103 protein-coding genes, 1 tRNA gene and 2 pseudogenes (2 of these 106 only partly in view) are annotated in these 115,343 nt (G+C 61.5%); 62 read left to right on the top strand and 44 right to left on the bottom strand.

The genetic code is table 11. The features are described from left to right. A protein-coding gene (locus RSO67_RS15410) for a sensor domain-containing diguanylate cyclase (RefSeq protein ID WP_315839525.1) crosses the window boundary here: on the bottom strand, positions 1–1,321 show its 5' portion. The gene continues 170 nt to the left of window position 1, outside the view; only the first 1,321 of its 1,491 coding nucleotides appear in the window; its start codon is at positions 1,319–1,321; its stop codon lies beyond the left edge, outside the window. 240 nt (positions 1,322–1,561) lie between these two features. Further along, entirely contained in the window at positions 1,562–2,311 is a 750-nt protein-coding gene (locus RSO67_RS15405; protein ID WP_315839523.1) for an SDR family NAD(P)-dependent oxidoreductase, read from the bottom strand. A 349-nt stretch (positions 2,312–2,660) separates the two neighbouring features. Between RSO67_RS15405 and RSO67_RS15400 the strand changes: the two genes are divergently transcribed. Both RSO67_RS15400 and RSO67_RS15395 read left to right on the top strand, forming a co-directional pair. Next, positions 2,661–3,587 (top strand): AraC family transcriptional regulator, encoded by a 927-nt coding sequence (locus RSO67_RS15400; protein WP_231078897.1) that lies wholly within the window; start codon positions 2,661–2,663, stop codon positions 3,585–3,587. 281 nt (positions 3,588–3,868) lie between these two features. Further along, positions 3,869–4,501 (top strand): HAD-IA family hydrolase, encoded by a 633-nt coding sequence (locus RSO67_RS15395; RefSeq protein WP_315839519.1) that lies wholly within the window; start codon positions 3,869–3,871, stop codon positions 4,499–4,501. A 250-nt stretch (positions 4,502–4,751) separates the two neighbouring features. Here the strand turns inward: RSO67_RS15395 and RSO67_RS15390 are convergent, their stop codons facing one another. Further along, on the bottom strand, positions 4,752–5,087 hold the full coding sequence (locus RSO67_RS15390; protein WP_184512217.1) for a PepSY domain-containing protein: 336 nt from the start codon (positions 5,085–5,087) through the stop codon (positions 4,752–4,754). 548 nt (positions 5,088–5,635) lie between these two features. Here RSO67_RS15390 and RSO67_RS15385 point away from each other — a divergent pair. From RSO67_RS15385 to RSO67_RS15375, 3 genes are all read left to right on the top strand, one after another. After that, positions 5,636–6,079 carry an SRPBCC family protein gene (locus tag RSO67_RS15385; protein ID WP_315839514.1) on the top strand — a complete coding sequence of 148 codons (444 nt, stop codon included), beginning with the start codon at positions 5,636–5,638 and terminating at the stop codon, positions 6,077–6,079. Positions 6,080–6,139: 60 nt separating this feature from the next. Beyond that, a complete protein-coding gene (locus tag RSO67_RS15380) occupies positions 6,140–6,793 on the top strand; it encodes a dihydrofolate reductase family protein (RefSeq protein WP_315839512.1) in 654 nt (217 codons plus the stop codon). Between the two features lie 332 nt (positions 6,794–7,125). Next, the gene (locus RSO67_RS15375; protein ID WP_410001890.1) at positions 7,126–7,392 is read left to right on the top strand and encodes a hypothetical protein; all 267 of its coding nucleotides are present in this window, start codon (positions 7,126–7,128) and stop codon (positions 7,390–7,392) included. 322 nt (positions 7,393–7,714) lie between these two features. Here the strand turns inward: RSO67_RS15375 and RSO67_RS15370 are convergent, their stop codons facing one another. Both RSO67_RS15370 and rpmB read right to left on the bottom strand, forming a co-directional pair. After that, positions 7,715–9,721, bottom strand: coding sequence for an ATP-binding protein (locus RSO67_RS15370; RefSeq protein ID WP_315839510.1), 2,007 nt, complete (start codon positions 9,719–9,721; stop codon positions 7,715–7,717). A 172-nt stretch (positions 9,722–9,893) separates the two neighbouring features. Continuing rightward, a complete protein-coding gene (gene rpmB, locus RSO67_RS15365) occupies positions 9,894–10,196 on the bottom strand; it encodes a 50S ribosomal protein L28 (RefSeq protein WP_089267758.1) in 303 nt (100 codons plus the stop codon). Positions 10,197–10,601: 405 nt separating this feature from the next. Between rpmB and RSO67_RS15360 the strand changes: the two genes are divergently transcribed. The 5 genes from RSO67_RS15360 to RSO67_RS15340 all read left to right on the top strand — a co-directional run bounded on the left by RSO67_RS15360 (position 10,602) and on the right by RSO67_RS15340 (position 17,591). Then, complete coding sequence (locus tag RSO67_RS15360; protein ID WP_315844134.1) at positions 10,602–11,528, top strand: DUF3108 domain-containing protein; 927 nt, start codon at positions 10,602–10,604, stop codon at positions 11,526–11,528. A gap of 459 nt (positions 11,529–11,987) precedes the next feature. After that, complete coding sequence (locus RSO67_RS15355; RefSeq protein ID WP_410001864.1) at positions 11,988–15,644, top strand: helicase-related protein; 3,657 nt, start codon at positions 11,988–11,990, stop codon at positions 15,642–15,644. Further along, entirely contained in the window at positions 15,536–15,778 is a 243-nt protein-coding gene (locus tag RSO67_RS15350; RefSeq protein WP_410001889.1) for a S4 domain-containing protein, read from the top strand. The genes RSO67_RS15355 and RSO67_RS15350 overlap by 109 nt, the downstream gene beginning before the upstream one ends. Positions 15,779–15,929: 151 nt before the next feature. Then, a complete protein-coding gene (gene fdxA / locus RSO67_RS15345) occupies positions 15,930–16,268 on the top strand; it encodes a ferredoxin FdxA (RefSeq protein ID WP_068730400.1) in 339 nt (112 codons plus the stop codon). A gap of 258 nt (positions 16,269–16,526) precedes the next feature. Next, a complete protein-coding gene (locus RSO67_RS15340; RefSeq protein WP_410001863.1) occupies positions 16,527–17,591 on the top strand; it encodes a CarD family transcriptional regulator in 1,065 nt (354 codons plus the stop codon). An 84-nt stretch (positions 17,592–17,675) separates the two neighbouring features. On the opposite strand, the gene RSO67_RS15335 is transcribed toward RSO67_RS15340, so the two are convergent. Together RSO67_RS15335 and RSO67_RS15330 are read right to left on the bottom strand one after the other, a co-directional pair. After that, a complete protein-coding gene (locus RSO67_RS15335) occupies positions 17,676–19,139 on the bottom strand; it encodes a M48 family metalloprotease (RefSeq protein WP_315844132.1) in 1,464 nt (487 codons plus the stop codon). Between the two features lie 101 nt (positions 19,140–19,240). Beyond that, positions 19,241–20,029, bottom strand: coding sequence for a thermonuclease family protein (locus RSO67_RS15330; RefSeq protein ID WP_315844131.1), 789 nt, complete (start codon positions 20,027–20,029; stop codon positions 19,241–19,243). Positions 20,030–20,224: 195 nt separating this feature from the next. Between RSO67_RS15330 and RSO67_RS15325 the strand changes: the two genes are divergently transcribed. Genes RSO67_RS15325 through RSO67_RS15305 form a run of 5 tightly spaced genes read left to right on the top strand, consistent with a single transcriptional unit; the run spans position 20,225 to position 25,211 of the window. Further along, a complete protein-coding gene (locus RSO67_RS15325) occupies positions 20,225–21,430 on the top strand; it encodes an ABC transporter substrate-binding protein (protein ID WP_068729468.1) in 1,206 nt (401 codons plus the stop codon). 51 nt (positions 21,431–21,481) lie between these two features. Then, positions 21,482–22,270, top strand: coding sequence for an enoyl-CoA hydratase (locus RSO67_RS15320; protein WP_315844130.1), 789 nt, complete (start codon positions 21,482–21,484; stop codon positions 22,268–22,270). A 2-nt stretch (positions 22,271–22,272) separates the two neighbouring features. Continuing rightward, positions 22,273–23,034: a hypothetical protein gene (locus tag RSO67_RS15315; protein ID WP_410001862.1), complete on the top strand. Its 762-nt coding sequence runs from the start codon at positions 22,273–22,275 to the stop codon at positions 23,032–23,034. A gap of 49 nt (positions 23,035–23,083) precedes the next feature. Next, a complete protein-coding gene (locus tag RSO67_RS15310; RefSeq protein WP_315844128.1) occupies positions 23,084–24,208 on the top strand; it encodes an acetate--CoA ligase family protein in 1,125 nt (374 codons plus the stop codon). 25 nt (positions 24,209–24,233) lie between these two features. Beyond that, positions 24,234–25,211 carry an acetate--CoA ligase family protein gene (locus tag RSO67_RS15305; protein ID WP_315844127.1) on the top strand — a complete coding sequence of 326 codons (978 nt, stop codon included), beginning with the start codon at positions 24,234–24,236 and terminating at the stop codon, positions 25,209–25,211. 78 nt (positions 25,212–25,289) lie between these two features. Here the strand turns inward: RSO67_RS15305 and RSO67_RS15300 are convergent, their stop codons facing one another. From RSO67_RS15300 to RSO67_RS15290, 3 genes are read right to left on the bottom strand one after another with little or no spacing between them, the layout of a single operon-like run. Next, complete coding sequence (locus RSO67_RS15300) at positions 25,290–26,096, bottom strand: enoyl-CoA hydratase/isomerase family protein (RefSeq protein WP_315844126.1); 807 nt, start codon at positions 26,094–26,096, stop codon at positions 25,290–25,292. Positions 26,097–26,121: 25 nt separating this feature from the next. Next, positions 26,122–27,282 carry an acyl-CoA dehydrogenase family protein gene (locus RSO67_RS15295; RefSeq protein ID WP_315844125.1) on the bottom strand — a complete coding sequence of 387 codons (1,161 nt, stop codon included), beginning with the start codon at positions 27,280–27,282 and terminating at the stop codon, positions 26,122–26,124. Positions 27,283–27,309: 27 nt separating this feature from the next. Then, positions 27,310–28,374 (bottom strand): acyl-CoA dehydrogenase family protein, encoded by a 1,065-nt coding sequence (locus RSO67_RS15290; RefSeq protein ID WP_315844124.1) that lies wholly within the window; start codon positions 28,372–28,374, stop codon positions 27,310–27,312. A gap of 256 nt (positions 28,375–28,630) precedes the next feature. On the opposite strand from RSO67_RS15290, the gene RSO67_RS15285 reads away from it, so the two are divergent. After that, positions 28,631–29,416 carry an SDR family oxidoreductase gene (locus RSO67_RS15285; RefSeq protein WP_315844123.1) on the top strand — a complete coding sequence of 262 codons (786 nt, stop codon included), beginning with the start codon at positions 28,631–28,633 and terminating at the stop codon, positions 29,414–29,416. A gap of 74 nt (positions 29,417–29,490) precedes the next feature. On the opposite strand, the gene RSO67_RS15280 is transcribed toward RSO67_RS15285, so the two are convergent. Both RSO67_RS15280 and RSO67_RS15275 read right to left on the bottom strand, forming a co-directional pair. After that, positions 29,491–29,760 carry a GlsB/YeaQ/YmgE family stress response membrane protein gene (locus RSO67_RS15280; protein WP_315844122.1) on the bottom strand — a complete coding sequence of 90 codons (270 nt, stop codon included), beginning with the start codon at positions 29,758–29,760 and terminating at the stop codon, positions 29,491–29,493. Between the two features lie 27 nt (positions 29,761–29,787). Then, a complete protein-coding gene (locus RSO67_RS15275; protein ID WP_089267854.1) occupies positions 29,788–30,417 on the bottom strand; it encodes a YidB family protein in 630 nt (209 codons plus the stop codon). Between the two features lie 133 nt (positions 30,418–30,550). On the opposite strand from RSO67_RS15275, the gene RSO67_RS15270 reads away from it, so the two are divergent. From RSO67_RS15270 to RSO67_RS15260, 3 genes are all read left to right on the top strand, one after another. Next, a complete protein-coding gene (locus RSO67_RS15270; protein WP_315844121.1) occupies positions 30,551–31,552 on the top strand; it encodes a 2-dehydropantoate 2-reductase in 1,002 nt (333 codons plus the stop codon). Between the two features lie 490 nt (positions 31,553–32,042). Further along, positions 32,043–32,300, top strand: a complete 258-nt coding sequence (locus RSO67_RS15265; protein ID WP_315844120.1) for a hypothetical protein — start codon at positions 32,043–32,045, stop codon at positions 32,298–32,300. Positions 32,301–32,610: 310 nt separating this feature from the next. After that, complete coding sequence (locus RSO67_RS15260) at positions 32,611–33,075, top strand: CAP domain-containing protein (RefSeq protein ID WP_315844119.1); 465 nt, start codon at positions 32,611–32,613, stop codon at positions 33,073–33,075. A 20-nt stretch (positions 33,076–33,095) separates the two neighbouring features. Here RSO67_RS15260 and RSO67_RS15255 read toward each other — a convergent pair whose 3' ends face one another. Together RSO67_RS15255 and RSO67_RS15250 are read right to left on the bottom strand one after the other, a co-directional pair. Beyond that, a complete protein-coding gene (locus tag RSO67_RS15255) occupies positions 33,096–33,821 on the bottom strand; it encodes a hypothetical protein (protein WP_315844118.1) in 726 nt (241 codons plus the stop codon). 370 nt (positions 33,822–34,191) lie between these two features. After that, positions 34,192–34,389, bottom strand: a pseudogene (locus RSO67_RS15250) (hypothetical protein); the annotation flags it as partial. A gap of 225 nt (positions 34,390–34,614) precedes the next feature. Here RSO67_RS15250 and RSO67_RS15245 point away from each other — a divergent pair. Beyond that, positions 34,615–34,691: transfer RNA gene (locus RSO67_RS15245), tRNA-Arg, on the top strand. 61 nt (positions 34,692–34,752) lie between these two features. On the opposite strand, the gene RSO67_RS15240 is transcribed toward RSO67_RS15245, so the two are convergent. Then, positions 34,753–37,482: an EAL domain-containing protein gene (locus RSO67_RS15240; protein ID WP_315844117.1), complete on the bottom strand. Its 2,730-nt coding sequence runs from the start codon at positions 37,480–37,482 to the stop codon at positions 34,753–34,755. Between the two features lie 106 nt (positions 37,483–37,588). Then, positions 37,589–38,338 carry a GntR family transcriptional regulator gene (locus tag RSO67_RS15235; RefSeq protein WP_315844116.1) on the bottom strand — a complete coding sequence of 250 codons (750 nt, stop codon included), beginning with the start codon at positions 38,336–38,338 and terminating at the stop codon, positions 37,589–37,591. A 227-nt stretch (positions 38,339–38,565) separates the two neighbouring features. Between RSO67_RS15235 and RSO67_RS15230 the strand changes: the two genes are divergently transcribed. From RSO67_RS15230 to RSO67_RS15125, 22 genes and pseudogenes are all read left to right on the top strand, one after another. Then, on the top strand, positions 38,566–39,807 hold the full coding sequence (locus tag RSO67_RS15230) for an alpha/beta hydrolase family protein (protein ID WP_315844115.1): 1,242 nt from the start codon (positions 38,566–38,568) through the stop codon (positions 39,805–39,807). 2 nt (positions 39,808–39,809) lie between these two features. Then, the gene (locus RSO67_RS15225) at positions 39,810–40,457 is read left to right on the top strand and encodes a cysteine hydrolase (RefSeq protein WP_315844114.1); all 648 of its coding nucleotides are present in this window, start codon (positions 39,810–39,812) and stop codon (positions 40,455–40,457) included. 37 nt (positions 40,458–40,494) lie between these two features. Then, positions 40,495–41,379 carry a polysaccharide deacetylase family protein gene (locus RSO67_RS15220; RefSeq protein ID WP_315844113.1) on the top strand — a complete coding sequence of 295 codons (885 nt, stop codon included), beginning with the start codon at positions 40,495–40,497 and terminating at the stop codon, positions 41,377–41,379. Next, positions 41,376–42,083 carry a fumarylacetoacetate hydrolase family protein gene (locus tag RSO67_RS15215; RefSeq protein WP_315844112.1) on the top strand — a complete coding sequence of 236 codons (708 nt, stop codon included), beginning with the start codon at positions 41,376–41,378 and terminating at the stop codon, positions 42,081–42,083. The genes RSO67_RS15220 and RSO67_RS15215 overlap by 4 nt, the downstream gene beginning before the upstream one ends. Before the next feature lie 2 nt (positions 42,084–42,085). Next, positions 42,086–42,970, top strand: coding sequence for a polysaccharide deacetylase family protein (locus RSO67_RS15210; protein WP_315844111.1), 885 nt, complete (start codon positions 42,086–42,088; stop codon positions 42,968–42,970). A gap of 19 nt (positions 42,971–42,989) precedes the next feature. Next, entirely contained in the window at positions 42,990–43,841 is an 852-nt protein-coding gene (locus RSO67_RS15205; RefSeq protein WP_149530020.1) for a branched-chain amino acid ABC transporter permease, read from the top strand. After that, on the top strand, positions 43,838–44,800 hold the full coding sequence (locus RSO67_RS15200; protein ID WP_315844110.1) for a branched-chain amino acid ABC transporter permease: 963 nt from the start codon (positions 43,838–43,840) through the stop codon (positions 44,798–44,800). The genes RSO67_RS15205 and RSO67_RS15200 overlap by 4 nt, the downstream gene beginning before the upstream one ends. A gap of 45 nt (positions 44,801–44,845) precedes the next feature. Continuing rightward, positions 44,846–46,105, top strand: coding sequence for an ABC transporter substrate-binding protein (locus RSO67_RS15195; RefSeq protein WP_315844109.1), 1,260 nt, complete (start codon positions 44,846–44,848; stop codon positions 46,103–46,105). A 62-nt stretch (positions 46,106–46,167) separates the two neighbouring features. Then, entirely contained in the window at positions 46,168–46,923 is a 756-nt protein-coding gene (locus RSO67_RS15190; protein ID WP_315844108.1) for an ABC transporter ATP-binding protein, read from the top strand. Then, on the top strand, positions 46,916–47,620 hold the full coding sequence (locus tag RSO67_RS15185; protein WP_315844107.1) for an ABC transporter ATP-binding protein: 705 nt from the start codon (positions 46,916–46,918) through the stop codon (positions 47,618–47,620). Before RSO67_RS15190 ends, RSO67_RS15185 begins: the two co-directional genes overlap by 8 nt. A gap of 7 nt (positions 47,621–47,627) precedes the next feature. After that, complete coding sequence (locus RSO67_RS15180; protein ID WP_315844106.1) at positions 47,628–47,822, top strand: hypothetical protein; 195 nt, start codon at positions 47,628–47,630, stop codon at positions 47,820–47,822. After that, on the top strand, positions 47,822–49,207 hold the full coding sequence (locus RSO67_RS15175) for an amidase (RefSeq protein WP_315844105.1): 1,386 nt from the start codon (positions 47,822–47,824) through the stop codon (positions 49,205–49,207). The genes RSO67_RS15180 and RSO67_RS15175 overlap by 1 nt, the downstream gene beginning before the upstream one ends. A gap of 16 nt (positions 49,208–49,223) precedes the next feature. Next, positions 49,224–50,213, top strand: coding sequence for an amidohydrolase family protein (locus RSO67_RS15170; protein ID WP_315844104.1), 990 nt, complete (start codon positions 49,224–49,226; stop codon positions 50,211–50,213). A 12-nt stretch (positions 50,214–50,225) separates the two neighbouring features. Next, the gene (locus RSO67_RS15165; RefSeq protein ID WP_315844103.1) at positions 50,226–50,900 is read left to right on the top strand and encodes a flavin reductase family protein; all 675 of its coding nucleotides are present in this window, start codon (positions 50,226–50,228) and stop codon (positions 50,898–50,900) included. Between the two features lie 115 nt (positions 50,901–51,015). Beyond that, on the top strand, positions 51,016–51,366 hold the full coding sequence (locus RSO67_RS15160; RefSeq protein ID WP_315844102.1) for a VanZ family protein: 351 nt from the start codon (positions 51,016–51,018) through the stop codon (positions 51,364–51,366). A gap of 349 nt (positions 51,367–51,715) precedes the next feature. Next, positions 51,716–52,618, top strand: a complete 903-nt coding sequence (locus RSO67_RS15155) for a LysR family transcriptional regulator (RefSeq protein ID WP_315844101.1) — start codon at positions 51,716–51,718, stop codon at positions 52,616–52,618. 154 nt (positions 52,619–52,772) lie between these two features. Then, positions 52,773–53,207 carry a TadE/TadG family type IV pilus assembly protein gene (locus tag RSO67_RS15150; RefSeq protein ID WP_315844100.1) on the top strand — a complete coding sequence of 145 codons (435 nt, stop codon included), beginning with the start codon at positions 52,773–52,775 and terminating at the stop codon, positions 53,205–53,207. 12 nt (positions 53,208–53,219) lie between these two features. Next, entirely contained in the window at positions 53,220–54,878 is a 1,659-nt protein-coding gene (locus tag RSO67_RS15145; RefSeq protein WP_315844099.1) for a TadG family pilus assembly protein, read from the top strand. Between the two features lie 70 nt (positions 54,879–54,948). Continuing rightward, a complete protein-coding gene (locus RSO67_RS15140) occupies positions 54,949–55,314 on the top strand; it encodes a ribbon-helix-helix domain-containing protein (RefSeq protein WP_315844098.1) in 366 nt (121 codons plus the stop codon). A gap of 114 nt (positions 55,315–55,428) precedes the next feature. After that, positions 55,429–57,095 (top strand): annotated as a pseudogene (locus tag RSO67_RS15135) (PAS domain-containing protein). 56 nt (positions 57,096–57,151) lie between these two features. Continuing rightward, positions 57,152–57,781 carry a CoA pyrophosphatase gene (locus RSO67_RS15130; protein WP_315844263.1) on the top strand — a complete coding sequence of 210 codons (630 nt, stop codon included), beginning with the start codon at positions 57,152–57,154 and terminating at the stop codon, positions 57,779–57,781. A 186-nt stretch (positions 57,782–57,967) separates the two neighbouring features. Further along, positions 57,968–59,161, top strand: a complete 1,194-nt coding sequence (locus RSO67_RS15125) for a hypothetical protein (protein ID WP_410001861.1) — start codon at positions 57,968–57,970, stop codon at positions 59,159–59,161. 54 nt (positions 59,162–59,215) lie between these two features. On the opposite strand, the gene RSO67_RS15120 is transcribed toward RSO67_RS15125, so the two are convergent. From RSO67_RS15120 to RSO67_RS15100, 5 genes are all read right to left on the bottom strand, one after another. Then, on the bottom strand, positions 59,216–59,977 hold the full coding sequence (locus RSO67_RS15120) for a DUF4167 domain-containing protein (RefSeq protein ID WP_315844097.1): 762 nt from the start codon (positions 59,975–59,977) through the stop codon (positions 59,216–59,218). A 478-nt stretch (positions 59,978–60,455) separates the two neighbouring features. Beyond that, positions 60,456–61,346, bottom strand: coding sequence for a peptide chain release factor N(5)-glutamine methyltransferase (gene prmC / locus RSO67_RS15115; protein WP_410001860.1), 891 nt, complete (start codon positions 61,344–61,346; stop codon positions 60,456–60,458). Beyond that, positions 61,343–62,428, bottom strand: a complete 1,086-nt coding sequence (gene prfA, locus RSO67_RS15110; RefSeq protein WP_315844096.1) for a peptide chain release factor 1 — start codon at positions 62,426–62,428, stop codon at positions 61,343–61,345. The genes prmC and prfA overlap by 4 nt, the downstream gene beginning before the upstream one ends. Positions 62,429–62,485: 57 nt before the next feature. Continuing rightward, positions 62,486–64,753 (bottom strand): phosphoenolpyruvate--protein phosphotransferase, encoded by a 2,268-nt coding sequence (gene ptsP / locus RSO67_RS15105; RefSeq protein WP_089267721.1) that lies wholly within the window; start codon positions 64,751–64,753, stop codon positions 62,486–62,488. 265 nt (positions 64,754–65,018) lie between these two features. Further along, positions 65,019–66,272 (bottom strand): aspartate kinase, encoded by a 1,254-nt coding sequence (locus tag RSO67_RS15100; RefSeq protein ID WP_315844095.1) that lies wholly within the window; start codon positions 66,270–66,272, stop codon positions 65,019–65,021. A 155-nt stretch (positions 66,273–66,427) separates the two neighbouring features. On the opposite strand from RSO67_RS15100, the gene RSO67_RS15095 reads away from it, so the two are divergent. Next, entirely contained in the window at positions 66,428–66,895 is a 468-nt protein-coding gene (locus tag RSO67_RS15095) for a PH domain-containing protein (protein WP_120287359.1), read from the top strand. A 15-nt stretch (positions 66,896–66,910) separates the two neighbouring features. Then, positions 66,911–67,669, top strand: coding sequence for a bifunctional 2-polyprenyl-6-hydroxyphenol methylase/3-demethylubiquinol 3-O-methyltransferase UbiG (gene ubiG / locus RSO67_RS15090; protein ID WP_315844094.1), 759 nt, complete (start codon positions 66,911–66,913; stop codon positions 67,667–67,669). Between the two features lie 35 nt (positions 67,670–67,704). On the opposite strand, the gene RSO67_RS15085 is transcribed toward ubiG, so the two are convergent. Continuing rightward, complete coding sequence (locus RSO67_RS15085) at positions 67,705–68,538, bottom strand: MBL fold metallo-hydrolase (protein WP_315844093.1); 834 nt, start codon at positions 68,536–68,538, stop codon at positions 67,705–67,707. A gap of 213 nt (positions 68,539–68,751) precedes the next feature. Here RSO67_RS15085 and RSO67_RS15080 point away from each other — a divergent pair, with 213 nt between their 5' ends. Beyond that, positions 68,752–69,681 (top strand): GAF domain-containing DNA-binding protein, encoded by a 930-nt coding sequence (locus tag RSO67_RS15080; RefSeq protein ID WP_315844092.1) that lies wholly within the window; start codon positions 68,752–68,754, stop codon positions 69,679–69,681. 244 nt (positions 69,682–69,925) lie between these two features. Here the strand turns inward: RSO67_RS15080 and RSO67_RS15075 are convergent, their stop codons facing one another. Continuing rightward, positions 69,926–70,069 (bottom strand): hypothetical protein, encoded by a 144-nt coding sequence (locus RSO67_RS15075; RefSeq protein ID WP_315844091.1) that lies wholly within the window; start codon positions 70,067–70,069, stop codon positions 69,926–69,928. Here RSO67_RS15075 and RSO67_RS15070 point away from each other — a divergent pair. The 5 genes from RSO67_RS15070 to RSO67_RS15050 all read left to right on the top strand — a co-directional run bounded on the left by RSO67_RS15070 (position 70,053) and on the right by RSO67_RS15050 (position 80,416). Beyond that, positions 70,053–76,106, top strand: coding sequence for an autotransporter-associated beta strand repeat-containing protein (locus tag RSO67_RS15070; protein ID WP_315844090.1), 6,054 nt, complete (start codon positions 70,053–70,055; stop codon positions 76,104–76,106). The two genes, RSO67_RS15075 and RSO67_RS15070, sit on opposite strands and share 17 nt — an antisense overlap. Before the next feature lie 111 nt (positions 76,107–76,217). Next, entirely contained in the window at positions 76,218–77,117 is a 900-nt protein-coding gene (locus RSO67_RS15065) for an EamA family transporter (protein WP_315844089.1), read from the top strand. Between the two features lie 91 nt (positions 77,118–77,208). Continuing rightward, positions 77,209–77,970, top strand: a complete 762-nt coding sequence (locus tag RSO67_RS15060; RefSeq protein WP_315844088.1) for a thermonuclease family protein — start codon at positions 77,209–77,211, stop codon at positions 77,968–77,970. A 119-nt stretch (positions 77,971–78,089) separates the two neighbouring features. Continuing rightward, positions 78,090–79,040, top strand: a complete 951-nt coding sequence (locus RSO67_RS15055) for a MoxR family ATPase (RefSeq protein WP_315844087.1) — start codon at positions 78,090–78,092, stop codon at positions 79,038–79,040. A 2-nt stretch (positions 79,041–79,042) separates the two neighbouring features. Next, on the top strand, positions 79,043–80,416 hold the full coding sequence (locus RSO67_RS15050) for a vWA domain-containing protein (protein ID WP_315844086.1): 1,374 nt from the start codon (positions 79,043–79,045) through the stop codon (positions 80,414–80,416). A 9-nt stretch (positions 80,417–80,425) separates the two neighbouring features. Here RSO67_RS15050 and RSO67_RS15045 read toward each other — a convergent pair whose 3' ends face one another. Next, a complete protein-coding gene (locus RSO67_RS15045) occupies positions 80,426–82,168 on the bottom strand; it encodes a cytochrome c biogenesis protein DipZ (RefSeq protein ID WP_315844085.1) in 1,743 nt (580 codons plus the stop codon). Positions 82,169–82,264: 96 nt separating this feature from the next. Then, a complete protein-coding gene (locus tag RSO67_RS15040; RefSeq protein ID WP_315844084.1) occupies positions 82,265–82,687 on the bottom strand; it encodes an organic hydroperoxide resistance protein in 423 nt (140 codons plus the stop codon). Positions 82,688–82,836: 149 nt separating this feature from the next. On the opposite strand from RSO67_RS15040, the gene RSO67_RS15035 reads away from it, so the two are divergent. The 3 genes from RSO67_RS15035 to RSO67_RS15025 all read left to right on the top strand — a co-directional run bounded on the left by RSO67_RS15035 (position 82,837) and on the right by RSO67_RS15025 (position 86,285). Next, the gene (locus RSO67_RS15035) at positions 82,837–83,322 is read left to right on the top strand and encodes a MarR family transcriptional regulator (RefSeq protein WP_315844083.1); all 486 of its coding nucleotides are present in this window, start codon (positions 82,837–82,839) and stop codon (positions 83,320–83,322) included. Positions 83,323–83,415: 93 nt separating this feature from the next. After that, positions 83,416–84,627 carry an amidohydrolase family protein gene (locus RSO67_RS15030; RefSeq protein ID WP_315844082.1) on the top strand — a complete coding sequence of 404 codons (1,212 nt, stop codon included), beginning with the start codon at positions 83,416–83,418 and terminating at the stop codon, positions 84,625–84,627. Positions 84,628–84,695: 68 nt separating this feature from the next. Beyond that, a complete protein-coding gene (locus RSO67_RS15025) occupies positions 84,696–86,285 on the top strand; it encodes a gamma-glutamyltransferase family protein (protein ID WP_315844081.1) in 1,590 nt (529 codons plus the stop codon). On the opposite strand, the gene RSO67_RS15020 is transcribed toward RSO67_RS15025, so the two are convergent. The 10 genes from RSO67_RS15020 to RSO67_RS14975 all read right to left on the bottom strand — a co-directional run bounded on the left by RSO67_RS15020 (position 86,286) and on the right by RSO67_RS14975 (position 96,942). Next, positions 86,286–87,878: a class I adenylate-forming enzyme family protein gene (locus tag RSO67_RS15020; RefSeq protein WP_315844080.1), complete on the bottom strand. Its 1,593-nt coding sequence runs from the start codon at positions 87,876–87,878 to the stop codon at positions 86,286–86,288. 145 nt (positions 87,879–88,023) lie between these two features. Beyond that, positions 88,024–88,950: a CDF family Co(II)/Ni(II) efflux transporter DmeF gene (gene dmeF / locus RSO67_RS15015; protein WP_315844079.1), complete on the bottom strand. Its 927-nt coding sequence runs from the start codon at positions 88,948–88,950 to the stop codon at positions 88,024–88,026. Positions 88,951–88,961: 11 nt separating this feature from the next. Then, positions 88,962–89,237, bottom strand: coding sequence for a metal/formaldehyde-sensitive transcriptional repressor (locus RSO67_RS15010; RefSeq protein WP_315844078.1), 276 nt, complete (start codon positions 89,235–89,237; stop codon positions 88,962–88,964). Positions 89,238–89,336: 99 nt separating this feature from the next. Beyond that, positions 89,337–90,872: a SpoVR family protein gene (locus RSO67_RS15005; RefSeq protein WP_315844077.1), complete on the bottom strand. Its 1,536-nt coding sequence runs from the start codon at positions 90,870–90,872 to the stop codon at positions 89,337–89,339. Beyond that, the gene (locus RSO67_RS15000; RefSeq protein WP_315844260.1) at positions 90,869–92,140 is read right to left on the bottom strand and encodes a YeaH/YhbH family protein; all 1,272 of its coding nucleotides are present in this window, start codon (positions 92,138–92,140) and stop codon (positions 90,869–90,871) included. The genes RSO67_RS15005 and RSO67_RS15000 overlap by 4 nt, the downstream gene beginning before the upstream one ends. A gap of 25 nt (positions 92,141–92,165) precedes the next feature. Next, entirely contained in the window at positions 92,166–94,109 is a 1,944-nt protein-coding gene (locus tag RSO67_RS14995) for a PrkA family serine protein kinase (protein WP_315844076.1), read from the bottom strand. 353 nt (positions 94,110–94,462) lie between these two features. Beyond that, positions 94,463–94,933, bottom strand: coding sequence for a DUF1178 family protein (locus RSO67_RS14990; RefSeq protein ID WP_315844075.1), 471 nt, complete (start codon positions 94,931–94,933; stop codon positions 94,463–94,465). After that, positions 94,930–95,829 (bottom strand): carbon-nitrogen hydrolase family protein, encoded by a 900-nt coding sequence (locus RSO67_RS14985; protein WP_315844074.1) that lies wholly within the window; start codon positions 95,827–95,829, stop codon positions 94,930–94,932. Before RSO67_RS14985 ends, RSO67_RS14990 begins: the two co-directional genes overlap by 4 nt. Continuing rightward, positions 95,826–96,101, bottom strand: coding sequence for a glutaredoxin 3 (gene grxC, locus RSO67_RS14980; RefSeq protein WP_315844073.1), 276 nt, complete (start codon positions 96,099–96,101; stop codon positions 95,826–95,828). Before grxC ends, RSO67_RS14985 begins: the two co-directional genes overlap by 4 nt. Positions 96,102–96,132: 31 nt before the next feature. Next, positions 96,133–96,942: a ComF family protein gene (locus RSO67_RS14975; RefSeq protein ID WP_315844072.1), complete on the bottom strand. Its 810-nt coding sequence runs from the start codon at positions 96,940–96,942 to the stop codon at positions 96,133–96,135. Between the two features lie 197 nt (positions 96,943–97,139). Between RSO67_RS14975 and RSO67_RS14970 the strand changes: the two genes are divergently transcribed. Next, a complete protein-coding gene (locus tag RSO67_RS14970) occupies positions 97,140–97,988 on the top strand; it encodes a methyltransferase domain-containing protein (RefSeq protein ID WP_315844071.1) in 849 nt (282 codons plus the stop codon). On the opposite strand, the gene RSO67_RS14965 is transcribed toward RSO67_RS14970, so the two are convergent. From RSO67_RS14965 to RSO67_RS14950, 4 genes are all read right to left on the bottom strand, one after another. Next, positions 97,985–98,383 (bottom strand): (deoxy)nucleoside triphosphate pyrophosphohydrolase, encoded by a 399-nt coding sequence (locus RSO67_RS14965; protein ID WP_315844070.1) that lies wholly within the window; start codon positions 98,381–98,383, stop codon positions 97,985–97,987. The two genes, RSO67_RS14970 and RSO67_RS14965, sit on opposite strands and share 4 nt — an antisense overlap. Continuing rightward, positions 98,380–98,907, bottom strand: a complete 528-nt coding sequence (locus RSO67_RS14960; RefSeq protein ID WP_315844069.1) for a hypothetical protein — start codon at positions 98,905–98,907, stop codon at positions 98,380–98,382. Before RSO67_RS14960 ends, RSO67_RS14965 begins: the two co-directional genes overlap by 4 nt. After that, on the bottom strand, positions 98,904–100,151 hold the full coding sequence (gene argJ, locus RSO67_RS14955) for a bifunctional glutamate N-acetyltransferase/amino-acid acetyltransferase ArgJ (RefSeq protein WP_315844068.1): 1,248 nt from the start codon (positions 100,149–100,151) through the stop codon (positions 98,904–98,906). Before argJ ends, RSO67_RS14960 begins: the two co-directional genes overlap by 4 nt. A gap of 144 nt (positions 100,152–100,295) precedes the next feature. Then, positions 100,296–100,598 carry a hypothetical protein gene (locus RSO67_RS14950; RefSeq protein ID WP_176454733.1) on the bottom strand — a complete coding sequence of 101 codons (303 nt, stop codon included), beginning with the start codon at positions 100,596–100,598 and terminating at the stop codon, positions 100,296–100,298. Between the two features lie 209 nt (positions 100,599–100,807). Between RSO67_RS14950 and RSO67_RS14945 the strand changes: the two genes are divergently transcribed. Then, entirely contained in the window at positions 100,808–101,275 is a 468-nt protein-coding gene (locus RSO67_RS14945; RefSeq protein ID WP_315844067.1) for a hypothetical protein, read from the top strand. 1,051 nt (positions 101,276–102,326) lie between these two features. Here RSO67_RS14945 and RSO67_RS14940 read toward each other — a convergent pair. From RSO67_RS14940 to RSO67_RS14920, 5 genes are all read right to left on the bottom strand, one after another. After that, entirely contained in the window at positions 102,327–103,328 is a 1,002-nt protein-coding gene (locus RSO67_RS14940) for a tripartite tricarboxylate transporter substrate binding protein (protein WP_315844066.1), read from the bottom strand. 277 nt (positions 103,329–103,605) lie between these two features. Next, positions 103,606–104,853, bottom strand: coding sequence for an MFS transporter (locus RSO67_RS14935; RefSeq protein WP_315844065.1), 1,248 nt, complete (start codon positions 104,851–104,853; stop codon positions 103,606–103,608). Between the two features lie 223 nt (positions 104,854–105,076). Further along, positions 105,077–106,048, bottom strand: coding sequence for a TAXI family TRAP transporter solute-binding subunit (locus tag RSO67_RS14930; protein WP_068729346.1), 972 nt, complete (start codon positions 106,046–106,048; stop codon positions 105,077–105,079). A 40-nt stretch (positions 106,049–106,088) separates the two neighbouring features. Further along, the gene (locus tag RSO67_RS14925; RefSeq protein WP_315844064.1) at positions 106,089–107,045 is read right to left on the bottom strand and encodes a TAXI family TRAP transporter solute-binding subunit; all 957 of its coding nucleotides are present in this window, start codon (positions 107,043–107,045) and stop codon (positions 106,089–106,091) included. Between the two features lie 87 nt (positions 107,046–107,132). Further along, positions 107,133–109,148 carry a TRAP transporter fused permease subunit gene (locus RSO67_RS14920; RefSeq protein WP_315844063.1) on the bottom strand — a complete coding sequence of 672 codons (2,016 nt, stop codon included), beginning with the start codon at positions 109,146–109,148 and terminating at the stop codon, positions 107,133–107,135. A gap of 206 nt (positions 109,149–109,354) precedes the next feature. On the opposite strand from RSO67_RS14920, the gene RSO67_RS14915 reads away from it, so the two are divergent. From RSO67_RS14915 to RSO67_RS14885, 7 genes are all read left to right on the top strand, one after another. Further along, positions 109,355–110,296: a TAXI family TRAP transporter solute-binding subunit gene (locus tag RSO67_RS14915; RefSeq protein WP_315844259.1), complete on the top strand. Its 942-nt coding sequence runs from the start codon at positions 109,355–109,357 to the stop codon at positions 110,294–110,296. 29 nt (positions 110,297–110,325) lie between these two features. Beyond that, the gene (locus RSO67_RS14910) at positions 110,326–111,327 is read left to right on the top strand and encodes a tetratricopeptide repeat protein (RefSeq protein WP_315844062.1); all 1,002 of its coding nucleotides are present in this window, start codon (positions 110,326–110,328) and stop codon (positions 111,325–111,327) included. A gap of 3 nt (positions 111,328–111,330) precedes the next feature. Next, positions 111,331–111,864, top strand: coding sequence for a hypothetical protein (locus tag RSO67_RS14905; protein ID WP_315844061.1), 534 nt, complete (start codon positions 111,331–111,333; stop codon positions 111,862–111,864). Between the two features lie 67 nt (positions 111,865–111,931). Further along, positions 111,932–113,842 (top strand): propionyl-CoA synthetase, encoded by a 1,911-nt coding sequence (locus tag RSO67_RS14900; protein WP_315844060.1) that lies wholly within the window; start codon positions 111,932–111,934, stop codon positions 113,840–113,842. Positions 113,843–113,991: 149 nt separating this feature from the next. Beyond that, positions 113,992–114,258 (top strand): hypothetical protein, encoded by a 267-nt coding sequence (locus RSO67_RS14895; protein ID WP_315844059.1) that lies wholly within the window; start codon positions 113,992–113,994, stop codon positions 114,256–114,258. 180 nt (positions 114,259–114,438) lie between these two features. After that, a complete protein-coding gene (locus tag RSO67_RS14890) occupies positions 114,439–115,131 on the top strand; it encodes an OmpW/AlkL family protein (protein WP_410001859.1) in 693 nt (230 codons plus the stop codon). Between the two features lie 144 nt (positions 115,132–115,275). Beyond that, a protein-coding gene (locus RSO67_RS14885; protein WP_011665834.1) for an alkylphosphonate utilization protein crosses the window boundary here: on the top strand, positions 115,276–115,343 show its beginning. The gene runs 151 nt beyond the window's last position; only the first 68 of its 219 coding nucleotides appear in the window; its start codon is at positions 115,276–115,278; its stop codon lies beyond the right edge, outside the window.

Raw genomic sequence — 115,343 nt, 5'->3', positions numbered from 1 at the left:
CGTCGCGCTCGAGATGGCCGACTTCGACGCGGATCCGTTCGCCGAGTTCGATGGCGTCGGCCAGAGAGAGGCCCGGCAGGATCAGCGCGAATTCCTCGCCGCCATAGCGCGCGGCGCAATCGCTGGCGCGTTTGGCATGCCGGGCGATGCTCCAGGCGATCCCGCACAGAACGAGGTCGCCGGCCTGATGGCCGAAATTGTCGTTGAACACCTTGAAGTGGTCGGCGTCGATCATCAGCAGCGAGATCGGTGCGCGGGCGCGCTGGGCGCGCTGCCATTCCTTGTCCATGACCACGTCGAAATGACGTCGGTTGGCGAGACCGGTGAGGCCGTCGGTCATGGCGAGGCGCGCCATCCTGTCTTCCATCTCGCCGCGCTTGCCCATCTCGCGCGCCAGGATCAGCATCAGCGCGCAGGCGATCAGGCCGAGCGCGGCCATGGCGCCGCCGATCTGCAGCGCTTCCTTGCGCCACTGGCCGAAGATCACGTCGGTGGACCGCCCCACCATCACGATCAGCGGATGCGAGCCCTCACGCCAGACGAAAAGACGCCGCACGCCGTCAGTAGCGGAATTGCCGATATGGGAGCCGGAGAAATAGGCCAGCGCTTTCTGTACGCCCGGGACCCGGCTGAGATCGCGGCCGATGATCTCCATGTCGAACGGTGCGCGCATGATCAACACGCCGTCCTGCCGGATGACGGAAATCACGTCGTTCGGCTCGAGCTGCAGGCGATCGGAGATCTCGTGGAAATAGCTGTAGCGGATGAAGCCGGCGACGATGCCCAGAAAAGTCCCGTCGCGCGCGGCGATGCGGCGGCTCAGCACGATGCCGTAACTGCCCTGATGCAGCATCGGCTTGGAGATATAGAGGCCGAACAGCGGATCGCGCTTGTGGACCTTGAAGAATTCCTCATCGGCGAAATTCTGCGGCTTCGGATCCAGCGTCGACGAATCCAGCGTCACGTTGCCGGCGACGTCCGTGACCTGGATGGCGCCGAAGTGGCGCGCGGTGGCGGCATGGTCGAACAGGATCAGTTGCCGCATCGGCCGCGAAATCTCGACCAGTTCCGGCGAGGTCATGTTGCTGACCACGTTGCGCAGCGACAGATCGTAAAGTTCCACATTGCGGGCGACATCGGCATCGATGCTGGAGGCGAGGTTGCCGAGCGTCTGGTGCGCCAGCTTCTCGTCGCCTCGCCGCATGCTGAGCAGTACGCTGCCGCAGATCACCGAGAACCCGATAACGACGATCGCCGCAGCGGCCAGCAGCCAGCGCGGGGAGATCCGGCGGGTCGTCTCGGATGTATTACGGGCCAGCATTGGCTTTCGTCGATCAAAAAGGACTGCGTTACAATCACCGACGCATAGCATCAGAACAGGTAATTCTTTGACAGCTACGCGGTGATCAACAGTTTCGTTTCGCCGTTTTGTGACGGGCGGTTAATAGGATGTGAAAGAAATCGAGACGCTTTGGTCGGCGAATGCGCAAAAAGAAATATGGGCGTGCCGCGCAGGCACGCCCATAAACGTCGGGAGGAACCTGGACAGCGGGTTCCCGCATCACCGCATGGCGCTGGCCACCATGATGTCGCGGCCGGAACGATCAACGTTGTCGTCGCAGGTCAGCGCCACGGCGATGTCGGCGATGCCTTCGGTGGTGTGGTTGCGCGCAGCGGGCAAAGCGATGAACTGCCGGTTCCGCACGCTGCCGTCGAGCACGTCGATGGCGGCGGGTTCCTCCGGGCCGAGCATGCCCGGCGCGATGGTGCTGACGCGGACATTGCGCGTGCCATAGGCGCGCGACAGCCCGCGCGTCATGGCATCGATGGCGGCGTCGGCGCCGGGGTCCGGCGTTGAGGCGGGCGCTGTCGGAATCCCATCGAGCGCGGTGAGATTGACGATGCTGCCGCCAGCGACGCCGAACATCCGCACCGCCTCCTGGCACAGCAGCATGGCGCCGAACACCTTCAGCTCGCGCTGCCGGTGCAATTCGTCCTCGGACACCACGTCCTCGACCTCGCTGCGCGCGAAGGCTCCGTTGTTGACGAGAATGTCGAGCCGGCCGAAGGTCGCCGCGATTTCCTCATAGAGCCGCCGCACGTCCGGCCAGCGGGCGATGTCGCCCTGCACGGCGATGGCGCGGCCGCCGCGCCACACGATTTCGGCGACCACGCGCGCCGCGCCGCGGGGATCGTCCGCGTGATGCACGATCACCGCCGCGCCTTCCGCGCCGAAGCGCCGCGCAATGCCCGCGCCGATGCCGTCCGCGGCGCCGGTCACGAGCGCAACTTTTCCTGCCAGTCTTGTCATGGCATGTCCTTGAATTGGGATGATGTCTGTCTTGATCGTCAGTCGTGTGCGTAGATTGTGTGGCGGAATCGATCCGGGCGTGATCGCGCCCCGACAACAGTCTGGACGCGCAAGGCGGGGAGTTCGACCCGATACCCGTATGGCCTGGCAGATCCGAGGCCCGCGGGCGGCTCGCCGATCTGCTCTGTGGCTGGTGCTGTTATCGCAAACGCAGGCCCGCCGGCGTTAGCGCGATCCTGCATCTGTTTTGCACGATCCTGCAAAAGTGATCCCGCAGCCATTTCCCTGCCACGGCACTGCACCTAGATACACCTCGGCATAAAAGGCCTGCCGCTTGAGGGGTTTGCGTGTGACCGAGACGATTCGTGAGATTGCCGACATCATTGCCCGTTACGCCGCCAATGGCAGCGACCATCCGACCGGCCTCGCCAGCCTCTATCTGAAGCGGCAGACCGAGCCGACGCAGCTCGTGCATACCGCGCAGTGGCCGTGTTTCGGCCTTGTGGCGCAGGGCGCCAAGCGGCTGCAACTGGGCACCGAGACCTACACCTATGCCGCCGGCGATTATGTGCTGGTGTCGCTCGATCTGCCGATGTCGTCCTGCATCGTCGAGGCCTCGGAAGCGCAGCCGCATCTCGGCATGGGCTTTGCCATCGATCCGCAACTGTTGAAGGAGGTGCTCGGCCGGTTCGGCAACGGTCATGCCGATGCGCCCGCCCATCCGCAGCTCCCCGAGCGCGGCGTCGTCGTCGCCAAGGCCTCCGCCGATCTGCTCGACGCCACGCTGCGGCTGCTGCGCCTGCTTGACCGGCCGCAGGACATTCCGGTGATGGCGCCGCTCTTGGAGCAGGAGGTGCTGTATCGCCTGCTGGTCGGCCCTTACGGCGCGCGTCTGCGGCAGATCGCGCTGGCCGAGAGCCCGAGCAACAAGGTCGCCAAGGCGATCTCCTGGCTGCGCAGCAATTATGCCAGCCCGCTCCGCATCGAGGATCTCGCCGACCGCGTCGGCATGAGCGAGAGTTCGCTGCACCACAATTTCAAGACCGTTACCGCGATGACGCCGATGCAGTATCAGAAGCAGCTCCGCCTGCACGAGGCGCGCCGCCTGATGCTGGTGGAGCGTCTCGATGTCGGCAGCGCCGGCTATGCGGTCGGCTATCAGAGCCCGTCGCAATTCTCCCGCGAATATGCCCGCCTCTACGGCCAGCCCCCGATCCGTGACGTCGGCAGTGCGCGCGGCCCCGTGCTCGGAGGCGAGGCCCGCGTCGCGGGGTAGGGCCGCTCTTCTTCCCTCTCCCCCAGGCGAAGCGAAGCTTCGCTAGGCGGGAGAGGGTGGCGCGCAGCGCCGGGAGAGGGGGACTTTCCGCAAGCTCCAACTTCGCCTCGACGACGCTCCCAACTCTCCCGACGTCATGGCCGGGCCTGACCCGGCCATCCATCTTCAGCCGACAGTGCAAATCCAAAAGATGGATACGCGGGTCAAGCCCGCGTATGACGTCGGAGTGTGAGGCGGCGTGGTCGATTCATAAAAGCGGCCGGGTAACAAAAGGGAAGAACATGATCTCTGCGGTGATCTTTGATTTCGGCGGGGTGATTACCTCCTCGCCCTTCGAGGCCTTTGCGCATTACGAGCAGAGCCATGGCCTGCCGAAGGACATCATCCGCCGTACCAATGCGGACAACCATTTTGAAAACGCCTGGGCGAAATTCGAGCGCGCCGAAATCGATCTCGAAACCTTCGATGCGCTGTTCGCCGCCGAGTCCAAAGCGCTCGGCGCCGAAGTGCCGGGCCGCGATGTGGTCAAGCTGCTGAAAGGCGAGATCCGCCCGGAGATGGTCGAGGCGCTGCGCCGCATCAAGCAAACATTCAAGACCGGCTGCATCACCAACAACCTGCCGGCCAATGCGATGGGCTCCACCGACGGCCGCGCGCTCTATGTGGCCGAGGTGATGGTGCTGTTCGATCACGTCATCGAGTCCGCGAAGATCGGCCTGCGCAAGCCCGATCCGCGCATCTACACGATGATGACCGACAAACTGTCGGTCGATCCGAAACATTGCGTCTATCTCGACGACCTCGGCGTCAACCTCAAGCCCGCGCGCGAACTCGGCATGACCACGATCAAGGTGACATCCGCCGCGCAGGCGCTGGCCGAACTGGAAGCCGCGACGGGATTGAAGCTGACTTAAACGACGTCACCAGTATTCGACGACCTCACTCCGACAGAAGTGTCCCCTCTCCCCCAGGCGAAGCGAAGCTTCGCTAGGCGGGAGAGGGTCAGGGAGAGGGGGCGCCACAAGCTCCGTCGCCCGCGGCCCCCTCTCCCGGCGCTACGCGCCACCCTCTCCCGCAAGGGGAGAGGGGAGCCATTAGCGTCAGCACTCACCACAAAAACAAACGGCGCGCTCAACGCGCGCCGCTTGCTCACTTCCCACCCGATCAGATAATCGAACGGTCCACATGGCGCACTTCGCCGGTGCGCGCATCGATGTCGACCTGGATCCATTTGCCGTATTGATCGCGGCCCTCGATCTCCCATTCGTTGTCGTCGAAATGGGTGTTCTGCACCGTCACCACGCCGATCCCCGAGGCGATCGCCAGCGCATCCTGCAGCGTCAGCGGGCCCGATGGCACCGGCACCATGGCCGCGCGCGGCGCGGGCTGGCGCATATAGACATCGGCGGCGAAGGCGGGCGCCGCGACGCCAATCGCGCCCGCCAGTGCCAGCGGAAGCAAGGCCTTCGAAAACACGGCCTTCTTCAAAATCTGTTGCATCGAAATCTCCTCATCTGTCCCACACGCCGCATGCGGCGCAACCGGGTTAAGAACGGTGCACGCTGCACTGCGTTCCCGGAGGAAATGAGGCGATTTGGTGCGGGAAAAGCGGTGATGCGCTATACTGGCAGCAGCACATCAGCACTCTCACGAATGAGATTTTTGATCGAGGTCAGTGATGACAAAGAAAGCTGGCAAAGCGTTGGTGAAAACCGCAACACCCGCGGGTGAGGGGCCTTGCGCTTACTCTGCTGCGCTCACCGCTGGCAGCGCGAACGTCTCGATTCGCGTGAGGTCGCGCTTGCCGGATGCCTGATCGATAGCGAAGCCCACCACATCGCAGTTGGCGTCGAGATCGACCACCAGCCCTGCGACGATTTCCCGGCTCCCGGCGCCGGGCGCATCCTTCAGCGCGATAGAGAGACTGTCAGGATTTTTATTCCGCTGAGATGTCGGGGCTTGGCGGGCCCGTTCGTCATGGATGTATCGGGCGGCGGAAGCTGCCCGCCGGACGACAACCGAAGTAACCGAGCCACAGGAAGAAGCCCATGCCCAGCACGATCCGTCTGCATCGCGTCATTGCCGCCAGGCCGCAGAAGCTCTATCGCGCGTTCCTCGAACCTGACGCGATTGCGAGCTGGCTTCCGCCCTTCGGGTTCACATGCACCGTCCATGAGCTGGATGCGAAGGTCGGTGGCCATCACAGGATGTCATTCCGGAACTTCACCACGGGCGGCAGTCACTCCTTTGGCGGGACCTATCTGGAGCTCGTTCCCGGTGAGCGTCTCGTCTACACCGACCGCTTCGATGATCCCAACCTGCCGGGCGAGATGAAGGTCACGGTGACGTTGAAGGCCGTGTCTGTCGGCACGGAGGTGAACATCGAGCAGCAGGGCGTGCCCGACGTGATCCCGGCCGAGGCCTGCTATCTCGGCTGGCAGGAATCCCTGCGCAAGCTCACGAAACTCGTCGAGCCCGAGATCAAGCAGTAGCGCCGTCGCTTCCGGAACGGCTTGGGGAAATTCAATCAACAGCAGGAAGGAGCGCCAGCCATGGCACTCGCCCGTGTCCAACATGTCTCCGTCTCGCTCGACGGTTTTGCCACCGGCGAAGGCCAGAGCCTTGACGCGCCGTTCGGTCACGCCGGCGAGCGGCTGCACCAATGGATGTTCGCGACCCGATGGGGTCGCCAGATGCTCGGCCAGCCCGGCGGCACGGCGGGCATCGACGACGCGTTCCTGCGGCTGTTCGCGCCCGGGATCGGCGCCGAGATCATGGGCGCCAGGAAGTTCGGTCCTCCCACATGGCATGAGGATCCGGACTGGAAAGGCTGGTGGGGTCCCAACCCGCCGTTCCATACGCCGGTCTTCGTCCTCACCCATCATCCGCGCGCGTCGATCGAAATGGAGGGCGGCACGGTGTTCCACTTCATCGACGCTTCGCCTGCCGAGGCCCTTGAGACGGCCCGCGAGGCTGCGGCCGGCAAGGACGTGCGCATCGGCGGAGGTCCCACCACGATCCGCGACTTCCTTGCCGCCGGGCTCGTCGATCACATGCACATCGTGGTGGTTCCGATCCTGCTCGGCCGCGGCGTACGCCTGTGGGATGGCGTGGAGGGTCTCGAGAAGGACTACGAGATCGAGACGACATCCTCTCCCGGCGGGGTCGCACACATGACATTCGCGCGAAAGCACATACCGCTATGAGAAACGGCGCCAGAAACCGATCCCAAAATGCCATGGCGTCGAACTGCCGAAGGCGTTCGGTAACGGCGTGCTCCACGACATGAGGAACCGATGGTCCGTTTGGCGTAGGGGAGTGCCGAGACCACCAGATCGATGATGAGCGTTTCGTCGCAGTCTGTGATCGGAATATTCGTAAAGCACCTCAGGTCGCGCCGGGGCAGCCTCGGGAGGCCGGGGCTGGCTGGCGCGATGTGCGGAAACTGCAATGTTGCATTGCGGTATTGAACTGTTGCAATGCAGCAAAAGAAGTCTAGGCTCCCTCGTTCAATCCTACGAGGAGATTAATAGTGAAGATGACCTTATCGATCGCCGTCGCGGCCGTGATCTCGATTGCGGGTGGCTGCGCCGGCTTCGCTGCGGAGTTGCCGACCTATGGATCGGCGGGTTTGCCGATATCGGCGGTGCAGGTTCGCGTGCTGGGAGCTGCGAACGTCCAGGAACAGTCGGCAGCGCCAACCTCCACGGCGTCTCTGCATCAGCTGAGAGTTCTGGCACCGCGGACGGAAATGACGACCGCGACGGCACCAACCCGGACCGAAACCGCTCGCGCACTTCGTTGACCGGCACCTCGTACCGATATCGCCGCGTCTTTCATTTTCGAAAGGGCTTCGCGTGCACATCAGGGCGGTGCCGCACCTCTCCCCGCCGGGGAGAGGTCGCCGCGTCTTCGCGGCGGTGAGGGGGCTCATGACAGACGAGCGATCCATCTGCTCAATGTTACCAATCCCGTGATATCTCTATCAGACGAGAGGTTCGCGCACCCGCCTGACCCTGGAGCTGCTGGAAACGGCGCGTGACATGCACGCCAGCGGTCTTCTGACGGACGTTGTCCGCGACAAGATCACGATGCGTCACCGCGTAGTTTTACTGTGAATTCTCCTATCATCGGTGCGGCGACAAAACGCCTGCGGCGTTTATGAAGGCTTTGTTTCGTGCGCGCGCGTCCAATATAAGGTCTCGCCATTCTATGACCTCAATGGAGCCGCGATACTTTCCGCTAAGATCAATCCATCGGCCACGTCCGTTAGATGTCGTTTTCCATCCGCTTGTTTGAACATCTAGTGCTCCAACAATGTCCGCGACGATATAGCAGTGAAAAATGCAGTCCGGTGCCACTCGGACGTTGTCGCGGTCAAATGTCTCAATGCGACCGGAGGTGAGTTCACTCAGGTAGCGCATAACTTGGTTCATTGGCGAATAGCGCTCGTCATAGTCAGGTCGGCCAGGCCGTTTGAATTCAACAAGTAGAACATTCTTTAGGGATTCTTCTTCGTTGAAACCTAGCCCGTGGAGTCTGTCAAATATCAGTAAGTCCGGTCTTTCTGTGTTTTGAGAATCATGGATTAACTGCGCGAACGGAACGTCGGATGCAAAATATCGCGCGAAGGCCAGTCGTTCGTCGATCACCCAAAGGTCGTGGTCGGACTGTTCGACTTGCTCTAAATCGTCGCCGCGCACTTTCATGGGGCATATAAATCCGTGCAGCGTGCTTTCTAGGTGAAAGTTATCCTCTCCTTTTGGAATCTCGCGCACCCGTCGAATAAGAACGTCCATAACGTCAAGCACCATTTTACGCCGCAATACGTATTCGGTGAGTTGCCGTTGTTCTTCAGCTTGCACTTCGCTCGCGGCTTTCCTTACCGCTTCGGCGAAATCAATAGGAATTGCGTCTGAGGATTCCAGGGTCGATACGATCGCTTGCACTTGTTTCTTACGCTCGACATCGCGTCGAATTCGCAGCGGAATAAGTGCTTGTGCAAATTGCTCGGGTTTGACTGCGTTCTTTGGAGTTCGCTTCAAGAGAGTTTCGGGGGCTTCGAATTGAAACGACGGGTATTCCTCAACGAAATCGTTCATAGTTTTGAGGCGGCCGCCTTCAAATATTTGAATCTCTGGTCCTAGAGCGAAGCTGCGAACGCTTTCCGCGCAAAGTTTCGCGATCTCGTCAGAGACCTTTTCGTCAAAGTTGAAATTCGTGCGCTCTTGATTAACCCGCTCGTCGAGAAAAGCGCCACTCACACAGCCGTGGTAGACATGAGAATCGTTATCTCCGAACCGGCCTATTCCGAGAAGCCCGTCGACCTTTCGTGTCGTGACAGTTCGGCCATTGGCGACAAAATGTAGTTGATGGGTACCATCAAAATCAGCGCTTGCTTCCTTTTTGCAAACGAAGCTTGAAATGCTGAGCTCGCCGAATTCTTCGCTCTGAATTTCTTTTGTGCCGCGATCTTCAATAAGAAGGTCTCGAATATCTCTAGGGAATGTAGCAGACGTTCCATCTATAAAGAGGGCAATCTCCGGAGACCTTTCTAGGATGAAGTCAGCGAAGAAATGTGATCCAAAATGTCTGACGACTGAGTTGGCTTGAGAAGGAAACCGCTTTTGGTAAGAGGTTCCCCGGATGCCTTTAAATGTAATTGTCGTCCCCGTTGATGATCCCTGGGGGGCTTCAATAAGTTCTTCGTCGACTATCTGGTCATTCTCGTCCAAGCGAAAGCGAAAGCGTCGTCGAAGAAGCGAGGTGCCTTGTTCGAACACGCTATTGATTTCGATGTCGTCGAAGGCATCAAGCCAAAGAAGCCGCCCGATACCCTTCCCTCCGCGTTCCATTTTAAACGGCGTGTCGGTGGTGCAAAAGGCTGTAAATCGTTCGTTGGTTAGACCGACGCCGTTGTCAGCGATAATGGCTTCGAACTTCGCATGCTTCTTAAGGTTCTTAATTGTAACGGAGATGCGCCCCTGTGCGATCGAGGCGTCTTTGTATCGATCTTCGACTGCATGCGCGGCATTGCTAACCGCCTCAAATATTGGCTGTAGCGCTTCTGCGACTTTCGACGGTTTTGGAAGCCGACGAACTCGATTGATAACGTCACCTTTCATCGCGGTCATATACGGCCTTCCCCATTCGAATGCAGTTTGGCGCTTTTAACTCGGAGGTGCCACCAATAGTTGTGTCCTGCGACAGGCGCTCATCGCAGTTGCCAGCAAACAAAAACGGCCGGATCTTGCGATCCGGCCGTTTTCAAATTTCAGTCCGCTCAAGTTGAGCGGCAGGTCAGGCTCAGGCCGCGACTGCTGCGGTCTCTGCCTTCTTCTTTTCGATGGCGCGCTTGAGCAGCACGGCCTTCTGCGACAGCTCGCTCTCGCGGGCCTTGATCAGATAGGCATCGAAGCCACCGCGGTGGTCGACCGACTTCACGGCATTCGCCGACACGCGCAAGCGCACGCCGCGGCCGAGCACGTCGGACAGGAAGGTTACATTGACCAGGTTCGGCAGAAACCGGCGCTTGGTCTTGATGTTCGAGTGGCTCACCTTGTGGCCCACCTGGGGGCCCTTCAGTGTCAGTTCACAGCGCCGAGACATGGCGAAAATCCTCTGTCATCCCCGCAGCTAAAAGGCGAAGAGCCCAAAGCCGGGCAGGGGGTCAAAAATCACGTCCATTTCAGGAGTGGCGGACGTATAGGGGGCTTGGCCGCGATCGTCAAGATATCCGGCCAGCTAAAGTCGCGGCAAAACCGGCAAAAGCCCCGGCATTCGGGGGGTGTATAGCCCGTCCTACGAGCGGAAACCACATGGAATCCGACGCGGTTCCCATCATATAAACGACGTATTCGGGCCGGAAACAGGTCGCTCCAGCCGAATTTAGCGATGCGGCCCCGCGCCTTGAGCCGGGGATCGCCGACCAGGTGATATCAGCAAGTGAGCCTTCGCACGCCCCGCTTTGTGACCCGACCGGTGACGACCCCGCGGACCGCCGCACCTGCAAGAGTGCGATTTGCGGGTTTTGGCGCGCGTTTCGCCGTCGCCGCGGGCCTGATGCTGCCGGTTTTGCCGGTGGAGGCCTCGGCGCAGGCGCAAGGCCAGATCCAAAGCCAAACGCAAGGCCAGGCCCCGGCCGCCGTGCCGGTTCAGGCCCCCGCCCAGGCGGTGTTGGCGGGCGGCAAGCTCGAAGCGAAATATGAAGCCAGCCTCGCCGGCATTGCGGTGGGCAAGGGCCAGTGGGCCATCGACATCAATGAAGACCAGTATTCCGCGACCGCCAGCGGCGGCACCGCAGGTCTGTTGAAAGCATTTGCCGGCGGCTCGGGCTCCGGCCAGTCCACCGGCCGCGTGGTCGCGGGCGCGCTGGTGCCGTCGAATTATCAGGCCGTCACCACCTCCGCGAAGAAGTCCGAGACGATCAAGATGCTGATCACGCCGGGCTATGTGAAGGAGTTCTCCATCGAGCCGGAGCCGCCGCTCGATCCCGAGAAGATTCCGATCACCGATGCGCATCGCCGTAACGTGATCGATCCGATGACCGGCTCGCTGATGCGCGTCGGCGGCACCGGCGAGTTGCTGACGCCGGATTCGTGCCGCACCGCCGCGTCGATCTTCGATGGCCGCATGCGCTACGATCTCAAGCTCGACTACAAGCGCATGGAAAGCGTGAAGACCGAGAAGGGCTATCGCGGGCCTGCCATCGTCTGCGCCGTCTATTTCACGCCGATCGCCGGCTATGTGCCCGACCGCGCCGCCATCAAATATCTTGCCGCCCAGCGCAATATCGAAGTGACCCTGGTGCCGATCGCCGGAACCCGCGTGCTGGTGCCGTATCGCATGGTGGTGCCGACCCCGCTTGGCGTCGCCATGCTGGAAGCCACCGAATTCGTCACAACCCCCGCGCCGGCCAAGGCCGTGGCCAAGACGAACTGAGTCGAACTGAGAACCAGACACGATTGAGCGGACGGAGGCGCGACGGGCGCTGCGGAATCGCCGTGGAACGGCGCGCGTGTCGCCGCCGGAGTGCCGCAACATGGCCGCAAGACCGGATGCCAATTGAGGGCCGTTATCGCCGGTTTTTTTGCGACTTTCTTGCAGTCGGCTTGCGACTTTCATGCGACGGGCGCTTGACTCAAAGCCGGTTCGGAGTCCGTGCGCTGTTCATAACTTCGGGGATTTGTCGGCCCTTGTTGCGCTGTCACAAACTTGATCTAGTCAATCTCGGAGAATGTCAGCGCGAGATGTTGGGGTGATGCGGCCATGGAGGTGCCGAGTCACCGATTCGGGCCGCTTTCGTTCCGGACTCGTTCCAAACCATCAAAAAGCGCGGCTCTGAAGCGTCGTTACCTGTCTCCGTCTTGACAGTCGGCGACGCGGAAATATCTGAAAAACATGGCCTTTTTGTCTTCTCCGCCCACGCTGTCCAACGGCAGGGCCCCCGGCGCCGGCGTCACCGCAGTGCTCGGCCCCACCAATACCGGCAAGACCCACCTCGCCATCGAGCGCATGCTCGCGCATTCGTCGGGCATCATCGGCCTGCCGCTGCGGCTGCTGGCGCGCGAGGTCTATAATAAAATTTTGGACCGCGTCGGCCCCGAAGCCGTGGCGCTGATCACCGGCGAAGAGAAGATCAAGCCCGCCAAGCCGCGCTACTGGGTGTCCACCGTCGAGGCGATGCCGCGGGATCTCGACGTGTCGTTTCTGGCTGTCGACGAGATCCAGATCGCGGCAGATCTCGAACGCGGCCACGTCTTCACCGACCGCATCCTGCATCGCCGCGGCCGCGACGAAACGCTGCTTTTGGGTGCTGCCACCATGCGCCCGATCATCGAGCGGCTGCTCCCCGGCGCCAGCATCGTCACGCGGCCGCGTTTGTCGCATCTGGAATTCGCCGGCGATCGCAAGATCACGCGGCAGCCGCGCAGGACAGCGATTGTCGCGTTTTCCGCCGACGAAGTTTATGCCATCGCCGAACTCATCAAGCGCCAGCACGGCGGCGCGGCAGTCGTATTGGGCTCGCTGTCGCCGCGCACGCGCAACGCCCAGGTCGCGATGTTCCAGAATGGTGACGTTGACTACCTAGTGGCAACCGACGCGGTCGGAATGGGCCTCAATCTCGACGTCGACCACGTCGCCTTTGCCTCTGACCGCAAATATGACGGCTACCAATTCCGCCGCCTGACGCCGTCCGAATTCGCCCAGATCGCCGGCCGGGCGGGCCGCGCCACGCGCAACGGTACCTTCGGCACCACAGGCCGCTGCGAACCGTTCGAGCCCGAACTCGTCAATCAGCTGCAGAACCACATCTTCGAGCCGGTGAAGGTGCTGCAGTGGCGCAATTCGAAGCTGGATTTCTCCTCCATCGCCTCGCTGCAGGTGTCATTGGCGGAGGTGCCGCGTCACGAGGCGCTGACCCGTGCGCCGATCGCCGAGGACCTTCGCGTGCTCGATCATACCGCGCGCGATGTCGACGTGCGCGACAGGGCCCAGGGTAAGGATGCGGTGGAAAAGCTCTGGGACGCCTGCCAGATCCCCGATTATCGCCGCATCGCGCCCGCTGCACACGCAGAGCTGGTAGTCACCATCTTCAACTTCCTGATGCAGCGAGGGCGCATCCCCGATGCCTGGTTTGGCGCTCAAATCGCGCAAGCAGACCGAGCTGATGGCGATATCGACACGTTATCGGGCCGAATCGCACAAATCCGGACTTGGACATTCGTGGCAAATCGTCCCGATTGGCTCTCAGATCCTGATCATTGGCAGGGAATTTCGCGCGAATTGGAAAATAAACTGTCAGATGCCCTTCATGAGAGGCTCACTGAGCGTTTCGTTGATCGTCGTACCAGTGTATTGATGCGCCGCTTGCGGGAAAACACGATGCTGAATACTGAAATTGGTAAGACGGGCGAAGTGATCGTAGAGGGCCATGTTATTGGCCGTCTCGACGGATTTACATTTTTGCCCGATGCGGCCGAGGCTGGCTCGGATGCGAAGGCCTTGCAGGCCACCGCGCTGAAGGCGCTGGCCGGCGAGATCGACGCGCGCGCCGAGAAACTCGGCAACGCGCCGGACGATCAGTTCGTGCTCGCCTCCGACGGCACCATGCGCTGGACCGGCGATGCGGTGGCCCGTCTGGTCGCAGCCGACGATGTGCTGCATCCCCGTCTCCGCATCATCGCTGATGAGCGCCTCTCCGGCGCGCCGCGCGATGCGGTTCAGGCCCGCCTCGATCTCTGGCTGAAGACGCATATCGAGAAGCTGCTCGGGCCGCTGTTCGATCTCACCAAGGCCGAAGACATCACCGGTATCGCACGCGGCATCGCCTTCCAGCTCACTGAAGCGCTGGGCGTGCTCGAGCGGCAGAAGATCGCGACCGAGATGAAGGATCTCGATCAGCCGTCGCGCGCCGTGCTGCGCAAGTATGGCGTCCGCTTCGGCGCCTATCACATTTATATCCCCGGCCTGCTGAAGCCTGCGGGGCGTTCGCTCGCGGCGCTGCTCTGGGCGTTGAAGCAGGACAATGTCGATATGTCGGCGCTGTCGAGCGCACAGCATCTCGCAGGGTCGGGCCGTACATCCTTCCCGGTCGACAAGTTGCTCGATCGCGATGCGTATCGCGTGCTCGGCTATCGCCAATGCGGCGAGCGCGCCGTGCGCGTCGATATTCTGGAACGTCTCGCCGATCTGATCCGGCCTGCGCTGGCCTGGCGTGAAGCGTCGCCGGGCGAGAAGCCTGCGGGCGCCTTCGATGGCCGCCACTTCGTGGTGACCCAGGCGATGACCTCGCTCACCGGTTCGGCCGGCGAAGATTTCGCCTCGATCCTGCGTGCCCTGGGCTATCGCATGGAGAAGAAGGCGCCGCTGCCGCCGGCAGCGCCGAAGCCGGTCGCTGCGACGACGCCGATCGAGCCCAAGGCGGATGACAACACGGGCGATCAGCCCGACGCCCTGGTGGGACTTGCCGAGTCCGACAAGCCCGGTGAGGACAATGTCATTGCGGTCGAGGCTGCCGCTGAGGCGGCCGAAACTGCCGAGATTGCGACTGCCGAGACAGCCGCCGATGCAACTGCTGATGCAGCTCCGGTTGAAGAAGCGGCCGCCGTACCGTCGGCATCGCTGTTGCCTGAAGTCGCGCTGGTGCCCAGCGCCGCGCCTGAAGCTGCGCCTGTTGAAGAGACGGCTTCCGTCGAAGCGCAGCCGGAGCACGCTGCGGCCGTTGCCGAAACCGGGACTGCTGCCGAGACCGCACCTGCTGCAGTGGCCGATGCTGCTGCGCCTGCCGAGGGCGACGCCGCTGCGGCGGTTCCTGCCGTCGCTGCCGAGCCCGAACTGGTCGAAGTCTGGCGCCCGGGTGGCCGTTCGGAAGAACGCCGTCCGCCGCGCCACGACCGCAACCGCCACCATCGCAATACCAACGCCCCGCAGGGCGCTGCGCAGTCGGCTCCCGCCGAAGGCGCCGTGGCCGATGGCGAGAAGCGCGAGCGGCATGACCGCGGAGGCCAGGGCCGCCGTGATCGCAACAATAACAACGAGTTCCGCCGTCCGCGCAGCGATGCGCCGGCCGCCGCGGCCTCCGCCGAAGGGGCGCCGAACCGCGACAACCGTGGCAATCGCGGTAACCGCGACAGCAAGCCGGGCGAGGGGGCCGTCCCCCGCGTGAGCGCGAACGCTTCCAGGGCAAGGGCAAAGGCAGTTTCAAGGGCGGCGACAAGGGCCGTGAGGGCCGTGGCAACGACCGCGGCGGTGCGACCCGCCCGTTCGCCACATCGGCCGCACCGCGCGAACGGGACCGTCCGATCGATCCGAACTCCCCCTTCGCGAAACTCGCCGCGCTCAAGGAACAGCTCAGCGGCCGCAAGGATTGATACAGGTCATGTGAGGCGGCGCCGTGCCGCCATTTGGTGGTGTGCTGATTGGAGCGCCAGCGTCTTGATAAATGGCTGTGGCACGCGCGGGTGGTCAAGGCCCGCACCAGTGCCGCTGCGCTGGTGCAAGGCGGCAAGGTTCGCATCAATGGCGAGCGCGAGAAATCGCCGGGCCACGGTGTGAAGATTGGCGACGTCCTCACGGTGGCGCTGGATCGCACCGTGCGGGTGATGAAGGTCGAGGGCTTCTCGGAACGGCGCGGCGATGCCACTGCGGCGCGTGTGCTCTATACCGATTTGCAACACGTTCCGGAGTAACTATCTAGGCCAGACGCCGCGTCCAACGATGGTTTTGTGGCAGGCTTTTCCCTTGGTCGAAATGCCCTGACCTATGCCGGCCGCATCCCTTGCGGCAGCGGGGTTGGTGCGCTACGCAAACACTGAATATCGATCGTTTCCGGAGTTCTGGATGACTTACGTCGTCACCGACAATTGCATCAAATGTAAATACACCGACTGCGTCGAAGTCTGTCCCGTGGACTGCTTCTACGAGGGTGAAAACATGCTGGTCATCCATCCGGACGAATGCATTGATTGCGGTGTCTGCGAGCCGGAATGTCCCGCTGACGCGATTAAGCCGGATACCGAAGGCAATATCGAGAAGTGGCTGCAGATCAATTTGGAACACGCCAAGACGTGGCCGAACATCACCCAGAAGATCGACGAACTGCCCGAAGCCAAGGAATTCGACGGTCAGGAAGGCAAGTACGAGAAGTATTTCTCGGCGGCGCCCGGCAAGGGCGACTGAGTTCCCCGGTCACAGCGATCAAGCAATTGATTGGGTGACCCCGATCCCCCAGCCACACGAAATTTACCCTAGCCCCGATTATGCCCCGGAAGCGGCCGCCGAGCGGCCGCGACAGGGCATAAATCATTGATTTTTGCGGGAAATGTGCTATAATAGGCACAATTCAAGAAGCTGGACCATGTGGTGCCGCTCGATTTGGCCCTGCCGGGTTCCCGTTTAAACATCAAACAGGGGCGTGGCGGTTTCCACGCGCAGGCTGTGTCACAGAAAACGCGTAAAAAGAGTGTTTCCAAGGCTGCTGTTTCGAAGAAGGCTACTGCTTCGAAGGTTTTGGATCCGAAGGCTTCCAAGAAAACAACTGCGGCGAGCCGCGTTGTGAAGGGTCCTGCTGCGAAGAATTCTGTCACCAAAGGCCGTGCCCGGGCCCCTGTCAAGGACACCCGGACCGCCGCGAAGGCTGCGGCTGAAAAGTCCTCCAAAAATAAAAGAAGTGCAATGCCCAACAAGACTGCCAAACCTGCCCCGAAGGCTGCTGCTTCGAAGACCACTGCCGCCAAGCCTGCTGCGCCGAAACCGGCCGCGAAGGCTCCTGTGGCCAAGGCTCCGGTTGCTGCGCCTGCTGTGAAGGCTGCTGCGCCGAAGGAAGCGGCCAAGGTTGCTGCAAAGCCCGTGGCCGCCAAGCCGGCGCCTGCTGCGGCTCCACGCGCCGAAGAGCCGAAGAAGCCACTGACCCAGCGTCAGGGCTTCAAGACCAACGAATTCGTTGTCTATCCGGCGCATGGTGTTGGCCAGATCCTCGCCATCGAAGAGCAGGAAATTGCAGGCGCCAGGCTTGAACTCTTCGTGATCAATTTCATGAAGGACAAGATGACCCTGCGCGTTCCGACCGCGAAGGTCGCGAATGTCGGCATGCGCAAGCTGTCCGAGCCGGCGCTGGTCAAGCGCGCGCTGGAGACGCTGAAGGGCCGTGCCCGCATCAAGCGAACGATGTGGTCGCGCCGCGCACAGGAATACGAAGCGAAGATCAACTCGGGCGATATCGTTGCGATCGCCGAAGTGGTCCGAGATCTGTTCCGCTCCGACTCGCAGCCCGAGCAGTCCTACAGCGAACGTCAGCTGTATGAAGCAGCTCTCGATCGTCTGTCGCGCGAAATCGCTGTGGTCCAGCACGTCACCGAGACCGAAGCGGTCAAGGAGATTGAAGGCCAGCTCGCCAAGAGCCCGCGCCGTGGCGCCAAGGCCGAGGCAGGCGCCGAAGCCGGTGCTGACGAGGCCGACAGCGATGGTGACGATGATGTCGCCGCCGCGGACGAGGCTGCATAAGCAGCGTCTCGCAAGTTGAATACGAAAAGCCCGGCCGAGAGGCCGGGCTTTTTTGTTGTCGATGAGCAAGTAGCTGGGTGGATTTCAATCCACCACGACCTTGACGCGGTCGCGGGCTTTCACGCTGGCATTGTTCTCGAGCCCGTTCAATACGCGGAAGCGCTCCAGTGGACGATCGACGCCGCTCATGCGATGCGACAGTGACTCCACGGTGTCTCCGGGCTGCACGGTGATCACCTTGATGCGCAGCGGACGGGCGGCCTGAATCTCGGCCAGCGTCAGGCGGCGGAACGAGTTGACCGTCTCGCGGGCGTTGCGTTCGCTCTCGGTGCTCTTCTGCTTGGCAGCGAAGATGAAGCGGTAGACGTCGCTGCCGAAGCGCAGCGCGTAAACGCGGAATTGCCACTGGTCGCCGCGCGCGATGGCGGACGCTGCCGGGAAGCCGTTGATGGTCAGCTCTTCCGTGGTGGCTTTGTCGACATTCTCCATCCATCCGGAATTGAGGTAGTCGCTCAGCGTCTGTTCGGAAGGTACGCGGACCACGTCGAAGCGCATGGCCTGACTGCCGCCTTCGCGCACGCCGATCACCGCCTGCGCCGTATTGTCGAGGGTGAAGGCCTCCGGCGCCTGGAAGGTGAAGCCGAGCTTGGGATGCAGGAAGCGGCGGCCGCGCACGAAACCCTCGCTCGGGTCCTCGCCATAGACGATGCCGTCGATGGCCGAGAGATAGGTCTCGCGATCGCGCTCGCCGCCGTCGGGCGAGGAATATTGCCGCGCATTGGCTTGCGCATTCTGCACGCGCTCGGGCGTCGCCGGATGGGACGACAGGAAGTCCTGCGCGCGGGGATCGAGCGGCGTGCGGCTGGCCTTCAGCGCCGCGTTACGCTCCATCGCAGCGAGAAAGCGCGACGCGCCATAGGGATCGAACTTTGCGCGGGCCGAGATGCCTACGCCTATGCCGTCGGCTTCGAATTCCTGCGCGCGCGAGAAGCTCGCCATTGTCAGTTTGGATTTGGCGAGCGCGAGCGCAGTGAGATCGGGATCGCTGCCCATATCGGTGACGACGCGCGTGACGATCGATGCCTGCCGTGCCTGCTCTTCGCGGATGGACGCGTGTTTGGCGAGCACATGCGCCATCTCGTGCGACAGCACCGATGAAATCTCGGATGTATCGCTGGCCAGCGCGATCAGGCCGCGCGTGACATAGAGTTGTCCGGTCGGCAGGGCGAAGGCGTTGACGGCGCCCGAATTGAGGATCGTAACCTTGTAGGCCAGGTCTGGTCGCTCAGAGGCAGCGACCAGCCGATCGACGGTCTTGGTGATCAGTGATTCCAGCCGCGGGTCGTCATAGGCGCCGCCATAGGATGCGAGGATGCGCTCGTGTTCTTTCTCGGCGGCCGGGGTCTGCACGACGGCCGGCTTCGGCGGTTTGGCCGCTACCGTTGGCTTGACCGACGAGGCGGCCTCGAACCGGCTGGCATCGCCGCAGGCCGACAGAGCAAGCGCAGCGCACAGCAGGGCCGGCGCAGCCCAAAGGCGGCGGCTCAAGCTGGTTTGCCGTCCCACACCCGTCACGTCGTCCACTCTCTGCCCAAACAGCCCATTCGCCCAAATCATCTTCGCTCAAGCGATCTTGCTGCCCAAGTGGCCTACTTGTCCCCGACCACTTCGATCTGCCACACCCCGAGCGCCTCGATCCGCGGCCCGCCGCGCCTCTCGATCCATCCCCGAACGCGAATATGCCGTCTTTCCAGAGACTTAAGCATAATTCCTGCCGTCTCGAAGGCGGCCATCATGCGCCTTGAAACAGTCACCGCAAAGTCCTCAGTCCAGCGACGCCCGAAATTGACGTAGGTCACCGTCCCAGCCTGGCGAACCGACAGAACCCGCCCCTCGACCACCCCGAAACGCCCCACATCGGCCAAGATATCGCCGGGACTTTCCGCGTTTTTTATGACGTTGGTTTGAGCCCAGATTCCGCGCTTCGACCGGCGGGCTGAGCCTTCCGCAGCGGCGAGTTCCGCCGCACAGGCTTTATCCGAAACCGTGCCGGAGGCGAGGGCGGCGCCCTGCGTTAGAAGCTGCGCCTGGAGCGACGGCGCAGCGGGATCGACGAAGACAAAAGCCGGTTGTCGGCCGTAGCGATCCGGCATGTCGCTTTCGCCGTACAAGGTGACATCACGGCCGGCAATCAATGCGAAGAGATCATTCGTCGGCCTTGATGAGTTTGCGATCGGCTCGATCCCCGCCAGACGGATTACGTTGCCGTCGCTCAAACGTAATGTTCTGATATCGATCACGTCGGCGACGCGACCTTCGCCCTGCGCGGCAAACATGCAGGTGGCCGACGCAGATTGCGCGGATGTTGAAATGCCGATCACTGCCAGCAACAGCGTTGCGGCATGCGACACGTCACACTTTGCAGATGCGGCACGCATCACGCCACCTTGCGAGCTCCGGTCAACCTCTCGTCGATCATAGCAAGCAATCCATTCCGCTTTGCGGAAAACCTTGATGTCTTTGCAGCTATTCTTGGCAGCGCCGCCGCTTGCCGCTGTTGTTCCATTGCGGCATGATCGCGATAACAACAACACCGCGCACGAACAACAACGGCGCGTCTGAGGGAGGGACTTTTGAAGAAGATCATTTCAGGTCTGCTGGCGTCAGCAATGGCATTCGCGGCCACAAGTGCCATGGCGCAGACCAAGCCGCTGAAGCTCGGCGCGATTCTCGATATGTCGGGCCTGTATGCCGATATCACCGGCGTCGGCAGCGAGACCGCTGCGAAGATGGCTGCGGAAGATTTCGGCGGTGAAGTGCTGGGCCGCAAGATCGAGATCATTGCTGCCGACCATCTCAACAAGGCTGATCTGTCCGCCAACATTGCGCGCGACATGCTCGACAATCAGGGTGTCGAGGCGATCATCGACGTTGCGGCATCGGCGACCGCGCTGGCAGCGAGTGAAATCGCGCGCGCGCGCAACAAGATCATCATCTTCAACGGCCCGGGCTCTATCCGTCTCAGCAACGAGGCTTGCGGTCCCTATACGGTGCATTACGTGTTCGACACCTATGCGCAAGCCAATGTGACCGGCCTCGCCACCGTGAAGAACGGCCTCGACACCTGGTTCTTCCTGTCGGCCGACTATGCATTCGGTCAGGATCTCGAAAAGGACACCACGGCCGTCGTCACCAAGGCCGGCGGCAAGGTGCTGGGCTCGGTCAAGCATCCGCTGAATACGTCCGACTTCTCGTCCTTCCTGCTGCAGGCCCAGAGTTCCAAAGCCAAGGTTGTCGGCCTCGCCAATGCTGGCGGTGATACGATCACCGCGATCAAGCAGGCCGCCGAATTCGGCCTGACGCGCAGCGGTGGCCAGAAACTGTCGCCGCTGCTGGCCTTCATCTCCGATATCGACAGTGTCGGTCTTGATACTGCGCAGGGTCTGATCCTGGCAGAAGCGTTCTATTGGGATCTCAATGACGAGACGCGCGCTTTCACCAAGCGCTTCCAGGAGCGCACCAAGCGCGTGCCGACATCGGCCCAGGCCGGCGTCTATTCATCGGTGCTGCATTATCTGAAAGCGGTGAAGGCCGCCGGCACCACGGACTCGGCGCCAGTCATGAAACTCATGAAGGAGACGCCGATCAACGACATGTTTGCCAAGAACGGCCGGATTCGCGAGGACGGCCGCATGGTGCATGACATGTACCTGTTCGAGGTGAAGAAGCCGTCGGAATCCAAGGGCCGCTGGGACGACTACAAGCTACTGGCGACCGTTCCCGCAGAGCAGGCATTCCAGCCGCTGGAGGCCTCGCGCTGCCCGCTGGTGAAGAAGTAATCGTCAGGGTCTGAAGCTGCCGGACGATCAAGAACAACAAGGAGCGCAATCATGAGCGACATCGTCCTGCAGGACCTCGATAACGGTCTTCTGACCATCACCATGAATCGTCCGGACCGGCGCAATGCGCTCAATCCGGAGATGACACAGGGCCTGGTCGCGGCGGCCCGCCGCGCGCAGGAAGATCACGACGTCCGCGCCGTCCTCATCAAGGGCGCGGGCGGTACGTTCTGTGTCGGCGGCGACGTCAAGTCGATGGCCGCGGGCCGCGCACCGCTGCCATTCGAGGCCAAGCGCGCCAACCTGCGCCGCGGCATGGAAGTATCGCGCATCCTGCACCAGATGGCGAAGCCGGTGGTGGCGCAGCTCGACGGCGCTGCCGCGGGCGCTGGCCTCTCCATCGCGCTGTCCTGCGATCTGCGCGTCGCCGCAAGCTCGGTGAAGATCACCACGGCCTTCGCCAAGGTCGGCTTCTCCGGCGATTATGGCGGCACCTATTTTCTGACCAAGATGCTCGGCAGCGCCAAGGCACGCGAGCTCTATCTGATGTCGCCGGTGCTCTCCGCACAGGAAGCGCTGGCGCTCGGCATGGTGACCAAGGTTGTCGACGACGCCGAGGTGGAGAAGGCGGCGCGTGACCTGGCAATGTCACTCGCGCAGGGCCCGAGCATCACCTACGGCTACATCAAGACCAACATCAACAATGCCGAAACGATGACGCTCGAAGCCTGTTTCGACGGCGAGGCGATCCATCACACCCGCTGCAGCGATACCGACGATCACAAGGAGGCCGCCAAGGCCTTTGTCGAGAAGCGCAAGCCGGTCTTCAAGGGGCAATGACCATGAGCCAGATGCGGTTGCGGCAAGTTTGTCTGGTCGCTCCGCATCTGGAGCCGGTGGTGAGCGATATCGCGGCCATTCTCGGCCTCGATATCTGCTACCGCGACCCCCATGTCGGCAAATACGGTCTCGAAAATGCACTGATGCCGGTTGAGGCGACGTTGCTCGAAGTGGTCGCGCCGACGCAGCCGGGCACGGCGGCTGGGCGGTTCATGGAGAAATCCGGCGGGCGCGGCGGCTATATGGTGATCCTGTCCTGCGAGGATCCGGACGAGCGCGGGCGCTTCGCCGCCAGCATCGGCGTGCGCACCGCCAATGTGATCGATCATCCGCCCTATCACGGCGTGCAATTGCATCCACGCGATTGCCGGGCCGCCTTCATCGAGTTCAATCACACCAAAGACAGCGACGACGATTTCGGGCCGTATCCGCCGGCTGGTCCGGACTGGCAGGAGGCGATCCGCCACGACATCACGCGCGCGCTTACCGAAGTCGAGCTGCAGAGTCCGGACCATTACGATCTGGCGCAGCACTGGAGCAATATCATCGGCGTGCCGCTGACCTCGGCCCGCAACGACGATCCGCAGATCGCGTTCACGAACGGCTGTTTGCGCTTCGCCAAGGGCAAGAGCGAAGCGATGACCGGGATCACTTTTCGCGTCAACGACGTCGCACAGGTGCTCGGCAGCGCACGGGCACGCGGATGTCCCTGCGCCGGCGATGCATTTCTGCTGGCCGGGGTCACGTTTCGCGTCGTTGCGTGAGCGCGGCAATCGCCGCACGATCAGGCAACAACGATAAACCGGAAACGCCATGACTGTGACACGTCCGCATCCGCTGGACTCGTTCTTCAATCCATCCAGCATCGCCATTATTGGCGCCTCCCGCGATGTCACGAAGATCCCGGGCCTGCTTCTCTCCTTTCTGCGCAAAAACAAGTTCTCTGGTGCGATCTATCCGGTCAATCCGAACTATCCGGATATCGATGGGCTCGCGTGCTATCCGACCATCGAAGCCATCGGGCAGCCGATCGACCTCGCCATCGTGATCATTCCTGCGCGCGTCGTGCTCGGCGCGCTTGAGGACTGCGCGAAATTCGGCGTCAGGCATGCGATCATCATCTCTTCCGGCTTTGCGGAAGAAGGCGGCGATTCCATCGCCATGCAGGACGCCATTGCGGCACTGGCCAAGCGCACGGGGATGCGGATCTCCGGACCGAATGCGGAGGGATATTACAACAAGATTGCCGGCATTGCTGCTACCTTCAGCCCGACCGTCGATGTAAGGCCGGATCAAATACCGCTGGTCGCTACCACGAAGCGGATCGGTATCGTCGCCCAATCCGGCGGCATCGGTTTTGCGATCTATAACCGCGCCAAGTCGCTCGGCATTGCTTTGAGCACCGTGATCTCGACCGGCAACGAATCCGATCTCGGTGCCGGCGAATTCTTCGACTACATGGTGCAGGATACAGCAACCGACGTGATCCTGCTGTTCATCGAGGGCATTCGCGACGTCGACAAATTTCTCGCCGCGGCTCGCAAGGCGGCGGAGTTCGGCAAACCCGTCATCGTTGTAAAGGTCGGCCGCTCCGGTGCCGGCGAGCGCGCAGCAGCCTCGCATACCGCCAGCATGGCGGGCTGGACGGCCGCTTATGATGCGGTGTTCGCGCGCCATGGCTTCATCGTCTCCAACGATCTCGATGAAGCGGTGACCATCGCCGCCGTGCTGACCACGTCGCCGCTGCCGAAGGGCGACCGCGTCGCGGTCGTCACCGTCTCGGGCGGCGCAGGTATCTGGGGCGCTGATGCCGTGTCGGCGCAGGGGCTGCAGGTGCCCGAATTGTCGGACGGCGTTCAGGCGACGATCTCGCGGACTGATCCCGTCCTACGGGTCGCCGTGCAATCCGATCGATATCACGGCCCAAGCGGTGCATAGCGGTGGGCTGCAAAAGACCATTGAATTGCTCGACAGGTCTGATGAGGTCGATGCAATCCTGGTGGTCATCTCGCTGTCGAGCGAGACGCGGATGCCGTTCAATACTCCGGAGCTGAAGCCCGTCATTGCCGCGCAGAACAAACCGATTGTGTTCTGGTCTTATACGCTGCCGTCCAATTTTGCGCGCATGGGTCTCGCCGAGTCCGGCGTCGTCGCTTTGTCCGGCCTCACCCATGTCAGTGTCGCGTTGCGGCGACTTGTTGATCACGCAAAATTCGAGCTTGCAGAGCCGGTTGCTACAGCGGCACCCGCGCAGAATGATCTGGCTGAGCATCTGACCGCGCCGGCGCTCTCCGAGTATGACAGCAAGACGCTGTTGCAGATTGCCGGTGTCGCGCTGCCAGGCGAGGTTCTTGTCACCGACAGATCGGCGCTGAATGCGGCGATTGCCGAGATAGGCTTCCCGCTGGTGATGAAAATCCAGTCGCGCGACATTCCGCACAAGAGCGAGGTTGGCGGCGTCAGGGTCAATATCACCACGAAGAATGAAGCCGCAGCTGCCTATGATGCGTTGACCGCCAGCGCCCGGCAGCACCGACCGCAGGCCGCGCTGCAGGGCGTGCTCGTTTCGCCGATGGCCAGGAAGGGTGTCGAGATCATCGTGGGCACACTACTGGACGAGACCTTTGGGCCGATGGTGATGGTCGGCCTTGGTGGAGTGACGGCGGAATTGTTCAAGGACGTGGTCTATCGTCCGGCGCCGGTGAGTGCCGATGAGGCTGCTTCCATGCTAGGCGTACTCAAGGCCGCGCCGTTGCTGAACGGATTTCGCGGGACGGCGAAGGCTGACGTGTCCGCAGCAGCGGAGCTGATTGCACAGATCTCGCAGCTTGCGGCGCAGTTCGAGGGCGAGATCGCGGAGATCGAACTCAATCCCTTGCTCGTGCATCCGGCGGGCGAGGGCGTCACCATCGTCGATGCGTTGGTGGTGAGGAAGGGGTAGCGCGGCCGTCAAATAAAAATGGCCGGGGCGATCCCGGCCATTTCACAGTGAGGTTTGAAAAACAAACCCGACGGGGACTTAACGCCCCTTGAAGTTCGGCACCCGGCGTTCGGCAGTCGCCGCAACGCCTTCCTTGAAATCTTCTGTCTTACGCAGGCGCGTTTGCTCGGCGAGTTCGTGCTCGGTCGCCTTGGCCACGCGATCGGCGAGGCCGCCCCGCATGGTGGCGCGGGTCGAAAGCAGGCCGAGCGGCGAGCATTCCGCGATTTCTTCCGCAAGCTTGATGGCGGCGTCGCGGACCTCGGCCTGCGGCACCAGCACATTGGCGAGGCCCATCTTCAAGGCTTCCTCACCGCCGACGCGACGCGATGTATAGAACATCAGCTCGGCGTTGTTCTTGCCGATCAGCTCGGTCAACGCCACAGTGAGGCCGAAGCCGGGATGGAAGCCGAGCTTGGTGAAATTGGCAGCGAAGCGCGTTTCCGGGCAGGCGACGCGGAAATCGGCCGACACCGCGAGGCCGAGGCCACCGCCAATGGCCGCGCCCTGCACGGCGGCGACGATCGGCTTCTTGGCACGGAAGATGCGTACGGCTTCCATATAAAGATGCCCGATGGAGCCGAGATTGTCGGCGGGGTCGCCGCTCTTGGCGGCTGCCTCGGTCTCCTTGCGGTTAGGGTCGCTGAAATCGGCGCCGGCGCAGAATGCCTTGCCCTGCGCGCACAGAACCGTGGCGCGGATCTCGGGATTGGCGTCGATCTCGTCGAGCGCATTGGCGATCTGCTGGATCAGCATGATGTCGAAGAAATTCAGTGGCGGCTTGCGGATCTCGATGATCGCAATGTGGCCACGGGTCTCGACGGCGATGTCTTCGTAGGTGGTCATGATGGCTCTCTGTTGAATGGATGGATCAGCGCAGACCAAGCCCACGCGCGATGATGCCGCGCAGGACTTCGGTGGTGCCGCCCTGAATGGTGAGTTTCGGTGCCGTCTTGATGGCGAAGCCGAGCATTTCGTCCAGCGTGGCGTGGTTGGAGGCGCTGTCGTCGACGAAGGCCGCGAGTTCACGCACGCGATGAGGCAACTGTTGTTCCCAGATCGTGCCGATATCCTTGACGATGGACGCTTCCACCACCGGCTCCTTGCCGGCCTGCAGCATGCCGGCCACAGATACGGACATACGCCGCATGGTGTGCAGCTGCGCGACAAGGCGGCCGATGCCTTCGGCGCTGCGGGTGTCGGGTTTGGGTCCGATAGCGCGGACCAGTTCGGTCAGCACGTAATAGGTCTCAAGGAAACGTTCGGGGCCGGATCGCTCGTAAGCGAGTTCTGAGGTGGCCTGTTTCCAGGCGCTGTCGATCTCGCCCAGCATGTGGTCGTCGGGCACGAAGTGATCGGTGAACACGACTTCGTTGAACTCATACTGGCCAGTTATCTGCGCGATCGGGTTCACCGTGATCCCGGGCTTCTTCATATTGACCAGAAACTGCGTCAACCCGTGGCGGCGGTTTTCCTTGGTCGGGGCCGAAGTGCGGAAGATCGCGATCATGTAGTCGGCCATATGGGCCGAGGTCGTCCAGATCTTGCTGCCGTTGATGAGCCAGCCGCCGTCGGTCTTGGTGGCCTTGGTCTTGGCAGCAAACAGGTCGGAGCCGGAATTCGGTTCGCTCATGCCAATGGAGAAACAGACCTCGCCGCGGCAGATGCGCGGCAGGATGTCCATCTTGATATGCTCGGGCGCGTATTTCAGCAGCACCGGGCCGCTCTGGCGGTCGGCGACGAAAAAGCGGCGCACCGGCGCGTTGGCCACGCGCATCTCTTCGGTAACGACGTAGCGTTCGAGGAATGAGCGCTCGTGGCCGCCATATTTCTTGGGCCAGGTCATGCCGAGCCAACCGCGCTCGCCGACGCGCTTGCTGAATTCGGGATTGTCCGAGTCCTCGCGCTGGGGCTTGTGTGGATCGAAAGCGCCGGCGGCGATTTCTTCGGCGAGAAAAGCGCGCACTTCCTTGCGCAACTGCTCGCATTCGGGCGGCAAACGGATCGGATCGAAACGAAGGGCTGCAGTCATGTGAAAGATCTCGTTTCTTGTGTTCGATCAGCGCGACGCGACCAGTGGCCACAGCTCGTCGGCACCGCGCGCGGCGACCAGTTTGCCGAGTTCGACCGCCCAGTAGCTCTCGCTGCCGAAATCATCGCGCCATGCCAATGCGCGCAGCGTGTAGCGATGCAAGATGTGTTCCTGTGTGAAGCCGATGGCACCAAGAACCTGATGCGCAATGGCGGCGCCCTTTTCGGCGGCCTCGGAGCAACGGATCTTTGCAGCGGCGGCCTCGAGGAAGAGCGCGTCATCGAGCGGTGCGCCGCTGGAGAAGGCGTCAGCCGCGGAGCTGGCAGCGGCGAGGGCTGCCGAGGTCTCGCCCGCGAGCTTCGCCAGATTGTGCTGCACCGCCTGGAATTTCGAGATCTTCTTCTCGAACGCCACGCGCTCGCCGGAATAGTTCACGCCGATGCCGAGCATGGTTTCCAGTGCTCCGGCAATCTGCTGGCTGCGCACGAGTGCGCCCATCAGCAACAGCGCGTTCTGATCGAAGCCCGATGGTGCAGATTGAAGGGTCACCGGCTTCACAGCGTCGAAATGCACTGTGTCGGACGGGTCATCGGCCAGACCGAGCCCAGCTTCAATCCGGCAGGCGCTGGCGTCCACCAGGGCAATAGAGTCGCCGCCAATGCCGGAGGCGACGACGGCGATGTATTTCGCCTCCTTCGCGAACGGCACGCTACGTGCGCGGCCTGTGATTGTACCATCCGCGTTGAGCGTGAGGCGATCGCGCGGGTTTGCCGGCGCGACGGTCATCATGCCTTCCGGCGATTTGATCTGGACCTGCGCGAGCAGCCAGCCCGCCAGCATGGTCTCGGCGAGCGGTACAGCAACGCCCGCGCGGCCGGCGACGCTGAGGACGCTGAAACCTTCGGCCATGCTGGTGCCGGAGCCGTCGCACTCTTCAGGCACCCATGAGAGCGGCAGTCCTGCATCGGTCAGTGCCTGCCAGAGCGGCGCTTTCCAGCTGCCGTTCTTGTCGTGATTGATGGTCTGTGCGTCAGCGAGATCGGCGAAAATACGTTCCGCGGTTTCCGCAACGATATTGTCTGCGTCCGTCAAGGCGTTCCCCGTGTGCTAGCGCATCTCATTCGGCAGGAAATGCCGGGCATGGGCGCTGCCACTTTTCTTGCATTCATGATGCGGAAAAGGCGGAAGGAAGACAAGCGGGCTGGCCGCAGAGGGGCCTGCGGTGGCGGCATGATGTGTTAGTGCAGCGCAATTTAATTCCGCAAAGCGAACTTGTGTCGCGTTGTATACCAGAGCGACCGCATTATGGTAGATCGCATCAGCGTCAGAACAAGCAGAGGAAATGCAGATGGCAAGTGACGGTTTGTGCGTCGTGATTACAGGATCGGCATCGGGGCTTGGTGCTGCAACCGCGGCCATTCTCGCCAAGGACGGCGCCCGTATTGTCATCAACTATTCGTCTAGTCAGAAGGAAGCTGAAGCCACTGCCGAGCTGTGCCGCGATGCGGGTGCAACCGAAGTCATCGTGGTTCAAGGCGATGTATCGAAGGACGACGATTGCAAGAACATCGTCGCGGCCGCCCAGCACTGGGGGCGGCTCGATGCGCTGATCAACAATGCCGGCATGACCAAGCATGTGCCGCATCACGATCTCGATGGCCTGACCGCGGAAGATTTCCAGCGCATCTACGCGGTCAACACGATCGGGCCCTATCAGATGGTGCGCGCGGCGCGCACCCTGCTCGAAGCCGGCGCCAAGGCGTCGGGTCGCGCCTCGGCCGTCGTCAATGTCTCGTCGATGGCCGGTATCACAGGCGGCGGTTCGTCGGTCGCCTATGCCGCCAGTAAGGGCGCACTGAATTCGATGACGCTGTCGCTTGGCCGTGCACTGGCTCCGCTGATCCGCGTCAATACGGTCTGCCCTGGCTATATTGATACGCCGTGGTTCACCAAAGGTCGCGGTGCGGACGGTGCTGCTAAAGTTCGCGATGCCGTGATCGCGCGGGTTCCGCTGAAGGTGGCCTCGACCGCGGAGGACGTCGCCGCCCTGATCTGCTTCCTCGCCACGTCGCCATCGAGCAATATGACGGGCGAATTGGTGCGGATGGATGCCGGCATGCATCTGCTGGCCTGATCGGAAGCCTACGTCAAACAGCAAAAAGCCTCGGGTGACGCCCGAGGCTTTTTTCATTCTCGATTACTCGGAGATCAGCGATTGCCCGGATCCGAAATCACGTTGCGGGCGACCAGCCTGTTCCAGATGAACAGCACCACCAGGGCGCCGATCGTGGCAGTGATGAAGCCGGCACCCTGGTTCGGGCCGTAATGGCCGATCTGCTGACCGATGAATGTCGCCAGGAATGCGCCGGCAATACCCAGGATAGTGGTCAGGATGAAGCCGCTGGGATTGTTAGGTCCTGGCGACAGAAGGCGGGCGACAATGCCAGCGACAAAGCCCACAACGAGAATCCAGATCATAGCAATATCCCCTCTTTCAAGTGCGCATTAAACCCAGCTGGACTTAACTTCGTCTTCCGTGGGTAGCCGGCCATGCGGTGTGAACTGATTAACGGCATCGGGCAGTTCGTTGCTCAGCTCCGCGAGAAGCTGCTCGCGGGACATGCCGGTGCGCGATGTCAGTTGCGCGATCTGATCCGCGCCAAGTGCTGCGCCGAGATCGTTAGGCGAAATCTGCTTGTTCGGGCCGGAACTGACCCAGGAATCCGCGGCGTCGCCATGGCCGTTCTGCTGGAACTGCTTGAGCAGGTCGCCGAGGCCACCGCTGAGCACGCTGCCGGCGGCACCGCCCGCCAACAGACCGCCGAGCGGGCCCTTCAGAAGGTCGCCGAGGCCGCCGCCGCCTGCTGCAGTGCCAGAATTTCCGCCGAGGAGGCCGCCAAGCATACCACCAAGGCCGCTATCTTGCGCGCTGGCCTGCGTCGTATTCGGCGGCGGGATTTCTTGCGAGTGCCCCTGTGCCGCCGGTTGGCTACCAGTGAAGTGCTTGTAGCCTTTGTAGGCGAGCAGCGCGAGGATCGCCATCGTCATCGGCGACATGCCGCCGCTCTTGTCGTCGGGATCGCTGGGGCCACGCGGCCCGTTGGCCATGCCATTCAGAATGTCGAGCAAACCCATGATCATCTCCTGTTCTGCCAGCCCGGCGAAAGCATAGCTGCGCGGTATGACGCCTACAAGGCGCGTCGGTTCCGCCGATAGGCAGCGCTGCGGCATTTTGCTAGTAACGGATGCTGGATGAACGGGAGATGACGTGATCGAAACGCGACCCATTTGTATCGCCGGTGCCGGCAGTATCGGCTGTTTCGTGGGTGGCATCCTGGCGGCAGCCGGCCGTGACGTCGCCATACTGGCGCGGCGGCGCATCGTGGACGGCATCGAGGCGCACGGTCTGAGGCTGACGAGCTTCGAAGGCCTAGATCAATGTCTCGCCCCCGACCAGCTGCGCCTGTCGGATGACCCCGCTATCATGAGTGAGGCGAAGATCATTCTGGTCACGGTCAAGAGCGGCGATACGGCGGAGATGGCGAGGCTGATCGCGAATCATGCTGCGAAAGACGCGATCGTCGTCAGCCTACAGAATGGTGTCGGCAATGTCGGGGTCCTGCGCGCAACCCTACCCGGACGCTGTATCCTCGGCGGAATGGTGCCATTTAATGTCATCGCAAAGGGCGATGGTCATGTTCACCGCGCAACGTCAGGAAACATCGTCGTCGAACGCGATGGGGTCGATACCGCTTCGGCGCTATCCGTGCCTGATCTTGCGGTCCTTGCGTGCGATGACATCGTCGCTGTCCAGTGGGGCAAGCTGCTGGTCAATTTGAACAACGCGCTCAATGCGCTGTCGGATATACCGCTGCGGTCGCAGCTGGCACAGCGCGCGTGGCGCTCGTTATTCGCCGATCAAATGGCGGAAGGCCTAGCCGTTCTGAAGGCGGCTGGTATCAAACCCATCTTGACAACACCGATTCCCGCGTGGCTGACACCGCATTTGCTGCGGCTGCCTGACGGCCTGTTCAATATGCTGCTCGGGCGGACCATGAAGATCGATGCAAATGCGCGCTCGTCCATGTGGGAGGATCTGCAGCGCGCCCGCCGCACCGAGATTGATTATTTGCAGGGTGTTGTCGTTGAGCTGGCGGCAAAATATCAGATCGCGGCTCCGCTTTCGCTGCGCGTGATGACACTGATCAAGCAGGCAGAGACGTCAGGCAGGGGATCGCCCGCACTTACGCCAGATCAGATTCGCAGTTAGCGTGAAATTGATAGAGCCGAAGGGAGCGTCGGACCGGCTTCGGCGCTATCATTACGAGAATGTTACTAATCATTTCGGCTACTATCGGCGGACTCAACTATCCGAATGTTTAAATCGCCTCTGCCGGTCAATGCGATGGTACCATTATCCGTTGCATTCGCATCAACCCGATGATTCTCCGTTAAATATCAATTGCCGATGCGCGTCGGTGAATTCTCAGTAAATGAGATGTAAAGAGTCTTTTAGCCCGTCATTCGCGGGTAAGTAGCAGTTCGCGTCGTAAAGACGGCTCGCAGGAGTACGGCTGGTTCAATACTGAACATCATGATGTGACATCAGGGGCTATGTCATTCGCGACATCTTTAGTATAGAAGGCCGCGTGATTTGACGGTGGTTCGCGCTTCGCGCGCCGGGCCGGGCGTTTGATCCTTTCATAATCATCGGCAAAGCGTGTGCCGGTCGAATTATTCAACTAACAATCGGAGCTACAATGGCCAAGAAAGCGAAAAAGAAACTCGTCCGTCGCGAGTACACCAAGGAAGACGTACAGATCCTGAAGGCGCATTCGAAGGCTCAGACTCCGCTTGAGAAGATTTCCAAGGAGATGAAGCGTACCGGTGGTTCGCTGCGTCAGAAAGCCATCAAGCTTGGCATTCCGCTCGGTCATCGTCGCCGTAAGGCGAAAAAGGTTGCCACGAAGGCTACCAAGGTGACCAAGACTGCAAAGGCCAAGAAGGCCAAGAAGTAAGCTTCCGTACTGAACGAAGCCGGCCTGAAGTGCGTTAGCGCTTCGGGCCGTTTTCTTGGGTGGAGCGATCGATGCGAACCTTATTTTTGAAGGTCTTGAAGCGGAAATCCTTCGCCGCTATCGCTGTGGTTGCGGCGATACTAAGCATGGGTGCCATCGCCCCCGCATTTGCGGTTCCTCCGACGGTCACTCCCTCGCCGGGTTATGATGCCCGGCTTGCCGAACAACGGCGTGCGGCTGAAGTGCAGGCGCCTGCCCATGTCCGCAAGCCGTTGCCGCGACCTCCTGCGCAACGTCGTCGCTATAGTCATTGAAGCTGACCCGTGAAGCGATTTTCATGAATTACGGCCCCATAAGGTTATTTGTGCTGTGTGGCGTGTTGGTCGCGGCAACCATGGGCGAGGCCAGAGCGGCTGATTATGCGAGCCAGATCAGTGCCTTCCGCCGGGCGCACAAGCTCTCCTCTGTCACGCTGGACAGTAAACTAAATGCGGTCGCGCTTGCTCAGGCGCAGGCGATGTCATCCAGCGGCAAGGTCAGCCATGAGGTCGGCGGTGTTTTCTCCGCGCGTGTGGGGAAGTTCCGCAAATCCAAAGCAGCAGAGAACATCGCGGCGGGCTTCCTGACATTTCCCGAAACGTTGAAGCAATGGGAAGAGAGCCCAGGCCATCGCGAGAACCTGCTCATGTCCGGCGCGCGCAAGGTCGGCGTCGCTTACGTCGCCAATCCCAAGTCGCCCTACCGGATGTTCTGGGCGATGGTGATCACGGATTGATACTTGATGGGCGTTACGCCTCAGGTGCGCTTGGTCTTGGCCGGCGCGGGCGTGCCGAACAGCGCGTCCTTGATGTCTTTCAGCCCCGATGACAATTTGGACCACCCGCAGGCAAGCGGCTCGGTCGTGCAATCTGGCTCCTTGGCGCGCACTTTGGGCCGAGGCCTGGGTAGCACAACAGGTTTCACGTCGCTTGGGCTTTCCGCAGTCTGCCGAAATTCCGTTTCGAGCGCAGCCTGGGTTTGCGCCTCGCGCTGCTTTTCAGCGAAGGCTGCGACGATGACGCTGCGACGCTGATTGTCCAGATAGATCTTGTACTGCTCGTCGATCGCCTTCTGTTCAGCCGTGGTTGGGTTCGGGCCAGCGATATCAAAGCTGCGGTTCTGCATGAAGTCGTGATACGTATAGCCGCCACCGCGCTTGCGCCGTCCCGCGAACTTGCTTTCGCAATCCGACAGCGCCACAGCCTTGGCGTCTTTCGAAGCCGTCGATTTTTCGATGCGCTCGGCGCAATCTTCATAATCCGCAGGCGCGGCAGTCCACCATTGCGCACGAGCAGGCGAAGACATCAACGCGAGACCGGAAAGTGATGCGGTCGTCAGTAGCGCAAATATGAGTGACTTGTATGCGGACAAATGAGCCACGTGGGTTCCGATATAGATAACAAACCCAATTCTCGCCATTTGTGGGCCATTTTTCAACCTCGGATGTGTTACTTCTCCCCGCTTTTGGAGCAAGTGCAGCATGACTGCATCAGTGCGGTCATCTGGTCAGCAGACCGACGTTATTTCGCGATACAACGCTGATGTGGAAGTGTTTTCAGCCAGAGATTTGTTGTTGCTCTCATATCACTGAAATTGATGACTTCAGAGTTTTGAGTCATTCTTGACAGTGGTTTTCGGATCGCGCTGCTACTCGACGCGCAATCACCTACACGGGACCACACGTAGTTCGCTAAGCGATGGGCTCACGTCCGATGGAGCGGTGCCGTCGTTTCGTGCGCCTGGGACTCTATCCGATAACAGACACGAAAAAGGGCGGTCCTTTGGGTCGCCCTTTTTCTCAGAGTCAGTTGTATTACTGGCAGATGTGGAGTCGGCCATCCTCGCCGCGGAACTAGGTTCCCGGTTGACAAACGAAGCCCATGCGCTGTGCGTAGGAATCGCGCGGTACGCCATTGTAGCCATCATAGGAATTGTAGCTGTTCCGGAATGGCGCAGTTGCGATGGCCCCGGCGGTACCCACAGCCGCACCCGCTACACCGACCGCACCGCCAACCACGCCTGCCGCAACGTCACCCGGCCAGAAGCCCGAATCACGATAGCCGCCATCGACCGTGCTGGCTCGGTATTCCTGCGTGGCCTGTGTCCGGCGATTCATCGATGGGCGGTCTGAGACGTTCCGCGATAGATGTCCCGATCTTTTAAGGGCATGTGACGCCGGTTCCGGTCCCGTCCTATTTGAACTGACAACGGGTAGCGATGATCGAACGGCTCTGGTATGGAACTGTCCATGCCCGGTGTACCTGACCGGGATCGCGGTCCCGTAGCTCAGCCGGATAGAGCGACGGTTTCCTAAACCGTAGGTCGCATGTTCGAGTCATGCCGGGATCGCCAGCCTTCCTTCCTGTTTAATCCAAAACAGGCCATTTTCGCGACGACTTCGGACCTGCTGGTGTCAGGCGACGGCGATCTCGCGCTTCTGGAGCATGGCGCGAATCTCTCGTGACGGCTTCGCGGCACTGAAAAGAAAACCCTGCATCTGGATACAACCGAGCATACGCAGTGCGTCGAGTTGATCGGCTGTCTCAACGCCCTCCGCCGTGGTGATCATGTTGCGGGCGGCAGCGATGGTTACAACCGCCTGTACGATTGATGACGATCCGCCGGGCGCTACGATGTCCCGGATGAAACTGCGGTCGATCTTGACCTTGTCGAACGGGAATCGCTGCAGATAGCTGAGCGATGAATAGCCGGTCCCGAAATCGTCCAGCGCGATCCCGACACCGATGCCGCGGAGCTGATGGAGGATCGCGAGCGCCATCTCGTCATCGCGGATCAGCACTGTTTCGGTGATCTCAAGTTCGAGTCGGTGAGCCGGCAAATTTGCTGCCACGAGAGCTCGAGCGACATTCAAGGCTAGGGTCTGCGTCGTGAATTGAATCGGCGATACATTGACAGCGAGCTTGATCGGCGCCGGCCAGGAGGCCGCCTCAGTGCATGCCGTTCGCAACACCCATTCGCCGAGCTCGGTAATCAGGCCGGTTTCTTCGGCGATCGGAATGAACTCTGCCGGCGAAATCATGCCACGAACCGGATGCCGCCAGCGGAGCAACGCTTCGCAGCCAGTGATCTCGTTGCTGGCGATATCGATGACGGGTTGATAGTGAACCTCAAGTCCGCCTTCCGCGAGCGCCTTCCGCAGATCCTGCTCCAGCGCGCGCCGCACCCTTGCGTCTTCATCCATGGCAGGTTCGAAGAAGCGAAAGGTGCGCCGCCCGGCGGCCTTTGCGCTATACATTGCGAGATCTGCGTGTCGCAGCAATTCGTCGAGATCGGAGCCGTCATCGGGGGCTACGGCGATTCCGATGCTGGCATCGGTCGTGATCTGGTGGCCTAAGCATTCATAGGGCTGCCGGATGGCGTCATAGAGCGGCACCATCAGGTGGGTGACATCGCTGCGGCGAGCAATTCCTGTATGCACGATGGCGAATTCGTCGCCGCCAAGGCGCGCGACAAAGCCCGCATTACCGACACAGCTGCGCAGCCGCGTGGCAACGATTTTCAGCAGTTCGTCGCCGATCGCATGGCCGAGCGTGTCATTGACGCTTTTGAACTCATCGATATCGATATAGAGAATCGCAAATCGCGCGCTGTCGTGGAGCGTTGCGATTTCCGCTTCGAGGCGCTCACGGAACATCACCCGATTGGGGAGATCTGTCAGAGCGTCGTAATGCGCAAGATGGGCAATGCGCTCTTCCGAACGTTTGCGATCGGTGATGTCCTCGAGCGTCGAGGCCCAGCCGCCGTCCCCCGATCTCTGAACGAGGATCTGGATCGAGCGACCATCCGGCGTGGTCAGCAGCGTATCGTGGACGGGGCCTTCAGCGACGCTTCGCAAGAACGACGTGCAGTATTCGTCGACATCGCCGATGAAGGTTCCGTTGTCCTTGCGATGCTGGATGAGGTCGCGGAAATAGCAGCCTGGCTTCACGATCTTGTCGGATAGTCCGAACATGTCGATGAAGCGCTGATTGCAGACGACCAGCCGGCCATAGGCATCGAACAACAGCAGGCCCTGCGTCATATTGTTGATTGCAGTATCGAGATGCGTCGATTTTTGCGCCAGCATCCGCTCGGCCGAGCGGTGTTGGCGGTTCAGTTGCCGGACGATCAGGAACAGTGTCGCTAGGATCACCAATGCGGCAAGCGTCGCACCGATGATTTGATATTTGGTCTGCTCACGCCAGTCATGCAGTGCCGCGGGCATGCTGGTGGTCGCTACGATCATCACCGGAGCTGCCGCGAGGCGCCTTGCAGAGCCCAATTCGTCTTCCCCGTCGATGGGGCTGATATAGTGCCCCGTCGAGGTGCCGCCCGACGACCAGAGGTCCTTGAAAACTGAACTGTTACTGAGGTTCTGGCCGATAACGGTTTCGTTCTGCGGATAGCGAGCAAGGACGGTGCCGTTGCGGTGGATCATCAAGATCTTGGCGTCTTTTTCGAGCGCAAGGGATGCGAAGAAGCTCTCGAAGTGAACCGGCTCGACGCCGCGGCTGATGATGCCCATGAATTCGCCATGGCGTCCGATCAGCTTGCGCGAAAACACGGCGGTCCATGCACCCGTCACCCTGCTGATGACGGGCTCGGCCAATACGACCGTGAGTCCGTTGTCGGCCTGCAGCGTCTGGAAATGCTGACGGTCGGCAATGTCGATGGCAGGCACCGGCCAGGTTTCCGACGAGTTGAGCAGCTTGCCTTCGGAATCGAACAGGTTGACGCCGCCGACATAGGGCAGGCTGCTGAGCTTGGTGCGTAGCATGCGGTGGACGTCGATCCCCGACATCAGATGCTGGTAGGCGGCGCTGTTTTGGATGTTGGCCGACTTCATATAGGTGATGACGTCGTTCTGGATGCCCTGCAGGTCTCCGAACTGCTGGTCGAAGTGTCGTGCGACCAGCAGAACCGTGTTGTCCAGTTCGCGCTTCTTGCTCTCGATGGCGCGGTCTCTGAAATGGACGGTGATGTAGGCCGTGCCGATGGCGATGGCGGTAATCAGCAGGCAGCCGCACAGGACGAGGCCTTGGATCGGCCCGCCTTGAAATCGGAAACGGCGCAGCGGAGCGAAGCCAGCAAGGCCGCCAGCGCCATCAGACCGTTCCCCCGACTTTGCGTCGTTTTGCCCCATGCGTAGTTTTGTACCGGGGGGACCGCCAACACGCCGTTACGAACTTCGGTGAACGATAGGTTAAGACGCTGCGCCATTACGACGATTTTGATACGACGGCGGCGGCCTATCCCGCCGCCGAACCGTTAACGACATCGGCCTGCTCGCCGCGCTCGATCAGCGATTTGACCAGGGAGGATTTCACGCCGGAGACGTGTTCGCGCATCAGTATCTCCGCGCGCCAGGGCTCGCGGGCCATAATGGCGTCGTAGATCCGGTGGTGATCATCGTGACGCCGGCGTACGTCGCGATGCTCGAAGGCGACGATGTTGCGGCTGGATGACATCGGCACGTGGTGGCAGATCCGGATCATCTCCGCCAGCATGCGGTTACGCGCGGCGCCCAGCAGGGTGTCGTGGAAGTCACCATTGATGCCGCGATAGATGGTGAGATCGCCTTCCGCGAACTCCCCGCGCGCCAGCAATTTATCGCCGGCGACAAGGCTTTCCTCGATGATGGCGCGCTCCTCGGCGCTCAGTCCACGTTCGGCGGCAAAGCGTGCGGCCACGCCTTCCAGCGATGCGCGAATTTCATAAGCATCGACGATAGCGGAGAGTGGGAATTCACGGACGGTGAAGCCGCGGTTAGGCTCGTAGTCGAGCAGTCCTTCACCGGCCAGTGCCTGCAGGGCGGCTCGGACGGGGGTCCGAGAGACCTCCAACGTCTTGCTGAAGCGGACCTCGTTGATCCGTTCGCCTGCGCTGACCGTGCCATCCAGAATGGCGTTGCGGATCTGATCCGTCACCGACAGCGACCGGTTGGCGACGCGGCCAGGGCCAGTAGGTTCAGGCAGCAGCGAGAGGGATGAGTCGGGCATCGGTGGTGCTCCGCAGCAAAGTGAATACAATTAAATCCGAGTGTGGCGGGTCTTTGCTACTCAGCATACCAAAAAACACGGTTTAGCTGCATAAATATCGCGCATAAAGGCGAGGCAGTTCGCGGAAATGATGAGCATCGAAAAAAGTGTATGTAATTCCGATTGACTCGTGACCCGAACCCGCAATGATGCGGTCACGTTCACAAGAAGCAGGCGGTACGCGTCTCATGGCGGCAGGGAAGTCGATCGGCGAAAACGCCATCGAGGAGATCACGGCGGATCGCACCCCGCACTATGAGCCGTTTGGCTGGCATCACTGGCCGGAGCATCCCTGGCTTGCCTATCAATTCCGCCGCGGTCTCGGTGAGACCCAGGAGGGCGGCGGCAGCGTGTCCGAGGTGATGCTGGCCGGTTCGCGGATGATCCCGGGCGATCTCGAAAGCTGGCATAAAGAGTGGATGGTGATCGCGGATGCCAACTGGCAGCGCGGCCTTTCCGAAGAGAAGCTCGGCCACATCCGCACGGCGATGAACTGCTTCCTGCGGGCCGCCGATTACTACCGCCAGGCAGAATTCCATCTCGAGCCGACCGACCCGCGGCGGCTGCCGACCTTCGAGAAGATGGAGGCCTGCTCACACAAGTTCATTTCCTATCTCAATCCGCCCGGCGAAGTGGTCGAAATCCCTTATGAGCCGGGCAAGCCGATTTGCGGCTACTTCATCCGTGCGCCATTTCCGGGCGGCGAGCTGCCGGTGCTGATCTGCATGGGCGGCCTCGATTCAATCAAAGACGAAATGTGGTTCATGCAGGCCCATGGCTGCTTGCAGCGCGGCATCTCGGTGCTGATGGTCGATCTGCCCGGGCAGGGCGGTACCTTGCGCCGCCACGGTCTTGCGACCCGCGCCGATACCGAAGTGCCGGTCGGCAAATGCATCGACTGGCTGGAAAAGCGCGCCGATGTCGATAGCTCGCGGATCGCAGTCTGCGGCTCCAGCATGGGCGGCTACTATGCCGCGCGTGCCGGCTGCTACGAGCACCGCCTTGCGGCGGTGATCTCGCATGGCGCGGTGTGGTCGGTGCATGACATGTGGGGTCAGAAGGGCGACGACTTCGGTCTGGCGATGCATATCCGCTGGGTATTTGGCGCCAAGACCATGAAGGAAGCTCATGATCTGATGAAGCCCTTTACCCTGAAGGGCCATCTCGAGCACATGAAGTGTCCCTATCTGGTGCTGCATGGCGGCCACGACGTGCTCACGGTGACCGCGGCGCGCTCGACCTATGACCACGCCATTGCCAATGGTGTCGATGCGACACTGCGCGTGCTTGCGCCGGATGAGACTGGCGCTGAACATTGCCAGCATGACAATCCGACCATCGGTCAGGAAGTGCTGGCCGACTGGCTCGCAGACAAATTCAAGATTGATCAGCGCGCGCTGCTGAAGACCTCATTCAACCCGCTGGTGTGATCATGAATCTCGGCGTCAATCAAATCAAGGCGGCCGTCGTTGCGATCGACCTGCATCGCGGTCATCTCGACATGTCGGTGGCAACCATGCCGACGACGCCGGATGTCGCGAAACAGGTCATTGCCTCTAACAAGCGGTTGTTTGACTGGTGCCGTAGTGTCGGCATCCCCGTGATCCATCAGGTCACGTCCTATCGCGACGAAGAAGAAATCCGCGCCAACCCGTTCTGGCGGACCCGCGCCGAGGATTCAAAAGCAACGCGCAAGAATGTGATGCGGCATAATATCGTGGGTGGCCCCGGCTGCACCGTGATGCCGGAGCTGCTGGACCCCAGTGACTTCATCGTTAACACCAAGAAGCGCTACGATTGCTTCTTGGGCACTGATCTCGATTTCGTGTTGCGTTCGCACGGCATCAACACGCTGCTCATCACCGGCGTAAACACCAATTCCTGTGTGCTGGCGACGACGGCGGCTGCCAACGTGCGCGACTACTCGGTGATCGTCGTCGAGGACTGCGTCGACAGCATGGACGGGCCGGAGTTGCATGCCGCCGGCCTCGCCTGCATCCGCACCGCCTTCGGCTTCGTGATGGATACCGATGCGGTGATGCAGCTCGATGGCCTCAAAGGCGCAGGACACGCCGCATGATCTCCTACAATCCCCCACTTTAGAAGGGCATCCAGTCATGACCGGTCCCATGCAGCCGCGCGAGCGTTGCGACTATTCCGCCATCGTCGATCGTCCCAAGCTGAAGCTGCCGGGCAATGCCCGCATGATCGTCTGGACCATCGTCAATCTGGAGGTCTGGGACATTGCCAAGCCGATGGCGCGTCAGGTGCTGCCAGCGCCGACCGGCATCCCGCTGCTGCCCGACGTCGCCAATTGGGGCTGGCACGAATACGGCATGCGTGTCGGTGTCTGGCGCTTCTTCGATCTCTACAAGAAGCTCGGCATCAAGCCGACGCTGTCGATCAATGCGCGTGTCTGCGAGGATTATCCGCGCGTGGCCCAGCAGGCGAAGGACGCCGGCTGGGAGTTCATGGGCCATGCTTATGAGCAGGGGCCCATCCACAAGGAGGCCGCCCAGAAAGCGATGATCAACCGCTCGATGGATGTGATTGAGAATTTCACCGGCAAGCGCCCCGTGGGCTGGCTCGGGCCGGGTCTTACGCAGACGCTGGAGACTCCGGAGTTCCTCGCCGAAGCCGGCGTGAAATATATCGGCGACTGGGTCTATGACGACGAGCCGACGGTGATCCGTACCGAGAAGGGACCGCTCACAACGCTGCCTTACACGGTGGAGATGAACGACATCCCGATGATGATGGTGCAACATCACGAGAGCACGCAGCTCCTGAACCGCGCCAAGGATCAGTTTGATCGTCTCTATGCGGAAAGCGCCGAGCGGCCGAAGATCATGTCGATCGCGATCCACCCGTATATTTCGGGTCAGCCGTTCCGCATCAAGTATCTCGAAGCGATCTATGACTATGTGAACCAGTTCGAAGGCGTGGTGCATTGGAATGGCGCCGAGATCCTCGATTGGTACAATACCCAGGTGGCGAAGTGAGCGTGACGTCCCAGCAGATGCTGCCCGCAATTCCCGTCACCGGCGTGCCGGTCGTGGGTGGCGGTTTTTTCCCTGTACGCCGCGTCTATTGCGTGGGGCGCAACTATCTCGACCACATCCGTGAGATGAAGGAAGCCGACGAGCGCGATCCGCCGTTCTTCTTCCAGAAGCCGCGCGACAGCGTGGTGCCGGACGGCGCGCGGGTGCCTTATCCGGCGTTCACCGAAGACTTCCAGTTCGAGGTTGAGCTGGTGCTGGCGATCGGACGCGGCGGCCGCGATATCGCGGTGGAGGATGCGCTCGATTATATCTGGGGTTATGCCGTTGGCATCGATCTCACCCGTCGCGACCGCCAGCGCGATGCCCGCGATATGCGACTGCCTTGGGAAATGGGCAAAAGCTTCGACGCGTCTGCGCCTTGCGGTGAAATTGCGCCGGCACGTGACGCCCGGCATTTCAATAATTGCGCGATCACGCTGTCGGTGAACGGCGTCGAGAAGCAGCGCGGCGATATCGGCCAGATGATCTGGAGCGTGCCGGAGATCGTGGCGCAGCTGTCGAAGCAGATGAAGCTCGAGCCGGGTGATCTCATCTATACGGGAACGCCTGCCGGCGTGGGTCCCGTCGTTCCGGGCGATGTCATCGACGCGCGGATCGAAGGCCTGCCGTCGCTCGGCATCACCATCGTTGAGCCGGAGGCCTGATCATGTTGCCGACCGAACGCATTTGCTACTCGCCGATTGACGCTCGTCCACCGCTGAAGCTGCCGAATGGCAAGCGCATGGCAGTGTGGATCATCGTCAATGTCGAGGAATGGGACGCCAAGCAACCGATGCCGCGCACGGTGCTGACACCGCCGGCCGGCGGCTCGCCGTCGCCGGACGTTCCGAACTGGGCCTGGCACGAATACGGCAATCGTGTCGGCTTCTGGCGCATGCTGAAAGTGTTCGACGACTACAAGCTCCCCGCCGCGCTGGCGATCAATGGCTCGGCGATCGCCGCTTACCCACCCATCGTCGAGGCAGCCAAGGCGCGCAACTGGGAATTCATGGGTCATGGTTTCACCCAGCGCAATATGCAGAAGGTGGAGAACGAGCGCGAGGATATCCGCAAGACTGCCGACGTGATCGAGAAGGCCACTGGCAAGCGGCCGCGCGGCTGGCTCGGGCCGGGTCTGACCGAGACCTGGGAAACGCCGGACCTGCTGAAACAGGAAGGCTATGACTACGTCGCCGACTGGGTACTCGACGATCAGCCGGTATGGCTCAAGACCACGACGACACCGATCGTCAACGTGCCCTATACGCAGGAATGCAATGACGTCGCAATGATGCTGATCCAGCATCACAAGGCGTCGGAATATTACGACCGGGCCATCGACCAGTTTGAGCAGATTTACGAGGATTCCGAGAACTCGGCCCGGGTCATGGCCTTGGTTGTGCATCCCTACATCATGGGCGCGCCGCATCGCCTGAAGCACTTCCGCCGGATCTTCGAGACCATCCAGAAGAAATCCGACGTGGCCTTCATGACCGGCGAACAGATTCTCGATTGGTATCTTTCGGTCGGACCGATAGCGCCAGAAGCATAGATCAGGCAAGCAGCAGGGCATGAGTCTCTTTCAACTCCTCAACGGCCTGACTTTCGCCGCGCTGCTGTTCGTGGTGGCAAGCGGCTTCACGCTGATCTTCGGCCTGCTGCGCATCGTCAATCTCGCGCATGGCGCGCTGTATCTGTTCGGCGGCTATATCGGCTATAGCGTTGCGGTGAAGACCGGCAGCTTTGTCGTCGGTGGCATTGGCGCCATGGCGGCGATCGCGGCCATTGGCTTCGTACTCGATCAGGGACTGCTGCGCTTCGTGCGCGGCAATGAGCTGCGGCAGGTGCTGCTGACGCTCGGCGTTGCCTTTTTCCTCAACGATCTCGCGCTGGTGATCTGGGGCGGCGACAGCTTCACGGTGCCGATTCCGGAGATGCTGCGCGGCGGCACGCGGGTGTTCGGCACCTTCTATCCGATATACCGGTTGTTTGTGCTGGGCATGGGCATCTTCGTCTTCATCGGCCTGTGGGTGCTGCTCAATCACACCCGGCTCGGAGCCCTGATCCGCGCTGGCGTCGACGATGCCGAGATGGTCGAAGCGTCCGGCGTCAATATTCGCCGCGTCTTCCTCTTCACTTTCCTATTCGGTTCAGCGCTGGCTGGTCTCGGTGGTCTGATGGGCGGTGCATTCCTGTCGCTCTATCCCTCAGCGGACGCGGAAATCCTCACCTTTAGTCTCGCCGTCGTCATCATCGGTGGGCGTGGCAGCCTCGTCGGCGTCGGTGTCGGTAGCCTGCTAGTCGGGCTTCTGAATACGCTCGGCCAAGTAATGTTCCCCGAACTCGCTTATTTCGTGATCTTCGGCCCGATGGCGGTGTTGCTCGCATTCCGTCCGCTCGGCCTGTTCGGACGTGCCACATGACGCAGCCCGTATCCAAAACGTCAGGTCTCGCCGGCATGACTAGCCGTGCGCTGGTCATCGCCGCGCTGGTGGCGATCGTCGCTGCCTGTCTGCCGATGGTGCTGTCAAGCTATCAGGTCGGCCTCGCCACCGAAGTGTTGATCTTCGGAGTCCTCGCCATGTCAATCGATATTCTCGCCGGCTTTGCCGGGCGGACTTCGCTCGGCCATGGCGCCATCTTCGGTGTCTCGACCTATGTCGTCGTCTATGCGACCGGCCAGGCTGGCCTGTCGCCCTGGACGGGTTTCGCGCTCGGGCTGCTGGCGGCGACCGCGGTGGCCTCCGTATTTGCGCTGCTCGCCGTGCGCACCTCCGGCGTCTACTTCCTGTTGCTGACGTTGGCGCTCGGCATGATCGTGTGGGGCGTCTGCCTACGTTGGACGCAGGTCACCGGCGGCGAGAACGGCATGCGCGCCGATGTGCGGCCGGCGGCCCTGATGAGCCACAGTGCGTTCTATTGGGCGGTGCTCACCGGCGCCGTCATTGTATCTTTTGCCATGTGGCGGTTCGTGCGATCGCCGTTCGGCCTGACGTTGCGCGGCATTCGCGACAGCGAAAGCCGCATGCGCAGCCTCGGCTATAATGTGCCGCTGCATCTATTTATCGGTTTCACGGTGTCAGGCATCTTCGCCGGCATCGCCGGTGGGCTCTATGCGATGTTCAACAATTTCGTCAGCCCTTCGACCGTCGCGCTCGCGCAATCGGTGGAAGGCGTGTTGATGATGATCGCGGGCGGTGTCGGCACGCTTTTCGGCGCCTTTGTCGGCGCAGCGGCGATCATCGTGCTGGAGAATATCGTCAGCTCCTATACCGAACGCTGGTTGATGGTGCTCGGCATCACTTTCGTTCTCATCATGATCTTTGCCCCCGAGGGCATCATAGGCAAGCTGCGCGCGATCACCTCGCGCAAGGTGCGATAAGTCGGTTTCACGTTTCAATCGGGTTGCTCACGAAAGGACTTCGAGATGGATCGCAGGCAATTTCTCAAGAACACTACGGCGGCTGTCGCTGCCGCGGGCGTCGGCGTCGCTCCGTGGCGCTCCGCACAGGCTCAGGCCGGCCCGATCAAGATCGGTCTGTTGGCGCCGCTGACCGGCGTTGTCGCTTCGGGCGGCAAGGAAATGGTCGAGGGCGTGCAGTTCTATCTCGATCAGGTGAAGAACGAGATGGGCGGCCGCAAGGTCGAGCTGGTGATCGAGGACGATGCGTCGAATCCCGACACCGCTTTGCAGAAAGCGCGCCGTCTGGTCGAGCAAGGTAATTGCCACATGCTGATCGGCAACCTGCTCGCCAATACCGGCCTTGCTGTCGCCAACTACGTCAAGGGCACCGGCACGCCCTACTTCATTCCGATTATCGCGGCTGACGATCTCACCCAACGCGCCCGCATCAAGAACGTGATCCGCGTCGCCGGCTATTCTGCCAGCGCCTTCACCCATCCGTTCGGCGATTGGGCCCTGAAGCAGGGCTACAAGAAGATCGCTACCATCAGCCAGGATTACACCTTCGGCCATGAACAGTGCGGCGGTCTCGCCCAGGTCTTCACCGAAGGCGGCGGGCAGATTGTGCAGCAGTTCTGGCATCCGCTGAACACTGCCGACTTCAGCCCCTATCTCGGCCAGCTTGCCGATCTCAAGGTCGATGCCATCTTCGCGATGGAAACCGGTGCCGATTCGACTCGTCTGATCCAGCAATACACGTCATTCGGCCTGAAGGAAAAGACGCCGCTGTTGATGGCGATGAACGGCACCGACCAGTCGGTGATCCGCACGATGGGCCCCGAATGTGAAGGCATCATCGCAGCGGCGCATTTCGCTGAAGGTTCGGACGTCCCGACCACCGCGAAGTTCGAGAAGGATTATGAGGCGAAGTACGGCAAGATCCCGTCGCTCTACGGTTTCTCGATGTATTCCGGCATGATGTGGATCGATGTCGCGCTGAAGAAGATGGGCGGCAAGGTCGAGGATCGCGAGGCTTTCATTGATACGGTGCTCAAGACTGAGCTCGACAATTCGCCACTAGGCAAGACCGTGAAGTTCGACGACTACGGCAACCCGATCTACGACGTCTATATCCGCAAGGTCGTGAAGCGCGCCGACGGCAAATACTGGAACGTGCCGATCGAGACCTATCCTAATGTCTCGCAGTTCTGGAAATACGATCCGGCGACCTATCTGAAGCAGCCGCCTTACTCGCGGACCTTCCAGGGCATCCAGAAGACCTGATTCAATATTGCTGACATCGAGGCGCGGCCGTGTCGCCACGTCTCGTTCACTGGGAATTATTCGTGTCCGAACCGATCCTGACGCTGACAGATGTGGTAGTGGCCTTCGATGCCTTGCGGGCGGTCGATGGCGTCAGCCTGATTGTGCCGCGGGGCCAGCGCCGCGCCATCATAGGCCCCAATGGCGCCGGCAAGACTACATTGTTCAACGCCATTGCCGGCGCGCATCCGCCGACATCGGGCAAGATCAGGTTCAATGGACATGATGTGTCCAGACTGCCGCCACACCGGCGTGCGCAGCTCGGCATCTCGCGTACCTTCCAGATCACCAACTTGTTCCCCACGCTGAGCGTGCAAGACAACATGATGCTGGCGCTGCGTGGATTGAAGCCGAAGAAGTTTTCGCTGTTCGGCTCGCCAGATGCGGACGAGGGTGAGGCCGCGCGTATCGTGGATGCGCTAAAGGCTGCGCGGATCGCCGAGCGCGCCGACATTATCGTCAAGGAAATGTCCTATGGCGAGCAGCGGCAGCTCGAAATCGCGATTGCGCTGGTGACGACGCCGACCATGCTGCTGCTGGATGAGCCCGCAGCCGGCCTGTCGCCGTCGGAGCGCTCGATGATTGCCGAGGTGATTCGCTCACTCGATCCGGCGATCACCGTGATCCTGATCGAACACGACATGGATCTGGCACTCGGTCTGGTCGACTACGTCACCTGCATGTTCGAAGGCCGCGTGCTGGTGGAGGAGCCGCCGGAAGGCATCCGCCGCAACAAGCAGGTTCAGGAAGTCTATCTCGGGAAGCCGCGTCATGCTTGAGGTCAAGGATCTGCACAGCGGTTACGGCGACGCCGTCGTGGTGCGCGGCGCTTGGCTCGAGGTGCGTCCCGGCGAGATCGTCGCGCTGCTCGGCCGTAATGGTATGGGCAAGACCACTTTCATTCGTTCCATCATGGGCCTGACGCCGCCGCAGGTGCGCTCGGGTACGATCACCTGGCGCGACGAGAGCCTCATTGGTCTGCGTCCTCATGATATCGCCAATCGCAAGATCGCCATTGTGCCGCAGGGCCGCCGGCTGTTTCCATCGCTGACGGTGACCGAGCATCTGACCATGCTGAAGAGCGCGCGCGCCAAGGATGGCTGGACGCTCGATCGCGTATTCGGCATTTTTCCGCGGCTTGCTGAGCGCCGCTATCACCGCGGTGGCCAGTTGTCTGGCGGTGAGCGCGGCATGCTGGCTGTGGGCCGTGCGCTGATGATCGATCCCGAATTGATCCTGATGGACGAGCCGTCCGAAGGTCTCGCGCCGGTGATGGTGCAGCACCTCGAGAGCATCATTCTCGACCTTAAAAAGGAAGGGTTGTCGATCTTGCTGGTCGAGCAGAATCTCTACAGCGCGCTGGCCGTCGCCGATCGCGTCTACATTATGGAAACCGGGCAGATCGTGCATCACGGTACGTCGCAGGAAATGAATGAGCAGACTGACGTGCTATTCCAGCGCCTCGGCGTGCATTGAGGTGATCATGAGCGAGGACCTGTTGCGCCAAGTCGCTGCCGAATTGAACAAAGCGCCCGGCGCTGCTGAACGCACACCGCGCATGACGGGGCTGGTCGTGGAAAATAATACGCGCGTCGCGACTGCAGCAGTTCAAGACATGGCGTTCGATTCGACGCCCTATGCGTATCAGGCGTGGCTCGCTAGTATGGACAAGCGCTGATGCAGAGCGCAATCGCAGCCCTTGATCTCTGCGCCCTCGCGGATGCTGTCGCCAAAGGCGAAGTCACGTCCGTGAAGGCGACAACGGTGGCGCTGGAACGGCTCGATCTGATCGGTCGCAAATTGCATGCCGTGGTGCGGCTTGACGACGAACGGGCGCTGGACGCGGCCGAAGCCGCCGACAAGTTGCGCGCATCGGGGGCGGCATTACCGATGCTGCATGGCGTGCCTCTTGCACATAAAGACCTCTTCTATCGCGCTGGTGATCTGTCCGGTGGCGGCTCGAAAATCCGGGCTGACTTTCGCGCTGAGGTGACAGCCACGGTGATTGCCCGGCTCGACGCCGCCGGCGCGCTCGATCTCGGCCGGCTGCAGCTGGCTGAATTCGCCATGAGTCCGACGGGTTATAACGAATCGCTGGGGCATGCGCGCAACCCGTGGAATCCAGCGTATGTGCCGGGCGGCTCGTCCTCCGGTTCCGGCGTTGCCGTCGCCGCGCGTCTCGTGACCGGCTCGCTCGGGACGGATACCGGCGGTTCATTACGTCATCCCGGCGCGATGTGCGGCCTGATCGGGTTGAAGCCGACCTGGGGACTGGTTCCGACCGATGGTGTGATGCCGCTATCTGCCTCACTGGATTGCACGGGACCGCTGGCCCGCACCGCACGGGATGCCGCGCGACTGCTGTCGGTGATCGCGGACCGCGACTATGAAGCGACGCTCGATACGGGTGTAACCGGGATGCGCATCGCAATTCCCGGTGGGTACTACCGCGAGCTCCTGCATCCGGATGTGGCGACTGTGCTGGACGAAGCCGTCAAGACGCTGCGGTCGCTCGGCATCACCATCGTCGAGACCACGCCGTCGGATATGGCCTTGATCAACGCGCTGATGCAGATCGTCATGAGCGTCGAGGCCGCGACGATCCATCGCCGCTGGCTGATCGAGCGACCGCAGGATTATGCCGATCAGGTGCGCTCTCGCATCGAGCCCGGCCTGCTCTATCCGGCGACACGTTATGTGGAAGCGCTGTCGTTGCGTGCGCAGATCACCCAGCAATGGATCGCATCCTGCATCGGATCCGCCGATCTCGCGCTGCTGCCGGCGATCTCGATTCCGGTGCCGACCATCGCGGCGACCACCGAAGGGGATCCTGCCGACGTCGCTGCCGTGATCGGCCAGCTCACACATTGCACCCGCGGCATCAATTATCTCGGTCTACCCGGAGCCTCAGTGCCGTGCGGCTTCGATGCGGCAGGTCTGCCGATCGCGTTCCAGCTGGTTGGCCGCCCTTATGCGGAGGCCGATATCCTGCGTGCCGCTCACGCCTATCAGGGCGTGACCGACTGGCATCAGCGCGTCCCCGCCAGTGCCGAACTGAACTAAGAAGAAGAGATTTCGAATGCCGATCATCGACATGCACACTCATGCACTCAGCAAGCGCGTCGAGCCGCTGGTGGTCGGACATTACGATCCGATGGACAATCCCTATCGGCGCGACATGTCGCCGGCGAGCCGCGAAACTGATGCAGAGCAGGGCAAGCTGCTCCCGGGCCTGATGCTCGACATCGCCAAGCGCCGAGAGATGATGGCGAAGATGGGCGTCGACTTTCAGGTGATCGCACCGGCACCGGCGCAGCAGAACTACTGGGCCGACGAAGATTTGCAATGTGCGCTGTCGCGCGTGCAGAACGAAGACATTGCTGCGCTCGTGGCGCAGGATCCTGCACATTTCGCCGGGATGGGTACGTTGCCGATGCGGTTCCCCGGGCGTGCGGTGGAGGAGGCGGTTCATGCAGTCGAGCAACTTGGCCTGCGTGGATTCCAGATCGATACCCGCGTCGAAAACCTCGAACTGTCTCATGCCGCCTTCGATCCACTCTATGCCCGGCTTGCCAAACTGCGCATACCGCTGTTCGTGCATCCCCTGGGTTTCTCCCATGGCCAGCGGCTCGGCGATTTCTTCATGGTCAACAGCGTCGGTCAGCCCATCGAGGAGACCATCGCGATCGCCCACTTCATCATGGGCGGCATTCTCGACCGGCATCCGGATCTCGACGTGATTATCGCCCACGGCGGTGGTTTCTACCCATTCTACGCAGCCCGACTGGATCACGCCTGGAAGGTGCGTCCGGAAGTACGCCGGCTCACGGCAGATGCGCCGTCGACCTATCTCAAGCGGCTCTGGTTTGACACCTGCGTGTTCTCTGCGGAGCTGATCGACAATCTCGTCAAGACGGTGGGCCTCGATCGCGTCATGATGGGTTCGGACTACCCGTTCGACATGGGGGACCCCGATCCGGTGGGGCTGGTCAACAAGGCTAAGCTATCGGACACTGATCGTCAGAAAGTCCTGTTCGGCAATGCGAGCCGGCTGTTCAAGATCGGATAAGCTCCTGCCTCGTTGCGGCAAGGTGCGGCACAAGAGGCAAGACCTGCGATGACAATTCACTTTGATTTCGCCAAACTTAGCGCGCCGGAGCGCTACAAGTTGCTTTGTGGTCTCGTTGTCCCGCGACCGATTGCGTTGATCACAACCATTTCCGAGGCTGGTGTGGTCAATGCAGCGCCGTTCTCGTTCTTCAATGTGTTCTCCGAAAAGCCGCCGCTGGTCGTGGTCGGCCTGCAGGCCAGGCCCGATCTGTCGGTCAAGGACACGACCCGTAATGTGCGCGCCAATGGGTTGTTTGTTATCAATATGGTGGATGAGGCCCTCGCCAACGATATGGTCGACTGTTCAATCAGCTTTCCATCCGACATCGGCGAACTGGATGCTTTGCAGCTTCCAATGACGGCTGGCATCAATGTGCCGGTGCCGCATTTGGCGAAGGCGCCTGCGGCACTGGAATGCCGAAAAGTGACAATGATGAACTTTGGCGCAGAGCGCGACCTACTGGTCGGGGAGGTCCTGGGCATTCAGGTTCGCGATGGTGTTGTCGACCCCGTCACCTTGCGTACGGACTATGATCACTATCTTCCGGTCGCACGTATCGCGGGAACCATGTATGCACGGATGCAAGATCGGTTCGAGATCAAACCCGACAGTTTCGACACTTGGCAACTCCGTAGCTCCCGCTGAGGGAGTTTTGTTCGGGGAGTGCGTCGGAATGCCGGTGGTAGTTCTCTGCGCGTTCGATTAACCGTCAGAGGTGAGAAATCGCCGCTCCTGCGCTTGCATGGGATATGACTGCTGGATGTATCGGAAAACCATCATTGTTGTCGCGTGGACTACACTTGCATTGATTGCTTTTGCGACTCTGTCACCGATCGGGCTGCGGCCGCATTTTGGCGGTGTCAGCCTTGAGCGCTTCGGCGCATTCGCACTTGTGGGCCTTTTGTTCGGTCTCGCTTATCCCCGCCATCTCTGGTTTGTCCTGACGCTCGTTGGGGGGGCGGCAGTCGCGCTTGAGGTGCTGCAACATCTGACGCCGGACCGGCACGGCGAGGTGCGGGATGCGCTGGTCAAACTTGCAGGTGGCGTCACCGGCATCGGGATATCGCTCGCGCTCCATCAGACTTTAAAACGATTTATCACCTTAGGTTGAGAGTGACTTGAACTACCTCACTGAGGGTACATCAGCTCTTTCTGCGAATCGCGCTTGCTGAGTTCCAGCCTGTGAAGCGCAATCCTGGATGCTTTGCATCCGCGGCCTCAAAAAATACGTGCAATCATGGTAGCCTTCTACCCACGAGCCCTCTTTGAGATTGCGAATGGCAGAAATCGCACACGCACCTACGTGAAAGTACTTGGCATGTGTAAAAAGACACCGATACAACTTGAAGGAAGGTGTATGTCGTATCGTCTACAATTTCGACGAGCCTAAGAAACGTTTCGGCCAGATTGATGTAGATGGCCGATGACTTTGGTGTGACGTCCCGAAGCGGACAATTCCGTTGCGTGGAGAGGACGTCGATCTCAAAGGACAACGTATTATGCATCGGCGGTACCAGCATTCGAGCATCCCAACCGAAATCATGCGATCGGTTGTCGGTATCTCCGAAGCCGGCAGCATCACCAAGGCCGCGAAGCTGCTCGGCCTGAGCCAGCCTGCCATCAGCTCGCAGATCAAGCGCATTGAGCACGCGGTCGGCGGCAGTATCTTCCAGAAGTCTGCCAACGGCTCATCGACGACAGAGCTCGGAAAGCTCGTTCTGATCCAGGCCAAGAAGATTCTGGAGGCGAATGACCAGTTGCTCTTGCTGCGTGGCGCTTCGCCCGAAGATCAGACCATCCGGCTTGGTCTGACCAACTTCTATTCGCAACGCGCAATGGAAGGGATGAGCAAGGCGGCGATGAACAATGTCTGCATCTATTCAGATAATTCGGCCGAGATCGCGAAAAGCATGCTCGACGGCTACATCGATGTCGGCGTGTTCCTCAGTATCTCCGATATGCCCGGGGATGCGGCCATAGATATCGTCGCGCAACGCGACGATGAATTGACCTGGGTTCGATCCAAGGATTTTACGTTAAGCCCTGGCGCGCCCATTCCGTTGCTGACTTGGCCGGGGCAGATCGTGCATAACGTCATGATTCAGGCGCTTGAGCGTAGGGGCATGATCTATCGTATCGCATTTTCCAGCCCGGACTATCATGCACGGATCGAAGCTGCGAAGGCAGGCATCGGTTTAACCCTGCTGCCAACGGCTCTGATCCCGGCGTCGCTCTTGGCGGCCAATGAGTATTATCTTCCAAAGCTGGCGATACCCAAACTCGTGCTATGCGCGCGTGAGGGGATTCGCAAGAAACACAGCATTCTAATAAAAGAACTGCACGTTAAATTCTTCGGTATATAGTTCTGTCATCGACGCGCGTATCAGAAAATGTGATCTCCTCATCAAATTCAATGCCATCATCCAATACAATGCAGGCATTGGAGATGATCGATCCCACCAAGTGGTAGCAGAAGTTGTATAGGTAGTTTTCACGCGGTCTTGCGAAGCTCAGCGCATGTTGAGATTCGATGCCAGCATGGGAAAACTCCTGTCGTGTCGACGCGGCGCTTCCGCAGTCGAATTCGCGATGCTGCTTCCCGTCTTTCTGTCGATCGTTTTCGGCATCGTCGTCTTTGGGTCATATTTTGCAGTCGTTCACGGTGTTCAGCAGCTTGCTGCCGAGGCAGCACGTTCCTCTGTCGCCGGGCTGACCGAGACCGAACGTGGCTCGATCGCATCGACCTATGTCACGTCGAATGCCGCGACTTATCCGCTGATCAATGCGTCAAAGCTAAGCGTCAATGCGGCGACATCGTCGTCGAACGCAAACGTCTTCGTGGTCACGGTCAACTACGACGCGTCGACCATGTTCATCTATTCACTTCCTTTCGTGCCGATGCCTCCATCGCAAGTCTCGCGATCTGCCGCCATTCCCTACGGAGGGTTTTGAGCGATGGAACCGATGCGCGCACTTCTCAAGAGGTTTCGCACCGACCAGCGGGGAAATATTGCCATCATGTCTGCGGGCGGCATGATCCTGGCCGTTTGTTGTGCTGCACTGGGTGTCGATATCGGGACCATCGCTGCGGATCGTCGCAAGACGCAGGCTGCCACGGATCTCGCCGCGATCGTTGCGGCCAGCAACTTAAGCAATGCGACAAACGCAGCAAAGGCGGCGGTCACCAGCAATAACTATCCAGCCAGCGCCCTGGTTGGTGTAGAACTCGGAACTTACACAGCCAATTCCGCCGTCGCTGCGCAAAGCCGCTTTGTCACGCCAGCGACAGGAACAGCCAATGCGGCGCGGGTCAGTCTTCAGACGGCGACGCCGCTCTACTTCAGCCATTTCTTTACCGGCAGCAACAATTTCACGATCAAGACAACGGCGACCGCAACAACGACGGCCATCGCGTCGTTCTCGATCGGTTCGCGATTGGCATCGTTAAATGGCGGCTTGTTGAATAGTGTTCTCGGATCAATGCTGGGCACGACCTTGTCGCTGTCAGTCATGGACTACAATGCGCTTCTTGGCGCGCGCATCGATGCTTTCACCTTCCTCTCGGCGCTGGCGACGCGTGTCGGTCTGACCGGTGTGACTTATGACACGCTGCTGAATTCGAACATCAAGATCGGGGACGTTCTCGCTGCAGCGCTGAGCGCGCAGCAGGCTACCAATGGCAGCGGCACCGCGACCACCGCACTCTCGACGATATCGCAGGCTTCGGCATCTGTGACGACCAAGATTGCGCCTGGCAAGCTGATCGATGCGGGCCCCTACGCGAACCTGATTGTGGGCGTCAAGCCGAAAGACGGTGTGAGCATCTCGCTTTACGATTTGCTACAGGCAACAGCTGGAATCGCTAATGGCACCAACCAGATTGCCACATCCGTCAATTTAGGTCTGCCGGGCATTGCCAGCGCGTCACTGACGGCGACGATTGGCGCACGGCCACAGGGATCCGGCTGGATTGCCGTGGGCACGCAGGGCGTCAGTGTTCATACAGCTCAGACACGTGTGCTGCTATCCATCCAGTTGATCGGAAGTGGTTCGGCGTCATTGGTCAATCTACCGGTCTATGTAGAGGTCGCGTCGGGCACAGCGACGCTGAACAAGGTCAATTGCGGCTATCCCAACGTCAATACATCGAGCGTCACGCTTGGCGTTACGCCGGGCATTGTCGATGCATGGATAGGTAACGTCACTGTAGCCGACCTCAACAATGTTGCGACCAAGCCGAATCCAGGGCCGGCCCCGCTTGTGAATCTCCTGGGCATTCCAATTGTGACTGCAAAGGCCCATGCGGGCATGGGCAACACCACGCCGGTCAGCGTCAATTTCAGCTATTCGGATATCGCGTCGCAGACGAAGAAGACCGTAAACACGACAAACTTCACGTCGTCCCTGACGGGCAGTCTGCTTGGCGACCTCAACATCAGTGTTCTTGGACTGGGTTTGGCGATCCCGGGTCTTGGTGGACTCGTCACCAGCATCATCAGCGGGGCAACCAGTTCAATCGATCAATTGCTGGCGGCAACGTTGGCAAGTCTCGGCGTCGGAATTGGACAGGCCGATGTGTGGGTATCCGGCATTCGCTGTGACGGCGCAGTGTTGGTGAACTGAATCAGTAACGCGTGAACTTCAATGCCAGCTTTAACAGAAGAGGACTGATAAAATGGGATACGAAGCCGCAATGAACCGCCCCAACGTTAACCGCAAGCGCTCGGTTGTCGTCTCGAAGAAACGCACTAGCGTCAGCCTGGAAGACAGTTTCTGGGCCAGCCTGCAAGCGATCGTTCGCATGGAGAATACAACTATCGAGCACTATATCGAGAAGATCGAGCGCAAACGCGAAACACCAAATTTGTCGTCTAACCTGCGTATCGCTGTGCTCGAATATTTCCAGCAGATTGCTGCACGCAGCTTGACGGCCGGTACCGCCGATCAGCCGGCAGCGAGCAGCAATGCCAAGCTGCATGACAATCACAACCAACTGGCTGAAAAGGTCGCGGCCTATTGGGGCCGTGCGGGATCACAGAATCAGCAGCTGGTCGACTAGGCCAGCTGCTCGATTCTTCCAGTTTATTTGATTTAAGGAAACGACGCGCAGTGCCGCGCGACGTCGTTCGTCGACTATTTTACGACAACAGCCGTTTTGGCCACGGAGCGACAGATGTTTAACCGACAGAGCAAGACCGATTTGCAGAATGCATTGGCGCAAGCGACCGCCATCAGTCGCTCCCAGGCCATCATCGAGTTCAATCTCGATGGCACGATCATCAAGGCGAATGAAAATTTTCTCAAGGCACTCGGCTATACGCTCGATGAGATCAAGGGCAAGCACCACGGCATGTTTGTGCAGCCTGCCGTGCGCGAGAGTGTCGCTTATCGGGAGTTCTGGGGTAACCTTAACAGTGGCGAATTTCAGGCAGGGCAGTTCAAGCGGGTCGCCAAAGACGGCAGGGAGATCTGGATCGAGGCTTCCTATAATCCGGTCATGGACAGGAGCGGCAAGCCGTTCAAAATCATCAAATTCGCCACAGATATCACGGCGCAGAAACTCGAAAGCCTTGAGGCCTCTGGAAAAGTGGCCGCGATCAGCCGTGCGCAGGCGGTCATCGAATTCTACCTTGACGGAACTATCATTACCGCAAACGAGAACTTCCTGAGTACGCTTGGTTACGCGCTGTCTGAAATACAGGGGCGGCATCACAGTATGTTCGTGGAAGCCGGTGAACGCGATGGCGCAGCCTACCGGGACTTCTGGGCGCGGCTCGGTCGGGGTGAGTATCAGGCGGCCGAATACAAGCGCGTCGGCAAGGGGGGCAAGGAAATCTGGATTCTTGCGACCTATAATCCCATTCTCAATGATGCTGGCAAACCGTTCAAGGTTGTAAAATTCGCGACCGACGTGACCCAACAAAAGTTGCTTGCCGCTGATAGCAACGGCCAGATGGCGGCTATTCGCAAGTCGCAGGCGGTCATCGAGTTTCGCATGGATGGCACCATCCTGACGGCAAACGAGAATTTCCTTGATACGGTCGGTTACATGATCGACGAAATCCGGGACCGGCATCACAGCATGTTTGTCGATCCGATAGAGCGGTCTGGCGCGGCCTATGTGGAATTCTGGGCGAGCCTCAATCGCGGGACCTATCAGGCCGCGGAATACAGACGCATCGGAAAGGGGGGCGGGAGATCTGGATCCAGGCATCCTACAATCCGATTTTCGATCTCAACGGCAGGCCGTTCAAAGTGGTCAAATACGCTGCCGATATTACGGCGCAGGCCATGGCCCGCCTGAAAGCGGAGCGCGCTCGTTCCTTGATCGAGTCGGTCGCTGCCGGCAGCGAAGAGATGAATGCATCGATCCGCGAAATCTCCGAGACGATGGTGAAGTCCCGGCAGACGGCAGAATCCGCGGTGCAACAGGTGGAGACGGCGGACATCCAGGCGCAGCGGCTTACCTCGGCGGCTCATGCGATGGGTGGCATCGTTGGGCTCATCGGCGACATTACCGGCCAGATCAACCTGCTCGCGCTCAACGCGACCATCGAATCGGCTCGCGCTGGTGAGGCGGGGCGGGGCTTTGCGGTGGTGGCGGCGGAGGTCAAGAATTTGGCCAACCAGGCCAAGCAGGCGACCGACAAGATCAGCAGCGAGATCGAGGCCCTGAACGGTATCTCCGGTGACGTGGTTGGCGCGCTGGTCTCGATCAAGCAGGCGATCGAGCATGTTAACGAGTTCGTGACCTCGACGGCGGCGGCCGTCGAAGAGCAGAGCACTGTGACCAGTGATATGTCGGACAACATGCAGCGCGCGGCGTCTGAACTGGCCTGATACGCTGAATTTGTACGGCTTTGTCGGATCATCCGCGATTGTGCTATCAATTGCGGATGATCCTGCCGTTCAATGCCGCCACCCGAACAATGATCGAGACTCGCCTAGCCGCATTCACGCGGATCGAACAGGGCCAGTACGCTTCGGGGCTGAAGCGTGCGGCGGTGGCCCTCGTGATGGTTGAAGCCGCGACCGAATTGGAGACCTCGCTGTTGCTGACGTTACGCGCGTCCGGTCTGCGCGCTCACAGTAATCAATGGGCACCTCCTGGCGGTCGCTGCGACCCCGGCGAGACGCCCGTGCAGGCGGCAATCCGCGAGTTGCATGAGGAGCTCGGTCTGCAGCTTACGCGGGACGATGTCGTCGGTGTCCTCGACGATTACCCGACCCGCTCCGGCTATCTGATCACGCCTGTTGTCATGTGGGCGCAAGACAGCGTTCAATTGATGCCGAACCCCGATGAGGTCGCCTCGGTTCATCGCATTGCGCTGTCGGAGCTCGCGCGGCCGCAGGCGTTCGATTTCGTTGCCATTCCCGAGAGCGACAGGCGCCTGATCCGCTACAGTCATTTCGGCCACTTTATTCACGCGCCGACCGCGGCGCTGATCTATCAGTTCAGCGAAGTTCTTGCGGGTCGCACCACCCGTGTGGCCGAGCTGGAGCAGCCGGTCTTCGCCTGGAAGTGATTCTGCTCCCCCGGCGCGACGTGTCAGCGCAGGCAGTGTCCGGCTTTGGAAAGACATTGTTCACCAAACTCATCCAACGTTATTTTGAGCGGGGTATGTTTGACCCGCCTGGGACGGGCGCGGGGCGGCGTCCCGCCTCATTCCTCTGCATTGCCGGCTATGCCGGCTGCCATCTCGACAGGTCCCATGTCTCATTTGATTCGCGCCTTTACTGCCACTGTCCCGCTCGCGGTATTTTTGTTCATGCCGGTCGCGTATGCGCTGGATTCCGCCCAATTACCGGCAGGCGTTGCCAATGCGATGGCTCAGGGCGCTTCGCCACAGGCCATTGTCGAATACCGCCGCAAGCTTGCAGAATATCAGGAAGCGCGCGTGGCCTTCGATCAAGAGGCCGGTGCCTATTGGGATGCAATCTCTGAGAAGCGAAAAATCCGCAATGCCAAGCGCCGCGACCGCCAGCAGATCACGCTTAATGACTATGTGCTGGAACAGGCGCCGCTTTATGAAGGACCAAAACGTCCGGTGAATCCGGAGCCTGAGGATAGCGGTCCGCGCGTTCGCAAGGATCTTCCGGTGGTGGCGGATTTCCTCGCGGCGGCGAGGGAGCAATTTCAGTTCGTGCCGCAGCGGCCTGCCAATGAGATGGAGTTCAAGCGCGCTTATGCTCGTGCTGCCCTGCAGGCCGGGCTGACACGCGACATTGCGGTGCGCGTCTATTCCTTCGAAACCGGTGGCAATGGTGGCCATGACATGCAGTCGGGCCTGAACCCGTCACGTCCGGGGTCGCGCGCGATCTCCACCGCTATCGGCTACAATCAGCTGCTCACAGCCAATACGACGACGCTCGTTGCCGAACAGGGGCCTCAGATTTTGAAAGTTCTGACCGAGAAGGCATCGACGCTCTCGGGTCCGCAGCGTAAGGTGATGGATCACAAGATTGCGGTCTTCAAGCGTATGCAGGCGACTGTGCGCACCGTTCCGCAAAACTGGAGCGCGCTCGAGAAGCTGGGCACGACGCCGCAGGGCTGGGCCATGCATGCGCTGGTGCTGGACATGGATATCGGCCCGCAGTTGCAGGTCCACAAACTGCTGACGTCAGTGAATTTTGCCCGCGCCCGCGGGTTTGATCGCCCGCTCAGCGCGGCCGAGCTTGAGATGATGAATCTCACTGGCGATGGCAACGGCTTCGATATGGTGACCATGCCGCTGGCGATGCGCGAGCAGGTGCCGACGGCGAACTTCTTCCAGCGTGGCGGCTATGAGCGCAATCCGGTGGCGATTCGCCACAATACCGTAGCCAAGCTGCTCGCAGTCACCAATGCGCGGATGGACAGCAACAGCAATTTGCCAGGCGCAAAAGAATTGGCCGCGGCTTTCTGAGCCACGGCCAATCTATGCCTCGTGATGTGCGCTCTCGCCGGAGAGCGGCTGGGCCTATGAATTGCCCGGATTGAAATCGTCGCTCGGTGCTTCTGCTGGCGCGCCAGCTACAGCAACGTCGGGGCGAGGACCGTGCGGACGGCGGCGACGACGCGGCGGGAAGCGCTCTCCACCACCACTCTGTTCGAAGCCACCTGGAGCAGCACCCGGCTGAGGCTGCGCACCACCCGTGATGAAAGAAGGCAGACGATCAACACCATCGCCGACCGGCATCATCGGCTGCGGTTGCGGCTGATATTGCGGCTGAGCCTGCGGCTGATTTTGCTGGCGGTGTTCGCGATGATTGTTCTCGCGGGGCTGATAGGGCTGACCACCCTCACGCTGCGGAGGCTGCTCGCGCTGCGCAAAGGGCTGCTGCTGCACTGGCACGAAACCGGGCTCGGCGCCGAAGTTCGAGTAGCTCTCGCTCTCGTCATCGTTGTCCTCAGGCGGCATCTCGTTTTCGGTGCGCGGTTGCGGCTGATTCTGCCGGAACTGCTCCTGCGCGGCGGCGATCAGGCGGAAATAGTGCTCGGCGTGCTGATAGTAGTTCTCGGCAGCAACGGGATCACCAGAGCTGCGTGCATCGCGGGCGAGCTGGACGTATTTCTCTGCGACGTGGGAGGCGGTACCGCGGATCTTGATGTCGGGGCCATTCGATTCGAAGACCCGGGTCATCGGGTTCTGGCCGCGCCGATTGTTATTGTTATTATTATTGTTGTTGCGGTTGTTGTTGTTGTTCCGCATCCGCTTGTTGTTGTTCTGACCGTTTCGCATGTGTCGCCTTCAGTTATCGATCCAGAGTGTCACAGAGCTATGTTTCAAAGAGATGATTGCCGCAGCACATTGCGGGATGCGGACGCGTCAAGCGTCCGAATCGTCGTGCAGACCTTTGCTGCATCGATCTTGCCGTCATTCGCGTTCAACAAAGACGCGTTCCCCAACCGCCCGCTGACCATGCCAGCCGGACCAAATCACTCACCTGCCGAAACAAGGTCAGGCTTCTGTGCGTGAAGTTTAAAGCGCAATATCAGGCTTTCGTTCGCTTTGCGGTCGCGAGCAGCGCAGCTCTCTCAGCCATCGCGCTCAACCAAACCTGCCTGTTGGAACCTTTCACCCGGACGGGCTCTCTAGCGAGAATTCTGGCTTCCTGCCGTAAATCTACGGGGCGAGCCAACCCTGAACCGATGTTGTGACAGGAAGGTAGTCGCTCCCCGGGGATATTCCAAGTGGTTTTTTCTGTCCTAAGAAGGCTTTATCGGGGCTTTTTTTGTCCTGATACCGCCCTGCAAATGCCTCCCAGATCGGCTTTGGCCGGCCTCGGCAGGGTTAACCCGGATACCGCCATCAGACCGGCGACATCGTCGCTTTGGTGGTGGCCCACCTCGACCACCAGCAGGCCGCCGGGCACCAGCAACCGGGCGGCCTCGGGGGCGATGATTCGATAGGCATTTAATCCGTCTCTTCCACCATCCAGGGCGCGGAGTGGGTCGTGGTCGCGCACCTCGATGTCGAGGTCGGCAATGTCGGCCGAGGGAATATAGGGCGGATTGGAGACGATCAGGTCGAAGCCGCCGGTCAGGGCTGAGGCATAGTCGGAGACAACGAAATGGGCGCGCTCGATCAAGCCGAGTTGCGCAGCGTTGGAGCGAGCCGTTCGCAGGGCGTCGAGATTGATATCGGTCGCAATGCCGGTGGCGTTGGTTAACTCTGAAAGCAGCGCCAGCAGGATTGCGCCGGAGCCTGTGCCGAGATCGGCGATCACAAGCGGACGGTCACGCGGACCTGTCGCATCGAGAAGTTCGAGCGCCGCCTCGACGAGGGTTTCGGTATCGGGACGGGGTACCAGCGTGTCGGGGGATAGCTGCAGCGGCAGGCCCCAGAATTCTTTCATGCCTAGGACGCGGGCCACGGGTTCGCCATCGATGCGGCGCTGTGCGAAGCGGGCAAGTTGGGCCGCTTCATTGGACGTCAGGATGCGCTTCGCAGCCGAGATCAACCCGGTCAGATCGAGTTCGAGCGCGGCACCTGTCAGCAAGCGCGCGTCGAGTTCAGCGGAATCGATGCCGTGGGTGCGGAGCAGATTGGTCAATGAGCGTCGCGCGTTCTCGATGCTCTGTCCGGCGAACATGTCGCCGGCGCTCACGCCGTGTCGCCCTGGGCAGCGAGTTGTGCAGCCTGATGCTCTGTCGTCAGCGCATCGACCAGTTCGCCCAACGCTTCGCCGGCAATCACCTGCGGCAGCTTGTAGAGCGTGAGATTGATGCGGTGGTCGGTGACGCGGCCCTGCGGGAAATTGTAGGTGCGGATGCGCTCCGAGCGGTCACCGGAGCCGACCTTCTCCTTGCGCTCGGCCGAGCGGGCGGAATCGATACGCTGCTGTTCGGCGTCATAGATGCGCGAGCGCAGGATGTTCATCGCCGAAGCGCGGTTCTTATGTTGCGAGCGGCTGTCCTGCATCATCACCACGATGCCGGTCGGGATATGCGTGATGCGGATCGCTGATTCGGTCTTGTTGACGTGCTGGCCGCCGGCGCCCTGTGCGCGCATCGTGTCGATGCGCAGGTCGTCCTGCTTGATGTCGATATCCACTTCTTCGACTTCGGGCATGACAGCGACCGTTGCCGCCGACGTGTGAATGCGCCCCTGAGTCTCCGTATCGGGCACGCGCTGCACGCGGTGTACACCGGATTCGAATTTCAACTTGGCGAAAGCACCGCGGCCCTTCACCTCGGCGATGATTTCCTTGTAGCCGCCCATGGTGCCTTCGGACGCCGAAATCACCTCGACCTTCCAGCCGGCCAGTGCCGCGAAGCGCTCATACATCCGGTACAGGTCGCCGGCGAACAGTGAAGCCTCGTCGCCGCCGGTGCCGGCACGGATTTCCAGCACGACGTTGCGCTCGTCCATCGCATCCTTCGGCAGCAGCGCCACGCGGATTTCCTGCGCCAGCGCCTCGATGCGTTCTTCCAGCGCCGGACGCTCGGCCTGCGCCATCTCGCGCATCTCCGCATCGGTCGAAGTGTCGGCGATTATCGCATCGATATCTTTGAGCTCTGCAAGCGCGCCGCGATAGGTCTTCACCGCGTCGATCAACGGATTGAGCTCGGACAGCTCGCGCGTCATCTTCACATAATTCTCGGCGCTGACCTGACCCATCAGTTGTGCCTCGAGCGAGGCGTGATGTGCGAGGAGCACGTCGAGTTTTGTTTCGGGTAGCAGGGACATCGTGGAATCTCGGAGATCGCGGAAAGGGGAAAGCGCGTCGTGCGGGCAAGAGCCTCGCTACAACGACAGCCCTTCGGCTTCGGCGAATTCAGTGAGCTTCTGCCGGATCGAGACGCTGCCCGAGGGAGCGTCGAGCAGTTGTGTCATCAGCGCCTCGGCCTTTTTGGCATCGAGGTCGAGAATCATTGCCTTCACGGGACCGTGTGCGGTGGCCGACAGAGACAGCGAGCGATAGCCCATGCCAATCAGTGCCAGCGCGCCGATCGGCTGCGAGGCCATCTCGCCGCACAGCGAGACGTGACGTTTGGCGGCGTCGCCCTTTTGCACGATCTCACGCAGTACGCGCAGGATCGGCGCCGACAGCGTATCGAAGCGTTCCGACACCTTGGCATTGCCGCGGTCGACAGCGAACAGGAACTGGAACAGGTCGTTGGAGCCGACCGAGACGAAGTCGACCTTCTTCAGGAGTTCGTCGAGCTGATAGACCAGCGCAGGCACCTCGATCATGGTGCCAACATCGATCCGCTCTGGCAGCGCATGACCATGCTGGCGCAAATAAGTCAGCTCGCGTTCGATGATCGCCTTGGCCTGATCGAACTCGGCCACTTCCGAAATCATCGGGAACATGATGCGCAGCGCACGCCCGCCGCCGGCGCGCAGCAATGCGCGGATCTGGCCGCGCAGCAGGCCGGGCCGATCGAGGCCAAGACGGATCGCGCGCCAGCCCAGCGCTGGGTTCTCCTCGACGATGGTCTCCATGTAAGGGAGTGCCTTGTCGCCGCCGATATCAAGGGTGCGGAATGTCACCGGTTTCGGGCCGGCAGCATCGAGCACCGCACGATACAGCGCCAGCTGATCGCTGGAGCGGGGCAGGCTTTCCCCCACCATGAATTGCAGTTCGGTGCGGAACAGGCCGATGCCCGCCGATCCGGTATCGTCGATATGCGGCAGGTCGATGATCAGACCGGCATTGATCAGCAGGTCGACCTTCTGGCCGTCCTTGGTTACGCAGGGAAGGTCGCGCAGCGCTGAGTACTGCGCCTGTCGCCGCGCGCGGAAACGCACGCGTTCGGCATAAGCGGATTCGATCTCGGCCGAGGGCCGAATATAGATCGAGCCCGAGGTGCCATCGACGATGACGGCGTCGCCTGGATCAGCAATGCCCGGCGCATTTGCGACTTCGCCGATCGCGGGAATGCCGAGCGCGCGCGCCACGATCGAGACATGCGAATTAGCCGTACCTTCCTCCAGCACCAGGCCACGCAACTTCTTGCGGTCGTAGTCGAGGAGGGCGGCCGGGCCCATCGCGCGTGCGATCAGGATCGCATTGTCCGGCATCTGCTCGCGCGACGGCGCGTGATCCTGGCCGACCAGCTGCCGCATCAGGCGGTGGCCGAGATCTTCAAGATCGTGCAGGCGGTCGCGCAGATAGGGATCGGTGGAACGCAGCATGCGCGCACGGGTATCCGACTGCACGCGTTCGACGGCGGCTTCCGCAGTGAGGCCGGTGGCGACCGCTTCGTGCAGCTTGTGCGACCAGCCGTGGTCATTGGCGAACATGCGATAGGCTTCGAGCACATCGCGGTGCTCGCCGCCGTCGGCGACGTCGCCGCGTTCCAGCATGCGGTCGAGGTCCGACCGCAGCTTGGTCAGCGCCGTGTCCAGCCGTTTGATTTCCTTCGGCAGGTCTTCGGCGATGTAATTGGTGATGACAACGCGTGGCTCATGCAGCACCACATGGCCGAGCGCGATGCCATCGGAGAGGATGGCACCGGTCTTGTGCAGGGAATGCCGCGCAGCGGGCTCGGCGCCCGGCTGCGCCAGCGCCGAAAGCTCGCCGGAAGCGATCATCTCGGCGAGCACCATCGCCGTTGTCTGCAGCGCCTCGACTTCTTCCTCGACATAAGTGCGCTTGGCGCGGTTCTGCACCACCAGCACGCCGAGCGTATTGCCGGCGCGCAGGATCGGCACGCCGAGGAACGAGTGATAGATTTCTTCGCCGGTCTCCGGGCGGAACGAGAACGCCGGGTGGCTCTGGGCGTCGTTGAGATTCAGCGGTGTGGCTTCGGAGGCGACCAGACCGACCAGGCCCTCATGGGAGCTCAGCACGGTCTGATGGACGGCGTCGCGGTTGAGGCCTTCAGTGGCGTAGAGCTCGAGTGTATTGTCGACGCGCAGCACGTATGTCGAGCAGACTTCCGCCACCATATTGGCGGCGATCAGCACCACGATCTTGTCGAGGCGTTCCTGAGCGCTGACCTGCTCCGCCATCACTTCGCGGAGCCGTCTCAGCAAGACTCGGGGGCCACCCGACGCGCTCCGCATGTGCCGACACCCTCCCCACGAGGCCGACACCTGACAAAAGCCGTGCGCCGACGCTAAGCCTCAGAAAACAATAGAATTTGCACCGCCGCGCAACAAGAGGCGCAGCGACAGAACCGTATCAGATGTCCGAAACGGCGCCCTCAGCCGCAACGGCTGCCCATGCAGGCCGTATAGCGAATTGAGGCTTGTTTTGCCAAGCAAAACACCTGCCAGACAAGAAACACACCGTTCACATCAAAATAACGGATGTTTCAGGAAAAATTTTCTACGCTTTGTCGAGACCATACAGCGTGTGCAGGGTGCGAACCGCCAGTTCCGTATAGGCCGTATCGATCAGGACCGAGAACTTGATTTCGGACGTGGTGATTGCCCGGATATTGATCTGGCGCTCGGAAAGGGCCGCAAAGGCTTGCGCGGCGACGCCGGCATGGCTGCGCATGCCCGATCCGATCACCGAGACCTTGGCGACATCGGTTGCGCTGTCGATGCGGGCATAGCCGATCTTGGCCTTGGCCGCGGTGATGGTCTCTTTGGCGCGGGCATAGTCGGTGGCCGGCACGGTGAAGGTCAGGTCGGTGGTCTTGCCGTCTTCAGAGACGTTCTGGACGATCATGTCCACATTGATGTTGGCTTCGGCCAACGGCACGAAGATCGAGGCAGCGACGCCCGGCTTGTCCTCGATCTGACGGACGGAAATCTGGGCTTCGTCCTTGGAAAAGGCGATTCCGGTAACGACGTGGCTTTCCATGATTTCCTCCTCGCTGCAGATCAGCGTGCCCGGCGGGGTGCCGTGCGGGTCGATGTCTTCGGGTTTGTCGAAACTTGAGCGCACGAAAATCGGCATGTTGTGGGTCATGCCGAGTTCCACGGAGCGGACCTGCAGGACCTTGGCGCCCTGCGACGCCAGTTCCAGCATTTCCTCGAACGCCACCTTGTTCATGCGTTGTGCCTTCGGCACGACGCGCGGATCGGTGGTGTAGACGCCGTCCACGTCGGTATAGATGTCACAGCGGTCGGCCTTGACGGCAGCGGCAATTGCCACAGCCGACGTATCGGACCCACCCCGGCCGAGCGTGGTGACGCGGCCGGTTTCGGGATGGATGCCCTGGAAGCCGGCGATCACGGCCACTTCCTTGCGCTCCTTGAAGCGCTTGATGAGTTTGTCGCCGTCGATCTCGTCGATCCGGGCCGAGGCATGGGCGTCCGACGTCTTGATCGGGATCTGCCAGCCCTGCCAGGAGCGCGCCTGGATGCCGATGGTCTGCAGCGCGATCGCCAGCAGGCCGGCGGTCACAAGCTCACCGGACGCGACGATGGCGTCGTATTCCCGGGCGTCATGCATCGGGGACACTTCGGTGCACCAGGCCACCAGTTCGTTGGTTTTGCCCGACATCGCCGACACCACGACCGCGACCTCATGACCGGCATCGACCTCGCGTTTGACATGCTGCGCGACGTTGCGGATGCGGTCGATGTTGGCGACGGACGTACCGCCGAATTTCATTACGAGCCGGCCCATGACGAGTGGTGCATTCCCTGACGACAGTGGGTAAAGATACCGCGCACTACGCACGCGGGCGAAAACGCGCGTATACATAGCGGCGAGGGTGGGGGCAAGCAACCCGGGCTCCTGGTCCCTTAGAACGCACCGAGACAGGGCATTTTGGACGGTTTATGGGGCGCTATATCGACGATATCCTGCAGCCGGGCGAGAAGGTGCTGTATTCCAGCAACTTGCACTGGGTGGTCTATGTCCCGGCCATCGCGGCCTGGATCGTCTCGGCGGCTTTGCTGGTCCTGACGCGTTACGCGATCAACGAAACCCTTGTTCTGCTCTGCCTGGCATCCTCGGCCGTAGTGGCCTTCGCGGCGCTGTACTGGTCGATGAAGGGCTGGTTCCAGCGCTGGACGACCGAGACGGATGTCACCACGCTGCGGGTCGTGCACAAGGAAGGGTTCATCACGCGCAAGACTTTCGAGATCAGTATCGACAAGGTCGCGAGCGTCAGCGTCAATCAGAGCATTCTGGGACGCATCTTGAATTATGGTGACATCGCCATCGAGAACATGGGTGATGATGAAGAGGTCATCAAGATGATCGCGTCACCACTCGCATTTCGCAGCCACATCACAGCGCGATAGGACAACGGCTCCACAATGGCCATGCAATCCAGCTATTCCGATGCTTCCGCATCCTCCGTCGATGCCAGCGAAGTCGCGAAATTCTCCAAGCTGTCGGAGGAATGGTGGGACCCGCGCGGCAAGATGGCGCCGCTGCACAAGATCAACCCGCTGCGTCTGACCTATATTCGCGACGCCGCCTGCCGCAAGTTCGATCGCAATGTTCGCAGCCTGAATTGCCTGAGCGGATTGCGCATGCTCGATATCGGCTGCGGAGCGGGTTTGCTCTGTGAGCCGTTCACGCGGCTCGGAGCACAGGTGATCGGCATCGATCCCTCCGCCACCAATATCGCCGCCGCCAAATTGCACGCCGACAAAGGGCATCTGTCGATCGATTATCGTTGCACCACCGTCGAGGAGATGGACGTGCGTGAGCGCTTCGATATCGTGCTGGCGATGGAAGTCGTCGAACACGTCGTCGATGTCGGCGCATTCCTCGATCGCTGCGCGCAGATGCTCAAGCCCGGCGGCATGATGGTGGTGTCGACGCTGAACCGTAACTGGAAGAGCTTTGCACTCGGCATCGTCGCCGCCGAATATGTGCTGCGCTGGCTGCCACGTGGCACGCATCAGTGGGACAAGTTCGTCACCCCGGACGAACTCGCGCATCATCTGTCGCGCAACAAGCTGGAAATCACCGAACAATCAGGTGTGGTCTACAACCCGCTCGGTGACCGCTGGACGCTGTCATCCGATATGGACGTGAACTATATGGTGGTCGCGGAAGAGGTCTAGCGTTTCTGTTCCGCCTGCCCCGCTTCGACAGGTCGTCAAACCCCGTTGAGAATAATCACCGTCGGTGCCTTGGGCAGCGCATTGAGTGATATCGTCAGCGTTTGGGCGCTGCGCTGGTCGATTTCGAAATCTTTTCCGATCTTCGTCATGAAGTCGCTGAGCGGTGTCATGAAGCGATGCATGGGTAGCACCACCGAGGCGCGCAGCCGCCTCGTGATCTCGGATACGCCGTCGAGGGACATTGTGTAGCTGCCATCGATCGGCACCATCACGATGTCGAGGCGGCCGATCGCGGCGAAGTGGCTTTCGTCGAGCTTGTGATGCAGATGGCCGAGATGACCGATGCACAGGCCAGCAACCTCGAAGATGAAGATCGAATTGCCGTCTTTCACCATCTCGCCGCCCGCGTCATCGCCATAGTAACGGCGGATGTCTGTCGTGACGTTGCGGATCAGCACGTCGCCGATGCGCTCATGGATTTGCGCCGGCTGTCCACTCCCGCCCCACCCATGCAATACCGTCTTGATGCGCGGGTCGGGGTACAGCGTGTAGTGGGTGCTGTGCGCCCGGTTCATCGTCACCACGTCCGGGATGCGATCGAGCTTGTAGACGCCGTTGTAGTCGGTGGCGATGGTCACGCCGCCGGGTGTGTCGATGTAATAGGTGGAGTGCCCGGCATAGGTGATGGCGACCTCATCGGCCTTCGCCGCAGTCCGTTGCAAACCGACCGGAATTGCGAGTGGTGGCCGTGTGGCCATTGCCAGACACTCACTGCCGCGCGGGGCATTTTGCGCGAGCGCTGGGGTAACAACCCAACTCATTGCCCAACAAGTCAGGGTGCTGAGGACAACAGGCAGAAATCGCAGCATGATCCGGCAGTCTCCGAATGCGCTTTGCTTCAATGTATCGCCAAAAGCGGACGCTGCAATGCTGGTTGTGGCGCCGGAGACTGCCCAAGATCGCGGCGCATCGCACGATGTGGATGCCCGGGTGCCGCGATGGAATAGTCGCCACGCTGCAGGGATTGACACGTTGTCTAAGGTAATGTGGTTGGGTAGATCTTGTGATCACTACCATGAGCATTGCAGTTGTCATCCAATTCAGCCCTGCCCTGGGAATTCGTCGGCCGCGATGATCGTGTTGCGGCGTCGCAATCGGGCTGGGTGTTTGACACGGCGATGCTGCTGCTGACGCGGCCACTCGATGCGGCGATTGCCGGGATACTCCAAGTCATAGGTGTGGACGCCGAAGCAGATCGCGCATGGATGTTCGAATACGACGCCGACCATCTGCGCTTTCGCAACACCCATGAGTGGAGTCGCGGCGGGGTCGGATCCTTTGTGCAGGATCTGCAGCATGTGCCGGTCACCATGATCGGCTGGCTGCATCAACGGTTGGTCCTGGGGCAGGCTGTGATGGTCAATGACATCGAGGCACTGCCACGCAGTGCCGGTGCGTTGCGCGCTGAGTTTATTCGGCAGAACAACAAGAGTGTACTCAGTGTGCCGGTGTTTCATGACGGCAGGCTCGTCGCCTGCATCGGTTTCGATGCCGTCAAGGCGCCGCGTCGGTGGTCGGATGAAATCGCTGATCTGTTTCGTTGTGCCGATCTCATCGCGGCGGCGCGTTATAGCCGGCCGCCGATCGCCTCTGCTGCCGAAGATTCGCACGTCGCATATCCTGCACTGATCTACCTACGTCGCGCGCATGGCATTCTCGGCACGCCATTGACCGAAATCGTCGGCCTGCGCTCGTCAAAAGACTATACCGAGGTGTGGTTGATGGATGGCGCGATGGTGCTCGATCCAAGGCCGCTGACCCAGTGGTTGGGCCTAATCCCGCCGGGCTGGTTCGTTCGTATTCATCGCACGGCCGTCGTCAATCATCAGTTCGTGCGCGAGGTCGTGCGCCGGTCGAGCGGGGCATGGCAACTGCGCTTGCATGATTATGGGGACCATTGGCCGGTATCGCGCGCCGGCCGAGCTGAGTTACGTGCGCATCTTGGCGTTTAAACGACACCAAGCGAGATGAATGCCAGCACGTCGACGACTCACATTTCGCGTGCCGATTGCTATCAATCGCGTGCTGATCACGACTTAATAAATCGTTAGCGACGTCAGTGTGTTGAGTGCTTTTCGCGTTTTGTGTTGCTGCATTTCAACACGCGAAAAACCTGTAGGGCGTTCGTCGAACCTATAGGTCGATTCGTCGATCTTTGATTGCGACTCGTCATGCGATCGCGTGTCTCATGGAACTTCACTCGCGTGGATCTGCGAGCTGGAGTTGGATCGTGAAGCTCCCGGTATTTTCAGTCGTCAGCGCAGCGTGCCGCAGCGGCTCGAGTACGAGCAGCGGCACCGGCGCGCGCCGTGCCAACACATTGATGTCGTCGACAGCCATGATGCTGTCGCTGTTGTCGCTTGCCGCCCCGGTGCTGGTGGTCGCGGCGATTGCCTCGTCGCAAGCGGTTCATGCGCAAGCTTCGGGCGTCGGCGGCAATGGCGGAGCACATGCATCCAGCAATCCAAAAGCGGGCGGGACAGGCGGTGTGATCGACCCGGCTAATGGCGGCGGTGGCGGCGGCGGCGGTGGCAGGGATGCCGACAACAAGCACCCGAAAGACGCTGACATCGGCAACGGCGGCAAGGGTGGCAGCGGTGCGCATGCCAAAGGAGGAGGGCTAGGTGGCTCGGGAGGGGCGGTGGGCTTCAATGGCTCGCAACTCTTGGGCGGCGAAATTCAGGGCCAGGCGGGACAATATGGTTGGTTTCCCGAGAAGGGCAAAGGCGCGGATGGAACCAACTGGTTTCACGGAATGGGCCATGACGGCGGCAGCGGCGGTGGCGGAGGCGGTGGCGGCACCGGCGCGATCTTCAGTGGAGCATTCGTTCCCGGCAACCAGTTCATTGCAGGCGGCAGAGGCGGCTACGGCAGCGTCAGTGCCAATGGTGGCGATGGCGTGTTGGCCTTTTATGGCACCTTCATGGAGCCCGGTTACGGCGGAGGAGGAGGCGGCGGCGGTGGCGGTGGTGGTGGCGGCATAGGCCTCTTCTCCACCGGAGACACTTTGGAAACGCTGGCACCGATGATCAGGGGTGGTCTCGGCGGTTGGGGCGGCGCTGGCGGCGGTGGAGGTACTGGCGCCCCCGATGCTATCGGCAACTATTGCCCCGGCGGACAGCCGCCTTGCATCACCACTGCGACCGACGGCGGCATCGGAGGCGATGGCGGCAGTGGCGGTAATGGTGGCAGCGGCGGCGCCGGCGTTGTCGTCTCAAGAGCGCGGATGACGGTCATTGAAGGCGGTGCATCGGTGCTTGGTGGGGGCGGCGGCGGCGGCGGGGCCGGAGGATCTGGCGGCCAGGGCGTCTCCGGCGGCAATGGCGGCAATGGCGGTGCTGGCGGTAGCGGCGGCAATGGCGTCGTGTTGACGACTCCCGGCACCATACGCGTCGATCGCGGCGGACTGGTGCAAGGCGGCGATGCGGGGGTCGGCGGCGCCGCTGGTCCGGGTGGCGGCGGATGGGAGCTAGGCAATGGAAGTAGCGGTCACGCCGGCGCGAATGGAGCGGGGGGAGCCGGCATCTTCGGGCAGAGCGCCGGCATAACGGTTGTTGCAGGCGGGACGATCGAAGGCGGGCGGAATATCGACGGATCGCGCGCCGCGGCGATTTTTTTCACCGGCGGTGGCAACAGGTTGGAGCTCTGGTCCGGCTCGAACATTACAGGCGATGTCGTCGTCGGTCTGAATGCAAGCAATCCCAATATTTTTGCGTTGGGCGGCTCACAGAATGCGACTTTCGATCTCTCTGCACTCGGCACGAAGTATCGGGGTTTCTCAGCGCTGGAAAAGAATGGCGACGCCGTCTGGACGCTATCGGGAGTATCGACATCTTTTGACGGCGATTTGCGCGCCAACGCCGGCAGTCTGGCCTTTGCTGGTGGCGCCAGACTGACGACGGCCAATGGCTATGTTGGCTATGACAGCGGCACCGATGCCAATGTCACCGTCGCTGGCCCAGGCGCATCCTGGCTCAATACCAATCTGTTCGTCGGTTATCGCGGCAACGGCTCGTTGCTGATTGCGGATGGCATGCATGTGACTGCAGCTACCGCTTCAATTGGCAATGATGCGTCCTATGTCACGCATGGTGCTGTGAAGGTCGACGGTCCGGGATCGGTTCTCGATGCCCAGACCTTGAAGGTCGGGGCGGCGTCTGTCGGTTCGCTCGCGGTGAGCAATGGGGGCGCTGCGAAAGCGCGTATGATTCAGATCGGCGCCCTCGGCGTCAGCGGTACATTGAGTCTCGGCGCCGAGGCGGGCGCAACGGCCCTGGCGCCCGGTGTCGTGACCGGTCTGATTGACCTCGCGCAAAGTGGCACGCTCAATTTCAACCATACGAGCAGCGATTATCTCTTTAACAATCTGATCACCGGCAATGGTGTGATCAATGCACTCGCCGGAACCACGATCCTTTCTGGCCGGAGCGCCGCATTCACGGGCACTACGGAAATCCTGAATGCAACGCTGGGCGTGACCGGGCAACTCGGCGGCACCGTCACGGTGGATCACAGCGGCAGGCTGACCGGAAACGGATCGGTGGGGCGCACAACGGTCCTGAATGGCGGCACGCTGGCGCCGGATGGCACAGGGCACCTGACTGTGAACGGCAATCTGTCGATGCTTGCGGGTAGCAATTTCGATTTCGATCTCGGCCATTTCTCCGGTGCTGCGTCGTCGACCTCGACCTCGGTTTGGGTCAACGGCGATGTCGCACTCAACAATGTGACGTTCAATATCAGCGCCACGGGCGAGCCGGCCGTCGGCTATTACCGCATGATCAATTATTCCGGCGGTGCGTCGATCTTCGGTCTGACTATCGGCGCCATCCCGCCGATCTCGGGACTGTTTCCCGTCACCTATTCGATCGACAGCTCGCGCATCTATGTGGTCGATCTCGTTGCTTCGCCCAATGGCACCGACATCCTTCAACGTTGGGATGACGCGACGAGCGGTAGCGCGGGTGGCAGCGGAACTTGGAATGCGCTTAACAACAACTGGTTTGATTTGGGCGGCGTTGCCAATACCCAGTGGGGATCCATCTATGGCGTCTTCAACGGTCCGGGCGGCACGGTCACGATCGATGGATCGCAGAAATTCTATGGGCTGCAATTCGTCGGTGGCCTCTACAACCTTGTTCAAGGCACTGGCGAACTGCGGCCAACCGCGCTGGACGGTTCGGACGGCATTGGTGAACTGCGTGTCCTGTCGGGCGAGACAGCGACGATTTCGGCTCCGATTGTAGGTGCTGGCGGTGTGAACAAGACGGGTGGCGGCACGCTCGTGCTCGCTGGCACCAGCACCTATACCGGCGGCACGACCATCAGCGGAGGTACGCTGCAGATTTCGTCGAATGCAAATCTTGGCGCCGCGGCGGGGGGCCTGACTTTCGACAACGGCATCCTCCACACGACGGCCAATATCAATTCGGCACGCAATGTGTCGTTGCTTGGCATCGGCCAGATCGATACCGACGCCGCAACGGCGCTGGTGCTCACCGGCACGGTGTCCGGCGGAGGCAGCCTGATCAAGGCCGGCGACGGCACACTGGTATTGTCGAGCGTCAATAGCTGGACCGGCGGCACCATGCTTGAAGCCGGTACGCTGCAGCTTGGCGCTTCCGGGGCACTGCCCAATGGCAGCGACGTGATCGTCTACGGCGGCAAGCTCGATCTCAACGGTTACAATACCACGACGCATTCGCTAATCGGCTTCGGCGGCGAGATTGCGCTCGGCAGTGCGCAACTGACGCTCAATCAGGCGAGCGATACGGTCATCGCAAGTACCGTCAGCGGTGTCGGCGGTAGTCTCGTGAAGACCGGCAGCGGCGCGTTGCTGTTGTCCGGCACGAATACATATACGGGTGGCACGACAGTCTCGGGCGGCGCTGTTGCAGTTCTCGCGGACGCCAATCTCGGCACGGGCACGCTGACGCTCTCGGGTGGCACGCTGCTGACGCTCGCCGATATCACGTCCGCGCGACGTATTGTGCTTTCTGGCAGCGGCACAATCGAGACGCTGTTCGGAACGAGATTCACGACTACAGGAAGTGTCTCGGGCGCCGGCGCCTTAACCAAGGATGGCTGGGGCACGTTGGTTCTGGCAGGCGCCAACTCTTTTAGCGGCGGCACGACGATCAATGCCGGTACGCTGCAGATCGGCAATGGCGGGACGTCTGGCACGCTCACGGGTAATGTCGCCAACAATGGCGTGTTGTCCGTCAATAGCTCCAATACTCTGTTCTACAACGGTGTGATTTCAGGCACCGGCTCATTGGTGCAGATGGGAACTGGCACCACCGTGCTTCAGAACGACAGCGTCTATAGCGGCGGCACGTTGATATCAGCTGGCACTTTGCAACTCGGCTCCGGCGGGGCTGCTGGCTCGATCGTCGGTGATGTCGTCAACTACGGGGCACTCCAGATATTTCGCTCCGACATCTACACATTCGGCGGAACGATCTCTGGCAGTGGCCAATTCCGGCAAGTCGGCACCGGCACCACGGTCCTCACCGGCGACAACACCTATAGCGGTGGCTCGGTCATTACGAATGGGACCCTGCAGATCGGCAATGGCGGGCTGACGGGCTCGCTCCTCGGCAATGTCATCAACAATGGCGCGCTGATCGCCAACCGTGATGGTCTGCTGACGCTGGCGGGCGTGATCTCCGGCATTGGATCATTCGCACAAGGCGGCCCAGGCACAACACGACTCGATGGTATCAACTCCTATACTGGCGTCACCGACGTTAAGGCTGGAACGCTCAGCGTCAACGGCTCGATCGCCGCGTCGTCGCTGGTGAGTGTCGAACGCGGCGCGACGCTCGGCGGCAACGGCATCGTCAGCACTACACAGATCCGGGATGGCGGCATGCTGTCGCCCGGCAATTCGGTCGGGCTGCTGTCAGTACAAGGCAATCTGACGTTTGCCGCAGCTTCGAGCTACATGGTGGAAGTATCCGGTCTGGCGGCGGACCGAGCCAATGTCACAGGCGCCGCGTCGCTCAATAATGCAGGCGTTCGCATCAGCTTCGATCCCGCGGCCTATGTGCGTGAACGCTACACCATTCTGAACGCTGCAGGCGGCATTGCAGGCACGTTCAGCCCGAATATCGTCAGCGACGAACCGCCCTCATTCATCACGACGCTGAGCTACGATGCCCAGAACGTCTATCTCAATGTCGATCTGAAGCTGACCGGTCTCAACATCAACCAGAACAACATCGCCTCGTCGCTGAACACCTATTTTGGCAGCCATGGCGGCATCCCCTATGCGCTCGGCGCGATGGCGCCGGAAGATCTGACGCAGTCGTCGGGCGAACTCTCGACCGGCGTGCAACAGAACACCGTGCAGGCCATGACGCAATTCATGGGCGTGCTGACCGATCCCTTCTTAGCCAATCGCGGCCTTGCAGCGGCGGGCACAGCATCAAATGCCTTCGCATCGGCCGATCGTTCGGCGACGTCGTGGCGCGACGCCTACGGTGCGATCGCTAAAGCGCCACCTGCGGTGGCGAGTTTCGAATCGCGCTGGAACGTCTGGGCTGCGGGCTTCGGTGGTGGTCAGGCGACCGACGGCAACACGGTCGTTGGTTCGCATAGCAGCAGCAGCCGGATCGGGGGCATTGCCGTGGGTGCCGATACCTGGCTGTCGCCTCAGACGCTGGCCGGCTTCGCCGTGGCCGGCGGTGGCACCAGTTTCGGCTTGTCGGATAGTCTCGGTTCGGGTCATTCGGACCTGTTCCAGATCGGTGGCTTCATTCGCCACCACGAAGGAGCGGCCTATCTCACGGGCGCACTCGCCTATGGCTGGCAAAATGTCACCACGGAACGGCTGGTGACCATCGTCGATGCAGACCGGTTGCGCGCGAACTTCACCGTGCACGCTTTCTCGGCGCGTGCCGAAGCTGGTCATCGGAGCGTGCTGCCGTGGCTTGGCGGCGTGGGTTTGACGCCTTATGCCGCGGGGCAGATCACGAATATTGACCTGCCGGCCTATGCGGAAACGCTCGTATCCGGCGGCAACGATTTTGTGCTGAGCTACACCGCGCGCAACGTCACCGCGACCCGCAGTGAGGTCGGCCTGCGTACCGACAAATCCTTCGCTCTCGACGCTGCGCTGCTCACGTTGCGCGGGCGCGCCGCCTGGGCGCATGATTTCAACCGCGATCGCGTCGCGCAGGCCTCGTTCCAGTCGCTGCCTGGCGCGAGCTTCGTCGTGAACGGTGCTACGATGGCGCCCGATGCTGCGCTGACCAGCGCGAGTGCGGAGGTCATACTCGGCAGCGGGGTGTCGGTCGCGGTGAGTTATGAGGGCGAGTTCTCCAACCTCACCCGCAGCCATGCAGGCAAGGGCGTCGTTCGCTTCGTCTGGTAAGCCACGTCCGAGGCGGTCGCGATCGCATCGCAGGCATGGGCGCAGGCCGCTTGACCCTGCGGCGTGACGCAGTCAGGTTCCGCGCCATCGCTCGCGGACCCGTCCTGCCTCATGTTCACCGTCGCCTCGCTTTGGATCCCCTTCACGATCATCGCCTCGCTGGGGCAGGTGGCGCGCAATGCCATGCAGCGTTCGCTCACCGGACCATTGGGCACCTGGGGCGCGACCAATATCAGGTTCCTGTTCGGCTTCCCGTTTTCGATCGTCTTTTTCGTGGTGATCATCCTGGCGACGGGCGACAAGGTGCCGTGGCCATCAGCCGAATTCTGGCCGTGGCTGCTCCTCGGGGCGCTGAGCCAGATCTTTGCCACGGGGCTCATGCTGGCAGCGATGAATGATCGCTCCTTTGTGGTGACCACGGCCTATCTCAAGACCGAGGCGATTCAGACCGCGATTTTCGGTTTCGTCTTTCTCGGCGATCATCTGACCGCGCCGAAGGTTGCGGCGATCCTGATTGCCACCATTGGCGTTGTCGTCACGGCGCTGCGGCCCGGTGCCACGCGCAACATCGCCAGCATCCGGCCGACCGTCCTCGGACTGGTCGCGGCTGCGGCTTTCGCATTGTCGGCCGTCGGTTTTCGCGGCGCCATCATCACGGTGCCCGGTGTCAGCTTCGTCACGGCGGCGTCCTATGCGCTGGTCTGGGCACTGTTCGTGCAGACCTTGATCCTGACCATCTATCTGTTGGCCCGTGCACCCAAGGTGCTGAGCGACATCCTCGGGCTGTGGAAGCCATCGATGCTGGCCGGCTTCATGGGGGCAGCCGCTTCGCAATTCTGGTTCCTCGCGTTCGCGCTCACGGCCGCCGCCAATGTCCGGACGCTGGCGCTGGTCGAGGTGCTGTTCGCGCAGGCTGTCGCCTATTATTCGTTCAAGCAGCCCCTTTCGGCACGCGAATTGTCGGGGATTGCGCTGATTGTCGTCGGCGTGGCGATGCTGGTCGCGGTGTGACGGCGCAGTGCGCGTGATGTCTCTTTCGTGGGCGCGCCTGCTGCGATAGGACTGATCGCAGTCCTCCCGTGCCGATCCCGAGACCAGATTGATGCGCATCCTGTCCCTGCTCTTCCTGCTGCTTGTCGCCAACCCGGCCTCGGCGGTCGAAGCCATCGTCAAGGACGGCGACACCATCCAGATCGGCAATGTCGCCTACAAGCTCGCCGGCCTGGACGCACCGGAGGTGGATCAGCCCTGTGTCGATGAGCATGCCGACAATTGGGCCTGCGGCGTCGAGGCAAGGGATCAGCTGGTGAAACTGATCGGCAAGCGCGAGGTTCGCTGCGAGGACCTTGGCGAGGACAAGATCTACAAGAACCGCCGCGCCGGTCTCTGCAGTGTCGTTGGCGAGACGGGTAGCCTCAATCAGGCGATTGTCCGATCGGGGTATGCGGTGAGCATCGAACCGTCGGACAAGGCAAGCGCCAAGACCAATTTCAAGGCGGACGAAATTGCTGCCAAGGACAAGCGCAAGGGTCTGTGGCGCGGGTGCTTCGTGACGCCTGCGGAGTTCCGCCGCAAGGCGAGCGACAGCCCATTGCTCGGCTCAGCCTGCCGGAGCGACAAGGACAAGGAGCTGCGCGCGGCGCTATTCCCCACCGATCTCACAATGCCGTTGGGCTGCAATATCCGGGCGAAACAGGTCCGCCGCGCCAAGTTTACCGGCCATGTCGGTGTCTATCTCATCCCCCAGTGCCAGAATTATGCGACCCAGCCGAAGCCGGATCGCTGGTTCTGCAGCGAGGACGATGCCCGCGCCGCGGGGTACCGCAAGGCGCTCAACTGTCAGGCCGCCAGTCGCCGCAACTGAGCGATGAGCCGGTGGCGCTGGACGCCGCGGGCTGAACCACGTAGCAAATCAGGACGCCGGAATGAGCCGGGCGAGCACGCCACAGCTTATTCCAGTATGCGAAATCCGGAGTGAAGCCCGTGGCCGAGAGCACCAGTTCGTCAGCATCGATCGAAGCCGTTGAGCGCAGCCTGGCTTCCGCCGGCTATATCGCCAGCCGGCAGATCGCTACCGCCGTCTATCTCGCCGAGAAAATCGAGAAGCCGATCCTGGTCGAAGGTCCCGCCGGTGTGGGCAAGACCGAACTTGCCAAGGCGATCGCTGCCTCGCGTGGTCTCGAGATGATCCGCATGCAGTGCTACGAGGGCCTCGACGAGGCCAAGGCGCTGTATGAGTGGAAATATGCCAAGCAGCTGCTCTACACCCAGATCCTGAAAGACAAGCTCGGCGAAGTGCTGGGCGGCGCCGATACGCTCGCCAAGGCGCTCGACCAGCTGCACGATTTCGGCGACGTGTTCTTCTCCAAGGAGTTCGTCGAGCCGCGCCCGTTGCTGCGCGCGCTGGAACAGCCGATGGGCTGCGTGCTTCTCATCGACGAGATCGACAAGTCCGACGCCGAATTCGAATCGCTGCTGCTCGAAATCCTGTCCGACTTCCAGGTCACGATCCCCGAGCTTGGCACCGTCGTAGCCATCGTACCGCCGACCGTGATCCTGACCTCGAACGGCGAGCGCGATCTTGGCGATGCGTTGAAGCGCCGCTGTCTGCATCTGCATATCGGCTTCCCCGAACCGAAGCTCGAAGAGCGTATCGTCGAAACCCGCGTGCCCGGTATTTCCGCGACACTTCGCAAGCAGCTTGTCGGTTTCGTCAATCAGGTTCGCACGCTGGACCTGAAGAAGCTGCCGTCGGTCAGCGAGACCATCGACTGGGCAAAGGTGCTCGTGCTGCTCGGTGCGTCCGAACTCGGCCACGAGATGGTCAAGGATACGCTCAACGTGCTGCTGAAGTACGAAGGTGATATTGAAGCGACATTGCCGCAGGTCTCGGGCTTCGTTGCCAAGGCCGACCGGCAGGGCGTGTTCGGTTAGCCATGCGCGATACGCTGCATCGGTTCTTTCGAGCGGCGCGCGGCGCCGGTGTCAGGATTTCGCCTGCCGAAAGTATCGATGCGATGCGTGCCGCCGCCGAAGTGGGTCCCGCCGATCGCGCCATCCTGCGCGATGCGCTGCTGCTGACCATGGCGAAGTCCGGCGAGGAGAAGGCGGCGCTCGCTGCCTGTTTCGATGCGTTCTTCACCCATCCTGATTTCGACGCGCCGTCGGCGGCAAATGACGACGACGAGACTGGCGAGGGGACAAGCGAGAGCGGGACCGACGCCGCGGCAGGCACCCCGTCGGCACAGGATTCGACCGAACTCGGTTCGCTCGCGCAGATGCTGCTGGCGCAGGATCGCGCCGCCATTGCCGCGGCGCTTTCAAACGCATCGAATGCTGCCGGCCTGACCGACATCCGTGTCTTCACCCAGCGGGGGCTGTTTGCCAGCCGGGTGCTCGAGCAGCTCGGGGTCGCGCAACTGCGCGACGACATTGACGCGCTCACGACGCGCAATCCAGCGGATGCAGAACGGCTTGCAACGGCGCTCGGCAGCCTGCGCGAGACCGTCAGCGAAATGGTCGCGCAGGCGCTCTTGCTCTATGGCCGCGAGGAGAAGGAAGCGCTGCGCAATGAAATCCTGCGCAATGCGCCGATGGCGCGGCTGGAACAGCGACAGATCGCGCAGATGCGCGTTCTGATCCGGCAGATCGCGCGGCGGCTGCGCGAGCGCTTCAGCAAGCCACGCAAGCGCCAGCGTCGCGGCCATCTCGACGTCCGCCGCACCATTCGGCGCAATGCCGCATGGGGCGGCGTGCCCTTCATGACGGCGTGGAAGCGTCGTCATCGCGACAAGCCGAAGATCGTCGCCATTTGCGACGTCTCAGGCTCCGTGGCGCAGGTCTCCGATTTCTTCCTGTTACTGATCCACAGCCTACATGAAGTTGTGTCCGATGTGCGCTCCTTCGCTTTTTCCGGCAACCTGATCGAAGTCAGTGAAGTTCTGGAGAAGAACAAACCTGAAGAGGCGATGAAACAGATCATGTCGTCGGTTGGCTATGGCTCGTCCGACTATGGTCGCTCCTTCGTCGATTTCGAGAAGGGTTTCATGAGTGCGATCACGGCGCAGACCACGGTCATTGTTCTTGGCGATGCCCGCAGCAACAATCTGGATCCGCGCGCCGACATCCTGCGCCGCATCGGCGAGCGCTCGAAGCGGTTGGTCTGGCTCAATCCCGAGGGCCGCATGGGCTGGGGCTTCGGCGATTCCGAAATGCCGCGCTATGCGACCTTCTGCAATGTCGTGCGCCAATGCGCGACGGCGCAGCAACTCGAGCGCGCCGTCGCCGATATCGTGGCGACCTATCAATAGTCGTCGCGATCAGCCGAAGGTGAAGGCATAGGCCCGCACGCCCGGATCGAGGAATTCGATTCCGAATGTGCGGTCGGCGACGTCGCCGGCCTGCCGCACCAGCTGATACAGCTTCGCATCCGTCACGGTGCCATATCCCTCGGCATCGGTATCGGTGCCGTGGCTGGCGCCGGGCGCTGCGCCGTCGATGGTCACGCGGAAGCGCACCGGCTTGCCGTCCCGTGTTGGGCCGAGAACCAGATGCAGGTCGCGGGCGTGGAAACGATAGGCGATGCGACCTGACGTATCGTCGAGCTGTGCATATTCGCGGCCGATGGTCCATGTGCCGCCCAGCGTCCAGCGGTTCAGTGGTAGCATGTCGATGCCGCGATAGAGGCTCGGCACGTCTTCGCGTGCGCCGCCCGGCGACGTGAAGCCGCTGGCCTGCGCATAGCCGAGATAGGTCTCCGAAGAACGAAGTTGCTCCTCATCCGCGGCGACTTGCGTGCCTTCCGCACGGACCGTCGCAGCCTCAACAGTCGGCTTGTGGCCGGCTTCCGCGAGCAGCTGCTGGATCACCTGTTCGGACGTCGCGTAATTGCCTTCGCCGATCGCCTGATGATGGATGCGACCATCGGCACCGACGAAATAGAGGGCGGGCCATGCATTGTTGCTGAAGGCGCGCCAGACCCGGAAGTCGTTGTCGATCGCGACGGGATAGCCGACGCCGAGCTTCGTTGTTGCGGTGCTTACATTGCTGACGTTTTTCTCGAAGGCGAATTCCGGCGTGTGTACGCCGATCACGACGAGGCCCTGATCGCGATACTTCTCCGCCCAGGCGCGGACATGCGGCAGCACGCGCAGGCAGTTGATGCAGGAATAGGTCCAGAAATTTACCAGCACGACCTTGCCCTGCAGGTCTTCAGTCTTCAGCGGTGACGTGTTGAGCCATTGCCCGCTGCCCGCGATCGACGCAAGCGGACCCGACAGCGTCGCACGAGCCGTGGCATTGCCCATGGACGTTCCGGCCTGCGCGGATGGTGCGGGCTGCAGCGTGTCGATCAGCTTGCTTTCAAACGCCGTCGTCGACGGCAGAGAGAGTTGCGTCAGCAGGCGCGTATCCAGCCCGGCCCAGATCGCGATGGCGCCGAGCACCACTGCGCCACCCAGCGCGCGACGCACGCCGTCGCTCCATGGCATCAGCTCGCGCGCTTTGGCGAGCAAACGTCCGCCCAGTAGCATGCCGGCGGCGAGTGACGATGCCGCACCAAGACCATAGGCGAGCAACAGCAACACGGTATCGATTCCCGGCCCGTGCAGTGCCGCGCCGGTGAGGATCAGGCCCAGCACCGGACCTGCGCAGGGCGCCCAGACGAGGCCCGTCGCGATGCCGAGCAGCAGCGAAGCGACCGGTGTGCGGTTGGCGTTTGCATCATTCTGGCCGGCCCAGCCGGACAGCTTCACGCCGAGTAACACCAGCGGCGCCATCAGGCGCGTGGCGAGAGTCGGCAACAGCAATGCCAGGCCGAACAGCGTCATTGCGATGAGGGCGATGGTTCTACCGTATCGATTGGCCTCGATCGCCCAGTTGCCGGCGACGGAGGCGAGGCTGGCGGCCACTGCGAAGGTCAAAGTGAGGCCGATCAGCAAAGGCAATCCGCTGCGGCGAAACGGTTCGTCGGCGCGGGCGAGAATGATCGGCAGGATCGGGAAGATGCAGGGCGATGCGATGGTGAGCAGGCCGGCTGCATAAGCGAGGATGAAGAGCGTCACGGTGATCTCCAGAAAACGCGTGAGTGAAGCCGGCGACCGTTCGGGGGAGCGCCGCGATCCGCGGACCGGTTGACGGTCCGCGGAAGAAGGTGAGGGTCAGATCAGGTTGATCGCCACATTGATGTTGCCGCGCGTTGCCTTGGAGTAGGGGCAGATCTGATGCGCGGCATCGACCACCTGGCGCGCGACGTCCGGCGCGAGGCCGGGCAGGCTGATATTGAGGCGAGCCTGCAGGAAGAAGTCACCGCCGGTGGTGCCGAGATCGACTTCGGTGTCGACGGCGACGTCGGCCGGCAGCTTGACCTTCAGATTGCTGGCGGCGCGCCCCATGGCGCCGATGAAACAGGCTGACCAGCCGGCCGCGAACATCTGCTCGGGATTGGTGCCGGCCCCAGCCGAGCCGGGAGGCGACAGCTTGACGTCCAGCCGGCCGTCGGAGCTTCGCGAGGCGCCATCGCGGCCACCGGTGGTGTGGGTCTGGGCGGTGTAGAGAACCTTTTCGATGGTGGTCGAGGTCATGATCGTCTCTCCTTTTGTATCGCACACGATGTAATCGAATACGATATAAATAGCCGCGTGGACGCTCTTGTCAACTCTTCCGATTTAATCGCATCCGATATATATGGGTCCGAGAGGTCACGTTCTCGTGTCCCTGACGGAGTGCAAACATGCCATCCACCAAGCCCAAATCGATTGAACAAAGCTCCGCCGATTCCGCGCAGGCCGGGCCGAAACTGTCTGATTTCCTCTGTTTTTCGATCTATTCAGCCAATCTGGCCTATGGCCGGGCCTACAAGCCGATCCTCGAAAAGCTCGGCCTGACCTATACCCAGTACATCGCCATCGTCGCGCTGTGGGAGGAGGACGGGCAGACCGTGGGCAGCCTCGGCGAAAAGCTGTTTCTGGAGTCCAATACGCTGACGCCGATCCTGAAGAAGCTTGAAGCGATGGGCTATCTGCGCCGGCAGCGCGATCCCGGGGACGAGCGGCAGGTGGTGATCAGCCTGACCGACGAAGGCCGGCGGCTGCGCGAGAAGGGCCTGACCATGAATCTCGTCAAGGCATCCGGTCTCGAGCCCGACGAATTCAAGAAGATGCAGCAGGGCGTCGCCACGCTGCGTGACAACCTGATCAAGGCTGCGCGCGAAAACTGATCCGCGCGTCGGCCATGCAGTGGCCGGCATGCGGATGCATGCTGTGTCGTCCTCCTGTAACCTCGCGGCAGCAGATCAGTCCGAGAGGTTGGCGTGAGCGACATCGACAAAATTTTTACGCAGGCGAAATTCGCGGATGGCAGCCTCAACACGATTGCCGTCAGTGGCGGTCTGATCACCGGGATCACATCCGGCAGCGATCCAGCACCGACAACCGCAGAGATCGTCGATCTCGGCGGGACGCTCGTGATCCCTTCCTTCGTCGAAGGTCACGTTCATCTCGACACCAGTTTCTACGGCGACGTCTGGCGGCCGCATGTGCCCTATTCGAACGGCTTCAACGTGCAGGAGCGCGTCGCTATCCAGGCCGACAACATGGCCAAGGCCGCGCCGATGGCCGAGCGCGCGCAGAGCCAGCTTGAACTTTGCCTCGGCCACGGCAGCACGCGGATGCGCAGCCATGTGATGGTGGACAGTTCGGTGGGCCTTAAATCGCTTGAGAACATCCTCGCGGTTCGCGAGGCGTATCGCGACCTCATCGACATCCAGCTTGTCGCCTTCCCGCAAAGCGGCATCTTGCGCAGTCCGGGCACGCCGGACCTGCTCGACGCCGCCTTCGATCTTGGCGCGAACGTGATCGGCGGCCTCGACCCCGGCGGATTCGATCGCGATGTCGAGAAGCATCTCGACGTGGTGTTCGGTATCGCCGAGCGACGCGGCGTCGATGTCGACATCCATCTGCACGATCCCTCGATGCTCGGCATTTTCGAGATAGAGCAGATCTGCGCGCGCACGCAGGCGCTGGGCATGCAGGGCCATGTCGCTATCAGTCATGCCTATTCGCTCGGCGATGTCGCAGCCGATGTGGTGCAGCGAACGGCCGATATACTTGCCGCCAGCGGCGTGGCCATCATGACCAATGCGCCCGGGGCACGGCCATTTCCACCTGTGAAACTGCTGCGTAAGGCGGGCGTCACCGTGTTCGGTGGCTGCGACAACATCCGCGACAGCTGGTGGCCTTATGGCGATGGCGACATGCTCGGCCGCGCGATGATGATCGGCTACCGCTCGGGCTTCAATACCGATGAAGACCTGACGCTGGCCTTCGACATCGTCACCGTTGGTGGCGCCAAGGCGTTGCGGCTGGACGATCACGGCCTCCGCGTCGGCGCCAAGGCCGACTTCGTCGCCATCGATGCACCGCATGTGCCGCAGGCCGTGGTCGATCTGCCGAAGCGCCGCGCGGTCTACAAGAACGGCCGGCTGGTTGCGCGAGACGGCGAGATCGTCGCCCGAAAGGCTTGAATCATCGGCTGGACGCGTTACGACTGCGCCAAACAAAGCTGGCATGCCACGAATTCTGGAGACGACGAATGCTTGAAACACCGCGCGCGCGACGGGGCATGGTGACCTCGCCGCATCACCTGGCGTCGCAGGCCGGTCTCGACGTGCTCAAGGATGGCGGGACCGCTGTGGAAGCGGCGATTGCCACGGCAGCAGCGCTGGCGGTGGTCTATCCGCATATGACCGGCATCGGCGGCGATGGCTTCTGGTTGATCGCCGAGCCCGGCAAGGCGCCGATCACGGTGGATGCCTGCGGCCGCGCCGGCGCTGCCGTCGATCTCGCTTACTATGCGGCGAAGGGCGCTGCGACCATCCCGTTCCGCGGCCCGCTTGCGGCCAATACCGTCGCCGGCACGGTGTCCGGCTGGCAGAAGGCGCTGGATGTTTCGCAGCATTGGCAGAAGCCGATGGCGCGCGAGCGGCTGCTGGAAAGTGCGATCTATTATGCCGAAAATGGCATCGTTGTTACGCGCAGCCAATCCGAACTGACGTCTGAGAAATTCGCGGAGCTGAAGGACCAGCCGAATTTCGCTGGGACTTTCACGCCGAACGGGCAGGCGCCGGCCGAAGGCGATGTGATGAAGCTGCCGGCGCTCGGCGCGACGCTGAAGCGTCTGGTCGCCGAGGGCTTCGAGAATTTCTACAAGGGCAAACTTGCCGATGCGATCGCGGCTGATCTTGCCAAGGTGGGGTCGCTAGTCACCGCTGCCGATCTGCAGAACCATCAGGCGAGCGAGCGTCCGCCGCTGTCGACCACCGTGCGCGGCGCGCAGCTGTTCAACATGGCGCCGCCGACGCAGGGTCTGTCGTCGCTGATGATCCTCGCGATGTTCGATCGGCTCGGCGTCACCCAGGCCGAAGGTTTCGATCACATTCACGGTCTGATCGAGGCCACCAAGCAGGCCTTCATCGTCCGCGACGAGCATGTCGGCGATCCCGATCACATGACGGTGGATCCGGCGTCATTCCTCGACGATGCCAAGCTCGATGAACTGGCGCGCCATATCGATCGCAAGATTGCGCTGCCATGGCCGCATGTGCGCAAGCCCGGCGATACCATCTGGCTCGGCGTTATCGACGGACATGGCCGTTCGGTGTCCTTCATCCAGTCGGTCTATTTCGAGTTCGGATCCGGCGTCGTGCTGCCGGAAACCGGCATCTGCTGGCAGAATCGCGGCGCCTCGTTCCGGCTTGCCGAGAGTGGCTGGAATGCGCTGAAGCCGGGCCGCAAGCCGTTCCACACGCTCAATCCCGCGATGGCGATCTTCGATGACGGCCGTCGTATGGTCTACGGAAACATGGGCGGCGAGGGGCAGCCACAGACGCAGTCGGCGGTGTTCTCGCGCTACGGCATGTTCGGCATGCCGCTGCAGCAGGCGGTGACCGCGCCGCGCTGGCTGCTCGGCAAGACCTGGGGTGACGAGAGCGTCACGCTGAAGGTCGAGGATCGCTTCGATCCCGCATTGATCCAGCAGCTTCGGGATGCCGGTCACGTGGTCGAGGTGCTCGGCAGCTATACCGGCACCATGGGCCATGCCGGCGCCATCGTGCTGCACGCCAACGGCGTGCTCGAAGGCGCGACGGACCCGCGCTCGGATGGTGCTGTCGCCGCTTGGTGATCAGCTCGCCATCATCTTGCGTAGCTCGGTCTTGAGGATCTTGCCGTTGGCGTTGCGCGGCAGCGGCTCCTTCAGGAAGGTGATGGTGTCCGGCACCTTGTAATCGGACAGCCGCTCCGCACAGTATTTGCGGATGTCGGTCTCGTTGCCGCCATCGGGGCAGTAGGCGAAGGCGTGTACGCGTTCGCCGAGCACCGGATCGGGCTTGCCCACCACTGCGCTTTCGACGATGGCGGGATGATGTGACATCACGTTTTCGACCTCGGTGCAGTAGATCTTGAAGCCGGCGCGATTGATCATGTCCTTCTTGCGGTCGACCACATAGACATAGCCATCCGCATCCATGCGGCCGATATCGCCGGAGCGCCAGTAGCCGCCGACGAATCCGGTGCGAGTCGCATCCGGATTGTCCCAATAGCCCGGCACGACCATCGCGCCGGCAATCAGCAATTCGCCGTCCTGGCCGGCCGGCACTTCCCGGCCGTCATCATCGGCGACGACGATATGTGCGCCCGTCACGGGCCGTCCGACCGAATTGACCTTGCTGACGGGCGAGCCGGGCGGAAACATCGTCGCGGGTGATGAAGTCTCAGTCGAACCATAGGCATTACAGAGATTGAGCTTCGGCAGCACCTCGGCGAGGCGCGTGATGGTCGCTTCGGGCATCGGCGCGCCGCCGAAGCCGGCGATGCGCCATGAGGACAGATCGTGACGATCGAAGTCCGGCTGCAGCAGGCAGAGATTATACATTGCGGGCACCATCAGCGTGTAGGTCATGCGCTCGCGCGCCGCGACGGCGAGAAATTCCGGCGCCTTGAAGGCTGGCAGGATCACAGTGGTGCCGGCGACATTGATGGTCGCGAGAATCAATGCCACGAGGCCGGTGACATGCGATGCGGGCACCGCCAGCATGGTGACGTCACCTTCATGCAGGCCATAGCCGTGCTGGAAGTTCAGCAGCGAATGGATGATGCTGGCATGGGTAAGCATCGCGCCTTTCGGGTTGCCAGTGGTGCCTGACGTATAGAGCAGAAAAGCGGTGTCCTCCTGAGTCAGCTCAGGCAGAGCAGCGACCGGCGCATCCTTCATCAATTCCGCAAAGGATGGCGCACGGCCGCTGCCGACCATCCACCGATTGCGCAAGTCCGCACGTGGTGCGGGCAGGTTGGCTTCGCAGTCGGCGTCGTAGACGAGCGCTGAAGCCCCGCACTGCTGCAGCACATAGTCGATCTCGGGTGCGCGCTGCCGCGTATTGAGCGGGACGACGATCATGCCGGCGCGGACGGCGCCGAGCGCGCAGAAGATGAATTCCAGGCAGTTGCCGAGCAGTATCGCGATGCGTTCGCCCCTTTCGAAGCCGGAGGCGATCAGATTGCGGGCGATATTCTCCGCGACGCGGTCGAGCTCGGCATAGGTGACGCGTTTTTCGCCGAGCACCAGCGCAACGCCATCAGGCTTCCGCGCGACTGCGGCGCGCAGCATGGCGTCGAGGGTCGGCGGGCGATCGGAGAAACAGGTGACGACGCGTTCGCCGTAGAGCACTTCATGGCGGGTGGCCGGCGTTGAGGCGTCCGGCGCGATCTGTCCTTGCATGTTCATCCCAGACGTTTTTTTGCGCGCCGCAATCGGCACGCCCCGCCATTTGGCTGGCGATGATGACGTCAGGTTAATCAGCCAAGCGGCGAATGCCAACCCGCTTCGCCGCATGGCTCGTAACGCGGGAGATGTGCGTCCGACGCTAGCGCGCTTCCACGGTCACGTGCTGCAATTCATGCACGGCCGCGAGGCGCTGCCGCACCGTCTCCGTGCTCGCTCCGCCGGCAAAGCCGACGATCGCGGCATGCGCACCGGGGCCGACCCGCCAGACGTGGAGGTCGAAGATACGGGCATCGCCGGGGCGCTCGACCTCATCGCGGATTTCCCGTTCGAGATGCGGATCTGACGTGTCGAGCAACACGGCCGCCGTGTCGCGCAGCAGATTCCACGCCCAGGCGGCGATGACGATGCCGCCGACGATGCCCATCATAGGATCGAGCCAGACCCAGTTCAGATAACGGCCGGCTAGCAGCGCGGCGATGGCCAGCACCGAGGTCAGCGCATCGGCCAGTACATGCATGAAGGCGGAGCGCATATTGTTGTCGCGATGATGCGAGCTATGGTGATGGTCGTGGTCATGGCCGTGATGATCGTGGCCGTGGTGATGATGCCCGCCGCTCAGCAGAAACGCGCTGGCGATATTCACGATCAAGCCGATGACGGCGATCACCGTGGCTTCGCCGAAGGCGACTATGGACGGATTGAATAGACGCTGCACGGATTCGACGGCGATACCGATGGCGATGATCGCCAGCACCAATGCGGAGGCAAAGCCGGCGAGATCGCCGACCTTGCCGGTGCCGAAAGTAAAGCGGCGGTTATGCGCGTTGCGGCGCGCATAAGCATAAGCGCCCGCAGCAATGGCGAGCGCCACGGCATGGGTCGCCATATGGAAGCCGTCAGCCAGCAGCGCCATCGAGTTGAAGACAGTGCCGGCAACGATCTCGCCGACCATCATCAGCGCCGTAAGGACGACCACCCACAGCGTGCGGCGGGTGTTCTCGTCATGATTGTCGCCCAGAAACATGTGCTCGTGGGACAGGTGGTTGATGTCGACGTGGATGCGCATGCTGCCGGTCCTTATTTCGCGTAGCGCCGGATGGCGGCGATGAGTTCTTCGGCGCCGGCCGCCCGGTCGTCGGCGCTGAGACCGGGATGGGCGACATGCTCGCGGACATGGTCCTCGATCAGTTCATCCATCAGCCCGCTCACGGAGCCGCGCACGCCTGCGACCTGATGCAGGATCGTGGCGCAGTCGGCGTCCTTCGTAATGGCCTTCTCAATGGCGGCCATCTGGCCGGCGAGGCGGCGAACACGGGCAAGCAGTTTGGTCTTGTTAGCGGTGAGATGTGACATAGGATAGGCCCCTACCCTATATTTCGTCCAAGCGAAAGTCCCGCCCGGCAAAAAGCCGGGCAGGGGAGGAGTTTGCGGGAGGAGACGGAGAGGGATCGATCAGGCGGCCGCGGCCATCACGCGAGGATGGGCGACGTGTTCCTTGAGCACCAGGCCGGAGGCATCGACCTCGGCAAGCGAGACGTCGTAGCTCCAGAGATCGGCGAGATGCTGCAGCACCCGTTTCGCATCGGGCTCATTAAGCAGGGCGCCATTGAGCACCGAATGCTTCAGCATCAACCGGCGATCACCGGCGAGATCGACGTCCACCACTTCGATATTCGCATCGATCAGGCCGACATCGTACTGACGGGCCAGCACACGTCGGACGCGACGATAGCCGCGCTCGTCATGGATGGCGTCGACGCGGATGCCTTCCGACACGGCCGGATCGTCATGCAGGTGGAACATCCGCATGTGGCGCATCAGTCGGGGGCTAAGGAACTGGCTGACGAAGCTCTCGTCGCGGTAGTTCGCCCAGATATCGCGCAGGACGGCCATCGCATCGCCTTTGCCCGCGATATCGGGAAACCACGCGCGGTCCTCGTCGGTCGGATCCGTGACGATTTTTTCGATGTCCTGCATCATTGCGAAGCCGAGCGCATAGGGGTTGAAGCCCGAGAAGCGCCGGTCGTCGTAATTCGGCTGGAACACGACATTGGTGTGCGACTGCAGGAATTCCAGGAAGTTGCCGTCCGAGATCTGTCCGGTCTGATGCAGCCGGCTCATGATGCGATAGTGCACGAAAGTGGCCGTGCCTTCGTTCATCACCTTGGTCTGACCTTGCGGGTAGAAGTATTGCGAGATGTGCCGAACGATGCGGATGAGTTCGCGCTGCCAGATTTTCAGGCGCGGTGCGGATTTCTCCAGAAAGTACAGCAGGTTTTCCTGCGGGAGGCCGAGCAGAGCGCGTCGTCGCTCCGCGCTGAGCAGTGAAGCACTCTTCGTCCGCCCCGTCGGCACCGTGCGCCATAGATCGTTGAACGAAGTTTCTTCGTGATTGCGGCGTTCTTTGGCGCGTTTTTCCTCGGCCCGCAAATCCAGCGATTTCTTACCGGGATAGCGATCGACGCCGTGTGACATCAGCGCGTGCGCGGCGTCGAGTGTCTGCTCCACCGCTGCGCGGCCGTGTTTTTCCTCGCACTGCGCTACATAGCCCTTGGCAAAATCGAGATAGTCGAGAATGCCGTCGGCGTCGGTCCACTGCTTGAACAAATAATTGTTCTTGAAGAAGTGATTGTGGCCGAAAGCGGCGTGGGCAATCACCAGCGTCTGCATCGTCGCCGTGTTTTCCTCCATCAGGTAGGAAATGCATGGCGACGAGTTGATGACGATTTCATAGGCCAGGCCCATCAGGCCCTTGCGATAGGACGCTTCCTGATGGGCGAATTGTTTGCCGAACGACCAGTGCTTGTAATACAGCGGCATGCCTACGGACGAGTAGGCGTCCAGCATCTGTTCGGCGGTGATGACTTCGATCTGGTTCGGGTAGACGTTGAGGCCGAGCTCCTTTTCGGCGATCTCCTCGCAGGCATCGTGGATGCGTTGCAATGTGACAAAGTCCCAGTCGGCACCTTCATAGAGACGGTCTGTCATGGAGCCACCCTCTCCTTGGCTTGGCGACGCTGAAACAGGTCGTGGAACACCGGGAAAATCTCGCTGCGGTCGTTGACCTTGCGCATCGACAGCGGCGCGCCTTCCGCGCGCAGCCGCTGATACAGCGTCCACAGTGAGGATTCCGACATTTCGAACGGATGGCTGCCGGATTCGCCTACTTCCAGATAGGCGAAGAACTGCGTCACCGGCAGGATCATGTCCTTGAGCAGGCGACCGGAGAGATCGCCGTCGGCATAGGAGTTGTCGCCGTCCGAGGCCTGTGCGGCATAGATATTCCAGTCGGCGGGGCGATAGCGTGACTGGATGATCTCATGCATGGCCTGCAGTGCGCTGGACACCAGCGTGCCGCCCGACGCGGGGCCATGGAAGAAGGTCTGCTCGTCGACTTCCTCGGCGCGGTCGGTGTGACGGATGAAGACGATCTCGACCTTGCGATAGCGACGCGTGAGGAAGACGTAGAGCAGCATATAGAACCGCTTGGCGAGATCCTTCATGTGCTCGGACATCGAACCGGAGACGTCCATCAGGCAGAACATGACGGCCTGTGCCACGGGCTTCGGCATGGTTTCGAAGCGGCGATAGCGGATGTCGATGGGATCGATGAACGGAATCCGCTGCATCTTGGATTTCAGCCGCGTGATCTCTGCCAGCAATTCGGGGCGGCGCTCGTCACTGCAATGCTCCAGTTCAGCTTCCAGCTGCGCAATGGCCTCGGGTCGCGGTCGCTGCAGCGCAACCCGTCGTGCCATGGCCAAGCGCACGGTGCGACTGACCGAGATATTGGCAGGCGAGCCGGACGTTGTATATCCGGCGCGGCGCAGGCCTTCGTTCTCGACTTCGGCCAGCTTGCGCTTGGAAAGATCCGGCAGTTCCAGGTCGTCGAGGAAAATGTCGACGAACTCCTCCCGGCTGAGCACAAACCGGAATGCATCCTCGCCGTCGCCTTCGCCGGCATCGTTCGATCTGCCGCTCTTCGATTGCGGTCGCTGAAGGTAATCACCTTCCACAAATTTCACGTTGCCGGGCAACACCCGGTCGCGAATTCCGCCTTCGCGATAAAAGCGGGGCTCGTTCATCCCGTCGAGCGGGATGGACACTTCGCCGCCTTCCAGGACGTCTTTGATGTCGCGGTCCTGGGAGGCTTTCTTGACGGCTCCCTGAACCAGAGCTTTCGCGCGTCGCAAGAACCGCTGGCGGTTCTCAAGACTCTTGCTGCTCGGGTTCAGGCGTCTATCGACGATATGCATGGCCACGTTATGTTGGCTCCTTGCGTCAGCCGGCCTGTTTCACGCGCATGTACCATTCGACGAGACGGCGAACCTGACGCTCGGTGTAGCCGCGATCGACCATCCGTGCGACGAAGTCGTCATGCTTTTTCTCGGTCTCGCCGTCCTTCTTCGATCCAAAGGAGATCACCGGAAGCAGATCTTCAACTTGAGAGAAGATGCGCTTTTCAATGACTTCCCTGATCTTCTCATAACTCGTCCAGGTCGGATTCTTTCCACCGTGCTGTGCCCGCGAGCGAAGCGAGAACTTCACGACTTCGTTGCGGAAGTCCTTGGGGTTGGCAATTCCGGCCGGCTTTTCGATCTTGCTCAGTTCCTGATTGAGCAATTCGCGATCGAGCAATTGTCCGGTGTCGGGATCCTTGAAGTCCTGATCCTCGATCCAGGCATCGGCATAGTCGACGTAACGATCGAACAGGTTCTGGCCGTAGTCCGAATAGGATTCCAGATAAGCTTTCTGGATTTCGTGACCGATGAACTCCGCATAACGCGGTACCAGTTCGGCCTTGATGAATTCGAGATAACGTTTTTCGACTTCATCAGGCATCTGCTCCCTGCGGATCGCCTGCTCCAGCGTATACATCAGGTGCACGGGATCCGCCCCAATCTCCGACGTGTCGTGATTGTAGGTCGCGGCCAGAACTTTGAACGCGAAGCGCGTCGAGGCACCGTCCATGCCTTCATCAACACCGGCGGCGTCCTTGTATTCCTGAACGCTGCGGGCCTTTGGATCCGACTCTTTCAGGCTTTCGCCGTCATAGACCCGCATCTTGGCGAAGGTCGTCGAGTTCTCGTGCTTGCGTAGCCGCGACATCACGGAGAAGCGTGCCAGGGTTTCCAGCGTCGCCGGTGCGCAAGGTGCGGTGGCAAGTTCGGAGCCCTGAATGAGCTTCTCGTAGATCTTCTGTTCTTCGGTGACGCGCAGGCAGTACGGGACCTTGATGACGCAGATACGATCGATGAAGGCTTCATTATTCTTGTTGGCTTTGAAACTCTGCCACTCGGACTCGTTGGAGTGGGCGAGAATCACGCCAGTGAACGGGATTGCGCCGATATTTTCGGTGCCGATATAATTGCCTTCCTGCGTCGCCGTCAGCAGCGGATGCAGCATCTTGATCGGCGCTTTGAACATTTCGACGAATTCAAGCACGCCCTGATTGGAGCGGTTGAGGCCGCCGGAATAGCTGTAGGCGTCCGGGTCGTTCTGGGCGAAGATTTCGAGCTTGCGGATATCCACCTTGCCGACCAGCGAGGAGATGTCCTGGTTGTTCTCGTCGCCGGGTTCGGTCTTGGCGATGGCGATCTGGCGCAATCGTGACGGCTGGATACGGGCGACGCGGAATTGCGAGATGTCGCCGCCGAAAGATTCGAGCCGCTTGTAGCACCACGGACTCATGAGGCCCGTAAGGCGTCGGCGTGGAATGCCGTATTTATCTTCGATCATCGGGCCGAGTGTGTCCGGATCGAACAGGCTGAGCGGGCTTTCATAAACCGGAGAGAGTTCGTCGCCGGCTTTCAACACATAAATGGGATGGACTTCCATCAAGGCCTTGAGGCGCTCGGCAAGCGATGATTTGCCGCCGCCGACCGGGCCGAGCAGATAGAGAATCTGCTTGCGCTCTTCGAGGCCCTGCGCCGCATGGCGGAAGAAGGCGACAATGCGTTCGATCGTATCTTCCATGCCGTGAAAGCCGGCAAAGGCTGGATAGCTACGGATGGTACGATTCAAAAAAATACGGCCAAGGCGTGGATCCTTGGCCGTGTCTATCATTTGAGGTTCGCCGATCGCCGCCAGTAGGCGTTCCGCCGCGTTCGCATATCGCATCGGGTCTCCTCTGCAGGATTCCAGATACTCGGACATCGACATGTCCGTCTCACTTCGGGCTTCGTAACTTCTAGCGAACGCATTGAACAGAGAATCGTTGTACATGATCCCTCTCTCCTTGCTGGTCGGCCGTCCTGTTGGTCGCGATGCTCCTAAGGTGGTAACGGAACGCGTCTTCCCGATCGCGACTCAACATCAGCACTATAGCCTTCAGGACACATCCAGGTCCGAAATCGCGCAATGCGATCTGAGTGCAGCGCGCGACTCATATTCAGGCACTTGCTTATAAGTTAGGCGAGTTTTGCCATCTCTCAAGGGCTAACAAAGCGATTGTGCACGCCTGTGACTCGAACGCCACAAAGTTGCCGTATGTTTTAAAGCTTTCGGAGTCCTGTACCGATGGCGCAGTTTGGATGAGTCGAAACGCGCACAAGAGTGCTGGTTAACGGAGGTTGCGCTCAGTTCCGATCGCTGGGCAGGACCGGCAGCGGAGTCACCTCGATACCTTCATCGATCAGCGACCGTGCTTCATCCGGCGTTGCTTCGCCGTAGATCGGACGATGTTCGATGTCGCCATAATGCATCTTGCGGGCTTCGGTCGGGAAGCTTTCACCGACATTGTCCGCGTTTTTGGTGACGTGATCGCGCAGTTCTTTCAGCTTGGCGCGCAGCTCGGCTTCCTGCGCCGCCATCATTAGCGGGGCTGTGGTCTCGGAACCGGCGTCAGGGGCGGGGGCCTCTGCGGGTGCCGGGCGATTCTTGCTCTTGGTCAGGATGCGCGGGGCCATAATGGCCTTTTCGACCTTCACCGATCCGCAGTTCGGGCAATTCACCAGCTTACGCTTCACCTGGGAGTCATAGGCGCCGGAACTCTGGAACCAGCTTTCGAAAGCATGGCCCTTCTCGCAGCGCAGGTCGTAACGGATCATGTCGCTTGCCGGACAAGGTGCAGATAGTCAGGGCCCGATTTGGGATCGCTGACGCTGAAGCGGCGGCCGTGCTGCAGGGACGGTACGGTCTTGCGCGCTTCCGTCACCTTCGCAGGATCGATCTTGGCCAGAATGAAGCCCGGCTCGACGCCGGTCGCTTCGGCCAGAACCACGCCCCATGGGTCGATGATCAGCGAGTGTCCATAGGTCGCACGCTTGTTCTCATGCACGCCGCCCTGGGCCGCCGCAAAGACGAAGCAGCCGGTCTCGATGGCGCGGGCGCGCAGCAACGTGTGCCAATGGGCTTCGCCGGTCTTCTGGGTGAAAGCCGAGGGCACGGTGAGGAACGACGCGCCGCTTTCGGCCAATGCGCGGTACAGCGCCGGGAAGCGCACATCGTAGCAGATGGTCAGGCCGATGCGGCCCCAGGGGAGATCGGAGATGACGGCGGTCTCGCCCGGCTGATAATTCGCGGATTCGCGATAGCTCTCGCCGTTCGGCAGGTCGATGTCGAACATGTGGATCTTGTCGTAGCTCGCCAGGACATTGCCATCCGGTCCGATCAGGAACGAGCGATTGGCGGCGCGTTCCGGATTGGCCAGCACGGCCAGCGATCCGATATGCAGGTAGATATTCAGCTCTGCGGCGAGCGCGCGATAGGCCTTCAGCGAGAGGTCGTCTTCCTCCGGACGCAGATGTTCGAACAGCGCCGTGCGGTTGAGCTGCATCATGTTGCTCACTTCCGGCGTGAGCACATAGTCGGCGCCGGCGAGCGCGGCTTCGCGGATCAGATGCCGGCCCTGTTCGAGGCTGGCCTCGGGCAGCAAGCCGGTGCGCATCTGCACCATGGCGGCGGTGAAGGTCTGGGGCTCGGACGTCGGGGATGTCTGGCTCATGAGGTGGCCTTCTCGCCTGCGATCATGGCGTCAAATTTGCCTTCGCGGTCCAATGCGTAGAGATCGTCGCAGCCGCCGATCAGAGTGCCGCCGATGAAAATCTGCGGGAAGGTGGCGCCGGGATAGGTACGGTCGAACATTTCCTGGCGCAGCTTCGGATCGGTCGCGGTGTCGAAATGGGTGAATGCAGTTTTCTTGCGCTGGAGCAGCGAGATCGCGGCGCTGCAATAGCCGCAGCCGGGGCGGGTGTAGATTTCAATCGCGGCGGCCATCTGGTGCTCCGGTTCGCAGGGAAGTGTCTGATTATATGGGGACCTTGTGGGCCTCCACAACCCGCGCAAAGACCAACACGTCGACCTGGGCGGCCTTGGCGCGCAGCAGTGCCCGTGCGCAGGCGTCCGTCGTGGCACCCGAAGTCAGCACGTCGTCGACCAGAATGACGCGGCGGCCCTGGATTTCAGCCCGGCGTTCAGGCGGGACCTTGAAGGCGCCTTGGACATTACTGGCGCGCTCGGTGCGCGAAAGGCCGATCTGGTGTTCGGTCGGGCGTATTCGCCGCAAGGCGTCGCGGGATATAGCAACGCCGCTCTGCCGGCCGATTGCCCGTGCCAGCGCGCCGGACTGGTTGAAGCGCCGGCTGAAGCCGCGCCGCCAATGCAGCGGCACCGGCACCAGAATATCGGCATCCGCTAGCAATTCCTTCCCCGCACGTGCCATCCAGCGACCCATGATTGGCGCGAGGTCTGTCCGGTCATGATATTTCAACTGATGCACCAGCGTGCGGGCGACATCGTCATAGCGCACAGCTGCGCGGGCGCGCTGATACGCGGGTGGATCGGCAATCGCCTGCATCGACAGGATGCCCGGGCCGGGATCGTAGACGAAGGGGATGCCGAGCCGGCTGCAGAACGGCGGCGCGATGAAGGACAGCTTGCCCCAGCAGGCCGCGCAGACCCCTTCGTCGGCGACGGGTTCCCGGCAGGCGACACAGAGCGTCGGCAGCGCGATGTCGAGCGCAAGACGGGCGGTTTGCGTCCATGCAGACCGGCAAAGCCTCAGCGCGCCGCGCAATTGCGCGGGGAGGGACCATGACACTGTCGCCTCTGCGTCCATGGTTGAAGGCTAGAGCGGGCCTTGATGACTCTCAAGCAACAATCTCAGGCCTCATCCTGAGGAGCGGCAACTTGGCCGCGTCTCGAAGGATGGAGCCAGGCGAGTTCATGGTTCGAGACGGCGCAAATGCGCCTCCTCACCATGAGGGACTAAGTGTACGGATTGCCAGATCCCTTGTCTTCGGCGTACCAAGCCGCATGGCTCAGACCCCGAATGCCGCACCTATTCTGTTCGATCGCGCTCTGCTGCGAGCGCGGCAGGCGCGTGCATCGCGGCTGGGCGCCGAGAATTTCCTGCTGGATCGTGTCATCGCCGACATGGACGAGCGATTGCAGGCGGTGCTGCGCCAGTTCGACAATGCCGCTGACGTCGCGACGCCGGGCAACCGTCTGCATGACGTCGTGGCCGGGCGTGTCGGCCATCTCACACATGCCGACGTGCCCGACGTCGAAAGCGATGGTCTCAATCTCGCGCCGGCGTCGCTCGATCTCGTCATCTCCGCGCTCGGGCTGCACTTCGTTAACGATCTGCCCGGCGTCATGGCGCAGATCCGCCGCGCGCTGAAGCCTGATGGTCTGCTGCTGGCCGCAATGCTCGGCGGCGACACGCTGACCGAGCTGCGGCAGTCCTTCGCCGCGGCGGAAGCCGAACGCGAAGGCGGCATCTCGCCGCGCGTCGCACCAATGGCCGATCTGCGCGATGTCGGCGCATTGTTGCAGCGCGCGGGATTTGCGCTGCCGGTGACCGATGTCGATCGCGTCGTGGTGCGCTACGACAGCGCCTTCGGTCTGATGCAGGATCTGCGCAGGATGGGCGCCACCAATGTACTGGTCGAGCGCCGCCGGGCGCCGCTCCGCCGCGCGACCCTGCTGCGTATGGCGCAGATCTACAGCGAGCGTTTCGCCGATCCGGACGGCCGCATCCGCGCGACGTTCGACATCATCTGGCTCTCCGGCTGGGCGCCGCATGAGAGCCAGCAGAAGCCGCTGAAGCCGGGTTCGGCGAAGGCAAGTCTTGCCGACGCGGTGAAGCGGCTGAAGCCCTAGAGCAGATCGATCAGATGCGGGATCAGCGGGATATCCGCAGCCGGCATCGGATAGTCGCGTAGCTTGTTCGGCCGCACCCAGGCGAGGTTCTGGCCTTCCCTGGAGATCGCGAGGCCTTCCCAGCGCCGGCAGATATAGAGCGGCATCAACAGGTGGAAATCCTCATAGGCATGGCTGGCGAAGGTCAGCGGCGCAAGGCAGGCTTCCTTCACGGAGATCCCGAGTTCTTCATCGAGCTCGCGGATCAGCGCCGCTTCCGGGCGTTCGCCGGGCTCCAGCTTGCCACCGGGAAATTCCCACAGGCCGGCCAGCGCCTTGCCTTCCGGCCGCTGCGCGATCAGCACGCGGCCGTCGGGATCGATCAATGCGCAGGCGACGACGAGAACGAGTTTCATATGGTCTCGCGATAGTTGGGCGCGGCCGACATCAGCGGCGCGCAAGGAACGATCATATCGCCCGGCTTTCCCGGAGCAGTCTCGATATTGGCGGGCTTCGCCAGTGGCTCGGTCGCCGGAGCGATCTGAATATCGACATGTGTCCTGGTACGAAAGCGCCGCCAGTCGATCATATAGTCCACCGTATCCGGCCCGGAGAAGTCGGCGCGGGGTGTGTAGATCACCTGGAGCGCTCGCGTGCGTCGCCCGACACAGGTCTGATCGTCGGTGACGAGATTTTTGCGTATCGTGACCGTGATCGTCCTGCCGCACAGGCTGCCATGGCTTGGCGGCGTGACGATGGAAAGCCGCGGCAGCACTGGTTCGCAATTCTTGTTCCAGCGCACCGCAAAGCCGATGCCAACTTCCTGACCCGCCTTGGTGCTGCGGGTTAGCATCTGCTCCCGGTCGGTCATGGTCTCCTGCGCCTGGCCTTGGCCAGACGACAGGATCAAAGCCCATGCGACGACCGTGAGGAGTCTCACGACCGATAGTCACCGTTGATGGCGACATATTCCTTGGTGAGGTCGCAGGTGAGCACGCGGTCGCGGCCCTTGCCGAGGCCGAGGGTGACCTTGATCTGCACCTTCGGATTCTTCATCGCGTTGGACACTTCGGTCTCGTCATAGGACGGATCGCGTGCGCCCAGTTTGGCGACGCGGATGCCGTTGAAGGAGATCGAGAGCTTGTCGCGATTGGCGGGCTCGCCGGCCTTGCCGACAGCCATGACCACGCGGCCCCAATTGGCATCTTCGCCGGCGATTGCCGTTTTCACCAGCGGCGAATTGGCGATCGACATGGCGATCTTCCGCGCCGAAGCCTTGGTCGTCGCACCTTCGACGACGACTTCCACCAGCTTGCGCGCGCCTTCGCCGTCGCGTGCGACCTGTTCGGCGAGGTCGTTGAGAATGACGTTCAGCGCCTTCACGAAGGGCTTCAGCCTGATATCGCTGGCCTTGGTGATCTTCGGTGCGCCCTGCGCGGCTGCGGCGCCGGTCGCGAACATCAGCAGAGTGTCCGAGGTCGAGGTGTCACCGTCGATGGTCACCGCGTTGAACGAATCTTCCACGCCGGCCTTCAGCAGTGCCTGCAATGCGGGTGCGCTGATCGGCGCATCCGTGAAGATGAAGGACAGCATCGTCGCCATGTCCGGCGCGATCATGCCCGCGCCCTTGGCCATGCCGTTGATGGTGACCTTGGCCTTGCCGAGTTTCACGGTGGCGGTGGCGACCTTCGGGAAAGTGTCGGTGGTCATGATCGCCTTGGCGGCGTCCATCCAGCCGTCCGGCCCGGCGCTTTCCGCCAGTGTGGCGAGCACGCCGTTGAACTTGGTGGCGTCGAGTGGCTCGCCGATCACGCCGGTCGAGGCCAGGAAGATCTCGTTCGGCTTGCAGCCGACGGCCTTGGAGGCGATGTCGCCGGTGAGTTTGGTCGAGGCCTTGCCGGTCTTGCCGGTGAAGGCATTGGCATTGCCGGAATTGACCACCAGCGCCTGCGCCTTGCCGTTTTTCAACACGGCGCGGCACCATTCCACGGGAGCCGACGGGCACTTCGACTTGGTGAACACGCCCGCTGCCGTCGTGCCCTTGTCCATCACCGCGAGCAGCACGTCGGTGCGGCCCTTGTAGCGGATGCCGGCGGCGGCGGTGGCGAGGCGCACGCCTGCAATGGCGGGCATCTCGGGAACGTCGGTCGGGGCGAGGGGGGAGACGGGGGACGGCTTGGCCATGAGTGCTTTCAGCTTTCGTAAAAAGATGAAGCGCTCTGTATCACCTCTGCCACCGTGGTGGGAGAGGGCTTCATGGCGAAGGGAGCAATGTCATGTCTCCGTCATGCGCCGTCTGGTCGCGCATGATCCTGTCCGAAACCGGGACTAGCCCGGGCCGAATTTGAACTTGCCGTCGTCTTCGAGGAACGGGCCGCTGCGCATATAGAGCTGGCCGTTCTCGCCGATAAAGAAGAGCGTGTTCTTCGGCACTTTCTTGGCGCCCTTCAGCAGGAACTTGGCATTGTTGGTGCCCATCTTGTACGCGAAGGTCTTGCCTGACGCGTCGTAGCCATAGCCCATGTCGGGCGAGAGCACCCAAGGTGTCGGTGCCTGAGCCAGCGCAGGGCCGGCCAGGGCCGATGTCACCAGCGCCGTGGCGCACAGCATCGTAAAGGCTCGAGCGGTCATCCCAAATTCTCCGAAACGTGTTTTTGAAAGTACATCGCGGCTGCGCGGTTGTCTTGAACAAATCACGAACGGTGACAGGCCGTCAATACGACATGCGGTCGCGACAGAGTTTGTTATTTCGCAAGCGCGGTCTGGCGACTATCTTTCGCATTCGGGCTAAGCCGGTCCACGATGAATTCGGCGATGGGGATGATTCGACAATGCGAGCGATGGTGAAAAGTCTTCTGGTTGTTGGCGCGGTGGTATTTGCGCCTGGTCTTTCTGCGGCGGATGATTTCAAGCTCAGCAACAACCAGCGCATCTCCTGCGGGCGTGGGCTTGCCGCTGGCAAGCTGAGTACGGCGACCTGCCGCTCTTATGCCTATCTGTTCAATGCGAAGACCTCGGAATATTTCCGTTGCTCGGTGTCGCTATCGATGACGCGTGATGCCAAGGAAGTCATCAACGTCCAGAGCGATGGCGCTTGCGTGAAGAAGCCGCGCGTGTTCGACACCGACTCCAGCTATTCCTTCGATGCCACGGAGACCGAGCCGCCGAACACCAATTCGTTCTTCGGCAATGGTGGTTTTGCCATGTGGGTCAGCGACAACACCCAGCAGAAAATTCGTGGCTGTGTCACGATTCCCTCGGGGCTTGGCTTGGACGTGTCGCGCTGCATCGACATGAAGTTCGAGTAGACGGTCTTCCTTTTCCCACGGCGCAGTTATCGTAGGATGCTCTCGGTCGTCATGGCCGGACTGGTTCCGGCCATCCACGCCTTCCTTTGTCGCCAAGACGTGGATACGCGGGACAAGCCCGCGCATGACGGCGTTTGGTTCGGGCGTTCGCGCGTCACGCGATTTCAGATTCAACTGTCAAACAGCCACTGCCCTTCAGACATGCGTCATCGCCCCCATTGTTTGCGGCGCGGGAGCGCCGTCGTGTTTCGCATTCCCGCCCCCTTGTGAGAGGGCGTGCGGAACGCCGGGTGCCCGTTGCACCCTTGGGCCTGATGCCAAATGCGGTCTTCCGCAATTGTGAGTGCATCAGGACTTTCGGAGGCGCCGGGCAAGTGCCCAGCGTTCCGCCTGCGGTGTTTTTTCGGTTGCCTGCACATCTGCCATGGCGAACGGTCCCATCACCAAAATTAGTGTCCCAGGGCGGAGGGACAGGGTAGCCGCAAAGCACTTGGCCGAACGCATTTCGATTTGGTCGTCCGTCACACTGTCCAGGGCTCTTTCCATCCCAAGGTCGGCCGTCTCCTTGCCAGTGGCAGTGCTGGCGCAGATCCGTCCTGCCCGAAGACAGACGTCACCCCCAAACCGCGTGACGCCGCATCTCCGGCGTCCACCGCATCCAGCCCCGCGAACGTGACGATCGCGCTCGCCCCTCTCATCGGGGCCGGACGGAGGGGAATATAAACCTGATAGAGATGCTGTCAACGGGAGATAGGAAAAAATGTTTAGGCGTTACTTGCCGCCTCAGACTGTCATTCCGGGGCGGCTGCGCGCCTTCGCGCAGGCGAACCCGGAATCCCAGCATGGGAGTTTCTAGTCAGCGCAAAACACACTGAGATTCCGGGTTCGCGTCCGGCAAGTGCCGGCCGCGCCCCGGAATGACAGCGGCGAGCAATCGCAGCCTCAAAAGCAAAAGGGCACGCGCTTCAGCGCGTGCCCTTTGATGTGTTGAGCTCAAGAAGGGAGCGAGACAGGCAGGTGCGTCTAACGCCCTGCCAACCCCGCGCTGCCTTTACTCCGGCTTGATGCCGGCGAACTGGGCGACTTTGCCCCACTTTTCGATTTCGGACTGCACATAGGCATCCATGTCGGCTGGCGAACCGCCGGTCGGATCGGCGCCGAGCTTGATCAGGCGGGCAGTGCCGTCGGCCGACTTGATGAACTTGTCGGTCGAGGCATTGAGCTTCGCAATGATCTCCTTCGGCGTCTTCGCCGGGGCTGCGATGGTGAACCAGGAGGCGGCGTCGTAGCCGGGAACGCCAGCTTCCGCGATGGTCGGAATGTCCTTCATTGGCTCCCAGCGCTTGCTGGTGGAAACGGCAAGTGCGCGGATCTGGTTGCTCTCCGCGAAAGGCTGCGCGGCCGGCAGGTTGTCGATCATCACATGGACGCGGCCGCCGATCAGGTCGGTTAGTGCCGGGGCGCTGCCCTTGTAAGGCACATGGGTCAGCTTCACGCCGGTCATCGATTTGAACAGTTCGGTCGACAGATGCGCGGTCGAGCCGAGGCCCGGCGTGCCGTAGAAATATTCGTCCGGCTTGGCCTTGGCGAGTTCGATGAATTCCTTGACGCTTTTGGCCGGCAGCGAATTGGTCACCGAGAACAGGTTCGGCACCTTGGCGATCACGATCACCGACGCCAGATCCTTGACCGGATCATAGGTCATGTTCTTGAACACGAACTTGTTGATTGCATGGGTGCCGGGCGTGCCGACGAGGAAGGTGTAGCCATCGCCTTCGGCTTTGGCGACGAAATCAGCGGCGATGTTGCCGCCGGCGCCGGCCTTGTTCTCGACGATGAACTGCTGGCCCATCTCTTCGGACATCTTCTGCGCGACGACGCGGGCCAGAATGTCGGTGGTGCCGCCGGCCGCGAACGGAACGATGAACTTCACCGGCTTGGTGGGCCACTCTGCGGCGCTGGCGCGGCGCGACAGGATCGGCAGGGTGCCGAGGGCAGCCGCGCCGCCGAGGATCACGGAGCGGCGGGACGGGAAGCGGGTCGATGATGACATCTCGAAGAGTCCTTTTGCATGTCGGACAGGCCGCGCGGCTGCGACGCGCGATCTGATTGAGGGTGTTTAAGACAATGAAGGGAGGCCGGGATCAAGTGGGAACCGGCACGGCTGGGGCAACGAACCCGACGGTCCGCTCCTGCGACTCATCTGCGCAACCGGCAGGTCCTTTCAGCTTCTCCCGATCAGGCGTTTCCATGGACAACATGCATGGGAACGTACGGGGTGGATGGTACTATGCTGCGCTGCGAGTTGCTACCGCAATGCAATACCATCCTTAAGCATTTGGTACTAACGGCTGATGACGTGCGTCGGAAGGTCGCGTCTCCGGCATGGCGACGATGAACAGGATGAGGCCGATCCCCGCCAAAGCGGCAAGCGCCAGGAATGCCGCGCTATAGCCGGCCTTGACCACGATTACGCCGGCAATCGCTGTACTGAGCGCGCCGCCCAGCCCCGCCGCCGTCGCGATCGCGCCCTGGCTGATATTGAAGTGGCCGGTGCCGTAAGTGAGGTCCGCGACAACAAGCGGAAAGATCGCGCCGAAGATTCCGGCGCCGATTCCGTCGAGGGTCTGCACGCCGACCAGCCAGTAGGGACTGTCAGAGAGCGGATACAGCGCGCCGCGCAGCGCCAGCACTGCGAGCGCGCAGGCGAAGATCGGCTTGCGGCCCCAGACATCGGCCTTGCGGCCGACCAGCATGGCGACCGGCACCATCACCAATTGCGCGGCGACGATGCAGACCGACATCAGCGTGGTGCCAAGCTCGTTGTTCACCAGCGCGAGTTTCTGGCCGACCAGCGGCAGCATCGCCGCATTGGAGAAGTGAAACAGCACGGTGGCGGCGGCAAATATCAGGAGCGGCTTGCAGGTCAGCAGCACCTGAAAGCCGGATGGCCGCTCGGCGGCATCGTGCTCGTGGGTATCCTCGCGATCGCCGAGGCCGCGGGCCATCTGGTGATCGATGGCGCCAGCGGGGATCGTCAGCGTCGCGATAATGCTCGCGGCAGCCATGGCCGCCATCAGCCAGAACACGACGATAGGCCCAAAAGAATAGGCGAAGACGCCGGCCAACGTCGCCGCCGTCGCGTTGCCGGCATGGTTGAACGCCTCGTTGCGGCCGATCCGGCGCGCAAAGGCTCTGGGGCCGACAATGCCGAGTGTGATCGCCGCCAGTGCCGGCGCGAAGACGGCCGCGGCGACGCCGGTCAGTGCCTGTGTCGTGGCGACGAACAGGAAGCCGGGGTAGAGTGGCAGCACGATCGAGCCGAGTGTGACGATGACGGCGGCAAGAATGACGATGGCGCGCTTGGCCGTGGTCTTGTCGATCAGGGCGCCGGCAGGGGTCTGCGCGATGATGCCAGCGAGGGCGGCGACCGACATCACGATGCCGATCGAGGCTTCATCCCATTTCTGAACCGTGAGGAGATAGATCGCGAGATAGGGCCCCAGGCCATCGCGGACATCGGCAAGAAAGAAGTTCAGCGCGTCGAGGGGGTGTTGGGTCTTGTAGGCGTCGTGCACGCATGGTCCTCACGGCACGTGAGGTGCCCCGCAGGCAACGGCGGCTGGTTGATCCGGTTCCGCGGTATTCGACGCGGTCGCTGTCCCATCGGCTGTCGTCCCCACTCCGCGTGCGCCTTTGGCGCATCAGGCGCAGATGACAGGAGAGTGGATTGTTATTCCCTCAAACAGAAGCCGCGACACTTGCGTGTCGCGGCTCAAAGGTTGGTCGGTGAGGCCGGCCTTACTTGCCGATGCCCTTTTCCTTGAAGTATTTCAGCGCGCCCGGATGGAACGGCACCGGGGAGCGCTCCTGCACCTGGTTGTCGAGCGAGAAGCTCTCGGCCTCCTTGTGCACGGCGACGATGTCGGCCTTCTTCTCCACCAGCGTCTTGACGATGTTGTAGGCGTCGTCGTCGCTCATCTTGTTGCCGGTGACGATGATGTTCCAGACTTCGGTATTGGCGTTGTCCTTGTCCATGCCGGGATAGATGCTCTTGCTGATGGTCGAGGGCGAATACAGCTTGCCGTATTTCTCGTTCATCTTGGCGGCGAGATCGGCGTGGTCGACGAACTTGATCTTCATGCCGGGTGTGGCGGCGAGATCGGTGACGGCGGCAGTGGGGACGCCGCCGACCCAGAAGAACGCGTCGATCTTGCGGTCCTTGATGGCGTTGACGGACTCAGCGACGCCGAGGCGCTCGCGCTTCATGTCCTTGTCCTTGTCGAGACCGGCGGCCTCGATGACGCGGAACGCCATCACTTCGGTGGCACCGCCCGGCGAGCCCGTGGAGACGCGCTTGCCCTTGAGATCTGACATCTTCTCGATGCCGGCGCCCTCGATGGTCACGATATGCATGCGGTTCGGATAGACCACCAGCAAGGTCTGCAGCGGCACCTTGCCGCTCTTGAATTTGTCCTGGCCGTTCAGCGCGTCGAGCGCGGCGTCGGCCATGCTGAAGCCGAGTTCGCTCTGGCCCGAGGCGATTAGCTTGAGGTTATCGACCGAGCCGCCGGTGACTTCCGCCGTGGCCTGCGTGTTCGGCAGCGCCTTCGACAGCACGTTAGCGATGGCGCCGCCGAGCGGATAATAGACGCCGCCAGTGCCGCCGGTGCCGATCGCCATGGTCTTCTGCTGCGCGATGGCCGCGCCGGCAAGGCCGGCCGTCGCGACCAGCGCCACGGCAATCGATGTCTTTCTGAAACGCTTGAACATGGTTGTCCTCTCCTCCGGTTTTCCTGTGATGTCGCGGTGACTATTTCACCGCGCCGACTTCCTTGAGATATTTCAGCGTGCCGGGATGATAGGGCGCCGGCGATTGCGCTGATGTCTGCGTGGCCAGATTGATGTTCTCCGCCTCTTTGTGGACGGCGACGAGATCGGCCTTGTTCTCGAAGATCGTCTTCGTGATCGCATAGGCGGTCTCATCCGACATCTTGTCGGTGGCCATGATCTGGTTCCAGGCGGCGAAGCCACGGCTGTCGGTGGTCTGGCCCGGATAGCTGCCGGCCTTGATCACGCTGGGTGCGAAGATCTGGCCGTATTTCTTCACGATCGGCTCGAGCAGGTAGTCGATATCGATCAGCTTGATGGTGACGCCCGGCGTCGCCGCGAGATCGACCACCGCGGCGGTCGGCACACCGCCGCCCCAGAAGAAGGCATCAATCTTGCGATCCTTGAGCGCGGACGCGGATTCCGCCACCGACAGACGTTCGCGCTTGACGTCCTTGTCCTTGTCGAGGCCCGCGGCTTCGAGCAGGCGGAAGGTCTGCGCCTCGGTGGCACTGCCCGGCGCGCCGCCGGAAATGCGCTTGCCTTTCAGATCGGCGAATTTCTCGATGCCGGTGCCGGCGATGGTCACCACATGCACCGGGCTGGAATAGACGGCGACGATGGTGCGCAGCGGAACGGGCTTCTTGAACTTGTTCTCGCCCTTTACGGCGTCGGATGCGACGTCGCCAGTCATGAAACCGAGATCGGCCTGGCCGGTTTCCAGGAGCTTGATATTGTCGACGCTGCCGCCGGTGACTTCGCCGGTGGCCTGGGTATGCGGCAGTTTCTTCGACAGCAGGTTCGCGAGCCCGCCGCCGAGCGGATAGAAGATGCCGCCGGTCCCGCCGGTCGCAATGGCGATGGTCTTGTCTTCCGCAGAAGCGCCGGTCGCCGCGCAGGCGATGCCGAGCAGTGCAAGGCTAAAGGCTGTCCATCTCATCGCGTCACTCCCTGAAGTCGGCGGCGCCGCTTATCTGCGGCGTCCGCTGTCATGCGATAACTTGACGTTATTCGTTTCTGTCGTTGGTCATGCCGGCGCCGGTTGCGCCCTCGTCCTTACCTGCCACACCAGCACGCCGAGGCCGATGATGAGGCCGGGCACGAATGTGTAGCTGATGTCGCGACCGATGATCGATTCGATGATTGCCTCGATCAGGCTCGGGAACACCAGCAGTAATCCCGATAGCAGAAGCAGGCCGCGCTCGATCGGTGTATTTTGTCGCAGTGCCCAGTTCTGCGCGACGGCGGCGAGTGCCAGCAGTCCCAGCGTGGTCTTGAAGGTAATCTCGACGATGTCCACCCACGAGCCGCCCTTCGGAATGTTTAGCAGCAGGCCGACGCCTTGCGGATCGCAGACGAAGACGAATGGCACCAGGAACGCCGGCAGTGTGTATTTCCACGATTGCAGCGTGGTCTTGTAGGGATCGCCGCCGGTAATGGCAGCGGCCGCAAAGGGCGACAGCGCGGTGGGAGGTGAGACTTCCGAGAGCACCGCGTAATAGAAGATGAACATGTGTGCGGCATAATCGGGCACGCCGAGCTTGATCAGCGCCGGTGCCGCGATCACCGCGCAGATGATGTAGGACGCAGTGACCGGCACGGCGAGGCCGATGATCCAGACGATCAACGCCGTATAGATCGCCGTCAGCAACAGACTGCCGCCCGCATAGGAAATCACGATCGACGAGAATTTGAGGCCGAGGCCGGTAAGCGTCACGACGCCGACCACGATGCCGGCGCAGGCGCAGGTGGTTGCGGCGTTGAGTGCGCCGATCGAGCCGTCGGCTAGCGCCTTCACCAGCTTCTTCGGCACCAGCGCGGTATCCTTGCGCAGGAAACTGAGCACGAAGGTGACGAGCGTGGCGTAGAACACCGACAGTGACGGCGAGTAGCCGATGATCATGAAGACGACGACGGCGAGCAGGGAGATGAAGTGGAACCCGTAACGCTTCATCATCACGCCGAGGCTGAGCTCAGGCCTGACATTGACATTGTGGGCGCCGTATCGCTTGGCGTCGATCTCGACCATGATCAGCAGCGACAGGTAGTAGAGACAGGTCGGGATGGTCGCCATCCAGATCACGTCGAGATAGCTGATCTTGAGGAATTCGGCGATCAGGAACGCGGCAGCGCCGAGCACCGGCGGCGACAGGATCGCGCCGAGACCACCCGCGGCCAGCAAGCCGCCGGCAGCGTTCTTCTCGAAACCGGCCTTGGCCAGCATCGGGGCGGCAACGGTGCCGATCATCACCGTGGTGGCGACGCCCGAGCCGGAAGGCCCGCCGAGCAGGAACGAGGACAGCACCACGGTGCGGCCCGCGGCGTTCGACTTGTTCCCCATCAAGGATAGCGAGAAATCGATGAAGAACTTTCCGGCGCCGGACATCGACAGGAACGCGCCATAGATCGTGAACAGGATGATCAGCGTGGCCGACACGTCGACCGCGACGCCGAAGATGCCCTCCAGTGTGATGAAAAGATGACCGACGAGACGCGGCAGGTCGTAGCCGCGATGGGTCCATGGCGCTGGCAGATGCGGGCCGAGCATCGCATAGGCGATGAAGAACAGTGACACGACCGGCATGATCAGGCCGGTGGTGCGGCGCGTCGCTTCCAGCAGCAGCACGATGAAGACGATGCCGACGATGACATCCATATGATCCGGCAGAGTGGCACGGTCGGTGAAATCGTCGCCGCCCCACAACGCATAGGCAATGGTGCCGATGGCGACGATGCCCGGCACGATGTCCCACCAGCGCACGCGGTTGCGGAAGCGCGCTGCGACGGGGAATAGCAGGAAGCTCAGTATCAGCGTGAAGGCGACATGGACGTAACGCAGCTCCTGCGTCGGCACGATTGCGTAGGCGGCATAGAGATGAAACAGGCTCATCACCACGGCGATGCCGGTGGAGATCGTCCCGGCCCAGCCAAGCAGGCGATTTGTTGCGCCTTCATCGGCTTCGATGAACGCTTCAGCCTTTGCCAATGCCTCGTCGGAGACAGCAACGGTCTCATCGCTCGCGTTTGATTTTTGGTCAGCCATGTTTCATCCCCCGGGATATTTCCCGCAGCCGGCTTTGCCGGCCTTATTCTTCTGAGTGCGGCGCATTCATGCCGTTTTACCCGGCTGGCGCAAGGGCTTACCGGTGAAACTTTCGTCGCGACAACGGCGTTCGCTCTTGCAACGCCGTTGACCCCATGAGGACCGCGGTTCACTTTCGCGGGCTGAATGACAGGACTAAAATGAATATGAGGAAGCGCCTGCTGGCGGCACTGGCGAGTGCCGTCGTCCTATGCAGTGCAACCGCACGCGCCGAGCCATCGATCACGCTGCTGACTGGCAACACGTCCGGGATCTATTTTCCGCTCGGCGTGTCGATTGCAATGATCTATGCGGATATTCCCGGCGCGAAGGTTTCGGTGCAGACAACCGACGGTTCTGTCGAAAACCTCTCGCGGCTGCAGCAAGGCACAGGGCAGGTGGGTTTTGCGCTCGGCGACGCGCTGAAGGACGCCTGGGCCGGCAATGCCACGGCGGGCTTTGACGGCAAGCAGGACCGGTTGCGGGTGATCGGCGCGCTCTATCCGAATTATATCCAGATCGTTGCCACCAAGGAGAGCGGGATCAGGACGCTGAACGATCTCAAGGGCCGGAGCCTCTCGGTCGGCGAGCGGAGATCAGGCACCGAGCTGAACGCCCGCGCCATTCTCGGCGCTGCCGGGCTGCGCTACGAGAATCTCGGCGAGATCAGATACATCTCCTTTGCCGAGTCCACCCAGTTGATGATCGAGAAGAAGCTCGATGCCACGCTGCAGTCTGCGGGTCTCGGCGTGACATCGATCAAGGAACTCAGCGAGGCCACGGATATCGTCATCGTGCCGGTGCCGCCCTCGCTGGTCAGAAAGATCGGCGCGCCGTTCAAGCCGGACACCATTCCGGCCAGGACGTATATCAGCCAGGACAAACCCGTGCGGACCACATCGGTCATGAATTATCTGGTCACGAGCACGGCTGTGTCGGACGACCTTGTCTATCAGATGACAAAACGTCTGTTCGATGGTCTCGACGAGCTGGCGGTCGCGCATCGCGCCGGTCACGAGATCAAGCTTGCCAGCGCCGCGAGCCAAAGTCCGGTGCCGCTGCATCCCGGCGCGTTGCGCTACTATCGGGAGCGGGGCCTGATCAGGTAGAGTGGTCTGGCTGGCTTGCTGGGGCTTTCATGGGTCATCCGTTCCGGACATTGTTTCTGTGCGCCGCTCTTGCGGCGGCATCGCTGCCCTATGCGGCTGTCCGGGCGCAGGGTGCGGCCGAGGCCGCTGCCACCTGCGCGAATGACGACACCTTGCCGCCCGAGCAGATGCTCGGCATCTGCGGCCTGGTGATCGGCTCGACGGCGGCATTGCCGGACCGCGTTCATGCCCTGATCGTGCGCGCCGGGTTGCAACTCAGGCTGGAACAGGTCGACCTCGCCGTTGCGGATGGCGATCTGGCGGTTCAGCTCGATCCCCTCTCGGCCGCAGCGCTCGAAGCCCGCGGCAAGGCGCTTGCGGCCGGCAAGAAGTTCGACCGTGCGCTTGATGACTTCGACCGCGCGATCAAGCTGCGGCCGAACGAGGCTCAATTATTTGCGAGCCGCGCCGCGACCTTCGCATCGATGCACGAAAATCGCCTCGCGGTCCGCGACTATACCGAAGCTGTTCGCCTCGATCCCAATCGGGTGCAGAGCTTGCTCGATCGCGCCGCCGCCTATGCCAAGGTCAAGCGCTTCGATCTGGTGATCGACGACCAGAGCGACATCATTCGCCTGGAGCCGACCGCGGAACATTACGATGCGCGCGGTCAGTCCTATGCGCGCAACAATGCCTATGGCCGCGCGATTGCGGATTTCGATGCGGCGATCCGGCTGGAGCCGAAGGCCAGCTATTTCGTGAACCGCGGAAATTCCTTCAGCCTCAGCGGCGCATATGATCGCGCTATCACCGACTACACGACGGCGCTGCAGCTTCAGCCGGAGCTGGCGATGGCCTACAACAATCGCGGCGTCGCCTGGCGCGACAAGGGCGACCCTGCGCGCGCGCTGGCCGATTTCGACGCAGCCGTTCAGATCGATTCAACGCTGGATATCGCTTTGCGACATCGCAAGCAGCTTGAGAAATATCGGGTGGCGGCGCGCAGGCCGGCGGTCGGATTGCATCCATCCGCCGATGCGAGCACGCGATAGACAATGACTTTTCGCAATTCATATGCGGGCAGCGTGCCGCGCGTCATCAGCGTCCTGTTCGTATTATGTTGCGTGGCTCCCGATAGAGCATCGCCAGCGGTCAACGAGCCCGCAGCCGCCGTGCCCGTCGATCCCGCGCTGTGCGTTGCAGCAGTTGCGTCAGGCGATGACGAGAAGATTCTCGCAGTTTGCAGCACGCTGATCGACAACGAAAAGACCGAGCGGGCCGACCGGCTGAAAGCGTTGATCGCGCGTGCCGGTGTCTACAGCCGCAAGGATGAGACCGATCGTGCCATCGCCGATTACAATGCGGCGCTGCGGCTCGATCCGACGCAGGCCGTTCTCTTCAATGCGCGCGGCGAACTCTGGCGCAAGAAGGGCGATCGGCCGCGCGCAGTCCGCGATTTCGGTGCGGCGATCAAGCTCGATCCGCAATTCGAGACAGCGCGTGCCAATTACAAGGCGCTGGCGCAGGAGATCGAGCGGATCGGCGTCGAGATGTCGGTCAAGCCACAACCAAAGGCACCCTTGAAATAGCCGGCCATCCCGTGACAATGACGAGACAATGAACTCCGGCGGTAAAGCCGGGGCGGGAGAGACGCCAATGACAAATCGCAATGCCAGCCGTTATCACGAGGTTCACGCGCACTCGCTCGTGGACCCCGAAGGTTTCTGGGGCGAAGCCGCGAAGGCGATCGACTGGATCGAACCGGCGAAGAAGGTGTTCGATCCGTCCGTGGGTCTCTACGGCCGCTGGTTTGTCGGCGGCGTGCTCAACACCTGCTACAACGCGCTGGATCGCCATGTCACTGACGGACGCGCCAATCAGGTCGCGCTGATCCACGACTCGCCGCTGACGGGTGAGGTCCGGAAATTCACCTATGCGCAGCTGCTGCATGAGGTGCAGGTGCTCGGCGCCATCCTGCAGGACCTTGGTGTTGGCAAGGGCGATCGCGTCATCCTCTATATGCCGATGGTGCCTGAGGCTGTGGTCGCCATGCTCGCCTGTGCGCGCATCGGCGCGGTGCATTCGGTGGTGTTCGGCGGTTTCGCAGCGAAGGAGCTCGCGACACGCATCGACGATGCGAGGCCGAAGCTGATCCTGTCGGCGAGCTGCGGGATCGAGCCCGGCCGCATCGTGCAATACAAGCCGCTGTTGGATGAAGCGATCGCGCTCGCCAGCGCGAAGCCCGATGGCTGCATCATCCTGCAGCGGCCGCAACATGGCTGCGATCTGGTGGTCGGCCGCGATCACGACTGGGCTGAATTGCGCAGCAAGGCGATGGCGGCGAAGAAGTCCGCGGATTGCGTGCCGGTGCTGGCGACCGATCCGCTCTACATCCTCTATACGTCCGGTACAACCGGCAAACCGAAGGGCGTGGTGCGCGACAATGGCGGCCATGCCGTCGCGCTCGCCTGGTCGATGCAGAATCTCTACGGCGTGAAGCCGGGCGAGGTCTGGTGGTGCGGCTCCGATATCGGCTGGGTGGTCGGCCATAGCTACATCGTCTATGCGCCGCTGTTCCATGGCGCGACCTCGGTCATGTATGAGGGCAAGCCGGTCGGCACGCCGGATGCCGGCGCGTTCTGGCGTGTCATCTCCCAACACAAGGCCGTTGCTTTCTTCACGGCTCCGACCGCTTTTCGTGCCATCCGCAAGGACGATCCGGACGGCAGTTTCATCCGCAAATACGATCTCTCGCATTTCCGCACGCTGTTTCTGGCCGGCGAGCGCGCCGATCCGCCGACGGTGGACTGGGCCGAGAAACAACTGAAGGTGCCGGTGATCGATCACTGGTGGCAGACCGAAACCGGTTGGTGCATCGCCGGCAATCCGGTCGGCCTTGGCCAGTTGCCGGTGAAGCACGGTTCGCCGACGGTGCCGATGCCCGGTTACAAGGTCGAGGTGGTGGATGAAGCTGCGAAGCCGCTGCCTGCCGGCACCATGGGCTCCATCGTCATCAAGCTGCCGATGCCGCCGGCCTGTCTGCCGACATTGTGGGAGCAGGACGAGCGCTGCAAGGAAGCCTATTTCAACGAATTTCCCGGCTACTACAAAACTTCCGATGCCGGCTATCTGGATGAGGACGGCTACGTCTATGTGATGGGCCGCACCGACGACATCATCAATGTCGCCGGCCATCGCCTCTCCACCGGCGGCATGGAGGAGATTCTGGCCTCGCATCCTGACGTCGCCGAATGCGCCGTGCTGGGCATCAAGGATACGATCAAGGGCGAGGTGCCGTGCGGCTTCCTGGTGCTGAAGGCCGGCGTGGAGCGGCCGGTTGCTGACATCGAGAAGGAAGTGGTCGCGCTGGTGCGCGAGAAACTTGGGCCGGTCGCGGCCTTCAAGCTCGCCATCGCCGTCGGCCGGCTGCCGAAGACGCGGTCCGGCAAGATCCTGCGCGGTACCATCAAGAAGATCGCGGATGGCGACAGCTGGACCATGCCCGCGACCATCGAGGATCCGAAGTCGCTGGACGAAATCGGCGCGGCGCTGAAGGGCAGGGTCTGAGCAGACCTTACAAATCCCGCATTTGGCGCTAAACACTCTCACGTCATGCCCGGGCTTGACCCGGGCATCCATCTTCCTTTCAAACGGCAAAGCTGGATTGCCGGGTCAAGCCCGGCAATGACAGAGAAGATCAAGTAACGGAACCTTGCATGCGACTGACCTCGACCTCTCTCATCGCGCTGACGCTGGCCGCGACGCTGCTCGGTGCCTGCGCGCGCCGTACCGATATTCCGATGTCGAGCCTCGGCGACGACGATGACGCGATCTGCCGCGCCAATGGTGTTGCTGTCGGTTCGCCGGAATATGCGGCCTGCCGCAAGGACCGCGACGTTCAGCGCAGCAATGCCATCAACCGTGCCGACCGCGCGCAGCGCAATCTCGGCGAATATATGCTGAACAATCCGAACCGGCCGTAACACCGGCGATTGATATTCCGCAAAACTGTGTCTCCCAAAGGCAACGACCGCGCAGCGAGACGCTGTGCGGTCGTTTGCTTTTGATTGAGATCAACGTGCGGGCGCCGCGGCGAGCGTCTTTCGGATTTGATCGGGTGAGATCGTTCACCCCGAACGAATCGAAAGACAGGGCGCTTCGCGATGAAGAGAATTTTCACGACCATGTCGTTGCTGATGGCGGCAACGGCGATGACCAGCATGACGACGGCGGCAGGGGCCGCCGATCTTCCGGCCGCGACGCCTTATTACAAGGCGCCGGTGGTCGACGCGTGGAATCCCTGGATGATCCGTCTGCGCGTGCTTGGCGTCATTCCGGAGAATGGCGGTACGGTTCACCAGGTGCCGGGCTCCAGCCTGAAGACCTCCGATCAGGTCGTTCCCGAACTCGACATCTCGTATTTCTTCACGCCGAACCTCGCGGCCGAACTGATCCTTGGCATCACCAAGCATCACGTCACCGGTGACGGCGCCATCGCCGGCCTCGATGTCGGCAAGGCCTGGCTGCTGCCGCCGACGCTGACCTTCCAGTATCACTTCACGCAGTTCGGCGCCTTCAAGCCCTATATCGGCGCTGGCGTGAACTACACCTGGTTCTTCAGCCAGAGTGCCAGCGGTGTGGGCGTGACCAACAGCCGTCTGAAAGACACCGCGGCGCCGGTGCTGCAGTTCGGCTTCGACTACATGATTGACAAGCATTGGGGCTGGAACGTCGATGTGAAGAAGATGTGGATGCGCCCGGATTGGGAAGGCACGCTGGCCAGCGGCGCGGCGATCACCGGTCAGGTCAAGCTCGATCCGTGGCTGGTCGGCACGGGTATCACCTACAAGTTCTGATTCTTTCGATCTCTCACTGTGTGACTGAAGGGCCGATGTCAGTCGGTCCTTCTTTTTTGCGATTTTGCCGTGCAACGGTTGCTTTCGGCGCTCCCATCCTGTTGGGTGCCCCGCTCCACACCACCGCACCATCAGGACAACATCATGGACATCAAGGTCAGGGATTCGAACGGCGCACTGCTCGCCGAAGGCGATACCGTCACGCTGATCAA

The organism is Tardiphaga sp. 709 (genome assembly GCF_032401055.1).
Classification (GTDB): domain Bacteria; phylum Pseudomonadota; class Alphaproteobacteria; order Rhizobiales; family Xanthobacteraceae; genus Tardiphaga.
This window is presented reverse-complemented; position numbering and strand designations above follow the sequence as displayed.

Excerpts from the sequence above, each read along its gene's own strand:
- RSO67_RS15265 (WP_315844120.1), top strand. The coding sequence starts at position 32,043 with ATGGCCAAGAAAGCGAAAAAGAAACTCGTCCGTCGCGAGTACACCAAG.
- RSO67_RS15320 (WP_315844130.1), top strand. The coding sequence starts at position 21,482 with ATGAGCGACATCGTCCTGCAGGACCTCGATAACGGTCTTCTGACCATC.
- RSO67_RS14915 (WP_315844259.1), top strand. The coding sequence starts at position 109,355 with ATGAGGAAGCGCCTGCTGGCGGCACTGGCGAGTGCCGTCGTCCTATGC.
- RSO67_RS15405 (WP_315839523.1), bottom strand. The coding sequence starts at position 2,311 with ATGACAAGACTGGCAGGAAAAGTTGCGCTCGTGACCGGCGCCGCGGAC.
- RSO67_RS15330 (WP_315844131.1), bottom strand. The coding sequence starts at position 20,029 with ATGCGTGCCGCATCTGCAAAGTGTGACGTGTCGCATGCCGCAACGCTG.
- RSO67_RS15300 (WP_315844126.1), bottom strand. The coding sequence starts at position 26,096 with ATGACCACCTACGAAGACATCGCCGTCGAGACCCGTGGCCACATTGCG.
- RSO67_RS14990 (WP_315844075.1), bottom strand. The coding sequence starts at position 94,933 with ATGATCCGTTACGACCTGCGCTGCGAGAAGGGCCATGCTTTCGAAAGC.
- RSO67_RS15200 (WP_315844110.1), top strand. The coding sequence starts at position 43,838 with ATGACGCAGCCCGTATCCAAAACGTCAGGTCTCGCCGGCATGACTAGC.
- RSO67_RS14930 (WP_068729346.1), bottom strand. The coding sequence starts at position 106,048 with ATGTTCAAGCGTTTCAGAAAGACATCGATTGCCGTGGCGCTGGTCGCG.
- RSO67_RS15095 (WP_120287359.1), top strand. The coding sequence starts at position 66,428 with ATGGGGCGCTATATCGACGATATCCTGCAGCCGGGCGAGAAGGTGCTG.
- RSO67_RS15050 (WP_315844086.1), top strand. The coding sequence starts at position 79,043 with ATGCGCGATACGCTGCATCGGTTCTTTCGAGCGGCGCGCGGCGCCGGT.
- RSO67_RS15100 (WP_315844095.1), bottom strand. The coding sequence starts at position 66,272 with ATGGGCCGGCTCGTAATGAAATTCGGCGGTACGTCCGTCGCCAACATC.
- RSO67_RS14970 (WP_315844071.1), top strand. The coding sequence starts at position 97,140 with ATGGCTCAGACCCCGAATGCCGCACCTATTCTGTTCGATCGCGCTCTG.
- RSO67_RS15185 (WP_315844107.1), top strand. The coding sequence starts at position 46,916 with ATGCTTGAGGTCAAGGATCTGCACAGCGGTTACGGCGACGCCGTCGTG.
- RSO67_RS15205 (WP_149530020.1), top strand. The coding sequence starts at position 42,990 with ATGAGTCTCTTTCAACTCCTCAACGGCCTGACTTTCGCCGCGCTGCTG.
- RSO67_RS15130 (WP_315844263.1), top strand. The coding sequence starts at position 57,152 with ATGATCCTGCCGTTCAATGCCGCCACCCGAACAATGATCGAGACTCGC.
- RSO67_RS15145 (WP_315844099.1), top strand. The coding sequence starts at position 53,220 with ATGCGCGCACTTCTCAAGAGGTTTCGCACCGACCAGCGGGGAAATATT.
- RSO67_RS15195 (WP_315844109.1), top strand. The coding sequence starts at position 44,846 with ATGGATCGCAGGCAATTTCTCAAGAACACTACGGCGGCTGTCGCTGCC.
- RSO67_RS14895 (WP_315844059.1), top strand. The coding sequence starts at position 113,992 with ATGCGACTGACCTCGACCTCTCTCATCGCGCTGACGCTGGCCGCGACG.
- RSO67_RS14900 (WP_315844060.1), top strand. The coding sequence starts at position 111,932 with ATGACAAATCGCAATGCCAGCCGTTATCACGAGGTTCACGCGCACTCG.
- RSO67_RS15255 (WP_315844118.1), bottom strand. The coding sequence starts at position 33,821 with ATGCTGCACTTGCTCCAAAAGCGGGGAGAAGTAACACATCCGAGGTTG.
- RSO67_RS15035 (WP_315844083.1), top strand. The coding sequence starts at position 82,837 with ATGCCATCCACCAAGCCCAAATCGATTGAACAAAGCTCCGCCGATTCC.
- rpmB (WP_089267758.1), bottom strand. The coding sequence starts at position 10,196 with ATGTCTCGGCGCTGTGAACTGACACTGAAGGGCCCCCAGGTGGGCCAC.
- RSO67_RS15020 (WP_315844080.1), bottom strand. The coding sequence starts at position 87,878 with ATGCAAGGACAGATCGCGCCGGACGCCTCAACGCCGGCCACCCGCCAT.
- RSO67_RS15065 (WP_315844089.1), top strand. The coding sequence starts at position 76,218 with ATGTTCACCGTCGCCTCGCTTTGGATCCCCTTCACGATCATCGCCTCG.
- RSO67_RS15385 (WP_315839514.1), top strand. The coding sequence starts at position 5,636 with ATGCCCAGCACGATCCGTCTGCATCGCGTCATTGCCGCCAGGCCGCAG.
- RSO67_RS15220 (WP_315844113.1), top strand. The coding sequence starts at position 40,495 with ATGACCGGTCCCATGCAGCCGCGCGAGCGTTGCGACTATTCCGCCATC.
- RSO67_RS15025 (WP_315844081.1), top strand. The coding sequence starts at position 84,696 with ATGCTTGAAACACCGCGCGCGCGACGGGGCATGGTGACCTCGCCGCAT.
- RSO67_RS14925 (WP_315844064.1), bottom strand. The coding sequence starts at position 107,045 with ATGAGATGGACAGCCTTTAGCCTTGCACTGCTCGGCATCGCCTGCGCG.
- RSO67_RS15125 (WP_410001861.1), top strand. The coding sequence starts at position 57,968 with ATGTCTCATTTGATTCGCGCCTTTACTGCCACTGTCCCGCTCGCGGTA.
- RSO67_RS15175 (WP_315844105.1), top strand. The coding sequence starts at position 47,822 with ATGCAGAGCGCAATCGCAGCCCTTGATCTCTGCGCCCTCGCGGATGCT.
- RSO67_RS15210 (WP_315844111.1), top strand. The coding sequence starts at position 42,086 with ATGTTGCCGACCGAACGCATTTGCTACTCGCCGATTGACGCTCGTCCA.
- RSO67_RS15085 (WP_315844093.1), bottom strand. The coding sequence starts at position 68,538 with ATGCTGCGATTTCTGCCTGTTGTCCTCAGCACCCTGACTTGTTGGGCA.
- RSO67_RS14950 (WP_176454733.1), bottom strand. The coding sequence starts at position 100,598 with ATGACCGCTCGAGCCTTTACGATGCTGTGCGCCACGGCGCTGGTGACA.
- RSO67_RS15180 (WP_315844106.1), top strand. The coding sequence starts at position 47,628 with ATGAGCGAGGACCTGTTGCGCCAAGTCGCTGCCGAATTGAACAAAGCG.
- RSO67_RS14910 (WP_315844062.1), top strand. The coding sequence starts at position 110,326 with ATGGGTCATCCGTTCCGGACATTGTTTCTGTGCGCCGCTCTTGCGGCG.
- RSO67_RS14975 (WP_315844072.1), bottom strand. The coding sequence starts at position 96,942 with ATGGACGCAGAGGCGACAGTGTCATGGTCCCTCCCCGCGCAATTGCGC.
- RSO67_RS15390 (WP_184512217.1), bottom strand. The coding sequence starts at position 5,087 with ATGCAACAGATTTTGAAGAAGGCCGTGTTTTCGAAGGCCTTGCTTCCG.
- RSO67_RS15395 (WP_315839519.1), top strand. The coding sequence starts at position 3,869 with ATGATCTCTGCGGTGATCTTTGATTTCGGCGGGGTGATTACCTCCTCG.
- RSO67_RS15000 (WP_315844260.1), bottom strand. The coding sequence starts at position 92,140 with ATGCATATCGTCGATAGACGCCTGAACCCGAGCAGCAAGAGTCTTGAG.
- RSO67_RS14945 (WP_315844067.1), top strand. The coding sequence starts at position 100,808 with ATGGTGAAAAGTCTTCTGGTTGTTGGCGCGGTGGTATTTGCGCCTGGT.
- grxC (WP_315844073.1), bottom strand. The coding sequence starts at position 96,101 with ATGGCCGCCGCGATTGAAATCTACACCCGCCCCGGCTGCGGCTATTGC.
- RSO67_RS14905 (WP_315844061.1), top strand. The coding sequence starts at position 111,331 with ATGACTTTTCGCAATTCATATGCGGGCAGCGTGCCGCGCGTCATCAGC.
- RSO67_RS15230 (WP_315844115.1), top strand. The coding sequence starts at position 38,566 with ATGGCGGCAGGGAAGTCGATCGGCGAAAACGCCATCGAGGAGATCACG.
- RSO67_RS14985 (WP_315844074.1), bottom strand. The coding sequence starts at position 95,829 with ATGAGCCAGACATCCCCGACGTCCGAGCCCCAGACCTTCACCGCCGCC.
- prfA (WP_315844096.1), bottom strand. The coding sequence starts at position 62,428 with ATGTCCCTGCTACCCGAAACAAAACTCGACGTGCTCCTCGCACATCAC.
- RSO67_RS15380 (WP_315839512.1), top strand. The coding sequence starts at position 6,140 with ATGGCACTCGCCCGTGTCCAACATGTCTCCGTCTCGCTCGACGGTTTT.
- RSO67_RS14920 (WP_315844063.1), bottom strand. The coding sequence starts at position 109,148 with ATGGCTGACCAAAAATCAAACGCGAGCGATGAGACCGTTGCTGTCTCC.
- RSO67_RS15275 (WP_089267854.1), bottom strand. The coding sequence starts at position 30,417 with ATGGGTTTGCTCGACATTCTGAATGGCATGGCCAACGGGCCGCGTGGC.
- argJ (WP_315844068.1), bottom strand. The coding sequence starts at position 100,151 with ATGGCCAAGCCGTCCCCCGTCTCCCCCCTCGCCCCGACCGACGTTCCC.
- RSO67_RS15170 (WP_315844104.1), top strand. The coding sequence starts at position 49,224 with ATGCCGATCATCGACATGCACACTCATGCACTCAGCAAGCGCGTCGAG.
- RSO67_RS15040 (WP_315844084.1), bottom strand. The coding sequence starts at position 82,687 with ATGACCTCGACCACCATCGAAAAGGTTCTCTACACCGCCCAGACCCAC.
- dmeF (WP_315844079.1), bottom strand. The coding sequence starts at position 88,950 with ATGCGCATCCACGTCGACATCAACCACCTGTCCCACGAGCACATGTTT.
- RSO67_RS15160 (WP_315844102.1), top strand. The coding sequence starts at position 51,016 with ATGTATCGGAAAACCATCATTGTTGTCGCGTGGACTACACTTGCATTG.
- RSO67_RS15140 (WP_315844098.1), top strand. The coding sequence starts at position 54,949 with ATGAACCGCCCCAACGTTAACCGCAAGCGCTCGGTTGTCGTCTCGAAG.
- RSO67_RS14940 (WP_315844066.1), bottom strand. The coding sequence starts at position 103,328 with ATGTCATCATCGACCCGCTTCCCGTCCCGCCGCTCCGTGATCCTCGGC.
- RSO67_RS14890 (WP_410001859.1), top strand. The coding sequence starts at position 114,439 with ATGAAGAGAATTTTCACGACCATGTCGTTGCTGATGGCGGCAACGGCG.
- RSO67_RS15310 (WP_315844128.1), top strand. The coding sequence starts at position 23,084 with ATGACTGTGACACGTCCGCATCCGCTGGACTCGTTCTTCAATCCATCC.
- RSO67_RS14965 (WP_315844070.1), bottom strand. The coding sequence starts at position 98,383 with ATGAAACTCGTTCTCGTCGTCGCCTGCGCATTGATCGATCCCGACGGC.
- RSO67_RS15070 (WP_315844090.1), top strand. The coding sequence starts at position 70,053 with ATGTCGTCGACAGCCATGATGCTGTCGCTGTTGTCGCTTGCCGCCCCG.
- RSO67_RS15240 (WP_315844117.1), bottom strand. The coding sequence starts at position 37,482 with ATGGGGCAAAACGACGCAAAGTCGGGGGAACGGTCTGATGGCGCTGGC.
- RSO67_RS15315 (WP_410001862.1), top strand. The coding sequence starts at position 22,273 with ATGAGCCAGATGCGGTTGCGGCAAGTTTGTCTGGTCGCTCCGCATCTG.
- RSO67_RS15005 (WP_315844077.1), bottom strand. The coding sequence starts at position 90,872 with ATGACAGACCGTCTCTATGAAGGTGCCGACTGGGACTTTGTCACATTG.
- ubiG (WP_315844094.1), top strand. The coding sequence starts at position 66,911 with ATGGCCATGCAATCCAGCTATTCCGATGCTTCCGCATCCTCCGTCGAT.
- RSO67_RS15355 (WP_410001864.1), top strand. The coding sequence starts at position 11,988 with ATGGCCTTTTTGTCTTCTCCGCCCACGCTGTCCAACGGCAGGGCCCCC.
- RSO67_RS14995 (WP_315844076.1), bottom strand. The coding sequence starts at position 94,109 with ATGTACAACGATTCTCTGTTCAATGCGTTCGCTAGAAGTTACGAAGCC.
- RSO67_RS15075 (WP_315844091.1), bottom strand. The coding sequence starts at position 70,069 with ATGGCTGTCGACGACATCAATGTGTTGGCACGGCGCGCGCCGGTGCCG.
- ptsP (WP_089267721.1), bottom strand. The coding sequence starts at position 64,753 with ATGCGGAGCGCGTCGGGTGGCCCCCGAGTCTTGCTGAGACGGCTCCGC.
- RSO67_RS15060 (WP_315844088.1), top strand. The coding sequence starts at position 77,209 with ATGCGCATCCTGTCCCTGCTCTTCCTGCTGCTTGTCGCCAACCCGGCC.
- fdxA (WP_068730400.1), top strand. The coding sequence starts at position 15,930 with ATGACTTACGTCGTCACCGACAATTGCATCAAATGTAAATACACCGAC.
- RSO67_RS15120 (WP_315844097.1), bottom strand. The coding sequence starts at position 59,977 with ATGCGAAACGGTCAGAACAACAACAAGCGGATGCGGAACAACAACAAC.
- RSO67_RS15295 (WP_315844125.1), bottom strand. The coding sequence starts at position 27,282 with ATGACTGCAGCCCTTCGTTTCGATCCGATCCGTTTGCCGCCCGAATGC.
- RSO67_RS15010 (WP_315844078.1), bottom strand. The coding sequence starts at position 89,237 with ATGTCACATCTCACCGCTAACAAGACCAAACTGCTTGCCCGTGTTCGC.
- RSO67_RS15285 (WP_315844123.1), top strand. The coding sequence starts at position 28,631 with ATGGCAAGTGACGGTTTGTGCGTCGTGATTACAGGATCGGCATCGGGG.
- RSO67_RS15280 (WP_315844122.1), bottom strand. The coding sequence starts at position 29,760 with ATGATCTGGATTCTCGTTGTGGGCTTTGTCGCTGGCATTGTCGCCCGC.
- RSO67_RS15370 (WP_315839510.1), bottom strand. The coding sequence starts at position 9,721 with ATGACCGCGATGAAAGGTGACGTTATCAATCGAGTTCGTCGGCTTCCA.
- RSO67_RS15225 (WP_315844114.1), top strand. The coding sequence starts at position 39,810 with ATGAATCTCGGCGTCAATCAAATCAAGGCGGCCGTCGTTGCGATCGAC.
- RSO67_RS15150 (WP_315844100.1), top strand. The coding sequence starts at position 52,773 with ATGTTGAGATTCGATGCCAGCATGGGAAAACTCCTGTCGTGTCGACGC.
- RSO67_RS15235 (WP_315844116.1), bottom strand. The coding sequence starts at position 38,338 with ATGCCCGACTCATCCCTCTCGCTGCTGCCTGAACCTACTGGCCCTGGC.
- RSO67_RS15375 (WP_410001890.1), top strand. The coding sequence starts at position 7,126 with ATGACCTTATCGATCGCCGTCGCGGCCGTGATCTCGATTGCGGGTGGC.